This is a genomic window from Enterobacter cloacae complex sp. I3 (assembly GCF_014896175.1).
GTDB classification, from domain to species: domain Bacteria; phylum Pseudomonadota; class Gammaproteobacteria; order Enterobacterales; family Enterobacteriaceae; genus Enterobacter; species Enterobacter bugandensis.
On record NZ_JADBQZ010000017.1, the window covers coordinates 1 to 115343 of the forward strand.

General features: G+C 56.1%; 107 protein-coding genes, 3 tRNA genes and 2 pseudogenes (1 of these 112 running past the window's edge). 48 read left to right on the plus strand and 64 right to left on the minus strand.

All coding sequences use genetic code 11. From position 1 onward, the window contains the following. Positions 1 to 135: pseudogene (locus IM271_RS14340) on the minus strand (IS481 family transposase); the annotation flags it as partial. A gap of 103 nt (positions 136 to 238) precedes the next feature. Then, positions 239 to 1198, minus strand: a complete 960-nt coding sequence (fepB, locus tag IM271_RS14345; RefSeq protein ID WP_193052771.1) for a Fe2+-enterobactin ABC transporter substrate-binding protein — start codon at positions 1196 to 1198, stop codon at positions 239 to 241. A 188-nt stretch (positions 1199 to 1386) separates the two neighbouring features. Here fepB and entC point away from each other — a divergent pair, with 188 nt between their 5' ends. From entC to IM271_RS14380, 7 genes are all read left to right on the plus strand, one after another. Further along, on the plus strand, positions 1387 to 2562 hold the full coding sequence (entC, locus tag IM271_RS14350) for an isochorismate synthase EntC (RefSeq protein WP_193052772.1): 1176 nt from the start codon (positions 1387 to 1389) through the stop codon (positions 2560 to 2562). Positions 2563 to 2571: 9 nt separating this feature from the next. Then, positions 2572 to 4182 carry a (2,3-dihydroxybenzoyl)adenylate synthase EntE gene (gene entE, locus IM271_RS14355; RefSeq protein WP_193052773.1) on the plus strand — a complete coding sequence of 537 codons (1611 nt, stop codon included), beginning with the start codon at positions 2572 to 2574 and terminating at the stop codon, positions 4180 to 4182. A 10-nt stretch (positions 4183 to 4192) separates the two neighbouring features. Further along, complete coding sequence (locus IM271_RS14360; RefSeq protein ID WP_028012298.1) at positions 4193 to 5047, plus strand: isochorismatase; 855 nt, start codon at positions 4193 to 4195, stop codon at positions 5045 to 5047. Then, complete coding sequence (gene entA / locus IM271_RS14365) at positions 5047 to 5802, plus strand: 2,3-dihydro-2,3-dihydroxybenzoate dehydrogenase EntA (protein ID WP_193052774.1); 756 nt, start codon at positions 5047 to 5049, stop codon at positions 5800 to 5802. Before IM271_RS14360 ends, entA begins: the two co-directional genes overlap by 1 nt. After that, positions 5802 to 6215: a proofreading thioesterase EntH gene (gene entH / locus IM271_RS14370; RefSeq protein WP_193052775.1), complete on the plus strand. Its 414-nt coding sequence runs from the start codon at positions 5802 to 5804 to the stop codon at positions 6213 to 6215. Before entA ends, entH begins: the two co-directional genes overlap by 1 nt. Positions 6216 to 6364: 149 nt before the next feature. Beyond that, a complete protein-coding gene (gene cstA / locus IM271_RS14375; protein ID WP_017694336.1) occupies positions 6365 to 8470 on the plus strand; it encodes a pyruvate/proton symporter CstA in 2106 nt (701 codons plus the stop codon). Positions 8471 to 8529: 59 nt separating this feature from the next. Next, complete coding sequence (locus IM271_RS14380) at positions 8530 to 8727, plus strand: YbdD/YjiX family protein (protein WP_006809671.1); 198 nt, start codon at positions 8530 to 8532, stop codon at positions 8725 to 8727. Here IM271_RS14380 and IM271_RS14385 read toward each other — a convergent pair. The 4 genes from IM271_RS14385 to IM271_RS14400 all read right to left on the minus strand — a co-directional run bounded on the left by IM271_RS14385 (position 8724) and on the right by IM271_RS14400 (position 11478). Continuing rightward, positions 8724 to 9128, minus strand: coding sequence for a helix-turn-helix transcriptional regulator (locus IM271_RS14385; RefSeq protein ID WP_193052776.1), 405 nt, complete (start codon positions 9126 to 9128; stop codon positions 8724 to 8726). The two genes, IM271_RS14380 and IM271_RS14385, sit on opposite strands and share 4 nt — an antisense overlap. Then, positions 9103 to 9405 (minus strand): type II toxin-antitoxin system RelE/ParE family toxin, encoded by a 303-nt coding sequence (locus IM271_RS14390; protein ID WP_052683010.1) that lies wholly within the window; start codon positions 9403 to 9405, stop codon positions 9103 to 9105. The genes IM271_RS14385 and IM271_RS14390 overlap by 26 nt, the downstream gene beginning before the upstream one ends. Before the next feature lie 183 nt (positions 9406 to 9588). After that, positions 9589 to 10332 carry an SDR family NAD(P)-dependent oxidoreductase gene (locus tag IM271_RS14395; RefSeq protein WP_028012303.1) on the minus strand — a complete coding sequence of 248 codons (744 nt, stop codon included), beginning with the start codon at positions 10330 to 10332 and terminating at the stop codon, positions 9589 to 9591. A gap of 57 nt (positions 10333 to 10389) precedes the next feature. Further along, entirely contained in the window at positions 10390 to 11478 is a 1089-nt protein-coding gene (locus IM271_RS14400) for an oxidoreductase (protein WP_193052777.1), read from the minus strand. 159 nt (positions 11479 to 11637) lie between these two features. Here IM271_RS14400 and IM271_RS14405 point away from each other — a divergent pair, with 159 nt between their 5' ends. The 4 genes from IM271_RS14405 to IM271_RS14420 are packed head-to-tail and all read left to right on the plus strand — an operon-like array spanning position 11638 to position 16454. Next, positions 11638 to 13140, plus strand: a complete 1503-nt coding sequence (locus tag IM271_RS14405; protein WP_193052778.1) for a sugar ABC transporter ATP-binding protein — start codon at positions 11638 to 11640, stop codon at positions 13138 to 13140. Then, complete coding sequence (locus IM271_RS14410; protein ID WP_069733597.1) at positions 13137 to 14132, plus strand: ABC transporter permease; 996 nt, start codon at positions 13137 to 13139, stop codon at positions 14130 to 14132. The genes IM271_RS14405 and IM271_RS14410 overlap by 4 nt, the downstream gene beginning before the upstream one ends. A gap of 19 nt (positions 14133 to 14151) precedes the next feature. Further along, on the plus strand, positions 14152 to 15216 hold the full coding sequence (locus IM271_RS14415) for a sugar ABC transporter substrate-binding protein (protein ID WP_193052779.1): 1065 nt from the start codon (positions 14152 to 14154) through the stop codon (positions 15214 to 15216). Beyond that, the gene (locus IM271_RS14420; protein WP_193052780.1) at positions 15213 to 16454 is read left to right on the plus strand and encodes an LVIVD repeat-containing protein; all 1242 of its coding nucleotides are present in this window, start codon (positions 15213 to 15215) and stop codon (positions 16452 to 16454) included. The genes IM271_RS14415 and IM271_RS14420 overlap by 4 nt, the downstream gene beginning before the upstream one ends. 40 nt (positions 16455 to 16494) lie before the next feature. Here IM271_RS14420 and mtnK read toward each other — a convergent pair whose 3' ends face one another. Beyond that, on the minus strand, positions 16495 to 17694 hold the full coding sequence (mtnK, locus tag IM271_RS14425; protein WP_193052781.1) for an S-methyl-5-thioribose kinase: 1200 nt from the start codon (positions 17692 to 17694) through the stop codon (positions 16495 to 16497). A 104-nt stretch (positions 17695 to 17798) separates the two neighbouring features. On the opposite strand from mtnK, the gene mtnA reads away from it, so the two are divergent. Both mtnA and IM271_RS14435 read left to right on the plus strand, forming a co-directional pair. Beyond that, positions 17799 to 18815 (plus strand): S-methyl-5-thioribose-1-phosphate isomerase, encoded by a 1017-nt coding sequence (gene mtnA, locus IM271_RS14430; protein WP_193052782.1) that lies wholly within the window; start codon positions 17799 to 17801, stop codon positions 18813 to 18815. 42 nt (positions 18816 to 18857) lie between these two features. After that, positions 18858 to 19327: pseudogene (locus IM271_RS14435) on the plus strand (SRPBCC family protein). A gap of 53 nt (positions 19328 to 19380) precedes the next feature. Here the strand turns inward: IM271_RS14435 and IM271_RS14440 are convergent. Genes IM271_RS14440 through IM271_RS14450 form a run of 3 tightly spaced genes read right to left on the minus strand, consistent with a single transcriptional unit; the run spans position 19381 to position 21220 of the window. Further along, the gene (locus tag IM271_RS14440) at positions 19381 to 19923 is read right to left on the minus strand and encodes an acireductone dioxygenase (protein WP_010428475.1); all 543 of its coding nucleotides are present in this window, start codon (positions 19921 to 19923) and stop codon (positions 19381 to 19383) included. Further along, complete coding sequence (mtnC, locus tag IM271_RS14445; RefSeq protein WP_045261029.1) at positions 19920 to 20609, minus strand: acireductone synthase; 690 nt, start codon at positions 20607 to 20609, stop codon at positions 19920 to 19922. Before mtnC ends, IM271_RS14440 begins: the two co-directional genes overlap by 4 nt. Next, complete coding sequence (locus tag IM271_RS14450; protein WP_048961266.1) at positions 20606 to 21220, minus strand: methylthioribulose 1-phosphate dehydratase; 615 nt, start codon at positions 21218 to 21220, stop codon at positions 20606 to 20608. The genes mtnC and IM271_RS14450 overlap by 4 nt, the downstream gene beginning before the upstream one ends. Positions 21221 to 21341: 121 nt before the next feature. Here IM271_RS14450 and IM271_RS14455 point away from each other — a divergent pair, with 121 nt between their 5' ends. Then, the gene (locus IM271_RS14455; RefSeq protein ID WP_193052783.1) at positions 21342 to 22502 is read left to right on the plus strand and encodes a pyridoxal phosphate-dependent aminotransferase; all 1161 of its coding nucleotides are present in this window, start codon (positions 21342 to 21344) and stop codon (positions 22500 to 22502) included. On the opposite strand, the gene IM271_RS14460 is transcribed toward IM271_RS14455, so the two are convergent. From IM271_RS14460 to IM271_RS14470, 3 genes are all read right to left on the minus strand, one after another. After that, positions 22503 to 23129 carry a ParB/RepB/Spo0J family partition protein gene (locus tag IM271_RS14460; RefSeq protein ID WP_028012316.1) on the minus strand — a complete coding sequence of 209 codons (627 nt, stop codon included), beginning with the start codon at positions 23127 to 23129 and terminating at the stop codon, positions 22503 to 22505. Further along, positions 23114 to 24337, minus strand: a complete 1224-nt coding sequence (locus tag IM271_RS14465) for a phosphoadenosine phosphosulfate reductase (protein WP_047367717.1) — start codon at positions 24335 to 24337, stop codon at positions 23114 to 23116. The genes IM271_RS14460 and IM271_RS14465 overlap by 16 nt, the downstream gene beginning before the upstream one ends. Before the next feature lie 140 nt (positions 24338 to 24477). Further along, on the minus strand, positions 24478 to 25383 hold the full coding sequence (locus tag IM271_RS14470; RefSeq protein ID WP_045261025.1) for a LysR substrate-binding domain-containing protein: 906 nt from the start codon (positions 25381 to 25383) through the stop codon (positions 24478 to 24480). A gap of 619 nt (positions 25384 to 26002) precedes the next feature. Between IM271_RS14470 and ahpC the strand changes: the two genes are divergently transcribed. The 6 genes from ahpC to IM271_RS14500 all read left to right on the plus strand — a co-directional run bounded on the left by ahpC (position 26003) and on the right by IM271_RS14500 (position 32616). After that, on the plus strand, positions 26003 to 26566 hold the full coding sequence (gene ahpC, locus IM271_RS14475; RefSeq protein ID WP_008501015.1) for an alkyl hydroperoxide reductase subunit C: 564 nt from the start codon (positions 26003 to 26005) through the stop codon (positions 26564 to 26566). 126 nt (positions 26567 to 26692) lie between these two features. Continuing rightward, a complete protein-coding gene (ahpF, locus tag IM271_RS14480) occupies positions 26693 to 28258 on the plus strand; it encodes an alkyl hydroperoxide reductase subunit F (protein WP_028012318.1) in 1566 nt (521 codons plus the stop codon). Positions 28259 to 28515: 257 nt separating this feature from the next. Next, positions 28516 to 29022 (plus strand): molecular chaperone, encoded by a 507-nt coding sequence (locus tag IM271_RS14485; protein ID WP_080472185.1) that lies wholly within the window; start codon positions 28516 to 28518, stop codon positions 29020 to 29022. After that, the gene (locus IM271_RS14490) at positions 29019 to 31295 is read left to right on the plus strand and encodes a molybdopterin-dependent oxidoreductase (protein WP_063154718.1); all 2277 of its coding nucleotides are present in this window, start codon (positions 29019 to 29021) and stop codon (positions 31293 to 31295) included. Before IM271_RS14485 ends, IM271_RS14490 begins: the two co-directional genes overlap by 4 nt. Continuing rightward, on the plus strand, positions 31292 to 31849 hold the full coding sequence (locus IM271_RS14495) for a 4Fe-4S dicluster domain-containing protein (RefSeq protein WP_028012321.1): 558 nt from the start codon (positions 31292 to 31294) through the stop codon (positions 31847 to 31849). Before IM271_RS14490 ends, IM271_RS14495 begins: the two co-directional genes overlap by 4 nt. Further along, on the plus strand, positions 31849 to 32616 hold the full coding sequence (locus IM271_RS14500; protein ID WP_069733587.1) for a DmsC/YnfH family molybdoenzyme membrane anchor subunit: 768 nt from the start codon (positions 31849 to 31851) through the stop codon (positions 32614 to 32616). The genes IM271_RS14495 and IM271_RS14500 overlap by 1 nt, the downstream gene beginning before the upstream one ends. Positions 32617 to 32655: 39 nt before the next feature. Here IM271_RS14500 and uspG read toward each other — a convergent pair whose 3' ends face one another. Then, entirely contained in the window at positions 32656 to 33084 is a 429-nt protein-coding gene (uspG, locus tag IM271_RS14505; protein WP_028012323.1) for a universal stress protein UspG, read from the minus strand. A gap of 181 nt (positions 33085 to 33265) precedes the next feature. Here uspG and IM271_RS14510 point away from each other — a divergent pair, with 181 nt between their 5' ends. After that, positions 33266 to 34504: a zinc-dependent alcohol dehydrogenase gene (locus IM271_RS14510; protein ID WP_047367722.1), complete on the plus strand. Its 1239-nt coding sequence runs from the start codon at positions 33266 to 33268 to the stop codon at positions 34502 to 34504. Between the two features lie 123 nt (positions 34505 to 34627). Here IM271_RS14510 and rnk read toward each other — a convergent pair whose 3' ends face one another. Then, positions 34628 to 35038: a nucleoside diphosphate kinase regulator gene (rnk, locus tag IM271_RS14515; RefSeq protein WP_045261020.1), complete on the minus strand. Its 411-nt coding sequence runs from the start codon at positions 35036 to 35038 to the stop codon at positions 34628 to 34630. Positions 35039 to 35308: 270 nt separating this feature from the next. Here rnk and IM271_RS14520 point away from each other — a divergent pair, with 270 nt between their 5' ends. After that, on the plus strand, positions 35309 to 35929 hold the full coding sequence (locus IM271_RS14520; protein ID WP_041910924.1) for a flavin reductase family protein: 621 nt from the start codon (positions 35309 to 35311) through the stop codon (positions 35927 to 35929). Here the strand turns inward: IM271_RS14520 and rna are convergent. Continuing rightward, entirely contained in the window at positions 35923 to 36732 is an 810-nt protein-coding gene (rna, locus tag IM271_RS14525; RefSeq protein ID WP_028012327.1) for a ribonuclease I, read from the minus strand. The genes IM271_RS14520 and rna overlap by 7 nt on opposite strands. Before the next feature lie 94 nt (positions 36733 to 36826). Beyond that, positions 36827 to 38194 carry an anaerobic C4-dicarboxylate transporter DcuC gene (dcuC, locus tag IM271_RS14530; protein ID WP_193052784.1) on the minus strand — a complete coding sequence of 456 codons (1368 nt, stop codon included), beginning with the start codon at positions 38192 to 38194 and terminating at the stop codon, positions 36827 to 36829. Between the two features lie 393 nt (positions 38195 to 38587). On the opposite strand from dcuC, the gene pagP reads away from it, so the two are divergent. Both pagP and cspE read left to right on the plus strand, forming a co-directional pair. After that, positions 38588 to 39205: a lipid IV(A) palmitoyltransferase PagP gene (gene pagP, locus IM271_RS14535; RefSeq protein WP_080339189.1), complete on the plus strand. Its 618-nt coding sequence runs from the start codon at positions 38588 to 38590 to the stop codon at positions 39203 to 39205. A gap of 190 nt (positions 39206 to 39395) precedes the next feature. Then, positions 39396 to 39605 (plus strand): transcription antiterminator/RNA stability regulator CspE, encoded by a 210-nt coding sequence (gene cspE / locus IM271_RS14540; protein WP_002439184.1) that lies wholly within the window; start codon positions 39396 to 39398, stop codon positions 39603 to 39605. A gap of 218 nt (positions 39606 to 39823) precedes the next feature. On the opposite strand, the gene crcB is transcribed toward cspE, so the two are convergent. Then, entirely contained in the window at positions 39824 to 40207 is a 384-nt protein-coding gene (gene crcB, locus IM271_RS14545; protein ID WP_041910922.1) for a fluoride efflux transporter CrcB, read from the minus strand. 67 nt (positions 40208 to 40274) lie between these two features. Here crcB and IM271_RS14550 point away from each other — a divergent pair, with 67 nt between their 5' ends. Together IM271_RS14550 and tatE are read left to right on the plus strand one after the other, a co-directional pair. Next, complete coding sequence (locus IM271_RS14550; protein WP_048999850.1) at positions 40275 to 41063, plus strand: deaminated glutathione amidase; 789 nt, start codon at positions 40275 to 40277, stop codon at positions 41061 to 41063. Positions 41064 to 41188: 125 nt separating this feature from the next. After that, a complete protein-coding gene (gene tatE, locus IM271_RS14555; protein ID WP_028012332.1) occupies positions 41189 to 41389 on the plus strand; it encodes a twin-arginine translocase subunit TatE in 201 nt (66 codons plus the stop codon). An 81-nt stretch (positions 41390 to 41470) separates the two neighbouring features. Here the strand turns inward: tatE and lipA are convergent, their stop codons facing one another. The 14 genes from lipA to leuS all read right to left on the minus strand — a co-directional run bounded on the left by lipA (position 41471) and on the right by leuS (position 56428). Further along, complete coding sequence (gene lipA, locus IM271_RS14560; protein ID WP_028012333.1) at positions 41471 to 42436, minus strand: lipoyl synthase; 966 nt, start codon at positions 42434 to 42436, stop codon at positions 41471 to 41473. A 207-nt stretch (positions 42437 to 42643) separates the two neighbouring features. Beyond that, the gene (locus IM271_RS14565; protein ID WP_041910920.1) at positions 42644 to 43597 is read right to left on the minus strand and encodes a YbeF family transcriptional regulator; all 954 of its coding nucleotides are present in this window, start codon (positions 43595 to 43597) and stop codon (positions 42644 to 42646) included. 291 nt (positions 43598 to 43888) lie between these two features. Continuing rightward, entirely contained in the window at positions 43889 to 44530 is a 642-nt protein-coding gene (lipB, locus tag IM271_RS14570) for a lipoyl(octanoyl) transferase LipB (RefSeq protein WP_193052785.1), read from the minus strand. 94 nt (positions 44531 to 44624) lie between these two features. Continuing rightward, positions 44625 to 44888 (minus strand): DUF493 family protein YbeD, encoded by a 264-nt coding sequence (ybeD, locus tag IM271_RS14575; protein ID WP_003858718.1) that lies wholly within the window; start codon positions 44886 to 44888, stop codon positions 44625 to 44627. A 105-nt stretch (positions 44889 to 44993) separates the two neighbouring features. Then, a complete protein-coding gene (gene dacA, locus IM271_RS14580) occupies positions 44994 to 46205 on the minus strand; it encodes a D-alanyl-D-alanine carboxypeptidase DacA (RefSeq protein WP_193052786.1) in 1212 nt (403 codons plus the stop codon). A gap of 139 nt (positions 46206 to 46344) precedes the next feature. Beyond that, the gene (gene rlpA, locus IM271_RS14585; RefSeq protein ID WP_028012337.1) at positions 46345 to 47454 is read right to left on the minus strand and encodes an endolytic peptidoglycan transglycosylase RlpA; all 1110 of its coding nucleotides are present in this window, start codon (positions 47452 to 47454) and stop codon (positions 46345 to 46347) included. Positions 47455 to 47470: 16 nt separating this feature from the next. Next, positions 47471 to 48583 (minus strand): peptidoglycan glycosyltransferase MrdB, encoded by a 1113-nt coding sequence (gene mrdB / locus IM271_RS14590; protein WP_013097590.1) that lies wholly within the window; start codon positions 48581 to 48583, stop codon positions 47471 to 47473. A gap of 2 nt (positions 48584 to 48585) precedes the next feature. Next, a complete protein-coding gene (gene mrdA / locus IM271_RS14595) occupies positions 48586 to 50487 on the minus strand; it encodes a peptidoglycan DD-transpeptidase MrdA (protein ID WP_028012338.1) in 1902 nt (633 codons plus the stop codon). A 28-nt stretch (positions 50488 to 50515) separates the two neighbouring features. After that, positions 50516 to 50983, minus strand: coding sequence for a 23S rRNA (pseudouridine(1915)-N(3))-methyltransferase RlmH (rlmH, locus tag IM271_RS14600; RefSeq protein WP_003858701.1), 468 nt, complete (start codon positions 50981 to 50983; stop codon positions 50516 to 50518). A 3-nt stretch (positions 50984 to 50986) separates the two neighbouring features. Beyond that, entirely contained in the window at positions 50987 to 51304 is a 318-nt protein-coding gene (gene rsfS, locus IM271_RS14605; protein ID WP_003858696.1) for a ribosome silencing factor, read from the minus strand. A 268-nt stretch (positions 51305 to 51572) separates the two neighbouring features. After that, positions 51573 to 52238, minus strand: a complete 666-nt coding sequence (gene nadD, locus IM271_RS14610; RefSeq protein ID WP_028012339.1) for a nicotinate-nucleotide adenylyltransferase — start codon at positions 52236 to 52238, stop codon at positions 51573 to 51575. After that, positions 52231 to 53262 (minus strand): DNA polymerase III subunit delta, encoded by a 1032-nt coding sequence (holA, locus tag IM271_RS14615; RefSeq protein WP_193052804.1) that lies wholly within the window; start codon positions 53260 to 53262, stop codon positions 52231 to 52233. The genes nadD and holA overlap by 8 nt, the downstream gene beginning before the upstream one ends. After that, the gene (gene lptE / locus IM271_RS14620; RefSeq protein ID WP_059355271.1) at positions 53262 to 53831 is read right to left on the minus strand and encodes an LPS assembly lipoprotein LptE; all 570 of its coding nucleotides are present in this window, start codon (positions 53829 to 53831) and stop codon (positions 53262 to 53264) included. The genes holA and lptE overlap by 1 nt, the downstream gene beginning before the upstream one ends. 14 nt (positions 53832 to 53845) lie before the next feature. Continuing rightward, the gene (gene leuS / locus IM271_RS14625; protein WP_193052787.1) at positions 53846 to 56428 is read right to left on the minus strand and encodes a leucine--tRNA ligase; all 2583 of its coding nucleotides are present in this window, start codon (positions 56426 to 56428) and stop codon (positions 53846 to 53848) included. A 216-nt stretch (positions 56429 to 56644) separates the two neighbouring features. Between leuS and IM271_RS14630 the strand changes: the two genes are divergently transcribed. After that, positions 56645 to 57127, plus strand: a complete 483-nt coding sequence (locus tag IM271_RS14630) for a zinc ribbon-containing protein (RefSeq protein WP_028012343.1) — start codon at positions 56645 to 56647, stop codon at positions 57125 to 57127. Between the two features lie 54 nt (positions 57128 to 57181). Here the strand turns inward: IM271_RS14630 and rihA are convergent, their stop codons facing one another. The 10 genes from rihA to miaB all read right to left on the minus strand — a co-directional run bounded on the left by rihA (position 57182) and on the right by miaB (position 67406). Then, positions 57182 to 58123, minus strand: a complete 942-nt coding sequence (rihA, locus tag IM271_RS14635) for a pyrimidine-specific ribonucleoside hydrolase RihA (protein WP_028012344.1) — start codon at positions 58121 to 58123, stop codon at positions 57182 to 57184. A gap of 120 nt (positions 58124 to 58243) precedes the next feature. Beyond that, a complete protein-coding gene (locus tag IM271_RS14640) occupies positions 58244 to 58969 on the minus strand; it encodes an amino acid ABC transporter ATP-binding protein (protein WP_193052788.1) in 726 nt (241 codons plus the stop codon). Next, positions 58969 to 59643 (minus strand): glutamate/aspartate ABC transporter permease GltK, encoded by a 675-nt coding sequence (gene gltK / locus IM271_RS14645; protein WP_028012346.1) that lies wholly within the window; start codon positions 59641 to 59643, stop codon positions 58969 to 58971. Before gltK ends, IM271_RS14640 begins: the two co-directional genes overlap by 1 nt. Further along, complete coding sequence (locus IM271_RS14650) at positions 59643 to 60383, minus strand: amino acid ABC transporter permease (RefSeq protein WP_028012347.1); 741 nt, start codon at positions 60381 to 60383, stop codon at positions 59643 to 59645. Before IM271_RS14650 ends, gltK begins: the two co-directional genes overlap by 1 nt. Before the next feature lie 156 nt (positions 60384 to 60539). After that, complete coding sequence (locus IM271_RS14655; RefSeq protein WP_014831086.1) at positions 60540 to 61445, minus strand: amino acid ABC transporter substrate-binding protein; 906 nt, start codon at positions 61443 to 61445, stop codon at positions 60540 to 60542. Positions 61446 to 61800: 355 nt separating this feature from the next. Beyond that, positions 61801 to 63339, minus strand: coding sequence for an apolipoprotein N-acyltransferase (gene lnt, locus IM271_RS14660; RefSeq protein ID WP_193052789.1), 1539 nt, complete (start codon positions 63337 to 63339; stop codon positions 61801 to 61803). Positions 63340 to 63344: 5 nt separating this feature from the next. Beyond that, positions 63345 to 64223, minus strand: coding sequence for a CNNM family magnesium/cobalt transport protein CorC (gene corC / locus IM271_RS14665; RefSeq protein WP_021242574.1), 879 nt, complete (start codon positions 64221 to 64223; stop codon positions 63345 to 63347). Between the two features lie 84 nt (positions 64224 to 64307). After that, positions 64308 to 64775 carry an rRNA maturation RNase YbeY gene (gene ybeY, locus IM271_RS14670; protein ID WP_003858677.1) on the minus strand — a complete coding sequence of 156 codons (468 nt, stop codon included), beginning with the start codon at positions 64773 to 64775 and terminating at the stop codon, positions 64308 to 64310. Then, positions 64772 to 65818, minus strand: a complete 1047-nt coding sequence (locus tag IM271_RS14675; RefSeq protein ID WP_028012349.1) for a PhoH family protein — start codon at positions 65816 to 65818, stop codon at positions 64772 to 64774. Before IM271_RS14675 ends, ybeY begins: the two co-directional genes overlap by 4 nt. 163 nt (positions 65819 to 65981) lie before the next feature. Beyond that, on the minus strand, positions 65982 to 67406 hold the full coding sequence (gene miaB / locus IM271_RS14680; protein ID WP_028012350.1) for a tRNA (N6-isopentenyl adenosine(37)-C2)-methylthiotransferase MiaB: 1425 nt from the start codon (positions 67404 to 67406) through the stop codon (positions 65982 to 65984). 135 nt (positions 67407 to 67541) lie between these two features. On the opposite strand from miaB, the gene ubiF reads away from it, so the two are divergent. Beyond that, positions 67542 to 68717 (plus strand): 3-demethoxyubiquinol 3-hydroxylase, encoded by a 1176-nt coding sequence (ubiF, locus tag IM271_RS14685; RefSeq protein WP_126818628.1) that lies wholly within the window; start codon positions 67542 to 67544, stop codon positions 68715 to 68717. A gap of 107 nt (positions 68718 to 68824) precedes the next feature. Here ubiF and IM271_RS14690 read toward each other — a convergent pair. From IM271_RS14690 to nagB, 8 genes are all read right to left on the minus strand, one after another. After that, positions 68825 to 68899 (minus strand) — tRNA-Gln (locus IM271_RS14690). Between the two features lie 35 nt (positions 68900 to 68934). Continuing rightward, positions 68935 to 69009 (minus strand) — tRNA-Gln (locus IM271_RS14695). A 39-nt stretch (positions 69010 to 69048) separates the two neighbouring features. Beyond that, positions 69049 to 69125: transfer RNA gene (locus IM271_RS14700), tRNA-Met, on the minus strand. A 227-nt stretch (positions 69126 to 69352) separates the two neighbouring features. Further along, entirely contained in the window at positions 69353 to 71017 is a 1665-nt protein-coding gene (gene asnB / locus IM271_RS14705) for an asparagine synthase B (protein WP_014883010.1), read from the minus strand. A 250-nt stretch (positions 71018 to 71267) separates the two neighbouring features. After that, positions 71268 to 72020, minus strand: coding sequence for a ribonucleotide monophosphatase NagD (gene nagD / locus IM271_RS14710; protein WP_028012353.1), 753 nt, complete (start codon positions 72018 to 72020; stop codon positions 71268 to 71270). A 45-nt stretch (positions 72021 to 72065) separates the two neighbouring features. Further along, positions 72066 to 73286, minus strand: a complete 1221-nt coding sequence (locus IM271_RS14715; RefSeq protein ID WP_028012354.1) for an N-acetylglucosamine repressor — start codon at positions 73284 to 73286, stop codon at positions 72066 to 72068. 8 nt (positions 73287 to 73294) lie between these two features. Then, positions 73295 to 74443, minus strand: a complete 1149-nt coding sequence (nagA, locus tag IM271_RS14720; RefSeq protein WP_028012355.1) for an N-acetylglucosamine-6-phosphate deacetylase — start codon at positions 74441 to 74443, stop codon at positions 73295 to 73297. A 55-nt stretch (positions 74444 to 74498) separates the two neighbouring features. Further along, the gene (gene nagB, locus IM271_RS14725; RefSeq protein WP_028012356.1) at positions 74499 to 75299 is read right to left on the minus strand and encodes a glucosamine-6-phosphate deaminase; all 801 of its coding nucleotides are present in this window, start codon (positions 75297 to 75299) and stop codon (positions 74499 to 74501) included. A gap of 328 nt (positions 75300 to 75627) precedes the next feature. Between nagB and nagE the strand changes: the two genes are divergently transcribed. The 4 genes from nagE to chiQ all read left to right on the plus strand — a co-directional run bounded on the left by nagE (position 75628) and on the right by chiQ (position 81646). After that, positions 75628 to 77580, plus strand: a complete 1953-nt coding sequence (nagE, locus tag IM271_RS14730) for a PTS N-acetyl glucosamine transporter subunit IIABC (protein ID WP_028012357.1) — start codon at positions 75628 to 75630, stop codon at positions 77578 to 77580. Between the two features lie 179 nt (positions 77581 to 77759). After that, positions 77760 to 79427 carry a glutamine--tRNA ligase gene (glnS, locus tag IM271_RS14735; RefSeq protein WP_193052790.1) on the plus strand — a complete coding sequence of 556 codons (1668 nt, stop codon included), beginning with the start codon at positions 77760 to 77762 and terminating at the stop codon, positions 79425 to 79427. Positions 79428 to 79874: 447 nt separating this feature from the next. After that, positions 79875 to 81272, plus strand: coding sequence for a chitoporin (gene chiP, locus IM271_RS14740; RefSeq protein WP_155026404.1), 1398 nt, complete (start codon positions 79875 to 79877; stop codon positions 81270 to 81272). A gap of 47 nt (positions 81273 to 81319) precedes the next feature. Beyond that, the gene (gene chiQ, locus IM271_RS14745) at positions 81320 to 81646 is read left to right on the plus strand and encodes a ChiQ/YbfN family lipoprotein (RefSeq protein ID WP_028012360.1); all 327 of its coding nucleotides are present in this window, start codon (positions 81320 to 81322) and stop codon (positions 81644 to 81646) included. 92 nt (positions 81647 to 81738) lie between these two features. On the opposite strand, the gene fur is transcribed toward chiQ, so the two are convergent. The 4 genes from fur to ybfF form a co-directional block, all read right to left on the minus strand. Further along, positions 81739 to 82185: a ferric iron uptake transcriptional regulator gene (fur, locus tag IM271_RS14750; protein ID WP_028012361.1), complete on the minus strand. Its 447-nt coding sequence runs from the start codon at positions 82183 to 82185 to the stop codon at positions 81739 to 81741. 287 nt (positions 82186 to 82472) lie between these two features. Beyond that, on the minus strand, positions 82473 to 83003 hold the full coding sequence (gene fldA, locus IM271_RS14755; protein WP_008501067.1) for a flavodoxin FldA: 531 nt from the start codon (positions 83001 to 83003) through the stop codon (positions 82473 to 82475). A 155-nt stretch (positions 83004 to 83158) separates the two neighbouring features. After that, entirely contained in the window at positions 83159 to 83446 is a 288-nt protein-coding gene (gene ybfE, locus IM271_RS14760) for a LexA regulated protein (protein WP_014883017.1), read from the minus strand. Between the two features lie 128 nt (positions 83447 to 83574). Continuing rightward, on the minus strand, positions 83575 to 84348 hold the full coding sequence (gene ybfF / locus IM271_RS14765) for an esterase (RefSeq protein ID WP_045261091.1): 774 nt from the start codon (positions 84346 to 84348) through the stop codon (positions 83575 to 83577). A 183-nt stretch (positions 84349 to 84531) separates the two neighbouring features. On the opposite strand from ybfF, the gene seqA reads away from it, so the two are divergent. Then, on the plus strand, positions 84532 to 85080 hold the full coding sequence (gene seqA, locus IM271_RS14770; RefSeq protein WP_041910775.1) for a replication initiation negative regulator SeqA: 549 nt from the start codon (positions 84532 to 84534) through the stop codon (positions 85078 to 85080). Positions 85081 to 85104: 24 nt separating this feature from the next. After that, positions 85105 to 86745, plus strand: coding sequence for a phosphoglucomutase (alpha-D-glucose-1,6-bisphosphate-dependent) (gene pgm, locus IM271_RS14775; protein ID WP_028012364.1), 1641 nt, complete (start codon positions 85105 to 85107; stop codon positions 86743 to 86745). Between the two features lie 104 nt (positions 86746 to 86849). Here pgm and potE read toward each other — a convergent pair whose 3' ends face one another. From potE to kdpF, 9 genes are all read right to left on the minus strand, one after another. Next, the gene (gene potE, locus IM271_RS14780; protein ID WP_045630860.1) at positions 86850 to 88163 is read right to left on the minus strand and encodes a putrescine-ornithine antiporter; all 1314 of its coding nucleotides are present in this window, start codon (positions 88161 to 88163) and stop codon (positions 86850 to 86852) included. Next, on the minus strand, positions 88160 to 90358 hold the full coding sequence (gene speF, locus IM271_RS14785; protein ID WP_193052791.1) for an ornithine decarboxylase SpeF: 2199 nt from the start codon (positions 90356 to 90358) through the stop codon (positions 88160 to 88162). The genes potE and speF overlap by 4 nt, the downstream gene beginning before the upstream one ends. Positions 90359 to 90612: 254 nt before the next feature. Beyond that, positions 90613 to 90717, minus strand: coding sequence for a leader peptide SpeFL (gene speFL / locus IM271_RS14790; protein WP_003858645.1), 105 nt, complete (start codon positions 90715 to 90717; stop codon positions 90613 to 90615). Between the two features lie 277 nt (positions 90718 to 90994). Continuing rightward, positions 90995 to 91672: a two-component system response regulator KdpE gene (gene kdpE, locus IM271_RS14795; RefSeq protein ID WP_192971404.1), complete on the minus strand. Its 678-nt coding sequence runs from the start codon at positions 91670 to 91672 to the stop codon at positions 90995 to 90997. Next, positions 91669 to 94356, minus strand: coding sequence for a two-component system sensor histidine kinase KdpD (gene kdpD, locus IM271_RS14800; RefSeq protein WP_193052792.1), 2688 nt, complete (start codon positions 94354 to 94356; stop codon positions 91669 to 91671). The genes kdpE and kdpD overlap by 4 nt, the downstream gene beginning before the upstream one ends. Next, positions 94357 to 94932 carry a potassium-transporting ATPase subunit KdpC gene (gene kdpC / locus IM271_RS14805; RefSeq protein ID WP_193052793.1) on the minus strand — a complete coding sequence of 192 codons (576 nt, stop codon included), beginning with the start codon at positions 94930 to 94932 and terminating at the stop codon, positions 94357 to 94359. A gap of 12 nt (positions 94933 to 94944) precedes the next feature. Next, positions 94945 to 96993 carry a potassium-transporting ATPase subunit KdpB gene (gene kdpB / locus IM271_RS14810; protein WP_193052794.1) on the minus strand — a complete coding sequence of 683 codons (2049 nt, stop codon included), beginning with the start codon at positions 96991 to 96993 and terminating at the stop codon, positions 94945 to 94947. Between the two features lie 18 nt (positions 96994 to 97011). Continuing rightward, positions 97012 to 98691: a potassium-transporting ATPase subunit KdpA gene (gene kdpA, locus IM271_RS14815; protein ID WP_193052795.1), complete on the minus strand. Its 1680-nt coding sequence runs from the start codon at positions 98689 to 98691 to the stop codon at positions 97012 to 97014. Then, entirely contained in the window at positions 98691 to 98780 is a 90-nt protein-coding gene (gene kdpF / locus IM271_RS14820; RefSeq protein ID WP_014069365.1) for a K(+)-transporting ATPase subunit F, read from the minus strand. The genes kdpA and kdpF overlap by 1 nt, the downstream gene beginning before the upstream one ends. A gap of 308 nt (positions 98781 to 99088) precedes the next feature. Between kdpF and IM271_RS14825 the strand changes: the two genes are divergently transcribed. From IM271_RS14825 to nei, 7 genes are all read left to right on the plus strand, one after another. Further along, positions 99089 to 99295 carry a YbfA family protein gene (locus IM271_RS14825; RefSeq protein ID WP_014069366.1) on the plus strand — a complete coding sequence of 69 codons (207 nt, stop codon included), beginning with the start codon at positions 99089 to 99091 and terminating at the stop codon, positions 99293 to 99295. Positions 99296 to 99894: 599 nt separating this feature from the next. Then, positions 99895 to 101307, plus strand: coding sequence for a deoxyribodipyrimidine photo-lyase (gene phrB / locus IM271_RS14830; RefSeq protein ID WP_193052796.1), 1413 nt, complete (start codon positions 99895 to 99897; stop codon positions 101305 to 101307). A 10-nt stretch (positions 101308 to 101317) separates the two neighbouring features. Further along, the gene (locus tag IM271_RS14835) at positions 101318 to 102061 is read left to right on the plus strand and encodes a type 2 GTP cyclohydrolase I (protein WP_193052805.1); all 744 of its coding nucleotides are present in this window, start codon (positions 101318 to 101320) and stop codon (positions 102059 to 102061) included. A 14-nt stretch (positions 102062 to 102075) separates the two neighbouring features. Then, entirely contained in the window at positions 102076 to 102732 is a 657-nt protein-coding gene (gene pxpB, locus IM271_RS14840) for a 5-oxoprolinase subunit PxpB (protein WP_100170594.1), read from the plus strand. After that, a complete protein-coding gene (pxpC, locus tag IM271_RS14845; RefSeq protein WP_028012375.1) occupies positions 102726 to 103658 on the plus strand; it encodes a 5-oxoprolinase subunit PxpC in 933 nt (310 codons plus the stop codon). Before pxpB ends, pxpC begins: the two co-directional genes overlap by 7 nt. Then, positions 103645 to 104385, plus strand: a complete 741-nt coding sequence (gene pxpA, locus IM271_RS14850) for a 5-oxoprolinase subunit PxpA (RefSeq protein ID WP_193052797.1) — start codon at positions 103645 to 103647, stop codon at positions 104383 to 104385. Before pxpC ends, pxpA begins: the two co-directional genes overlap by 14 nt. An 18-nt stretch (positions 104386 to 104403) precedes the next feature. Further along, the gene (gene nei / locus IM271_RS14855) at positions 104404 to 105195 is read left to right on the plus strand and encodes an endonuclease VIII (RefSeq protein WP_193052798.1); all 792 of its coding nucleotides are present in this window, start codon (positions 104404 to 104406) and stop codon (positions 105193 to 105195) included. Positions 105196 to 105294: 99 nt separating this feature from the next. On the opposite strand, the gene IM271_RS14860 is transcribed toward nei, so the two are convergent. Then, entirely contained in the window at positions 105295 to 106578 is a 1284-nt protein-coding gene (locus tag IM271_RS14860; RefSeq protein ID WP_028012378.1) for a citrate synthase, read from the minus strand. A gap of 638 nt (positions 106579 to 107216) precedes the next feature. Here IM271_RS14860 and sdhC point away from each other — a divergent pair. From sdhC to sucC, 7 genes are all read left to right on the plus strand, one after another. Next, positions 107217 to 107621, plus strand: a complete 405-nt coding sequence (sdhC, locus tag IM271_RS14865) for a succinate dehydrogenase cytochrome b556 subunit (RefSeq protein ID WP_026080740.1) — start codon at positions 107217 to 107219, stop codon at positions 107619 to 107621. Continuing rightward, complete coding sequence (sdhD, locus tag IM271_RS14870) at positions 107615 to 107962, plus strand: succinate dehydrogenase membrane anchor subunit (protein WP_008501088.1); 348 nt, start codon at positions 107615 to 107617, stop codon at positions 107960 to 107962. The genes sdhC and sdhD overlap by 7 nt, the downstream gene beginning before the upstream one ends. Further along, a complete protein-coding gene (sdhA, locus tag IM271_RS14875; protein ID WP_041910764.1) occupies positions 107962 to 109728 on the plus strand; it encodes a succinate dehydrogenase flavoprotein subunit in 1767 nt (588 codons plus the stop codon). The genes sdhD and sdhA overlap by 1 nt, the downstream gene beginning before the upstream one ends. 15 nt (positions 109729 to 109743) lie before the next feature. Further along, positions 109744 to 110460: a succinate dehydrogenase iron-sulfur subunit SdhB gene (gene sdhB / locus IM271_RS14880; protein WP_008501090.1), complete on the plus strand. Its 717-nt coding sequence runs from the start codon at positions 109744 to 109746 to the stop codon at positions 110458 to 110460. Positions 110461 to 110683: 223 nt separating this feature from the next. After that, entirely contained in the window at positions 110684 to 113491 is a 2808-nt protein-coding gene (gene sucA, locus IM271_RS14885; protein ID WP_045261080.1) for a 2-oxoglutarate dehydrogenase E1 component, read from the plus strand. A 14-nt stretch (positions 113492 to 113505) separates the two neighbouring features. Then, entirely contained in the window at positions 113506 to 114726 is a 1221-nt protein-coding gene (gene odhB / locus IM271_RS14890; RefSeq protein ID WP_041910762.1) for a 2-oxoglutarate dehydrogenase complex dihydrolipoyllysine-residue succinyltransferase, read from the plus strand. Between the two features lie 95 nt (positions 114727 to 114821). Continuing rightward, a protein-coding gene (sucC, locus tag IM271_RS14895) for an ADP-forming succinate--CoA ligase subunit beta (protein WP_006809579.1) crosses the window boundary here: on the plus strand, positions 114822 to 115343 show its 5' end (the start). Its footprint extends 645 nt past the window's final position; only the first 522 of its 1167 coding nucleotides appear in the window; the start codon lies at positions 114822 to 114824; the stop codon falls past the right edge of the window.

Below are 115343 nucleotides of genomic sequence, written 5' to 3' on the forward strand. Positions count from 1 at the left end.
GTAGCCGGTGGCAGGAGAAATGCCGAACTGACGGCAGAGGAAACGGATGTTCGCCCCGTCCTGCGAGGCGAACAGCACAAACTCGGTACGTAATGACATGGTATCTCTCGCATCCCAGGGCATAAGCGACTCCATAAACGGGTACTTATGCCTCAGTTGTAAGTGTCTACCATGTCCCCGAACAAGTGTTCACTATGTCCCCGGACCGTACACCCATGAGGAGAGGGAGGGAAAATGCCTACTTAAACAACGCATTCAATCTGTCTAACACCAGCATCGCGCTGTAATAATCCAGGCGGAACGTCTCCGTTCCCAGCGCCCACACGCGCTTGTTTTTCACCGACGGCAGGTGCGCCAGCAGCGGGTTAGCGTAAATCGCCGCCACGTCTTTCTCGTCGCCGGCAAACACGAACAGCCCTTCGCCGTTCAGTCCCGTCGCCAGGTTTTCACCGCCCAGCTGGATAATGTCGTGGCGCTTGCCCTGGCTTGTTGAGGTCTGCAACCCGGCAGGCAGGTCCGCCAGCGTAAAGCCCAGCTGGTGCAGCAGCTTGCCCTGCGCCGATTCTGTCGTCCACAGGTTTGCCGTGTGCGCGGCGGCGGTGTAGACGATGGCATTCACCGGCTGCGGCGGAAGTTTCATCTGCTGTTTCACCTGCGCGAGCTGTTTATCGAACGCGGCGATGCGTTCAGCGGCCTGTTTCTCATGCCCGGTCATCGTGCCCAGCTGGGTCAGCAGTTCCTGCCAGCTTTTGTCGTCGTAATTGATGATAAGCGTCGGGGCGATGGCGGAGAGCTGATCGTACAGCGCCAGCGCGGAATCCCCGCCGGTGGCGCTGATTAAAATCAGATCCGGCATCTGGGCGGCTACCGCTTCGGCGCTCGGCTCGCCGATGTACAGCCGTGCAACCTTACGCTGTTTTGCAATATCCCCCCACTGGCGCAGGAAACCCTGCGCGTCCGCCACGCGGTTGTTCGGCGTGGTTGCGCCGCTGGCAATGACCGGCGCGTCAATCGCCAGCAGGGAGCCGGTTAAGGTCACGCTGGTGGAGACAATGCGCGTCGGCTTGCTCTCAAGCGTGTGCACGCCGCGGCTGTCGTTGACCTGGCGCGGCCAGTCTGCGGCGGTGGCTGAGGTTAGTCCTAAAACAAAAAGTCCTGTCAGAAGAAGGGCATTGCGGCAAACGGCAGCGATTTTCACAGAGCGGCATCCTGTTTTTATTGAAGATAATGCTTCTCATTTTCATGGTTGCCGGGAAGGGATGCAAGCGTTTGTCGCAGAAGTTAATGGCCCGACGGTTGACAGCGGGGCGCTGTGGGATTAGGTTAGCCGACGAAAATATAAATGATAATCATTATTGCTTCTTTTATCATTTTGAGGAGGATGATATGGACACGTCCCTGGCTGAGGAAGTTCAGCACACCGCGACCACGCTGCAATCAGACAGCTTTTTCTTTATGTCGCCTTACCGCAGTTTTACCACCTCAGGCTGTTTTGCCCGATTCTCTGAACCTGCCGTCGGCGGAGACGATCCGGCGGGGCAGTTCCAGCAGAAATTAGCCCAGGCTTTCCGGGATGCGAAAGCCAGCGGCATCGCCCATCCCGTCATGGTAGGGGCCATCCCGTTCGATACCCGCAAGCCGTCTTCGCTGTTTATTCCGCAACGCTGGGAGACCTTTTCCCGTCCCGCACGTCAGCAGTCCGCACGCTATTTTTCCGGCGCGCAGGCGCTGAAGGTGGCACAACGCACCGAGATCCCGCCGCAGCCCGTCTTCGAAGAGATGGTCGCCCGCGCCGCGTCGCTGACCGCCACGCCGCAGGTGAACAAGGTGGTGCTGTCGCGCCTGATTGATATCGCGACCGATAAACGCATGGACAGCGGCGCCCTGATGGAGCGCCTGATCGCCCAGAACCCGGCGAGCTTCAACTTCCACGTACCGCTGGAAGACGGTGGCGTGCTGCTGGGTGCCAGCCCGGAGCTGCTGCTGCGCAAAGAGGGCGCGCACTTTAGCTCGCTGCCGCTGGCAGGCTCCGCGCGCCGTCAGCCGGACGACGTGCTGGATCGCGAGGCGGGCAACAAGCTGCTGGCCTCCGAAAAGGACCGCCACGAGCACGACCTGGTGACCCAGGCGATGAAGGCCATTCTGGAACCGCGCAGCCATCACCTGAGCATGCCGTCTTCCCCGCAGCTCATCACCACGCCGACTCTGTGGCATCTGGCGACGCCGGTTGAAGGTGACGCGCGCGAGAACGAAAACGCCCTGACGCTGGCCTGCCTGCTGCACCCGACCCCGGCCCTGAGCGGCTTCCCTCATCAGGCGGCTAAAGAACTGATTGCCGAGCTGGAACCCTTCGACCGCGAACTGTTCGGCGGCATCGTCGGCTGGTGCGACAGCGAAGGCAACGGCGAGTGGGTGGTGACCATCCGCTGCGCGCGTCTTCGCGAAAATACCGTTCGCCTGTTTGCCGGCGCGGGCATTGTGCCTGCCTCTTCCCCGGTGGGCGAGTGGCGGGAGACGGGCGTGAAGCTCTCCACCATGCTTAACGTGTTTGGTTTGCACTAAGGAATACTCATGACCATCCCTTTCACCCGCTGGCCTGAGGATTTTGCCCGCCGCTACCGTGAAAAAGGCTACTGGCAGGATCTGCCGCTGACCCACATCCTGACGGACCATGCGCAAAGCGATGCGGTGGCGATTATTGACGACGATCGCCACATCACCTACCGCGCGTTTAATGAGGCGGTGACGAATCTGGCGTATGCCCTCCAGGCGCAGGGGCTGCACCGCGGCGAGACCGCGCTGGTGCAGCTCGGCAACGTGGCCGAGTTTTACATCACCTTTTTCGCGCTGCTGCAGATCGGCGTCGCGCCGGTTAACGCGCTCTTTAGCCATCAGCGCAGCGAGCTGAACGCCTACGCCGCCCAGATCAAACCCGCCGTGCTGATCGCCGATCGCGAACATGCCCTGTTCGCGGGGGATGATTTTCTCAATACCTTTGTGGATGAACACCGCTCGGTTCGCGCCGTGCTGCTGCGCGGCGATAAGGGTGAACATGCGCTGGAAGCGGCGATTGCGCGCCCGGCGGACAACTTCATCCCGAACCCGACGCCCGCAGACGAGGTGGCGTTCTTCCAGCTTTCCGGCGGCAGCACCGGCACGCCGAAGCTGATCCCGCGTACGCACAACGACTACGACTACAGCATCCGCCGCAGCAATGAAATCTGCGGCATCACTGCGCACACCCGCTATCTGAACGCGCTTCCCGCGGCGCATAACTACGCCATGAGCTCGCCGGGATCGTTAGGCGTATTCACGGCGGGCGGCTGCGTGGTGCTGGCGAACGATCCGAGCGCCACGCTCTGCTTTCCGCTGATTGAGCAGCATCAGATCAACGTGACGTCGCTGGTCCCTCCGGCGGTGAGCCTCTGGCTGCAGGCGATTGCCGACGGCGCGGGGAACGCGCAGCTGAAATCCCTCAAGCTGCTCCAGGTGGGCGGCGCACGCCTCTCCGCCACGCTCGCGGCGCGTATTCCGGCGGAAATCGGCTGCCAGCTGCAACAGGTATTCGGCATGGCGGAAGGGCTGGTGAACTACACCGCCCTCGACGACGCACCGGAACGCATCATCAACACCCAGGGCCGCCCAATGTGTCCGGACGACGAGGTGTGGGTGGCGGACGAGGACGGCAACCCGCTCCCGCGCGGGGAAATCGGGCGCCTGATGACGCGCGGCCCGTACACCTTCCGCGGCTATTTCAACAGCCCGGAGCACAACGCCAGCGCCTTTGATGCCAACGGTTTCTACTGCTCCGGCGATCTGATCGCCATCGATGAGCAGGGCTACATCACCGTGCAGGGGCGCGAGAAAGATCAGATCAACCGCGGTGGCGAAAAGATTGCCGCCGAAGAGATCGAAAACCTGCTGCTGCGCCACGAGGCGGTGATCCACGCCGCGCTGGTGAGCATGGAGGACACCCTGCTGGGCGAAAAAAGCTGTGCGTATCTGGTGGTGAAACAGCCCCTGCGCGCGGTTGAGGTGCGCCGCTTCCTGCGTGAGCAGGGCGTTGCCGAATTTAAGCTGCCGGACCGCGTGGAGAGCGTGGATGCGCTTCCGCTCACGCCGGTCGGCAAAGTTGATAAGAAACAGTTGCGCCTGTGGCTTGCTGAACGCGCCCGGGGCTGAGGAACAGAGAATGGCCATTCCAAAATTAACCGCTTACGCGCTGCCAACCGCCGCAGAGCTGCCGACCAACAAGGTCAACTGGGCGTTTGAGCCGGAGCGCGCCGCGCTGCTGATCCACGATATGCAGGAGTATTTCCTGAACTTCTGGGGCGAAAATAGCGACATGATGCAGCAGGTGGTGGCGAACATCGCTAAACTGCGCGCGTACTGCAAAGAACACAATATCCCGGTGTACTACACCGCGCAGCCGAAAGAGCAGAGCGATGAAGACCGCGCCCTGCTGAACGACATGTGGGGGCCGGGCCTGACCCGCTCGCCGGAGCAGCAGCGCATCGTGGCTGAACTGACGCCGGACGAAGCGGACACCGTGCTGGTGAAGTGGCGCTACAGCGCGTTTCACCGCTCGCCGCTGGAGCAGATGCTGAAAGAGACCGGCCGCAACCAGCTGCTGATTACCGGCGTTTATGCCCATATCGGCTGCATGACCACCGCCACAGATGCCTTTATGCGCGACATCAAGCCGTTCTTTATCGCCGATGCGCTGGCGGACTTCACCCGCGACGAGCACCTGATGTCGCTGAAATACGTGGCAGGACGTTCTGGCCGCGTGGTGATGACCGACGAGCTGCTGCCGTCCGTTCCGGCAACGAAAGCCGCGCTGCGCGCGCTGATCCTGCCGCTGCTGGACGAGTCCGACGAGCCGATGGATGACGAAAACCTGATCGACTACGGTCTGGACTCGGTGCGCATGATGGCGCTGGCCGCCCGCTGGCGGAAGGTGCACGGCGACATCGACTTCGTGATGCTGGCGAAAAATCCGACCCTTGACGCCTGGTGGGCGCTGCTCTCCCGTGAGGTGAAGTGATGGCGGGGTTCGATTTTACCGGTAAAACGGTTTGGGTAACGGGCGCGGGTAAAGGTATTGGCTATGCGACCGCGCTGGCCTTTGTGGAGGCGGGCGCGCGGGTGACCGGGTTCGATCTGGCCTTCCCGCAGGACGATTATCCGTTTGCCACCGAAACGCTGGACGTGGCGGATGCGGCGCAGGTGGGCGACGTCTGCGGGCGCTTACTTGGCACCCTTGAGCGCCTCGACGTGCTGGTTAACGCGGCGGGCATTCTGCGCATGGGCGCGACGGACGAGCTTTCGCAGGAGGACTGGCAGCAGACCTTTGCGGTTAACGTCGGCGGCGCGTTTAACCTGTTTCAGCAGACGATGGGCCAGTTCCGCCGTCAGCAGGGCGGAGCGATAGTGACCGTGGCCTCCGACGCGGCGCACACCCCGCGCATCGGGATGAGCGCCTACGGCGCGTCGAAGGCGGCGCTGAAAAGCCTGGCGCTGACCGTCGGGCTCGAGCTGGCGGGCAGCGGCGTGCGCTGTAACCTGGTGTCGCCCGGCTCAACGGATACCGACATGCAGCGCACCCTGTGGAAAAGCGACGATGCGGAGCAGCAGCGCATTCGCGGCTTTGGCGAGCAGTTCAAGCTCGGCATTCCGCTCAGCAAAATCGCCCGTCCGCGGGAAATTGCCGCCACCGTGCTGTTCCTTGCGTCCGATGCCGCCAGCCATATTACCCTGCAGGATATCGTGGTGGACGGCGGCTCCACGCTGGGGGCGTAATGATCTGGAAACGTCATTTATCGCTTGAAGAACTGAACGCCACCAGCGTAAACACCCTGGTGGCGCATCTGGGCATCGTCTATACCCGCCTCGGGGACGACACGCTGGAAGCGGAGATGCCGGTGGATGCCCGTACCCATCAGCCGTTTGGCCTGCTGCACGGCGGGGCGTCGGCGGCGCTGGCGGAAACGCTGGGCTCAATGGCCGGTTTTCTGATGACCCGCGACGGGCAGAGCGTGGTCGGCACTGAGCTGAACGCCACGCACCACCGCGCGATCTCTCACGGTAAGGTGCGCGGCGTGTGTCAGCCGCTGCATCTGGGGCGTTCGAGCCAGAGCTGGGAGATCGTGGTATTCGACGAGCAGGGGCGGCGGTGCTGTACCTGTCGGTTGAGCACGATGGTGCTGGGGTAAGTCATTCAGCTGAAAGTGATCGGCTTAACACTGTGGTGTAAATCTCTGGTTTGACCACGCATTATTGCGTTTCAAAGTTGTTAAATTTTATCCGTTGTTCTAGAAACAAAATGTAACATCTCACTGTTTCACAACAACGGACAACAACTATGAACAACTCAGGGAAATACCTTACGTGGGCGGTGCTCTCCGTTGTGGGAGCCTTTGCCCTGGGCTATATCGCCCTCAACCGGGGGGAGCAGATCAATGCGCTCTGGATCGTCGTCGCCTCCGTCTGCATTTATCTCATTGCGTACCGTTTTTATGGCCGCTATATCGCAAAGACGGTACTGGGCGTAGACGGCACGCGCATGACGCCTGCCGTGCGTCATAACGACGGGCTGGACTACGTGCCGACCGACAAAAAAGTGCTGTTCGGTCACCATTTTGCGGCGATTGCCGGTGCAGGCCCGCTGGTGGGGCCGGTGCTGGCGGCGCAGATGGGCTACCTGCCGGGGATGATCTGGATCCTCGCGGGGGTGGTGCTGGCGGGCGCGGTGCAGGACTTTATGGTGCTGTTCGTCTCCACCCGTCGCGACGGCCGTTCTCTGGGCGAGCTGGTGAAAGAGGAGATGGGGGCAACCGCCGGGGTGATTGCGCTGGTGGCGACCTTTATGATCATGGTGATCATCCTCGCGGTGCTGGCGATGATCGTGGTGAAAGCGCTGACCCACAGCCCGTGGGGAACCTACACGGTCGCCTTTACCATTCCGCTGGCGTTGTTTATGGGGATTTACATTCGCTACCTGCGCCCGGGGCGCATCGGTGAAGTCTCTGTCATTGGCCTGGTGTTCCTGGTATTTGCGATTATCTCCGGCGGCTGGGTGGCGGAAAGCCCGACCTGGGCACCATTCTTCGACTTTACCGGCGTGCAGCTGACCTGGATGCTGGTGGGCTACGGCTTTGTGGCGGCAGTGCTGCCGGTGTGGCTGCTGCTGGCCCCGCGCGATTACCTCTCAACCTTCCTGAAAATCGGCACCATCGTCGGGCTGGCCATCGGCATTCTGATTATGCGCCCGACCCTGACCATGCCGGCGTTAACCAAATTCATCGACGGTACCGGCCCGGTCTGGACCGGCAACCTGTTCCCGTTCCTGTTTATTACCATCGCCTGCGGTGCGGTGTCGGGCTTCCACGCGCTGATCGCCTCCGGGACCACGCCGAAGATGCTGGCGAATGAAAATCAGGCCTGCCTGATTGGCTACGGCGGTATGCTGATGGAGTCCTTCGTGGCGATTATGGCGCTGGTCTCCGCCTGCATTATCGACCCGGGCGTTTACTTTGCGATGAACAGCCCGATGGCGGTACTGGCCCCGGCCGGTACCGTTGACGTGGTAGCGTCCGCCGCGCAGGTGGTGAGCGGCTGGGGCTTTGCCATTACCCCGGAAACGCTGACGCATATCGCTAATGAGGTGGGCGAGCAGTCAATTATCTCCCGCGCGGGCGGGGCGCCGACGCTGGCGGTGGGCATGGCCTACATCCTGCACGGCGCGCTGGGCGGGCTGATGGACGTGTCGTTCTGGTATCACTTCGCCATCCTGTTCGAGGCGCTGTTTATCCTGACGGCGGTAGATGCGGGTACGCGTGCGGCGCGCTTTATGCTCCAGGATCTGCTGGGGGTGATCTCCCCGAACCTGAAGCGTACCGATTCGCTCCCGGCTAACCTGCTGGCGACGGCGCTGTGCGTGCTGGCGTGGGGCTACTTCCTGCATCAGGGCGTGGTCGATCCGCTGGGCGGGATCAACACCTTGTGGCCGCTGTTCGGTATCGCCAACCAGATGCTGGCGGGCATGGCGCTGATGCTCTGCGCGGTGGTGCTGTTCAAGATGAAGCGCCAGCGTTACGCGTGGGTGGCGCTGGTGCCAACCGCCTGGCTGCTAATCTGTACCCTGACGGCGGGTTGGCAAAAAGCCTTCAGCCCGGACAATAAGGTGGGCTTCCTGGCGATCGCCAACAAGTTCCAGGCGATGATCGACAGCGGTAAGATCCCGGCGCAGTACACCGAGTCACAGCTGTCGCAGCTGGTGTTCAACAACCGTCTGGATGCCGGACTGACCATCTTCTTTATGGTGGTGGTTGTGGTGCTGGCGTTGTATTCTCTGAAAACCGCGCTGGCGGCGCTGAAGGTCGACACGCCGACGGCGAAAGAGACGCCGTACGAGCCGATGCCTGAAAACCTGGACGAGATTGTGACCCAGGCGAAAGGGGCGCATTAACCTATGTGCCGGGTGGCGCTAGCGCTTGCCCGGCCTACATTTCCAGTGAGACCAGAATGATGTTCGACACCCTCTCCAAAGCAGGTAAGTACCTGGGCCAGGCCGCCAAAATGATGATTGGCGTGCCGGATTACGACAACTACGTCGAGCATATGCGCGTCAACCATCCTGACCAGACGCCGATGACCTACGAAGAGTTTTTCCGCGACCGCCAGGACGCCCGCTACGGCGGCAAGGGCGGGGCGAAGTGCTGTTAACCCTCTTTCGGTAAATAGAGGCTGATTTGCTCCTGCTTGCAGCCATAAATTGCCGCCAGCTTTTCGCGGGTGCGCTTTTGCGGACGGGAGTCCAGCGCTTCAAGCTGTGATACGGCGGACTGGCTGATGCCGAGTTTTTCCGCCACTTCCTGCTGGGATAGCCCGCGCAGGATACGCCACGCGGCCTGCAGACTGACGTTCTCGCTATGCATGATGTCGCACACTTCACCCGGTAAACCTACGTTATCGTAGATATCTGATTCGTAAGGGATGTCTTCCCAGTCGCTTTCATCATCGTCATCATACTCAAGCATGGCTAAACGCATGCGAAAATATTCATCGTAGGGAATGACAACATACTGTTTTTTTCCTGCTTCATCCTTTATGAACTGAACAGTCATATTCCGTATGCTCCTCATGAAGGTAGGTGGTGGTTGTCCGGCGTTTTACCGCCACTACGTAACAGGTATCACCCGGCGGGTCTCCGAAGGTGTAAATGACCCTGTAATCACCTGATCGCAACCTGTAGTGGTTTTCGGGAGAAGATAATTTCTTGATATCCGCGACAGGTGATGTTTTATCATCCATCTTCTCCAGCCTGAATTTAATGCGGTTCTGATATCGCGTATCGATTTTAGAAAATTGCTTCTCTGCTGTTTTTGACCACACGATCTTCATCCGTACCTCCACTGTACGCCCACACATAATATAAGGAAATAATAAGACTATTAGATAAATTCCGAATTTCTTATGGGGTACTGTAGAGCGGAAAAAAAGCGCAGGTAAGAGGCAAAACGCAAACCGTCGAGGCGGCTCGACAAGGCCTCTGCCGGGCGACAGAGGCTTGCAGGAATATTGCGATCAGGCGTTCAAACCGCCGTCCACGTCCAGACCGGTGCCTGAGATCTGCCCGGCTGCCGGGCTGGCGAGGAAGGTAACCGCCGCCGCGACGTCTTCCGGCTGGCCGTAATGGCCCAGGGCAATAAGCTGACGCTGTGAGTCAGCCTGTTCACCGTCCTCCGGGTTCATATCGCTGTTGGTCGGGCCGGGGTGCACCAGGTTAACGGTAATGCCGCGCGGGCCAAGATCGCGGGCCAGACCGCGGGTGAGGGAGTTAAGTGCAGATTTGGTCATTGAGTAGACGGCAATCCCCGGCTGTGCCACGCGGTTCGCCAGACAGCTGCCGATGTTGATGATGCGCCCGCCGTCAGACATATGCACCAGCGCTTCCTGAATGGCGATCACCACGCCGCGGATGTTGACGTTGATGAGGGCGTCGATGTCCGCCAGCGTCATGGACTCCAGCGGGCCGCCGCGCGCGATACCGGCGTTATTGACCAGGATGTCCAGCCCGCCGAGAGAGCGTGCCGCATGGGTGACGGCATCCTGAATCGCCTGCGCGCTGGCGCTGTCGGCCTGAATGGCCTCGCCGTGCCGCCCCAGCGCCTTAATTTCATCGGCGACCGCCTGGGCTTTATCGGCGGATTTTTCATAGGTGATGACCACATCGGCACCGGCGCGCGCCAGCGACAGGGCAATCGCACGACCCAGCCCGCGGCTGGCGCCGGTAACCAGCGCCTTTTTACCTGTTAAATCGATCTGCATGATGACCTCGTTACGAGAGTGGTGAGAACCATCATTAGGTATAGCCCGTCGGCGCAATTAACGGCGGAAGGATTCTACTTTCTCAAACGCGGCGCGCAGAGCCTCAGGCGTTAACGCCACCGGCAGATAGTGAATCGACTCCACCGGGCGCAGCGTGTGGGCGATGACCTTATCCAGCTCGTCGCGGTTCTTGATGTCGACGTCCAGCTCGCGAAGCGTGGTCGGCAGGTTAAAGCGCCGGTATGCCGCCACCAGCTGCGCCAGCACGTCGTTCTGGCCGAGCAGGGCGCTCTGCACCAGAATGCCGTAGGCCACCTTGGTGCCGTGCAGGTATTTTTCCGTCTGCGGCAGCACGGTTAAGCCGTTGTGCACCGCGTGCGCCGCCGCCACGCGGGTGTAGCGTTCACCCAGGCCACCGACCATACCGCCGCCGGCAATAATGGCATCCACAACGTCCCGAAATGCCTGCGTTAGCTCGCCGCGCTGCTGGTCGGCAAGCGCTTGCTCACTGTGTTCCAGCAGCACGTCGCGGATCGCCAGCGCGCCGTTAAGGCCAAGGCGCACGGTCAGCGGCAGGATTTCCGGCTGTGGGGCGAGAACCGCCGCTTCGTACCACTTCGCCAGAGTATCGCCGATGCCCGCCAGCAAATATTCCGCCGGGGCGTTCAGAACGATCCGCGGCTCCACCAGCACCAGAAAGTTAGCGTCGTCAAAAATCTCAAACTGCAGCGCCTGACCGGCATCGTTGTACCAGACGGAGAGCGGCGTCCACGCCGCGCAGGTGGCGGCGATGGTGGGAATGCCCACGAACGGAACGCCCAAGCGGCGCGCCACGGCCTTGACGGTGTCCATCACCGCGCCGCCGCCCACGCCAATCACCACGCTGGCATCGCTGCCGGATTCGTTCACCAGCCGGGTGACGTCGCGCTCGCTGCAATGGCCCTTAAACAGCAGGTGCTTCGCCCCCGGCGCGTTAAAGCTCTCCGGCAGGAACGGGCGCGCGCCCTCTATTGCGCGCTCGCCGTAAATCCACACCGCGCGGGAAAGCTGTTCCGGGGTAAAGAAGTCATTCAGATGCGTAAGGCTTCCGGAATGGGAGAAGTAGTTCGCCGGCCCGGGCACGACGCGGATGTCGGTGTTGCTCATGGTGTTGTCCTTTTTTCGCAAGCGCTAACCCGATGTTATGTCTGGACATCCGGATGGCTAATAATATTTCGCTTTATCTTATGCCTTTTCCGTCGTTGTCAGTCAACCGGAGCTGTGAAAAATTCGCTAAATCAGAAGAGTAATGAAGGATTTACGCGGATGGTTTCCAGTCGCCTTGAAATGCGCGGTATCAGCCTGGCCTTTTCCGGCTTTCAGGCGCTGACGCGCGTGGATTTCACGCTGAACGGCGGGTCGGTGCATGCGCTGACTGGCGCCAACGGTGCGGGGAAATCAACGCTGATGGCGGTGCTGTGCGGGACGCACGACCACTATGAAGGCGAAATCAGCATTAACAACCAGCCGGTAAACATTCGCGAGCCGCTGGACGCCAAACGGCTGGGCATCCACCTCGTGCAGCAGGAGGTGGACGTGGCGCTGATCCCCGGGCTGAGCATTGCGGAGAACATCATGCTCGACCAGCTGGCGCAGCCGGGGCACCGCTACCGCTGGCGCACCGTTCGTCAGCAGGCGCGGCAGGCGCTGGCGCAGCTCGACGTTACGCTGGACGTTCGCCGCTCCATCGACGGCTGTTCGCTGGCCGAAAAGCAGCAGATTTTGCTGGCACGCGCTTTGTCCCACCACTGCCGTTTTTTGATTCTTGACGAGCCCACCGCGCCGCTGGACGCGCACGAGAGCGAGCGTCTGTTTGCGGTGGTAAGACGTCTGCAACAGCAGGGCATCGGCGTGGTGTTTATCTCCCACCGCATTCACGAGCTAAAAGCTATCTGCGACACCCTGACGGTGCTGCGCGACGGCAAGCTGATTGAGTCCGGCCCGATGGCCGATCTCAGCGGTGAAGAGATTGTTGAGAAGATGCTCGGCCACGTGCTGAGCGATATCTACCCGCCCGCGCGACCGCCGCACGGCGACGAAACGCTGCTGCGAGTGGAAGGCCTGCACGACGACGCGCTGCTGAAGGATATCTCCCTGCACCTGCGCAAAGGCGAAATTCTCGGCATTGCCGGGCTGGCGGGGGCGGGGAAAACCGAACTCTGTAAGGCGCTGTTTGGCGCCACCAAAAGCCGCGTGGCGCGCGGTGAGCTGAATCAACAGCCCTGGCAGCCGCGCGATCCGGCAGACTCGGTGCTGCGCGGCCTGGCGCTGGTGCCGGAGGAGCGGCGTAAAGAGGGAATTTTTATCGACGAGCCGGTGAGCATGAACCTTGCCGTGTGCGCCGATAACAGCTTCTCGCGCTGGAGCCTGTTCGGCTATCGTCAGGCGTGGCGCTGGGCGGAGGAGGTCATTGCCCGCATCGGCGTGCGCGCTCGCGGACCGGGGCAGGTGCTGCGCCGTCTGTCCGGCGGTAACCAGCAGAAGGTCGCCATCGGTAAATGGCTGCGTAATGACGCCAGCGTGCTGATTTTCGACGAGCCGACCAAAGGCGTGGACGTGAAGGCCAAAACCGATCTGTTCCAGCTGATTGACGGCCTGGCTCGCGAGGGCAAAGGGGTGATTTACGCCTCCGGCGAGTTTGCCGAGCTGGTGGGACTGTGCGACCGCATCTGCGTCCTGTGGGACGGGCGCATCGTGGCAGAAATCGCCGGGGAAGAGGCCCGTGAAGAGACACTACTTTATTATTCAACCGGAGGAACGGCGTCGTGAGCAAGGCCCTTTCAGTGACCCCGGCGGCGTCTGGCCGTCAGCAACTTTTTGATTTTCTCTATAAATGGGGCATGTTGCTCACCGTCGTCGCGCTGGTGGCCGTCTTTGGCCTGGCGTCGGACAGCTTCCTCGACCCGAACAACATCATCAATATTCTGCGCTCGATTGCCATCGTGACGGTGATTGCCGTTGGCGTGTCGATTTCGCTGACCGTCGGCGGGTTCGATCTCTCCGTGGGCTCCACGGCGTCGCTGGCGAACGCGCTGGTCATTTCGCTTTTTGTCTGGCACGGCTTCGGCACCACCGAGTCGATTGTAATCACTCTCGCGCTCTGTACGCTGGTCGGCCTGTTTAACGCTTTCCTGATCGTCATCCTGCGTATTCCGGACATGCTCGCGACGCTCGCCAGCCTGTTTGTCATCCAGGGCGTGGCGATGACCTACAGCTACGGCGGGTCGATTACCGAGAACATGGTGCTGCCGAGCGGCGACATGGCGGAAGGGACCATTCCGGCGGCGTTCAGCCTGCTGGGGCAGGTGCCGACCATCGTCATCATCATGCTGGCGGTGACCCTTCTGGCGCAGCTGGGGCTGTCGCTGACCACTCACGGACGCCGGATGTATGCCATTGGCGGCAACCCTGAAGCGGCTCGCCTCTCGGGCATTCGCACCACGCGCTACAAGGTGGCGGCCTACGTGATTGCCTCGCTGCTGGCGGGGCTGGGCGGCATTCTGCTGGCCTCCCGCATCGGATCGTCGCAGGTCAATGCGGGCGGCGGCTATCTGATGGATGCGGTGGCCGCGGCGTGGATTGGCTTCTCGCTGGCCGGGTCCGGCAAGCCGAACGCGCTTGGCACGCTGGTGGGGGCGGTGATCCTCGGCGTGCTGTCGAACGGGCTGGTGATGCTCTCCGTGCCGTATTACGCCATGGACATAATAAAAGGGCTGGTGCTCGCGGTGGCACTGGCGATTACCTACATACAAAAACGCTGACAACACAACGGGATAAAAAATGAAAAAGATTGCGCTCTCTTTGGTGGCACTGGGGTTACTCACTTCTCTGCCGGGATTCGCGGCCACGCCCGCGCCGGTTCCGGCCGCCATTGCGAACCACGACGGACCGATCCGCATCGCGGTGATCCGTAACCTCGGCTCGGACGACAACACCACGCAGTTTGTTGCCGGGGCCATTCAGGAAGGGAAAAAGCTCGGCTTTAAGGTCAGCACCTTTTTGAGCAACGGGGATGACGCTAAATTCCAGGACTTCGTTAACCAGGCCATCAGCCAGAAATATGACGGGATCATCCTGTCGCAGGGCCGCGATCCGTACTCCACCGCGCTGGTGAAGAAGGCAGTGGATGCCGGGATCAAGGTCGCCGTATTTGATACCGCCGTAAACGGCGAGATCCCGGGCGTGACCGTCACCCAGCAGGACGACACCTCCCTGACGAATCTCTCCTTCGGCCAGCTGGCGAAAGATTTCAACGGCAAGGCCAACATCGTCAAGCTGTGGGTGGCGGGCTTCCCGCCGATGGAGCGCCGTCAGGCAGCCTATAAAGAATTGCAAAAGCAGTCCCCGGAGATTAAAGAGCTGGAGTCCATCGGCGCGGTCTCTTCTGACGTGCAGGGCGACACCGCCAACAAGGTGGGCGCGATCCTGGCGAAATACCCGAAAGGCAAAATCGACGCCATCTGGGGAACCTGGGATGCCTTCAGCCAGGGCGCGTATAAGGCTCTGAAGGAGAACGGCCGTACCGAGATTAAACTCTACAGCATCGACATCTCCAACCAGGATCTGCAGCTGATGCGCGAGCCGGGCAGCCCGTGGAAGGTGAGCGTGGCGGTGGATCCGAAGCTGATTGGGGCGACCAACGTGCGTCTGGTGGCCAATAAGATAGCCGGAGAAGCGACCCCGGCCACCTACGATTTTAAAGCCGCGGCTATTCCGCAGGCGCTGCTGACCGCCCAGCCGGGGGCGGTGAACGTAGCGTCGCTGGGCAAAATCATTCCGGGCTGGGGTCAGACGGAAGATTTTATCGCGCCGTGGTTTGCGACGCTGGAAGCGAAGAATAAATGAGCATCTTCCCCACGCCAGAATACAGCCGCAACATGCGGCTGATTGGCCATAGCGATCAGGGCGGTCGCCCGGACGGCGTGCAGCTGATGGTGCATCGCGGTTTCGCCTATATCGGCCATATGGTATCGCAGGGCTTTTCGATAGTAGACGTGCGCGACCCGAAAAACCCGAAACCCGCGGGCTATTTTCCTGCGCCGCCGGGCACCTGGAACGTGCACCTCCAGGCGCATGACGACCTGCTGCTGGTGATCAACGCCCGGGATCTGTTTGCCGATGCCCGCTTCGCCGACGAGAAGGTCTACTACACCCGTCAGGTAGGAGAGACCGTCAGCGACGTTCAGGACAGGGGCTGGAGCGCCGGGCTTCGCGTTTTTGATATCTCCACGCCGGATGCGCCGCGCGAAATTGGCTTTCTCTCGCTGAGCGGCATCGGCATTCACCGCATCTGGTACGTGGGTGGCCGCTGGGCGTACGTGTCGGCGCTGATCGACGGTTTTACCGACTACATTTTCCTGACCATTGACCTGGCGGACCCGCGCAAACCCGAGGTGGCGGGGCGCTGGTGGCTGCCGGGCATGAACCAGGCCGAAGGCGAACAGCCGAACTGGCCGGAAGGGAAACGCTACGCGCTCCACCATGCGATTATTGCCGGCGATACGGCGTACGGCAGCTGGCGCGACGGCGGCCTGACGCTGCTGGACGTGAAGGATCGTACCCAGCCTAAGCTGATTAGCCACCGTAACTGGAGTCCGCCGTTTGGCGGCGGCACGCACACCGCGCTGCCGCTGCCGGACCGGGATCTGCTGGTGGTGCTGGACGAAGCGGTGCTGGATAACCAGGAAGACGGCGAGAAGTTGATCTGGCTGTTTGATATTCGCGAGCCGTCGAATCCGGTCAGCATCTCGACCTTCCCGCAGCCGAATGAAACCGACTACGTGGCAAAAGGGGCGCATTTTGGGCCGCACAACCTGCACGAGAACCGGCCGGGGAGCTTTGTCAGCTCAACGCTGATTTTTGCTACCTATCAGAATGCGGGCGTGCGCGCGTATGACATCTCCAATCCGTATCGCCCGGTGGAAACCGGTGCGCTGGTGCCCGCGGCACCGGAGAGGATGATGGACACGCGGCCGAATCGCCCGCAGGTGATCCAGTCCTGTGACGTGTTTGTGGATGCGCAGGGAATTATCTACAGCACGGACTATAACGCCGGGCTGTCGGTGATTGAGTATCTGGGGTAAGTGCGGTTTGATGCCCTCTCCGACAGGGAGAGGGAGAAAATCAACTGTATTGCCGCACCCGCGCCACCAGATCTTCCGCGCTGTCGATGCGGTCGGCAATCAGAATCAGTGCTTTACCAAGCGTAATGGCGTGGCGCAGGCACTCGTTGCGCATGGCCTCGTCCTGGATGCTGTCGATATCCGCGACGTGGGAAAGCCCGACGCTGCGGCGAATGAGTTCGGTGCCGCAGAAGCCGATGGAGTCATGCCAGACCTTTTTCAGGAACGCGGAGGCATAGCCCGGCGCGCTGAGCGCGGTGTCGCGCGTTTTCTCGTGTGCCAGTGCCTGGAAGCGTTCCGCAAAGGTGTTCCACAGCTCCTGAATATCGGTCAGGCGCTGCTCGCGCGCGGCGGCGGCATCGCGAATGCCCAGATGGCCCGGCAGGCCGCAGAAGTTGAGCAGCAGGTTGCCGATGGCGGTGCCGACGTCAAAGCCAATCGGCCCGAAATAGCCGAACTCGGCGTCGATGGCCTTCAGGCTGCCGTCGGCCACAAATATCGAGCCGCTGTGAATATCCCCGTGCAGCAGCGCTTCGGCATTCGAGAAGAAGCGGTGCTTCAGGGAGGCCACGGCAATTTTTAGCGGGGCGTCGTCGCGCAGGGCGGTGACGTCATTTTCCAGCTCGGCAGGGTAGTTATTGCGCTCATGAACCTGGTACGGATCGTTGAAGAACAGATCTTCGGTGATCTCACACATCTCCGGGTTGATGAATTTCGCCACCTGCGCTTTTTTCGCGTGCGGGTGCAGATAGAAATCGCTGGTGTGGAACAGCGCGTGCGCGAGGTATTCGCCCAGCTGGCGCGCCGCCTGCGGGTAGTAAATGTTGTTGATCAGCTCGCCGCGCCAGATGCGATGGCTGGAGAGATCTTCCATCACCATCACCGCCAGTTCCGGGTCAAAGTGGTGGATTTTCACGGTGTGCTGCGGGCTGTGCTGGTAATGCTCGACCAGGGTTTGCGCCTCGAGGCGGGCGCGATCCAGCGTCAGCGGCCAGGACTCGCCGACGCAGCGCACGTAGGGCAGTGCCTGTTTGACGATAATGCGGCTGACGCCCGCGCTGTCGTAAATTTTAAAAACCAGATTGAGGTTGCCGTCGCCCACTTCCTGCGCCTCTACCAGCGATGACGGATCGTCAAGCCCACCAAACTGCCTGGCATACTCCACGGCGTCCTGAGCGGTAAAGGTACGGTATTGCGACATGGCCTGTTCCTCATGAGTTAACTAATTAAGACATGTAGACGTCTATGCATCTGGATTTCATCCTGACACAATGTGCTACAACAACGCAACAGGGAATTAACGACATGCAGACATTACAGACGACCAGCCTGCGGGTGGCGGATAATCAGCTCTTTATTCTCGACCAGCAGGCGCTTCCGCAGGAGAAACGCTGGCTGGATGCCTCAACGGTGGAGGCGCTGGTTGGGCATATCCACGCTCTGCGCGTACGTGGCGCGCCGTTGATTGGTCTCTCTGCAAGCCTGCTGCTGGCGCTGCTGGCGGAAAACGGCAAAAGCCGCGATGAGCTGGCGGTGGCGCTGGACACGCTTCGCGCCGCACGCCCGACGGCAGTAAACCTGATGAACAACCTCGACCGCATGAAGTTTGCGCTGCGGGAAGAGGATTTCGTTCCGGCGCTGGTGGCGGAGGCGCTGCGCCTGATTGACGAAGACAAACGGCTTTGCGACGCGATTGCAAAAGCGGGCAGCGCGCTGGTGAAGCCCGGCAGCCGTCTGCTGACCCACTGCAACACCGGCGGGCTGGCAACCGCGGGCGTCGGTACGGCGCTGGGCGTGATTGCCCGCGCGCATCAGGAAGGCAACGTCAGCAGTGTCTGGGTGGATGAAACCCGTCCGCTGTTGCAGGGCGGCAGGCTGACCGCATGGGAGCTGGGCGAGCTGGGGGTGCCGTATCAGCTGATTACCGACTCCATGGCCGCCAGCCTGATGGCGAAAGGGCAGGTGGACGCCGTGTGGGTGGGGGCCGATCGCATCGCCGCTAACGGTGACGTGGCGAACAAGATCGGCACTTATTCGCTGGCGGTGCTGGCGAAATTCCACGGTATTCCGTTTTACGTCGCCGCCCCACAAACGACGCTCGACCCGGCCTGCCCGAACGGGGATGCGATCCCTATCGAGCAGCGCGCCGCCAGCGAGGTGACGGGCGTTGCCGGAAGCTTTGGCGCGGTGCAGTGGGCGCCGGAAAACGCGGTGGTCTATAACCCGGCGTTTGACGTCACGCCTGCCTCGCTGATTAGCGGCTGGGTGCTGGATACGGGTGTGGTCACGCCGGATGAGGTGGCGGAAGGGAAATTTGCCTGAGTCCGGCTATCCTTTAAGGGGGTTCCCTGAGAGGACAACATCGTGACGCTCGATCCTGAAACAGACTTAAAACTGGAGCGTGTGGTGGACGCACCGCGCGACATGCTCTGGCTCTGCTGGACCACGCCCGAGCACATCAAAAACTTCTTCATTCCTGCTCCGCACAAGGTGACCGAATGCGACCTCGACCTGCGCGTGGGCGGGCGGTTCAACACCGTGTTTGAGGTGGACGGGCAGCGGATGGATAACCGGGGTGTCTTCCTGGAAATCGATCCGGGGAAAAGCTGGTGTTTACCGACGGCTATACCGAAGGCTGGAAACCGGCCGAGAAGCCGTTTATGACGGCAATTTTGTTGCTTGAAGACGTCGGGGAGGGGAAAACCCGCTATACGGCGATAGCGCGCCATCCGACGAAGGAAATCCGCGAGCAGCATGAACAGATGGGCTTCCACGAAGGGTGGGGGATAGTGCTGGATCAGCTGGTGGAGTATGTGAAAGGGCTTAACGCTTAGTGCGCGCTGGTGCCCTCACCCCGACCCTCTCCATGTGGGAGAGGGAGAAAAGATCAGGCCAGGCGTGGATACGCATCCGCGATCGCATCGCCCGTAAACTGGGCAACCCAGCCTTCCGGATTGTCGAAAATACGAATGGCCGTAAAGTTCGGCTCTGAGCCCATATCAAACCAGTGCGGCGTGCCCGCCGGCACGGAGATCAGGTCGTTTTTCTCGCACAGCACCTGATAAACCTCATCGCCAATGTGCAGGCAGAACAGCCCGGCACCTTCCACGAAAAAACGCACTTCGTCTTCGCCGTGGGTGTGCTCGTTGAGAAACTTCGCGCGCAGCGCCTCTTTCTGCGGATTGTCGGCGCGCAGGCTGATGACATCCCAGCTCTGATAGCCTTTCTCTGCCACCAGCTTGTCGATCGCATGTTGATACGCTTCGATCACGGCTTCGGGCGCAGGATCCTGCCCTAAATCACGGTCTGCCGCCCAGCGCTCAAAGCGCACGCCTTTAGCGTTCAGCTGTTGAGCGATTTCGGCGGCGTCGGTGCTGTGCCACTGGTGCTGGCTGGCGTCTTTATCGGAATAAATGGTCAATGCGCTCATGAAGGGATCTGCTCCGGATTAATCTCGTCAAACTGGTGGATTTGATGGTGATGGCTCGCGCCGTCATCTTCACCGCGAATCAGTTGCAGGGTGCGAAAACCCGCCTGTTCAGCCGCGTCCAGCTCCTGGTGAATATCCGAGAGGAACAGGATTTGCGACGGGGCGATGCCCGTTTGCGCCGCTATGTTCTTGTAAGACTGCACCTCGCGCTTGGCGCCGATGTGGGTATCAAAGTAGCCGCTGAACAGATGAGTAATATCACCTTCGTCGCTGTAGCCAAATAACAGTTTCTGCGCAGCAACGGAGCCAGAGGAATAAACATAGAGATCAATCCCTTGCGCCTTCCATTTTTCCAGCGCAGGCAGAACGTCAGGGTACAGATGGCCGGTAAAGTCACCGTTGATGTAGCCCTCCTGCCAGATGATGCCTTGCAGGGCTTTGAGCGCCGTCGATTTGCGGTCTTCATCCATAAAGCTAAACAGCACGTTGATGAGATCGCCGACGCCGGCATGCGGATCGCTGATTTCATCGCGCAGGTTGTCCAGAATCGATTTGACCGGCTCGGCGTACTGCTGGGCGGTCACGAAGGCCGCCAGCCGCTCACGCGCGTAGGGGAACAAAACGTCATGGACAAAACGAATATCGCTGGTGGTTCCTTCAATATCCGTCACAATCGCGCGAATCATACTCTCTCCAGTTGTCGTAAACGCATTTCGCATTCAAATAAGAACTCTAATCCTTCCAGATGACGGCGGGCTTCGGCCACGTCGCGTCCCCAGCAGGTTAAGCCATGGCCGCGCAGAAGAAAACCATAATTAAGCGGACGTTCCTGGGCGTAATGGGCGATGCGCGAGGCGAGGGCGTCAATATCTTGGTCGTTATCAAACACCGGGATGGCGACGGTATCCAGATGGGTAGTCTGCCCGGTAAGCGATTTCTGCATCTCGAAACCGCTGATATTCAGTTCGGCTTCTTTGACCAGACGCGACAGCACCGTGGCGTTAACGGTATGAACGTGCAGGACGGCGTTAGCCTCCGGGAACAGGCGATAGATAAGGGTGTGTAGCCCGGTCTCCGCCGACGGTTTTCGACCGGACGGCGCCCGGTTGGTGGCGATCTCAACCTGTAGAAAATCGTCGGTGGTCAGGCTGCCTTTGTCCTTGCCGGATTCGCTGAGCCAGCAGAGGTGCTCGTCCTGACGCACCGACATATTACCGCCGGTGGCGGGTGCCCAGCCTTTGGCGCCTATCCAGCGGCAGGCGTCGACCAGGTGTGTGAGCAGCAGGTTGTCTGTCATTTCCTTTTACCCCTCGGCCAGGAATATTGATATGGTTTAGACGTCTAAGCGTCTTGATTGCCAAAGACTAACATCGTGTTATAGTGGCAGCAACATAAGTATTACAAGCAGGCACGACAACATGAGCAATAACGTATTGATCCCGCAGAGTAAACTTCCTAATCTCGGTACCACCATCTTTACGCAGATGAGCGCCCTGGCGCAGCAGCACAATGCCATTAACCTCTCGCAGGGGTTCCCCGATTTCGATGGTCCGAAATATTTGCAGGAACGTCTGGCGCACCACGTGGCGCAGGGGGCGAATCAGTATGCGCCGATGACCGGCGTGCAGGCGCTGCGGGAAGCCATTGCCGACAAAACGGCGGCGCTGTATGGCTATCACCCCGATGCGAACAGCGATATCACGGTGACGGCAGGGGCGACCGAAGCGCTGTATGCTGCCATCACCGCGCTGGTGCGCGCGGGGGATGAAGTCATCTGCTTTGACCCAAGCTACGACAGCTATGCGCCTGCGGTTGAACTCTCCGGTGGCGTGGTGAAGCGCGTGGCGCTCCAGCCGCCGCATTTCCGCCCAGACTGGCAGGCGTTCGCCGCGCTGCTGAGTGATAAAACGCGCCTGGTGATCCTGAATACCCCGCACAACCCGTCGGCGACGGTGTGGCAAAAGGCCGATTTTGCCGCGCTGTGGCAGGCTATCGCCGAGCGGGAAATTTACGTCCTGAGCGATGAAGTCTACGAGCACATCTGCTTTGCGGAGGAAGGGCACGCCAGCGTGCTGGCCCATCCGCAGCTTCGCGAGCGCGCGGTTGCGGTGTCGTCATTTGGAAAAACCTACCATATGACCGGCTGGAAGGTAGGGTACTGCGTGGCCCCGGCGGCCATCAGCGCGGAGCTGCGCAAGGTGCATCAGTACCTGACCTTTGCGGTCAACACGCCTGCCCAGCTGGCGCTGGCGGACATGCTGCGCAGCGAACCGCAGCACTATCGCGAGCTGCCGGATTTTTACCGCGCGCGTCGGGATCTGTTTGTAAATGCGCTGAGCAAAAGCCGCCTGGAAATACTGCCCTGCGAAGGAACCTACTTCCTGCTGGCGGACTACAGCGCGATTTCCGATCTTGACGACGTCAGCTTTTGCCGGTGGCTGACGGAGGAGGTGGGCGTGGCGGCTATTCCGCTGTCGGTGTTCTGCGCCGATCCCTTCCCCCATAAGCTGATTCGCCTGTGCTTTGCGAAGCAGGAATCGACGCTGCTGGCGGCGGCGGAGCGTCTGGCGACGCTCTGACTATTTCACCGTCCAGGCTTCGGAATAGCGACGGTCTGCAAACAGTTCCAGCAGGCCGTTGATCTGCTTCAGGCGCAGCACCTCGTCGCTGTCCATCCCCAGTTCCTTACCAATTTTCTCATCGTTCCAGCCAAGCTGGGCCAGCTCCCGGACGATGTCGGACATGGCGTTGATCTGGTGGCGTCCCCGCGCACGGTTGTGGCGGATGGTGGCGGCCATCCGGTCAAGCTTTTGCTGGCGATCTTTGCGCAGGCAGGTGACGGGCAAATAGCCCCGAAGCTGGCGCTTCAGCGCGGCCCTGCTTTTACCGATTTCGTGACGATGGAAGCCGTCGACAATTTCGTAATGCGCTGGCTCGCTTTCCGTCACCACGATGGGCTGCGTAAACCCGTCGAGCTCGAGCGATTGACTCAGCAGACGCTTTTCCGGCGGCGCCACGTTATTTGGGTTGTAGTCGTTGGCAACGATAGCGTCCTGCTTTATCCACAGCACGCAGTCGACGGGCTGGTCGCTGAACGGGCTGAGATGATGCATGGCCTGGCGAAAAGCATTGATGGCATCTATACGTTGCTCGTCGGTGAGCGTCTGCAAATAGGTTTCCAGTTCGGTAATCAGTCGTTGCTGCATAAGATCCCCCACTCATTGCGTTTTGATTTCATCCGTTCGCTATAGCGCTGATAGTGCTTTGGTTTGTTCGGGCTAAAGGAGAGGGCCCGACACCAGTAATCGTTGTTGAGCAGAACCTTGCATATTCGCCGCCAGGACGGGATATCCTTTGAGCCGATATCACCCTCCTGCGTATCGGGAAGATCGGACATCCCGCGCTTCTGATACCAGTGCAGGTACACCGCGACTTTATTGCGATAATGTTCAGCCGTCTGTTGCGGCATGCTGTCGAGGAGCAGCATGGCGTACTCTTGCCAGCTGAGGTGGTCGGGCTTGAGGATCTTTCTGTGACCGTAGAAGTGGTTGTCGTGCCCCGCGTAAATTCCGCCGCTGCGCACGCCGCTGACGCGTGCGCACATGGCGGCCCAGCGTTCAGGTTCAACGACGTGATAGAGCCATAAGCCCTGTCGCTGCTCCGGGCCAAAGGGTTCACAAATGCGCATGTAGCGCGGCGGCACGCCGGCCTGGTACATCAGATTGTAGAGGGGGTTATAGGCGCAGCCCGTTTTGGCAAACCAGGTCCAGATGTCGGCGGTTTTCCAGTCGTAGAGAGGATAGATATACCAGGCATGACCGCCGGGCGCGACGGTCGTCCAGGGTTTGTCGTCGGAAAAGCGCTGCTTTCGCGCGCAGGCGATTGCCAGGAAGCGGTTATAGGATTCGTCGGCGCGGATGCCCACCATCACTGCGGCGGGGCGCCTTCGCGCATACCATTCGGCAAAGTCCCTGACGAAGGCCTCGAAGGTCATCCCCTGCTGATAAAAATCAAAATAACACGTACTGGTGATGGCATCAGGCGGAGGCTGTCTGACCCAGCTTATGCCGGGTTCCCAGCACTGCCATTCCGGCTGGTACTGAGAGAGGGCATTTTGCGTGGTGATCGGCAGCGCCACCCACCAGAACTGATTGATGACGTCACGATATTGGGTCCTCATGTTCTCAATATGCTCAATGGTGCAGGAGAACTGTGCTTCCCAGTCCAGAAAGAGGACATCTATTTTTCTGTTCAGCTGCCGCGCCCGCTGCGCAGCAAGATGAAGCATCACCGTTGAATCTTTTCCGCCAGAAAAAGAGACGCACACGCGGGTAAAATTTTGCAGCGTCCAGTTTATGCGTTCTGAAGCAGCCTCCAGAACGTTTTCCTGAAGAGGGTATTTATAGATAGACATGATGAGTCGCATCCTGCGTATGGAATATCGTTAATGCTATTAAACTGCCATCATGTTATTATATGTTCTCATTCTCAACTAATTATTTTACGCCTTCACTTTATTCTTGCTGGAAATACCTTCGCGATGACGCGTCCATTCTATTGAGCCAGCTTATGCATTTTTTCAATAAAGCTGGCGAATACGCTGCTGTTTAACGACGCGCGGTTGTAGACCATATAGATGTCCACTTCAGGTAATTTAAAGGGAGTGTTAACAATTTTTAATTTTAAGGCCGCTTTATAGGTTTCAAAAATGGACACGGGAATATAACCAACTAAATCAGACATGGCGATCATGGAGAGAAGCGAACTGAGGGAGTCTGACCGAAACGCGATGTTTCTTTCCGGGAACGCCTCGTTGACTTCAGCCTGACGCTCCTTCACGCCACTGTTGTTGCTTTGATACATCGTAAACTTTTCCTGGTACAACTCCTCGACGGAGACTTCTGTACCTATTCTGGGATGGTCTTCGCGGCAGATCATGACTGTGGGAATTGTGGTGAAATGCGAGCAGACAACGGAGCGATTATTAACGGGCGCCACGGTAAAAATGAGATCGGCTTTACGGTAGGCCAGTAAATCCTCTGCTGACTCCGCAGAGACAAGCATATCACGTTGTTCTACTGAGCAATTTTCCTGATTCATCAACAACTGAATAGGGTTGAGAAGGTAGCCTGGCGTTACCATCTGAGAACAATAAATGACAAAGTTTTTATTGATGTCGGTGCTGTGCATCAGGTTGATGGTCTGCTCAATCTGATTGAGGTTTTGCTCAAGATGCAGGTGCAGGTTAGTCCCGACGGTCGTGGGGGTGATCCCCTTGCCGGAACGGATAAACAGCGGATCGTTAAGCTGGCCACGCAGGCGTTGCAAAGACTGACTGACGGCTGAAGGGGTAATGTAAAGCGTTTCAGCGGCCTTGCTGATGCTAAGATGTTGATAGATACACTCAAAAATGACCAGTAAATTAAGGTCGAATTTTTTAAGGTCATAAAGATTTGCCATGTGTCATCCTGTTTGCCGTGAGTCTGTTGTTAACATATTGATGATAACTATAGATTAAAGCTAACCATTTACAATCCTTGTGGTTAACTAACTTAAAGTGTTATTTAAGTTATCTTAATATATCACGCCATCGGATTATTGAAATAGAATTACATGTGAGATTAAGATAATTTTATCTTTGAATGGGCTGGGTTCAATTTAATAAATGTTGACATTTATATATTGCCGTAAATTGATTACGTAAAGTTAATTTACGAGCGTAATGTATTTCTCTCAGTCAAAACCTATCACAGCCATAGGCAGGAACGCGCTTTTGATGGATTGCTCTCGATGGGTGCTGGTGGTGTAATCAACCTGCTGTTACGACCTTGATACAAGGTATGTAGAGCGCAACGCAACGCCAGCCTCGGCTGGCACTGAATGTACCTGCGGGGAATTCAGGTATCAGGGCCGCCCGTTGAGGCGGCCTTTATACTTTCTGGAGTACCGCAGCAGGTTCACCTTGCTGTCTTGTTGAAGTTGTAAGGTTTGGCTGATTGATTTGATAAAGCATACGCATTAGCCCCGATGAGCAAAGTTGGTTACCTTAGCTCTCAACGAAAACACGGAGGAAGTACAGATGTCTTTGATTAACACTAAAATTAAACCTTTCAAAAACCAGGCGTTCAAAAACGGTGAGTTCATTGAAGTAACCGAGAAAGATACCGAAGGTCGCTGGAGCGTCTTCTTCTTCTATCCGGCTGACTTCACCTTCGTTTGCCCGACCGAACTGGGCGACGTGGCTGACCATTACGACGAACTGCAGAAGCTGGGCGTAGACGTTTACTCTGTCTCTACCGATACCCACTTCACCCACAAAGCGTGGCACAGCAGCTCTGAAACCATCGCGAAAATCAAATACGCGATGATCGGCGACCCGACTGGCGCCCTGACCCGTAACTTCGACAACATGCGTGAAGATGAAGGCCTGGCCGACCGTGCAACCTTCGTGGTTGACCCGCAGGGCATTATCCAGGCTATCGAAGTTACCGCTGAAGGTATCGGCCGTGATGCTTCTGACCTGCTGCGTAAAGTGAAAGCGGCTCAGTACGTGGCTTCTCACCCAGGTGAAGTGTGCCCGGCTAAATGGAAAGAAGGCGAAGCGACCCTGGCTCCATCCCTGGACCTGGTCGGTAAAATCTAAGTTTTCACCATCCGGCAATCAATGGGCGCCCCCGCGCCCATTTCATTCCAGCACCATGATGCAAGTTGCATTCAGGCCGCCCGCAAAGGCAGCTTGCATGATGACGTCTTAAGAGAGGGAAGAACTATGCTCGACACCAATATGAAAACCCAGCTCAAGGCCTACCTTGAGAAACTGACTAAACCCGTTGAGCTGATTGCCACGCTGGACGACAGCGCGAAATCGGCAGAAATCAAAGAGCTGCTGGCAGAGATCGCTGAACTGTCTCCGAAAGTGACCTTCAAAGAAGACAATTCGCTTGCGGTTCGTAAACCCTCTTTCCTGATTACTAACCCGGGCTCGGACAAGGGACCGCGTTTTGCCGGCTCTCCGCTGGGGCATGAATTTACCTCACTGGTGCTGGCGCTGCTGTGGACCGGCGGTCATCCGTCAAAAGAAGCGCAGGCGCTGCTGGAGCAGATCCGCGATATCGACGGTGATTTTGAATTTGAAACCTATTATTCGCTCTCCTGCCACAACTGTCCGGACGTGGTGCAGGCGCTGAACCTGATGTCGGTTCTGAACCCGCGCATCAAGCATACGGCGATTGACGGCGGTACGTTCCAGAATGAGATCACCGATCGCAACGTGATGGGTGTTCCGGCGGTGTATCTGAATGGTCAGGAGTTCGGCCAGGGCCGCATGACGCTGACGGAAATCGTCGCCAAAGTGGATACCGGCGCGGAAAAACGCGCGGCGGAAGAACTGAACAAACGCGATGCGTACGATGTGCTGATTGTCGGTTCCGGCCCTGCGGGCGCGGCGGCAGCGGTTTACTCTGCACGTAAAGGTATTCGTACCGGTCTTATGGGCGAACGCTTTGGCGGACAGGTGCTGGATACCGTGGATATTGAAAACTACATTTCCGTACCAAAAACCGAAGGTCAGAAGCTGGCCGGTGCGCTGAAGGCTCATGTCAGCGATTACGAGGTAGATGTGATCGACAGCCAGAGCGCCAGCAAGCTGATTCCGGCGGCGGTGGAAGGGGGCTTACACCAGATTGAAACCGCCTCTGGCGCGGTGCTGAAAGCTCGCAGCGTGATCGTTGCCACCGGGGCAAAATGGCGCAACATGAATGTGCCGGGCGAAGATCAATACCGTACCAAAGGCGTGACCTATTGCCCGCACTGTGACGGCCCGCTGTTTAAAGGCAAACGGGTGGCGGTGATCGGCGGCGGTAACTCCGGCGTGGAAGCGGCTATCGACCTGGCGGGGATTGTTGAACACGTGACGCTGCTGGAGTTCGCGCCAGAAATGAAGGCCGACCAGGTGCTGCAGGATAAAGTTCGCAGCCTGAAAAACGTCGACATCGTGCTGAACGCGCAGACCACGGAAGTGAAGGGCGACGGCAGCAAAGTGACCGGTCTGGAGTACCGTGACCGCGTAAGCGGCGACGTTCATAGCGTTCAGCTTTCGGGGATCTTCGTACAGATTGGTCTGCTGCCGAACACCACCTGGCTTGAAGGCGCGATTGAGCGCAACCGCATGGGCGAAATCATCATTGATGCGAAGTGTGAGACCAGCGTGAAGGGCGTGTTTGCCGCGGGCGACTGCACCACCGTGCCGTACAAGCAGATCATCATCGCGACTGGCGAAGGTGCAAAAGCGTCCCTGAGCGCGTTTGACTACCTGATCCGCACCAAAACCGCATAATAAAAGAAAGTAAGACATACCTGCAGTAGCCACCTCTTTATGAGGTGGCTTTTTTTTAGATTTTTTTACCCTCAATTATCCTCGTTATTAACCCCTTCATGCGTTAATTACCTGCTTCGATCAAAGAAAATAATAAGCCTGCTGATAATATCTTGTCGTTTTTATAGCGATAAATATTTATATTTAATATGAATGACAAAGATACATCTACTTCTTCAATATATGAGACATTAACCCCATTTGAAATAAAGGGATTGATGTTTCGTGATTTCTTTAACGCGGCGGACATGGCATCGCGATGCGCTTCGTTACATCCTTTATTCCCGGAAAGTGAAACCTGGCAGCAGGATGAGGCGTTAGAGGTTGAGTATGATTTCAACGCCCTGTTTGTCGGCCCTGCAACGCTATTGGCGCCGCCTTATGCCTCGGTGTATCTGGACGAAGAGCCTCTGCTGATGGGCGCTACAACGCTGAGCGTACGCGAATTCCTGCGCAGCATCGGGCTTTTTGTGACCGGGGAAAATAGCGTTCCCGACGATCACGTCAGCTATGAAATGGAGCTGGTGGTGATGCTCTCCGCGCATGCCAGACATTCGCCGCAATATCATGACGCACTCGCCCGCTTTGTGCAGGGGCATCTTGAATTATGGCTCCCCGCATTTATTGCAAAAATAAAGGATTGCGCGAAAACAACCGCAATTAAATGTCTCGCGTTGCAGATAAATAATTGGTTTGATGAATTAAAGACGAGAGTAATATTATGAGTATTGATAAAGGGCAGCTAAACCGGCGCTCCTTTTTAAAAGGACTGATTGCGCTGGGTACCGTTGCCGCATTACCCGGCGGACTATTATCATCCCGATGTGCCATGGCACAGCCCCCCATTCCGTTTAACCCAAAAACCTACAAAATTTTCCGTAACGCTTGCCCGCGTAACTGCTACGACACCTGCAGCTTAAAAACTTGGGTCAAAGATGACGTCATCACCTTCGTTGACGGGGCAAGCGAGTCCACGTTTACACACGGTGCCCCGTGTGTGAAAGGGCTGACCTACCCGCGCCGGGTCTACTCCCCGGACCGTATTAAATACCCGATGATCCAGGATGGGCGCGGCAGCGGTAAATGGCGTCGCATCTCCTGGGATGAGGCCATGCAGCGCATTGCCAGCAAGATGCTGGAGATTAAAAAGAAAGACGGGTCTATGCTCGGCCTGGCGCTGTCGAAATACTCCGGCAACCTGGGCGTGATGAGTTATGCCGTGGAGGGGATGATGTCTTCTCTCGGTTACACCACGCGGTTCGCTGGTACGCCATGCTGGCCAGCAGGGATCGATGCCCAGCACTACGACATGGGCGACATGTGGTGTAACGACCCGGAAGATTTGGTGAAAGCCAAATACATCATTATCTGGGGCGCAAACCCGGCCTGGTGCTCCATGCATACCATGAAGTACATCTATCAGGCGCGTGAGAAAGGGGCGAAAGTGGTGGTCATTGATCCGCTGTTCTCGCAAACCGCCGCGAAAGCCGATTTGTATCTGCGCGTGCGCCCGGGATCGGACGGCGCATTGGCGCTGGGAATGGCGCGGCACCTGCTGGATATTGGCCGCGTCGACCAGGAGTTTGTGAACAACTTCGCGCACGGCTTCCCGGAATTTGAACAGTATCTGCGCAGTAATATTACCGTGGAGTGGGCATCTGAAATCTGTGGCCTGTCGGCAGAGGTGATTCGCCAGCTGGCGGAAGAGTTCACCGCGGTAAAACCTGCCACCGTCTGGATCGGCTACGGGATGCAGCGCCACGTCAACGGTGGGGCGAACGTGCGCGCCATTGACGCTTTTGTTGCCATGACAGGCAACATCGGTGTGGAAGGCGGCGGTGCCCGCTACGGCCATCTGCAGACCTGGGGCTACAACTATCATGCGATGACGCAGAAGCCACCGGTCGGATCTGTTGGCATGGTGGGAGAAAGCGGCCCGGTAGGGGAGTTCGTCAGCGACAGCGGCGAAAAGAGCCACTATTCCGACCGCGCGCTGAACCTGAACCAGACCGCGCAGAGCATTCTAGATGCCAACGATCCGCCCATTCGTATGCTGTGGGTGGCGTGCAAGAACCCGTTCGCGCAGGACTTTGACCGCAACAAAATGGAAAAAGCCTTCAGCAAGCTGGAGATGGTGGTCTGCGTCGATCAGTTCTTCAACGAGACGGTGCAGCATGCCGATATTGTGCTGCCGGTGACCACCACCTTTGAGCACTGGAACCTGTCGTCGTCTTACTGGCATTACTGGCTTTCGGTGAATGAACCGGCCATTAAACCGATGTACGAGTGCAAGAGCGATCTGGATATTGCCGTGCTGCTCTCGCGTACCATCAACAAAATGGAGCCGGGCTCCTGTACCTTCCCGCAGGACATTGACCAGAAAAAATGGCTCGACCTTGAGTTCAATGAGGGCATGGCGAAGCAGTTCGGCATCCGCTCCTGGGACGATCTGCTGGATGGTCCGGTGAAAGCCAAAATGGTCAGCTCGGCGGCCTGGCACGACCGCAAGTTTAAAACGCCATCGGGCAAGTATGAGTTCCTCTCCGAGCTGTGTGAAAAGAACGGCCATAAAGCGCTGCCGGAGTATCTGCCTGCCGCGGAGGGCAAGCTGCCGTTCCATCTGTTTACTCCGCATTTGCAGTACGGCCTCCACTCTCAGTTCGTCAACCTCGACTGGATGCAGGTCTTCTGGCCGGAGCCGTTTGTCTATATCCACCCAGCCGCCGCGCACAAGAAGGGTATTCGCGAGCTGGCGAAAGTCCGCGTGTTTAACGACGTTGGCGAAGTGGAGCTGCGGGCGAAAATCACCACCAACGTGCCGGAAGATTTCCTGGTGATGTATGAGTCCTGGTTTAACAAGCTTAAGTACAACGTGCAGAACGTCGTGAAAGATACGCCAGCCGATATGGGCAAGATGGCAACCGGCGCGCCTGGCGCGGCGATCCACAGCCAGTTTGTCGACATTGCCCTTATCGCGAATGAAGGAGCAGACGCATGAGACGCGCATTTTTAGTGAACAGTGATAAATGTATTGGCTGCCGCGGATGCGCCATGGCCTGCAAGAGCTTTAACCAGCTTGAGCCGGATCGCTTCTGGCGCTATGTCTATCCGCTGGATAAAGAAATTTATCCGCATGAGGAGCGTGCGTTTTTCTCGCTGGCCTGTAACCACTGTGAAAACCCGGCCTGTCTGGCGGCGTGCCCGGTGGAAGCCTACACCAAACGTGATGACGGCGTGGTGGTCCATAACCCTGAACGCTGTATCGGCTGTAAAAACTGCATCCGTAACTGCCCGTACGGCGCGCCACGCTTCAATGAAGAGACGCAAAAGGCGGAGAAGTGCAGCATGTGCTATGAACGTCTCGATATCGGTATGGCCCCGGCCTGCGTGAACGCGTGTCCGGTCGGTGCCCTGTCGATTATCGATCTGGATGCCGATCCGCTGCCGAACAATGCCGTGCAGTATCCGCCGGGCTTCCCGAAGATGCCTCAGCTTAATCCGGGTACGCGCTTCATTCTGGCCCGTCAGCCAAAACAGCCGGGGGATAAATAATGGAAAAGTACGAACTGCCGTTGGTGATTTTTACCGTGCTGAGCCAGATGTCCGTCGGGATGACGCTGCTCCTGACCTGGCGCACGCTGCGTGGTGAAGTGCATGGCACCCGCCTTCACTGGCTGATTACCGGGCTGATTCTGGGCGTAGCCTCCATTGCCGCGGTGCTGCATCTGGCGCACCCGGAACACGCATACAACGCGTTGATTAACCTGAAACATGCCTGGCTGAGCCGCGAAATTCTGGGCGCGACCCTGTACGGCGCCATGATTGGGCTGGCCTTCCTGAGTAAGGGAAACAAAGGCGCAGCGCTGCTGGCATCCCTGTTCGGGATCCTGCTGGTGGTGGTGCAGGGAATGACCTACGCGGCACCGGCGATGCAGGCCATTGCCAACGGCATCACCATGATGTTGTTCTTTGCGACGGTCTGGGTGATGGGCTGTGCCGCAACGCCGCTGCTCGGGCTGAAAGGATCAAACGCCGCGCTGCGCCAGGGGATTATCGCCCTGATGGCGCTGCTGATTGCCGCGCCGGTGATGTGGCTCAGCGGCGGTACCATCATGAAAATGACCGCTCACGCCTGGTTAAGCTCGCCGCTCTATCTGGGCAGCCTGCTGTGCTGCGTTGTGGGTGGCGCGTTATCGCTGAAGCGCCAGCCGATGCAGAAAGCGGTGTTTGCGCTCCTGCTGGTGGGCGTGGTGCTCAGCCGCCTGACCTTCTTCGGCGATACCATCAGCACCATCGTCAATATTGGTCACCTGTACTGATAAACAAAACCCCGCGAAAGCGGGGTTTTTTGTTGGTATTTACCGGACCACCATCACTGGAATATGGGTGTGGCGGATCACGCTGGAGGCGTTCGACCCCAGCAGGTGAGTGGTAATGGAAGGATTACGTGAACCGATCACCACCACGTCTGCATTCAGCTCCGCGGCCAGTTCATTGACGGCATCGCGCACGCTACCGAACCGGACGTGGGTTTTGATGCGGGAAGGGTCGATGCTGAAATGCCCGACCATGGTCTGCAGCCGCGTTTCGGCTTCGTGCTGTAAATGCTCCTCAAAGCGACGCACGTCGGCGGCAAAGCGGTGCAGGCTCAGGCTGGCAGAGCCCGGTAAGACGTGTAAAAGATGAATAATTCCGTCCTGCTGCGCGAGGAATTCCGCGTGGCGAACAGCTTTGTCGCTCAGTTCCATTTCGAAAACATCAACCGGCATAATGATTGTCTTATACATAACCGTTTCTCCTTGTTTATAAACGCTGGATACATTCAACCATAAAATATGAATGGTTTCTGTAAGCGCTTCGGCACTTTTCGTCTCTCGCCAGGATAAATCTCAAAAGGCGCGTATTTCCCGGCAGACTTTCAGGGGTAGCTACCCTTTATAAACTTACCTGAAACCTTTCGGAGGTCGCATGAAAGCACTCACGTACCACGGTCCGCACCATGTTCGCGTTGAGAATGTCCCCGATCCCATCATTGAACAGCCCGACGATATCATCCTGCGCGTCACGGCCACGGCGATTTGCGGCTCCGACCTGCATCTCTATCGTGGAAAGATCCCAAAGGTGCAGCACGGCGACATTTTTGGACATGAATTTATGGGCGAGATCGTCGAGTGCGGTCGAGAGGTAAAGGACCTGCATAAAGGCGATCGCGTGGTGATCCCCTTTGTCATCGCCTGCGGTGACTGCTTCTTTTGCCGTCTGCAGCAGTACGCTGCCTGTGAGAATACCAATGCCGGGCAGGGCGCTGCGCTGAACAAAAAGCAAATTCCCGCGCCGGCAGCGCTGTTTGGCTATAGCCATCTCTACGGCGGCGTGCCGGGAGGACAGGCGGAATATGTGCGCGTGCCGAAAGGCAACGTCGGACCGTTTAAGGTGCCGCAGCTGCTCTCCGATGATAAGGCCCTGTTTCTTTCTGATATTTTACCCACCGCCTGGCAGGCGGCAAAAAATGCGCAGATTGAAAAAGGCTCCAGCGTCGCCGTTTTCGGTGCCGGTCCGGTGGGGTTGTTGACGATTGCCTGCGCACGGCTGTTAGGGGCTGAGCAGATTTTTGTTATCGACCATCACCCCTATCGGCTGCGGTTTGCCGAGGCGCGCTACGGTGCTATCCCCATCAATTTTGATGATGATAACGACGCGGCGGAAAAGATAATCGAGCAAACCGCCGGGCAGCGGGGTGTCGATGCCGTCATTGATGCTGTCGGGTTCGAAGCCAAGGGTAGCACCACGGAGACGATCCTCAGCAACCTTAAAATTGAGGGCAGCAGCGGCAAAGCGCTGCGTCAGTGTATCGCTGCCGTCCGGCGCGGCGGGGTGGTCAGCGTACCCGGCGTGTATGCCGGGTTTATTCATGGCTTCCTGTTTGGGGATGCCTTCGATAAAGGGCTGACGTTTAAGATGGGCCAGACGCACGTCCACGCCTGGCTGGGCGAACTGTTACCGCTGATCGAAAAAGGGCTGCTGACGCCGGAAGAGATTGTGACGCATTATCTCCCCCTGGCGGATGCGGAACGTGCCTATAAGATTTTCGAAAAACGGGAGGAGGAGTGCCGGAAGGTGATTCTGGTGCCCGGCGCGGAAACACCTGAGGCCGCTGAGCAAAAAGTGAAGGGCCTGGTAAATGCGTTCCCGGGCGGCGTGGTATGAGGTCACTCGTCGGTGGCGCTCAAGGTACTGTCCTGCGATGTAGCGCAATCGTGTGAAAATGTTCGGAAAGAGGATGCAGGCGCATCCTCTGTGCAACGCGGGTCGCGTTTATTCAGAATGACATTAACGCAGGTAATCGCCCGCGGCTTCTGGCTGGTAGAGCAGCTCCAGCACTTCCAGATGGGTGGAGGCACCGCCCGGCAATTCCCAGTGGATGGTATCGCCCGTGCGCAGCCCCAGCAGTGCGGCCCCCACCGGCGCAAGAACCGAAAGCTGCGCGCTGCTGTCCGTCATCTGGGCTGGGTAAACCAGCGTGCGGGTCAGCTCTTCACCGGTGGTCAGGTTGCGGAATTTCACCTGGCTGTTCATGGTGACCACGTTATGCGGCATCGTCTCAGGCGTGCACATCTGCGCCCGGTCGAGTTCCTCATTCAGGGCATCGGCCACCGGAAGTGAGGCGAATTCTGCTTTTTCCAGCAGCCTGTCGATACGTTCTGCGTCGAGCTCGTTGATGATGATTGTAGGTCTGGACATTTTTTACTCCATGTCGTTAATGCTGCGTCTAACGCAGAAACCAATCCAAAAGAAAACCCTCGCCGTCTGGCAGCGAGGGTTTAACTCTCCCGATGATACTGGCTGAACGCGCAAGTTTGAAGTGATGAAGGTCACATTCATGTGCCATATGAATTTTCACTGAAATTTATTCAGTCTTCATTCCTGGCGGATTGCGTTACGCTGTATGTTCTGAACCCGGGCGCTGCGCGAAACATCATTCGCCGCAGCCCTTACCAACGAGAGAGCGCTATGTACTTCTACCAACCGTCTCAGGGGCATGGCCTGCCGCATGACCCGCTGAACGCCATTGTCGGCCCCCGTCCGATTGGCTGGATCTCCTCTTGCGACCAGGCCGGTCAGCTCAACCTTGCGCCGTATAGCTTCTTCAACTGCTTTAACTATCGCCCGCCGATCATTGGCTTTTCCAGCAACGGCTGGAAGGACAGCGTGCGTAATATTGTTGAAACAAAGGAGTTTGTCTGGAATCTGGCAACGCGCGATCTTGCGGAAGCGATGAATCAGACCTCTGCCACGCTGCCTCACGACCAGGACGAATTTACCTTTTCCGGATTAACGCCTGCGGCAAGCAAGCTGGTGAGCGCCCCCCGCGTGGCGGAAAGCCCGGTCAACTTTGAGTGCCGCCTGTCTCAGTGCATTCAGCTTACCGGCGCCGACGGTACGCCGGTGGATACCTGGCTGGTGCTGGGAGAAGTGGTCGGGATCCATATTGCCGAAACGCTGCTGGAAGAGGGGATATACCAGACGGCGAAAGCGCAGCCCATCCTGCGTGCGGGTGGGCCGACGGCTTACTATGGCATCAGTGACGAACACCGGTTTGACATGGTGCGACCGGTGGTGGGCGATCAGTAACCTGCCTTATCAATGACAAATTGTTTTCCGCAGTTGCCTGGATGCGGCTGCGGAGCAAAGGATGTCGCAGAAAGCGGGGCGTTAATGGTGTCTGCTTTGAGTGAAATTTGCATCTCGGTCAGATATGCCGGATTACCGTTGCAGGTCAGCTTGAAGGCTTTGATATTTTCCTTGCCCCAGGTTTTGGCAACGGCGTTGTCAAAATCACTCCGGCTGACGGTTTTACCGTAATTTTCCGCAAGGAAATGACCGACGGCGCTGTTTTTCATTTCCTGATTCATTCTCACCATGGTGCCGAAATAGGCATCGGGATCAAAACCAAAGCAGACGCCATGTTTGGCATATTCGTAACGTTCCAGACAGGAGTTTCCACCCGCGCCCGGCATGACCTCGTTCAGCTTAGCCGCGCCGGAAAGCGACAGCCCGGTTTCGGCTGCTGCGCATTTGCGGCTGGCCTTCACTTCCGGCATGTTCGGGATAGGGCGCGTGGCGCAGCCAAATCGCATCCATCGACGTTCATCCACGCCGCGTGCGGCAATGGATTTCGGCAGGCCGGGCCATAGCCCGTGAACGGTCAGAAAATCGGTTTTATTGTCGCGCTCTTTTTGCAGACGACATTCATCCGGTTCATTGCGGTTACGCTCGACCATGCTTTGACAAAATCCCGTTTGCCAGGACAAAGCCAGCACATAGCGATCGAAATCGCCGTACTGCGTGGCCTTGAGGGGTTCGGCCTGTGCTGAGAAGAGACTGAGTGCAAGCGCTACTGCGCCAGACGGGATAACGATATCCTTCCTGAACATGTGATTTCCTGATTGGTTGTGCGCAATTCATTTTTGTGGGTTATTAAAGCACAAAAAGCGCCCGCAGGCGCTTTTAGGTAATCAGGAATTTCACTTAGGCGGCGCCGGGAACCAGCACTTCGGTAGCAATAATAACGATGATTAGCCCAACCAGCACCGGCACTGACGTGCGTTTCACCACTTCAAACGGCGAGATTTTGGCCATCACGGCGACCGCCACCACCACGCCTGAGACAGGCGAGATGGTACGACCCAGGTTTGAGGCCTGGAGCATCGGAATGGAAAGATAAGCCGGGTTGATACCGGACGAGTGAGCCAGCTTAGGGATCATCTCAACGAAGGCGTAAAATGGCGCATTCCCGGAACCGGTGGTCATTGCCGCCAGCATGGTCAGTACCACCAGGACCAGCATCAGGATAATACTAGCCGAGCCAAACGAGGTGGCGATGGAGATCAGGCTCTGGATAAAGCCGATCGTGCTCAGACCCTGGGCAAAGACACCTGCTGCAACCAACAGCATCACCACGCCAGCAAACGCATCTGCCATACCGCGATACGCGACCTCAAGGCCGGAGAAGACTTTTTGGGTGTTGAAACCGCGCACGAACTCCAGCACAGCGGCTAACAGCATACAGATAACCAGGATAGTAATAATGTGCAGCTGCGGGCCCCATTTCCCGTCAAAAATGAGCACGCCGATAATTGGCGTGAAAGGCAAAATGGCATAGAACGCAGGCGCTGTGGTGGTGATTTCGCTTACATCCATCATTTCATGGCTGATGTTCTCTTTCTTATCGAGATAGCGCTGCCAGAAGAAATGCGCGATACCCATTCCCACAATGGCGACAATCGAGATCGGCAGCGTGGTTTTAAAGGCGAAGTCGATAAGCGACATTTCGGCTGCTTTCGCCGCCAGCACAACGTCTCCTGACGTCGGGGAGAGAATAATGGCCGCCGGGGAGGCGCAAATTGCCGCCGCTGCCCCACGGCTTATGCCCACGTTCACCATCACGGGGAACAGCGTGGCCATTAACAGTACGCCAAGCCCGGTTGCCGATGAAACGGCCAGCGACATCAGGCAGGCGAGGAAATAGGCGGCAACCATCAACAGATACGGCGAGTTAATGTACTGCAGGGGTTTCGAGGCAAGCTTCACAACCATGTCGTTCGCGCCGATATGGGTCATATAGGCTGCAAAACCGCACAGCATCATGATCATCATACCCAGATCGCCACCGCGGCTCATGAGCAGGATTTTAATATATTCAACAATATCCGTGGCGGTGTAGCCCGTGCTGGCTGCGCTGGCAGGTAAAACCTGATGACCCATTACTGCGCTGATTATCAGCAGCGTTAAACCACCGACAAATAAAACGCCCGTGGCTGAGTATCCTTTAATGATGTAGCGAGCTACACCCACAATGACGACGACCCCAATTAGGAGTTCGATAAACGTAAGCATGATTTCCCCTGTGTCTTTCTGCCCTGAGATATAAAAAATTAATATAAAAAAGAAGGATGAAAATGTGCCGAATTAATGGCCCGCCCTTGCTGATTAAAATCAATAAACAGACGACTAACGAACAGCATAACAGCGTTTTTGCCATGGCTAAGGCATTTATGTCATAAGGATCTTGACCGGCAAAGACAGCGTAACATGTCTATGTAATGATAACAAAATGTTAAACTTTTGTGTGGTCTGGCCTGTTAGGACTGGAGACCGTTAACAGACATTAGGCATACATGATGTGGGTTTATTCGGGATAAGCAGAACGCCGCTTTAGGAATATTCCCGAAAAGCGGCCTGATATTTAAGAGTAGGGGTGATACCGTTAAGGCTTGGTTCAATTATTCTATGTTAAACTTTGCCTCGAATATCAAGAATGGTAATTGCATTGTGATTGTACGTAATACTTTTTTCTCTATTTTATTGTTTATTATTGGCCAGTTAACGTTTTCTTCTGTTGCACAGGCAGAGAACAACGCGACGGATAAAGGTTGGTTCTCCACTTTTACGGATAATGTTTCGCAGACCTGGTCAGCGCCTGAACATTATGATCTCTATGTCCCGGCAATAACGTGGCATGCGCGCTTTGCTTACGACAAAGAGAAAACGGATAAATACAACGAGCGTCCCTGGGGAGCGGGTTTTGGTCAGTCGCGCTGGGATGATAAAGGAAACTGGCATGGCATCTATCTGATGGCCTTCAAAGACTCCTTTAACAAGTGGGAACCGATTGGCGGCTACGGCTGGGAAAAAACCTGGCGCCCGCTGGCGGATGAGAACTTCCACGTTGGTCTGGGGTATACCGCCGGGGTGACCGCGCGCGACAACTGGAAGTACATTCCGATCCCCGTATTGCTGCCTCTGGCCTCTGTTGGATACGGCCCTGCAACGTTCCAGATGACCTACATTCCGGGAACGTATAACAACGGTAACGTTTACTTCGCCTGGATGCGTTTTCAGTTTTAACTGACAAAACATTACCTGGTGGTGAAAAAACATGCAGCCGTTGATTCGTAAGCGATAAAAATCTGTCAGTGAAAATTAACGCGACTTTAGTCACTTTTTGTCAAAGATCCGCTGGACAAAAGGTCCCACAATTGATGTACTGGTAACCGACACAGCATTTGTGTCGTTTTTTAATGTAAAGGTAATTTTGATGTCTAAGATTAAAGGTAACGTTAAGTGGTTTAATGAGTCCAAAGGATTCGGTTTCATTACTCCTGAAGATGGCAGCAAAGACGTGTTCGTACACTTCTCTGCAATCCAGTCTAATGGTTTCAAAACTCTGGCTGAAGGTCAGCGTGTAGAGTTCGAAATCACTAACGGTGCCAAAGGCCCTTCTGCTGCTAACGTAATCGCTCTGTAATTCAGACGCGTCAGCAAGAATTTCAAAACCCGCTCATTGAGCGGGTTTTTTTCGTTATGAATCAGCCAAGCAGGTAAATTATCAGGAAGCTGGCCACGATCAGTACGCTCAACAACACCATGCCTGCGCTCATCAGACTCTGTTTCATTTGTCACCCTCGTTCAGTATTGCCTTCAGAGTGACAGAGAAAAATTAAGCCAACATTAACGCTCCGGCAGTTAATGCGTGCTTACAGAGGAAAAAAGCCAAAATGCGATCCCCGTCATCGCGAAAGATCCGATCATGTTGATCGCGATATTCACCAGCGCCCAGCCGATACGTCCTTCCTGAAAGAGAAAAACCGTTTCCGCGGAAAAGGTTGAAAAGGTGGTCAAACCGCCGCAGAAGCCGGTGGTAATCAAGACTTTCCACATGGGATCGATGTGCGTCATCCGGTTAAACCAGGCCAGCCCCATACCAATAATAAAAGCACCAATCAGGTTGGCGGCCAGCGTTCCTAATGGAATCGCCTGGTGCAGGGGATTAAACCGCATACTCAGTAACCACCTCGCAACGCTCCCCGTGCCTCCACCAATAAAAACAGCTAAAAGGAGTTGTAACACGCTAAATACCTGCTATTTGATGTGTAAGAGTAGCGAGTTTAACGCTGTTTATAATGAGGGGACAAATATGTATGTTGCGGTAGGGCAGTTTGCGGTCACGCCTGACTGGCGGCTTAACGCAGTGCAGTGCGTTAACCTGATGATACAGGCCCGACAGAAAGGCGCGTCGCTGCTGGTGCTTCCTGAGGCGTTGCTGGCAAGGGATGATAACGACCCGGATTTGTCCGTGAAGTCCGCACAGGCCCTTGACGGCGAATTTTTACAACAGCTGCTCGCCCAGAGCGTAGGCAGTACGATGACCACCGTCTTAACCGTGCACGTTCCCTCAACGCCGGGTCGCGCAGTGAATACGCTGGTGGCTATCCGTGACGGTGCCATTGTTGCGCGCTACGCCAAGCTTCATCTCTATGATGCGTTCAGCATTCAGGAGTCGCGACGCGTTGATCCGGGAGATGTCGTCCCACCGCTCATTGATATCGACGGGTTTAAGGTGGGGTTGATGACCTGCTATGACCTGCGTTTCCCGGAGCTGGCGGTGCATCTGGCGCTGCAGGGGGCGGAGGTGCTGGTATTGCCCGCCGCATGGGTTAAGGGGCCGCTAAAAGAGCAACACTGGGCTACGCTGCTTGCGGCACGCGCGCTGGACACGACCTGTTATGTTGTTGCCGCCGGGGAGTGCGGCAATAAAAACATCGGGCAGAGCAGGGTGGTTGATCCCCTGGGAGTGACGATTGCCGCCGCAGCGGAAGCGTCGGTTATGCTGATGGCGGAGATAATTTTAGAAAGAGTTGCGCTTGCGCGTCAGCAATTACCTGTTCTTCGCAACCGTCGCTTTGCGCCACCGCAATTATTGTGATGTTTTTTTCAACAATGCTTGATTCACCTTGTTACAGATTGCTATTGTGTGCACGCGCCAAATGACCGTTAATACGATCGGGTTTTGGCGCTGAATGCAGCCTGTTTTAAGTAAAGAAGGTATCTATGGGTGAGATTAGTATTACCAAACTGCTGGTGGTTGCCGCACTGGTCGTCCTGCTGTTTGGTACCAAGAAGTTACGCACGCTGGGTGGTGACCTGGGGGCTGCCATCAAAGGCTTTAAGAAAGCGATGAACGACGATGACGCAGCCGCGAAGAAAAGCGCTGACGACATCCCGGCAGAGAAGCTTTCCCACAAAGAGTAACGGCAATGCCTGAGGGCTTGCGAAAAAAAACCGGCTCATGAGGCCGGTTTTTTTGCATTACTGTAAATGAATATTACGGCGTTATTTGACTTCTTCGCCTTTCGCCTGCATATCCGCATGGTAAGAAGAACGAACAAATGGACCACAAGCCGCGTGGGTAAAGCCCATCGCCAGCGCTTCGGCTTTCATCTCGTCAAATTCATCCGGGCTCACGTAGCGCTGTACCGGCAGGTGGTGACGGCTTGGCTGCAGATACTGGCCGAGCGTCAACATGGTCACACCGTGGCGGCGCAGATCGCGCATGACGTCGATGATTTCGTCATTGGTTTCACCCAGACCAACCATCAGACCTGACTTGGTCGGGATATGCGGATGTGCTTCTTTAAAGCGCTCCAGCAGCTTCAGAGACCAGTTATAGTCGGCTCCCGGACGCACCTGACGGTAAAGACGCGGAACGTTCTCCAGGTTGTGGTTAAACACATCTGGCGGCGTCGCGGTCAGGATATCCAGCGCGCGGTCCATACGGCCGCGGAAGTCAGGAACCAGCGTCTCGATTTTGATGTTCGGGCTTTTTTCGCGAATGGCAGTAATGCAGTCAGCGAAGTGCTGAGCACCGCCATCACGCAGATCGTCGCGGTCAACGGAGGTGATAACCACATAACGCAGCGCCATGTCGGCGATGGTTTGCGCCAGTTTTTGCGGCTCGTTGGCATCGGGGGCCACCGGGCGGCCATGCGCTACGTCGCAGAATGGGCAGCGGCGGGTACAGATGGCACCCAGAATCATAAACGTCGCGGTGCCGTGATTGAAACATTCAGCAAGGTTCGGGCAAGAGGCTTCTTCACAAACAGAGTGAAGGCCATTCTTACGCATCGCCGCTTTGATCCCCTGGATACGCGAAGAGTCTGCCGGAAGTTTGATTTTCATCCATTCCGGTTTTCTTAACAGCGCCTCGCGCTCTGTAGCCACGTTTTTAACCGGGATAAGGGCCATTTTATCGGCATCGCGGTATTTAACACCGCGTTCCATCACAATGGGTTTACTCATAGCGTGCGTGTTCCAGTTGCGAATATCGAAGGAAAGCGTTTCAATTCAAGGGAATGTTGTATTTATCAACTATTTTTGAACGAACGACAGGCAGTATATCATTTATAGGAGCGTTAAAGCAGCCTGCCAGGTCGCCAATTTGTAAAATAGTTGTTGTTTTGTGCCTTTTGCCCTGCGAGCGGCAGGGACGTGTACGGGTACGCTCTGTCAGAAGGCCTGACGGATAATGCGGATGACGTTTTCCAGTACCGGATCGCGCAAGCTGAGCTTGTTGTAATGCAGTGAAATCTCGATAGATTCTGCATTGAGCTGGCTTAGCGGAATACTTTCCAGCGGCCAGCATTTCCGCAGCAGGTTATACAGGCGTGAAGGCATGATGCACAGCATATCGCTGCTGCCAATCAGGGATGCGGTGGTGAACATATTGTAACTGCTGAAACTGATCTGACGTTCCGGGAAAATTTCGTCAATACGCTGACGCAGAGCGTGGTTAGACTGTCCTTCGGTCATGAAAGACGAGTGGTCGTAGTTGCGCAGGTTTTCAATGGATAACGGCTCGCTGAGGACGGGGTGCTGCTTGCGGCAAACCAGCACCAGGTTATCCGCGTAAAGCACATTTTGCCCCAGCGCTCGGGCGCTAAAGCTGCCGCTTTCGATGACCAGGTCCGTCTGGAACTGAGCAAGCTGAACGTCAGGTTCGTTAAGAGGCACATTGCGAAGCAGAAGCTGAGGCGCATGCTCTTTCACGGCCTGGAAGATCGCGGGCATCACCAGCACGCCGACAGAAGGGGAGCAGCCGATGGTGATGGTTCTCTGTTTGTCATAGCTTCCGGTTAAATCCAGCGCACCCAGAATCGACTCCAGCCCCTGGCTGATGTATTCGTGGAGATGTGTCGCATAGGCCGTTGGCGTGACGCCCTGGCCCTTACGGATAAATAAGGGGTCGGGAAATATAGCCCGTAGCTTTTGAATTGACTGACTTATTGCCGATGGCGTGAGATTAAGAATTTTCGCAGCATTAACGATACCCTTATGGACATATACTGCCTCAAAAATAGTCAGTAAATTGAGATCAATATTACGTAAAGTCCGAAAAATTTGCGGCTTATCTTCGCCACCAGGGTCATTCAGGCGTTTGGCTGGTAAATTATTATACTCCACGCTTTCACTCCGTATACATTCACAACATGAATGATAGTTCAATTTATTTATTATGCTTGTAGAGATTCGTAAAGTGTTGCTTTTGTTCCACTTGTTTATCAAAAACAAACAGTTGTGTGATTATCACTCAAGTTACTTAGCCTGTGTATGCCGTGCTGTACGGAGGCTAAATAATATGTAAGGGCAATATTCGGGCGCTTCGAAAATATAGAATCTGCGGATTATTGTAAAGCGTAAAAGCGGTAAATAAACAGTGGCCCGTCAAATTATCGAGCCATTCTGGATGATATATTAAGCAGGGATATATTCGTGCGGGGGATTGTTAAGTAGCGCTAACACATTCTTCAGAAGCACGGGACGTATATTTTCTGGCGTAGCGGTATCGACCCACAGGCGCATTTGCGTCATTTCCATGCCGGCGTAGCCGCAGGGGTTTATGCGCTGGAAAGGCGTAAGATCCATATTAATATTCAATGCCAGACCGTGGAAGGAACAACCTTTACGAATACGTAGCCCCAGAGAGCAGATCTTCATTTCGCCAACGTAGACGCCCGGCGCATCGGCACGTGGATGCGCGTCAATCCCATACTCCGCCAGCGTGTTGACGACGGTCTGTTCCAGTAACGTCACCAGCTCACGTACGCCAAGCTTTCTGCGCTTCAGATTAAGCAGGACGTACATGACCTGCTGACCCGGACCGTGGTAAGTCACCTGTCCGCCACGATCGCTCTGGATCACCGGGATATCGCCCGTCATTAATAAGTGTTCCGCTTTTCCCGCCTGGCCCTGCGTAAATACCGGCAGATGTTCGACCAGCCAAATCTCATCAGGGGTTGTGTCATCGCGTGAATCGGTGAACTCGTGCATAGCCTGAGAGACAGGCTCATAAGGTTGCAGCCCGAGATGACGGACCAGAATTTTATCCTGATACAAAACGCGTCTCCGAAGACGAGAAACAAAAGATGAGGGGGAGTATATCACAGCGGGGAAGAGGGGTTACCCGGTAAACCGGGTAACCGCAAAGGGACTACAGCACCATACGAACGATTTCGATATTGCCGAGCTCTTCGTACAGCGTCTCAACCTGCTCGATATGTGTGGCAGTGATGGTAATAGAAACCGAGTGGTAGTTGCCCTTGCTGCTTGGTTTTACTGACGGAGAGTAGTCACCCGGCGCATGGCGCTGTACCACTTCAACCACCTGATCAACCAGCTCAGGTTTCGCCAGACCCATTACTTTGTAGGTAAACGGGGTAGGGAATTCAAGCAGTTCGTTAAGTTTGGTTTTCATGTCAGCTCCGGCGTAACGTCAAAAAGAATAACTCCCACGTCAGGTGGGAGTTATCAGGATACTTAGTATATGGGGATCAAAATCACACTTTCAAGTGTTCGATTTTTAGCCAAACCAGTGATGGAACATCAGTTTAATGTAATCAATGATTTTGCCGAAGAAATTGCCTTCAGGAATTTCTTCCAATACCACGAGTGGACGCTGGTCGATCGTTTTACCGTCCAGCTGGAAGTTGATGGTACCCACCACCTGGTTTTTATGCAGCGGGGCATGCAGTTCGGTGGTGTTGAGCACATAGCTTGCTTTCAGATCCTTCATACGACCGCGTGGAATGGTCAGGTAGAGGTCTTTATCCACGCCCAGAGAAGCACGATCGTTATCGCCGAACCAGACGGGTTCAGAAGCAAATTCTTTGCCTGCTTTCAGCGGGTTCACGGTTTCGAAGAAACGGAAGCCCCAGGTCAGCAGCTTCTTACTCTCGGTTTCGCGACCTTTAAAGGTGCGACCGCCCATCACGGCAGAGATCAGGCGCATCTGGCCTTCAGTGGCAGAGGCTACCAGGTTGTAACCGGCTTTGTCGGTGTGGCCGGTTTTGATGCCGTCAACGTTCAGGCTGTTATCCCACAGCAGGCCGTTACGGTTGGTCTGACGAATGCCGTTGAAGGTGAACTCTTTCTCTTTGTAGATAGAGTACTCGTTAGGTACGTCGCGGATCAGCGCCTGACCAATCAGCGCCATATCACGCGCGGAGCTGTACTGACCGTCTGCATCGAGACCGTGTACGGTCTGGAAGTGGCTGTTCTTCAGACCCAGGGCATTTACGTAGCTGTTCATCAGGCCCACGAACGCATCCTGACTACCGGCAGCGAAATCGGCCATGGCCACGCAGGCATCGTTACCGGACTGCAGGTTAATGCCACGAATTAACTGAGAAACCGGAACCTGCATTCCTGGTTTCAGGAACATCAGCGAGGAACCTTTGAAAACAGGGTTCCCGGTAGCCCACGCATCGTTGCCGATGGTGACCAAATCCGTCTCTTTGAACTTACCGGCTTTCATTGCCTGGCCGATGACGTAGCTGGTCATCATTTTAGTCAGGCTGGCCGGGTCACGGCGGGCATCGGCATTCTGTTCTGCCAGCACTTTGCCAGAGTTGTAATCGATCAGGATGTAGGATTCCGCGTCGATTTGCGGAACGCCAGGGATCATGGTCTTGATATTCAGGTCATCAGCATGAGCTGCAGAGAGTGCAGTCGCGCAAAGGGCCGTGGTCAGCGCCATGCGCTGCACAAAACGAGCAGAAAAAGTGGTCTTCATGGTCAGAACTACGACATCCGTGATGGAATTAAAAAAAGTGCCTTACTATAGCAAATGCTATTCAGGCAGGCATCCGACTTTAAGCATGAGTTTGTGAATGTGTTTTACACAAACTGACATTTCGGATACCGCCGATTAATTACTTCGTAACAGCGATAAAGGACTGCAGCTGTGCCTCGCTCTGCAAACGCTGCTGCAGGGATGCCGCCTGCGACTTGCTGGCAAACGGCCCCATCTGAATACGCCAGACCGCGCCGTTTTGCTCAACGCGTCCTGGCACGCCAAACTGCTGGCTTAGACGCTGCTGATACTGCTGGGCACGGGCCCGATCGCTCACTGCGCCCACCTGGACGACAAAGCCGCCGCTGGCTGCTGCGGGAGCGGCAACGGCTGCGCTCTGGGTCGTGACCGGAGCCGTTACCGGGGCAGGCTGCTGCACGACGGGAGCGGCAACAGGGGCTGGCGTCGGCTCACTGCTCTCCAGCACGCCCGAGGCTAAGTTCGTTGGTGCGCCAAGGAAGCCGCTGCTTTTTACCGGTGCGCCAGTGGCATCATCGCTTTGCAGGGTGTCATTGCTGATTGGGCGTATTTCTCCCGCCGGCTGAGAAGGCTCTGCCGGCGAGGAGACGCTTCCCATTCCGCCGTCCAGATTTGGGCGGTCGGGGAGGGCATAGGTCTGTTTCGCCACGGTGGTACACGCGGTTCCCGGCCCGGAGAGCGAACCATCCTGCGCCACGATAATTGGGTCAATGCGAACTTTGGTATTGTTCGAGGTATTCAGGCGATCGGCAGACGCGCGGGACAGGGAAATCACCCGGTCATTACCGTACGGGCCGCGGTCGTTAATACGAACGACGATCATACGGCCGTTCGCCAGATTGGTGATACGGGCGTAGCTAGGGATAGGTAGCGTCGGGTGCGCCGCAGTCAGCTGCATTGGGTCAAATGTTTCACCCGATGCCGTCAGGTTACTGCCCGGCTCAGCATCATAAATGGCGGCAAAGCCAGCCTGGCTAAAGCGGGACGGATCCTGCACAATTTTGTAGCTTTTGCCGTCGCGCTCGTAATCCTGATTCGCGCTGGCATTCAGCGGTTCATAAACGGGATCGGCACCGCTGATTTCAACGATTGGGCCATTACACACCGCAGGCTGCGGCGGCGCGACGGTTGCCTGTTGCTGACCATCATCACTTGTACAGGCCGCAAGTAAACTTGCCGCAATGCAGATACCCAGCCACTGCTTACGCATTCCGATCCCCTTATTTTTATACGCTTTTTGACAACATTTTTCTGTGGGTGTGGATCGACATCACGATACCAAACCCGGCCATCAACACGATCAGTGCCGAGCCTCCGTAACTCACCAGCGGCAGCGGTACGCCTACCACCGGCAGAATACCACTCACCATACCAATATTTACGAAGACATAAACGAATAAAATCAACATCAGTCCGCCTGCCATGACGCGGCCGAAGGTGGTCTGCGCGCGGGCCGCAATCCACAAACCTCGCATGATGAGCAGCACATAGAGCGCCAGCAGGATCAGGATGCCAACCAGTCCCAGCTCTTCCGCCAGTACCGCAAAGATAAAGTCGGTGTGGCGCTCCGGTAAAAACTCCAGCTGCGACTGGGTACCGTGCAGCCAGCCTTTACCGCGCAGGCCGCCGGAGCCAATCGCAATCTTGGACTGAATAATATGATAGCCCGCACCGAGCGGATCGGTTTCCGGATCGAGAAGCATCATGACGCGCTGGCGCTGGTAGTCATGCATCAGGAAGAACCACAGGATAGGGATAAACGCTGCAACCAGCACCACCGCGATACCAATCAGACGCCAGCTTAAGCCCGACAGGAACAGGACAAACAGGCCGGAGAGGGCGATAAGGATCGAGGTGCCGAGGTCAGGCTGCGCCGCAACCAGCAGTGTCGGCAGGAATATCAGCACCAGGGCGATAGCGGTATTTTTCAGCGACGGCGGACAGACGTCGCGGTTGATAAAGCGCGCCACCATCAGCGGGACTGCGATTTTGGCAATCTCCGAGGGCTGGAAACGGACTACGCCGAGATCCAGCCAGCGCTGTGCCCCTTTTGAGATGGCACCGAACGCATCTACCGCCACCAGCAAAATAATACAGAAAATGTAGAGATAGGGCGCCCAGCCTTCATAGACGCGCGGCGGGATCTGCGCCATTACCACCATAATGACCAGACCCATCGCGATCTGGCCGATCTTGCGTTCCATCATGCCGATGTCCTGGCCGCTGGCGCTCCAGATAACCAGGGCGCTGTAAACCAGCAGGGCCAGCAGGATCAGCAGCATGGCTGGGTCGATGTGAATTTTATCCCACAGCGATTTTTTATTTGGATTATCCGTCATGATTATTGGTCCTCCGCCGCAGCGGCGGCCGGATTTTCAGCCGGCAGTTCGGTGTTGTTATCACCCAGCATAATGTGGTCCAGGATCTGGCGCATGATGGTCCCTACTGCCGGGCCAGCGCCGCCGTTCTCCAGAATCATTGCCACCGCCACCTGCGGGTTATCATAAGGGGCAAACGCCGTCATCAGCTTATGGTCACGCAGACGTTCGGCAATGCGGTGTGCGTTATAGGTTTCATTGGCTTTCAGGCCAAAGACCTGCGCCGTACCGGATTTCGCGGCCACTTTATATGGCGTACCGGCGAAATACTTGTGCGCGGTTCCGTTTGGACGGTTTGCCACACCGTACATACCGTCTTTCGCTATTTCCCAGAAGCCGGAATGGATGTCGCCTACCGGCGCTTCATGGGGCTGCACCCACGGCACTTTTTTGCCATCTTCAACGGTGCTTTGCAGCAGATGCGGAACTTTCACCACGCCGTCGTTAATGAGGATCATCATCGCTTTGTTCATCTGAAGCGGGGTGGCCGTCCAGTAACCCTGGCCGATACCCACCGGTATGGTATCACCCTGATACCACGGCTTCTTAAAGCGCTTCAGCTTCCACTCACGGGTTGGCATGTTGCCGGAGCGCTCTTCAGCCAGATCCACGCCGGTGTAGTGCCCGTAGCCGAATTTGCTCATCCACTCTGACAGGCGGTCAATGCCCATGTCATACGCCACCTGATAGAAGAAGGTATCCGCAGATTCTTCCAGAGATTTCGTAACGTTCAGATGGCCGTGGCCCCATTTCTTCCAGTCGCGATAGCGTTTTTCAGAGCCCGGTAGCTGCCACCAGCCCGGGTCAAACAGGCTGGTATTGCGGTTGATGACGCCCGCGCTCAGCGCCGAGACCGCCACGTACGGTTTAACCGTTGATGCCGGCGGGTAAACGCCCTGCGTGGCGCGGTTCACCAGCGGGGTGTTAGGGTCATTCAGCAGGCCGGAGTAGTCTTTGCTGGAGATGCCGTCAACAAAGAGGTTCGGGTCATAGCTTGGCATGGAAACCATGGCCAGAATGCCGCCGGTGCGCGGGTCGGTGACTACCACGGCGGCGCGGCTACCCGCCAGCAGGGTTTCAATATACTGCTGCAGTTTGAGATCGAGCGTCAGATAGACGTCGTGCCCCGCCTGAGGCGGCACTTCTTTAAGCTGGCGGATGACGCGGCCACGGTTGTTAACCTCAACTTCTTCATAGCCGGTCTGCCCGTGCAGGACATCTTCGTAGTAGCGTTCAATCCCCAGCTTGCCGATATCGTGCGTCGCGGCGTAGTTCGCCAGCTTGCCGTCTTTATCGAGGCGCTCGACGTCTTTATCGTTAATCTTGGAAACGTAGCCAATCACATGCGTCAGCGCGGATCCGTAAGGATAGTAGCGACGCTTGTAACCCTTCACTTCCACACCGGGGAAGCGGTACTGGTTCACCGCAAAACGGGCGACCTGGACTTCCGTCAGATTGGTTTTAACCGGAATGGAGGTGAAACGGTGAGAGCGGGCGCGCTCTTTTTTGAAGGCCGCGATATCATCATCGTTAAGATCGACAACGCTCCTTAGCGCTTCCAGCGTATTCTGCACGTTATCGACCTTCTCCGGCATCATCTCGACTTGATAGATGGTGCGGTTTAACGCCAGAGGGGTGCCGTTACGGTCGTAGATAATGCCGCGGCTGGGTGCGATAGGCACCAGCTTAATGCGGTTTTCGTTAGAACGCGTCTGGTAATCGGTAAAGCGGACAATTTGCAGATTATAAAGGTTGGCGATCAGCACGCCGGTAAGCAGCAAAATCCCCGTAAAGGCGACCAGCGCCCGGCGCACAAACAGCGCGGACTCAGCCGTATAGTCGCGAAAAGAATTCTGTAGTTTCATCCGCTGCTTAATCTACCCTGGTCAGTCATTACTCGCGGTGATAGGGGTGGTTGGTAGTAATGCTCCACGCGCGATACAAGCTTTCCGCCACCAGGACCCGCACGAGCGGGTGGGGCAGCGTCAGCGCAGAGAGAGACCAACTTTGTTCTGCTGCCGCTTTGCAGGCGGGGGATAACCCTTCAGGTCCGCCAATCAACAGACTGACGTCGCGGCCATCCTGCTTCCAGCGCTCCAGTTCATGCGCCAGCTGCGGCGTATCCCAGGGTTTACCTGGAATATCAAGGGTGACGATGCGGTTCTTGCCTGCGGCAGCAAGCATCAGTTCACCCTCTTTGTCGAGAATACGTTTGATATCCGCGTTCTTACCGCGCTTCCCGGCGGGGATCTCCACCAGTTCGAACGGCATATCTTTGGGAAAACGACGCAGATATTCAGTAAAACCGGTTTGTACCCAGTCCGGCATTTTGGTGCCGACGGCGACCAGCTGCAACTTCACGCATTAACCCCAGAGTTTTTCCAGCTCATACAGGCGACGGCTCTCTTCCTGCATGACGTGGACAATCACATCGCCGAGGTCAACAACCACCCAGTCAGCGGTCGCTTCACCTTCAACGCCAAGCGGTAAGAGTCCTGCTGCGCGCGATTCCTGAACCACATGGTCGGCAATCGAAACAACATGACGCGTAGAGGTACCGGTGCAGATAATCATGCAGTCGGTAATACTGGATTTACCCTTAACGTCGATAGCGATGATGTCCTGACCTTTCAGGTCATCAATTTTGTCGATAACAAAATCCTGGAGTGCTTTACCCTGCAAGTTTTCCCCCTGGGTGAATGAGATTGTACAACTATGAATTCGTGGCCAGACAGTATACCTGAACTGACGCCCCTGTCGGGACAAATGTCACCGTCCGGGCTTTTGAAGGCGGGTATCATCCCACCCTCCGCCTGAGATTGCATCGCCATTTTTGTAAAACAATTTCTGTAAAGCAACGATCGGCGGGAAAGTCTGGCAGCGGAGGATAACAGTATGGCTTAACCTGTCAAGGCAGGATAATCAATATGCTGCTTTTTATGCCCTCCGGCTATTTATCTGCGGTTTTCTGATACAACCCGTGCGTATGAATATACGCCAGCACCGGGGCAGGCAGCAGATCGTCACAGGCTAAACCCTGCTGTAAACGTTCGCGAATAACGGTCGCAGAGATGTCGAACCACGGCGTCTCCGCCAGATAAATCTTCCCGGCGGGCTGGTTGTGAAGATCTTCAACGTTATCGGTGAGATGGTCTTCAAGCCACTGCTGATATTGCGCTTCGCGCATGGTCAGCGGGTAGCCCGGACGGCGGCAGACGAGCAGGTGGCTGTTCCCCAGAATGGTTTCATACTTGTGCCACGTGGGGAAATTGAGCAGGGAGTCCTGACCGATGATAAAGGCGAGCGGCTGGTCAGGCCCTTGCTCGGCCCGCCACTCCTGCAGCGTTTGCGACGTCCACGAGGGGGTGTCGCGACGCAATTCCCGTTCATCCAGCCTGAAGAGCGGCTTATCCGCGATAGCCAGAGCGAGCATCTCTTTGCGCTGCTCGCTGGTTGCTTCAGGCTGGGGGCGGTGCGGCGGAACATTATTGGGCATGATGGTAACGCGCTGCAGGCCGATCAGATTTGCCAGAATTTCTACCGGCTTCAGATGCCCGTAGTGTACCGGGTCAAAGGTGCCGCCATACAGGGCCTGTAAAGAGTGCATACTATCCATCAATAAATACGTCAGCCAGCGCCTTGTGGCAAAGCAGCAGGGAAAGGCTTTCCAGCTCCGCCCACACCGACTGGCCGTAATCTTGTTTTAGGGTGAGCTCGGCGCGCATCAGAAGCTGCACCGCCTGGCGCAGCTGTTCATGGCTCAGGCGGTTGATGGCCTCGGTGGTCATTGCCCGCCGGTTTTGCCACACCCGGTGTTTATCAAACAGGGAGCGTAACGGCGTATGGGCCGACTGGCGCTTGAGCGTTATCAGCAGCAACAGCTCGCGCTGCAGCGTGCGCAGCAGGATGACGGGTTCACTGCCCTCCAGGCGCAGCTGCTGGAGAATATGCAGGGCGCGTTTGCTTTTCGCCGACAACAGAGCATCCACCCAGTGGAACGGCGTGAAGTGTGCGGCATCGTTAACGGCCTGCTCAACGCGCGGTAAAGTCAGCTTGCCGTCCGGCCAGAGCAGGGAGAGCCTGTCCAGCGCCTGTGCCAGGGCCAGCAGGTTGCCTTCATAGCAGTAGCAGAGCAGTTGGTTCGCCGCATCGTCCAGTTGAAGGTTGTGCTGCTTCGCTCTCGCGGCGACCCATTTAGGCAGATGCGCCTGCTCAGGCGTCTGGCAGGTGACCAGCACCGCGTGGGTCGCGAGCTGGGTGAACCATGCCGCGTTTTCCTGCGCTTTGGTGAGCTTGCTGCCACGCACAATCAACAGCAGATCGCTGTGTAACAGGCTGACCAGCGTGGCGAGTTGCTCATTGATGGCAGCGTTAGGGCCGTTCTCCGGCAGCAGGATCTGGATTGTCTGGCGCGACGAAAAAAGGCTCATCGCCTGACAGAGTGAGAAGAGGGCGTTCCAGTCGGTGGCGTTATCCACCTGAACGGTATGGTGTTCATCAAAGCCCTGAGCCGCGGCCGCATGCCGCACGGCATCCAGGCTTTCCTGAAGTAGTAACGGGTCGTTTCCGAGCAGCAGATACGCCGCGCGCAGCCCTTCATTGAGCTGCGCGCGGAGTTGTTCAGGATACAGCCTGATCATCATTTACCCAGAGAGGTAGAAACAGGAGGCGTACTGGCATCCGGTTTTTCAATAATGTCAGAGCCTTCTCGGTTAGACGCTGCAATACCCGGCAGTTTGCGGATCAGCTGTTCCGCCGCCTTGTCGTACATTTCGTTGATGATAATCTGCTCTTCGGCATCTTTCGCCAGCGCGGTTTGTGGGTTATCAAAGAACGAACGATACACTTTTGCGCTGATCGGATAGATGTCTTTACCCGGGATTAGTACAGCCGCGTTGACCGTCAACACCATCTGATACTCAGCGGTACGACCATCCTGGAAGATAGAGGCGGTGTCTTTAGACAGTCCCCCTCCGACAACACGCAGGGACGGTACATCCTGACGAAGCGTACCTTTCTCGATAAGCTCAACGTCATTCAGGCGCAGCTGATTACGGATAGCCCGGCTGAGCGGGCCATTCGGATCTGATGAGTCGAAAATCATTGTTTTCATTTCAGGTGGCACCGCCGTGGTATTGCGCAGATGCCAGCCACAGCCAGCGGTGACAAGCACCGCCAGAGATAAGAGTATTGTTGCCAGTTGTCGCACGTTTCCTCCCGCGCTTAGCCAACGACCAGATTGAGCAGTTTACCCGGTACGTAGATCGCTTTACGTAAGGTAACGCCCTCAAGATATTTCGCAACCAGAGGTTCCTGGCCCGCGCGCTCGCGAACCTGATCTTCAGTTGCATCGACCGCCACGGTAATTTTACCACGGACTTTGCCGTTGACCTGGACCACCACCAGCGTGGTGTTTTCCACCATCGCTGCTTCGTCAGCCACCGGCCACGGCGCGTTGTCGATATCGCCTTCGCCTTTCAGCTCCTGCCACAGGGTGAAGCTGACGTGTGGCGTGAACGGGTTAAGCATGCGAACCACGGCCAGCAGCGCTTCACGCATGATGGCACGATCCTGCTCGCCGTCCTGCGGGGCTTTCGCCAGCTTGTTCATCAGTTCCATAATAGCCGCAATTGCGGTATTGAAGGTCTGACGACGACCAATATCATCGGTCACTTTCGCGATCGTTTTATGAACATCACGACGCAGCGCCTGCTGGTCTTCGCTCAGCGCAGCGGCGTTCAGTGCCGGAGCATCACCCTGTGCGGTATGTTCGTACACCAGCTTCCAGACGCGTTTCAGGAAGCGGTTCGCGCCTTCTACGCCGGATTCCTGCCACTCAAGGGTCATATCAGCCGGAGAAGCAAACATCATGAACAGACGTACGGTGTCGGCGCCGTAACGCTCAACCATCACCTGCGGGTCGATGCCGTTGTTTTTAGACTTGGACATCTTGCTCATGCCGGTATAAACCAGTTCATGGCCTTCAGCGTCTGTCGCCTTCACGATACGGCCTTTCTCGTCGCGCTCAACGATCGCATCAACCGGAGAAACCCAGTTACGCTCTCCGTTCGCGCCAACGTAGTAGAAGGCGTCTGCCAGCACCATACCCTGGCACAGCAGCTGTTTAGCGGGCTCGTCAGAGTTCACCATGCCGGCATCGCGCATCAGCTTATGGAAAAAGCGGAAGTAGAGCAGGTGCATGATGGCGTGTTCGATACCACCAATATAGATATCTACCGGCAGCCAGTAGTTGGCGGCGTCAGAATCCAGCATGCCTTCTTTGTACTGCGGGCAGGTGTAGCGCGCGTAGTACCAGGAGGACTCCATAAAGGTATCGAAGGTGTCGGTTTCACGCAGCGCAGGCTGGCCGTTGACGGTGGTTTTGGCCCACTCAGGATCGGCTTTGATCGGGCTGGTGATGCCGTCCATAACCACGTCTTCCGGCAGGATCACGGGCAGCTGATCTTCAGGCGTTGGCATGACGGTGCCGTCTTCCAGGGTCACCATTGGAATTGGCGCACCCCAGTAACGCTGACGGGACACGCCCCAGTCGCGCAGACGGAAGTTCACTTTACGCTCGCCCACGCCCAGTGAGGCCAGCTTATCGGCGATGGCGTTGAAGCCCTCTTCGAAGCTGAGGCCGCTGAACTCACCGGAGTTAAACAGGGTGCCTTTTTCTGTCAACGCCTGCTCGGACAGGTCAGGTTCAGAACCATCGGCGGCCAGAATAACGGCTTTAATCGGCAGGTTGTATTTGGTGGCAAACTCGTAGTCGCGCTGATCGTGACCCGGAACGGCCATGACTGCACCTGTACCGTACTCCATCAGAACGAAGTTTGCTGCCCAGACCGGGATCGCTTCGCCCGTCAGCGGGTGCTTAGCATAGAAGCCCGTCGCAACGCCTTTTTTCTCCATCGTCGCCATGTCGGCTTCGGCCACTTTCGTGTTGCGGCATTCGTCGATGAAGGTCGCCAGTTCCGGGTTGTTCTCTGCCGCTTTCTGCGCCAGCGGGTGACCTGCGGCCACGGCCAGATAGGTCGCACCCATGAAGGTGTCCGGACGGGTGGTGTAGACGGTCAGGGTCTGGTCGTAGTTCTCAACGTTGAAGGTAATTTCCACGCCTTCAGAACGGCCGATCCAGTTGCGCTGCATGGTCTTAACGGTGTCAGGCCAGTGATCCAGCGTATCCAGATCGTTCAGCAGTTCGTCAGCGTAAGCGGTGATTTTGATAAACCACTGCGGGATCTCTTTACGCTCAACTTTGGTGTCGCAGCGCCAGCAGCAGCCGTCGATAACCTGCTCGTTCGCCAGAACGGTCTCGTCATTCGGGCACCAGTTAACGGCAGAGGTCTTCTTGTACACCAGGCCTTTTTTGTACAGCTCGGTGAAGAACTTCTGCTCCCAGCGGTAGTATTCCGGGGTACAGGTCGCCAGCTCGCGGCTCCAGTCATAGCCGAAGCCCAGCATTTTGAGCTGGTTTTTCATGTACGCGATGTTGTCGTACGTCCACGGTGCCGGAGCGGTATTGTTTTTTACCGCTGCGCCTTCTGCAGGCAGGCCGAACGCATCCCAGCCGATTGGCTGCAGAACGTTTTTGCCCAGCATGCGCTGGTAACGGGCGATCACATCACCGATGGTGTAGTTACGCACGTGGCCCATGTGTAGTCGACCAGAAGGATAGGGAAGCATCGACAGGCAGTAATACTTCTCTTTGCTCTCGTCTTCGGTTACTTCAAAGGTGCGCTTCTCGTCCCAGTGTTGCTGGACTTTTGATTCTATCTCTTCCGGGCGGTATTGCTCTTGCATGGCAGCCAGTGGTCCTGTGTTCAATACAGCTACAAAAATGTAGCCAATGGATGTGGTAATTCAGATCCGCATAGCATAGCCCAAACGCCCGCGTCAAAACAGCCTTTCGCGCAATTGCACTTTGCAGGAATTTACCGGGTCTGTGCTTCACCTGACAAAGCGGCGGCGAAATAAGGTCTATTATTAGAAATAGTTACTTACCCGGGAGGCAAAATGATGAACAAGGTTGCTCAATTTTACCGCGAACTGGTGGCGACACTGACGGAACGGCTGCGTAACGGCGAGCGCGATATTGACGCGCTGGTCGAACAGGCGCGTGAACGGGTGACGCAAACGGGTGAGTTAACGCGAACCGAAGTGGAAGAGGTGACGCGCGCCGTACGCCGCGATCTGGAAGAGTTCGCGCGCAGCTACGAAGAGAGCCAGGATGAGATCGCCGACAGCGTCTTTATGCGGGTGATCAAAGAGAGCCTGTGGCAGGAACTGGCGGATATTACCGATAAAACCCAGCTGGAGTGGCGCGAGGTGTTCCAGGATTTAAATCATCACGGCGTGTACCAGAGCGGTGAAGTGGTGGGGCTGGGGAATCTGGTGTGCGAGAAGTGCCATCACCATATTGCGGTATATACGCCGGATGTGTTGCCGCTGTGCCCGAAGTGCGGGCACGATCAGTTCCAGCGTCGCCCGTTTGAGCCATAAGTAAAAGCGCAGTTTTGTTCCCTCTCCCCTTGGGAGAGGGCCAGGATGAGGGCGTCAGGCCGCACAATAGTAAGCAAGTCTTTCCGCCAGCAAATCCACAAACGCCTCCCGGTCGATATCCACCATCAGCGTCGTATTCGGTTTATTTCCCGTCAGCGAATAGTAATCCACCACCGTCATCCCCTGGGTATATTTCCCCTGCGTCTCCACGCCAACCCATCTGTCCACCGTGGTAAACATTTCAGGCTTCAGCAGCCAGGCGATGGTGCACGGGTCATGCAGCGGCGCGCCGTGAAAGCCCCATTTCTCGGCTTTGTGGTACTCCATAAAGAAGTCGAGCAGCTCGGCTACGGTTGTCGCAACCGGGTTGCCCACGGCGCGGAAGCGCTCAATATCGTCTGCCATAATCTGTGCCCGATGCGTCACGTCCAGCCCCGCCATCACAATCGGCAGGCCCGACTGGAAGACGATCTCCGCCGCTTCCGGATCAACAAAGATGTTGAATTCGGCCGCAGGCGTCCAGTTCCCCAGCCCCATTGATCCGCCCATGATGACGATACGGGCGATGTTGCTGTACAGTTCAGGATGGCTGTTCAGCAGGAGCGCAACGTTGGTCTGCGGGCCGGTAGCCACCAGGGTGACGGGCTCTGCGCTTTCACGCAGCACCTTCGCCATCAGCTCCACGGCGGTGCAGTTTTGCGGTGCAAAGCCCGGCTCCGGCAGCGCCGGGCCATCCAGCCCGCTTTCACCGTGAACGTTGTCGGCAATGATCAGCTCGCGCATCAGCGGCTTAACGGCGCCGCCTGCGACAGGAATATCGGTGCGTTTCAGCAGCGTCAGCATTCGTAAAACGTTGCGCAGGGTTTTGTCCGGCGTCTGATTTCCGGCGGACGAGGTGACCGCTTTCACGTCCAGTTCAGGGGAGGCAAGCGCGAGGACGAGCGCGATCGCGTCATCATGACCCGGATCGCAGTCGAGAATTATAGGGTGTGCCATAGCGTTCTCCATTCTTAGCATTATTTTGTGACAAGGTTAACGCTGCGATGTGACGCCGAATAGAAAAAGAGATCTAAAGCGTGAAGCAGTGCGCAATCCGCAGATTGCGCACCGAGAAGATTAGTGCAGAATTTTCGCGAGGAAATCTTTGGCGCGTTCGGATTTCGGGTTGGCGAAGAACTCTTCTTTCGGTGAGTCTTCGACAATTTTCCCTTCGTCCATGAAGATCACGCGGTTGGCCACTTTACGGGCGAAGCCCATTTCGTGCGTCACCACCATCATGGTCATCCCTTCGTGCGCCAGCTCGACCATCACGTCCAGCACTTCGTTGATCATTTCAGGATCGAGCGCTGACGTGGGCTCATCGAACAGCATCGCCACCGGATCCATGCACAGTGCGCGCGCAATCGCCACACGCTGCTGCTGGCCGCCGGAAAGCTGTGCCGGGAACTTATCGGCATGTGCAGAAAGCCCCACGCGCTCCAGAAGCTTGAGCCCCTTTTCGCGCGACGCTTTTTTATCACGCTTGAGCACTTTGACCTGAGCCAGCGTCAGGTTCTCAATAATGGACAGATGAGGGAACAGCTCAAAATGCTGGAACACCATGCCGACGTGAGAGCGAAGCTGGGCCAGGTTGGTTTTCTTGTCGTTCACTTTCGTGCCGTTAACAACAATTTCGCCCTGCTGCACAGGCTCCAGACCATTAACCGTTTTGATCAGTGTAGACTTACCGGAACCGGACGGCCCGCACACCACCACCACATCGCCTTTTTTGACTTCGGTGGAGCAGTCGGTCAGCACCTGAAAGTGCTCATACCATTTAGAAACATTTTTCAGGGAAATCATTATACCGTCCTTTTCTTCAGCCAGCTGACCAACAGCGACGCGCTTAAACTAATCACAAAATAGACCGCACCCGCGAAGAGCACCATCTCGACCTGCGTACCATCACGTTCACCTATGGTCGACGCGGTACGGAAGAAGTCCGCCAGACTCAGAACGTAAACCAGAGAGGTATCCTGGAACAGCACGATACCCTGGGTCAGCAGGAGCGGAACCATGGCGCGAAACGCCTGAGGCAGAATGATGAGCTGCATGGACTGCCAGTGCGTCATTCCCAGCGCCAGCGCGGCGCTGGACTGCCCACGGGAGATACTCTGGATACCCGCACGGATAATCTCTGAATAGTAAGCGGCCTCAAACATCGAGAACGCCACCATCGCAGAGATCAGGCGGATGTCGGTTTTCGGCGACAGTCCCAGCACATTCTGTAAGAAGCCTGGAACAATCAGGTAAAACCACAGCAGCACCATCACCAGCGGGATGGAGCGGAAGACGTTAACGTAGGCAGTCGCAAACCAGGCGAGCGGCTTAAAGCTCGACAGGCGCATGACGGCCAGCAGGGTGCCCCAGACGATACCCACGACGATAGCGATCGCGGTGATCTTGAGGGTAATCACCAGGCCATCGAGCAGGTAAGGCATGGATGGAACAATAGAACTCCAGTCAAATTCGTACATTATTTGCCTCCCAGATTGCCCGGCAGGCGTACTTTGCGTTCAACCAGGTTCATCACCAGCATGATGAAAGCGTTAATCAGAACATACGCGAGCGTAATCGCGGTGAATGATTCCCACGCGTGAGCGGAGTAATCCAGCAGCTTGCCCGCCTGTGCAGCCATATCCACCAGGCCGATGGTTGAGGCGATGGCCGAGTTTTTCACCAGGTTCATCATCTCAGAGGTCATCGGTGGAACGATAACGCGGTAGGCGTTAGGCAGCAGCACGTAGCGGTAGGTTTGTGGCAGGGTCAGGCCCATAGCCAGGCCCGCATTTTTTTGTCCGCGTGGCAATGACTGAATGGCGGCACGCACCTGCTCGCAAACGCGCGCAGCGGTAAACAGCCCCAGACACATCATGGAGGAGACAAAGAACTGCACGTTCGGATCCAGCTCCGACTTGAACCACATGCCAATATTTTCCGGCAGCAGTTCCGGGATGACCAGATACCAGGTAAAGAACTGCACGATGAGCGGAACGTTACGGAACAGTTCCACATACAGTGTGCCAATTGTTGAAAGAAAACGGTTAGGGACGGTTCGCAGAATACCGAACAGCGAACCGACAAGAAACGCGATGATCCACGCCGTTATCGATAATGCCACGGTAACCTGAAAGCCGCTCCACAGCCAGCCAAGATAGGTGGTGTTGCCGAACGGGGCTTGTTGCAGGAAGATGCCCCAGTTCCAGTCTATTGACATAATAAACTCCAGAAAAAAGAGGGTAGCAGCGCTACCCTCGAAGATTGGTGAGAAGCTCTTTTTTCGCGCTGAGTGGGGAACGACCACTCAGCGTATATGTCTGTCCATGCTTCCCGACAATCGAGAGGGCAGGAGATCCCGCCCCTGTTGTTCTAATTAGTTAAGAGCCTTGTCATTTGGAGATTTGAACAGCGCTTTCATGTCGTCAGACAGTTCAAAGTTCATATTGAGATTTTTTGGTGGAATCGGGTTCTTAAACCACTTGTCGAACCATTTTTCCGCTTCGCCGGAGGTCTGCACCTGGGCGATAGTGTCATCGATCAGCTTTTTGAACTGCGGATCGTCTTTACGCAGCATACAGCCGTAGGCTTCTTTGGACTGCGCGGTACCGACGATATCCCAGTTGTCTGGTTTCTTCGCCTTCGCACGTTCGCCCGCCAGCAGGGCGTCATCCATCATAAACGCGACGGCACGACCGCTTTCCAGCGTACGGAAGGAGTCGCCATGGTCTTTCGCGCTGATGATGCGCATATCCATTTTCTTCTCGTCGTTCAGCTTGTGCAGCAGGACTTCAGAAGTGGTACCGGAGGTCACAACGACCGCTTTGCCTTTCAGGTCCGCAAAATCTTTGATCGCGCCGCCTTTCTTGGTCAGCAGACGGGTGCCCACGACAAAGATGGTGTCAGAGAAGGCCGCCTGTTTTTGACGCTCGAGGTTGTTGGTGGTGGAACCACACTCGAAGTCAAAGGTGCCGTTTTGCAGCAGTGGAATACGGTTCTGTGAAGTGATTGGGATCAGCTTCACCTGCAGGTCAGGTTTGTTCAGCTTTTTCTTCACAGCTTCAACGATAGCGTTGGAGTAATCCTGTGAATAGCCCACGACTTTTTGCGTGTTGTCGTAGTAAGAGAACGGGACGGAAGATTCACGGTGGCCGACCACGATGACGCCGTTTTTGGCAATCTTGTCGAGAGTGCTGCCTGCTGCCGGAGCGTCTTCAGCGTGAACCACGCCTGCGGACATTCCCATAACCAGCATTGCTGTGGCCAGTTTACGTAATTGCATACCCAACTCCTTTCTTATCAGCGCCAGTGACGCATAGATACCCATTGTGATGTTGTTATATCTCGCGCAATGCGAGTGCAGTGTTATGCAAGCTTGTTAACATTTAGTCTGGCTTAATGTAAAGATTTTGCTGCGTTATTGTTTATTTTTGCGAAGCGCGCCGCACCATTCAGAGGCAATAATCTCCCGTTGCACCGTTTCGGTGCTAGCGACGATCTACACTGGTGCGACAAGGTTGCACGTTAAGCCAGACAGCGTTTACGTGAATAAATAAAGCAACAGGCGTGCCAGAATTGAAGATTGGGAGGAAATTGCCGGGTAAGGCGCAGCCGCCACCCGGCATCAGAAGGCAAGGTTATTTATGACGCTGACGCAGGCTCATCAGCACGGCACCAAAGCCGAACAGCGCGGTCAGGATCCACAGCGGCCAGTTGCCGGTGCGGGCGTACGGCGTCAGGCCCGTGGTTGGCGTGACTTTGGTTGTCAGCACTTCACGGGTGAACTGCGGGATCATGGCCTGGATTTCGCCCTGCGGGCCAATCACGGCGGTGATGCCGTTATTGGTGCTACGCAGCAGCGGACGCGCCAGCTCCAGAGAACGCATGCGCGCCATCTGGAAGTGCTGCCACGGACCAATCGATTTACCGAACCACGCATCGTTGGAGATGGTCAGCAGATAGTCGGTGTCCGGGCGGAAGTTATCGCGCACCTGCTCGCCGAGGATGATTTCGTAGCAGATGGCGGCCGTCAGGGCCAGACCGTGCGCGTGAAGCTGGGGCTGAACGTACGGACCGCGGCTGAAGGAGGACATCGGCAGGTCAAAGAACGGTGCCAGCGGACGCAAAATAGACTCCAGCGGCACAAATTCACCGAACGGCACGAGGTGGTTCTTGTTGTACCGGTCGGTGGAGTGGTAGCTGTATTCGCTGTCTTTGCCGAGTGTAATAATGGTGTTGTAGGTGTCGTAGCGGTTCTGCTGATTCAGGCGCGCATCAACAATGCCGGTAATCAGGGTGCTGCCGCGCGCCACCAGCAGATCGTTCATCATGTTGAGGAACGGCTGCTGGTTAATTTCCAGATCGGGAATAGCGGATTCTGGCCAGATAATCAGCTGTGATTTGCCCATCACCTCTTCGGTGGCGTTGGCGTAGATCTTCAGCGTGTTCAGCAACTCTTTTTCGTCCCACTTCATGGACTGCGGGATATTCCCCTGCACCATGGAAACCTGCATGGCACGCTCGGGCTCGGGCGTGAACCACTGGATATAGCGCAGCGGGAACGGCAGTGCGAACAACACCAGGGCCACAGCCAGCGGCTTCCAGCCGCGCGTGACCAGCGCCAGTACCAGCAGGCCGCTCACCACCATCAGCAGGAAGTTAATGGCTTCAACGCCCATTATCGGTGCCAGACCTTTCAGCGGGCCGTCAATCTGGCTGTAGCCGAACTGCAGCCACGGGAAGCCGGTCAGCACCCAGCCGCGCAGGAACTCGGTAATCTGCCAGACCACTGGCGCGGCAATGGCGACACGCAGCCAGGTGGTTTTAGGCCACAGGCGAGAGAGAATCCCGGCGAACAGACCGGTATAGAGCGAGAGATAGGCGGCGAGCAGGACGACCAGGAAGACGTTAACCGGCCCCGGCATCCCGCCAAACTGTGCGATGCTGACGTAGACCCAGTTAATGCCGGAGCCAAATAGCCCCAGCCCCCAGAAGTAGCCGATCGCAGCGGCCTGTACCGGACGACGATTCAGGGTTAACCCCTGAAGCCCCATCAGGGAGAGAATGGCCGCGGGCCAGATGTCGTAAGGAGAAAAAGCCAGCGTACCGCTGGCTCCGAGTAACAGCGCCAGCAGCAAACGGACGCGCTGGCGTTCAAGCAATGGGGCAAATGCCATTTACATTAATCTTCCAGTTTTGGCACCGGTGAATCGTCCGGCGTTCTGACGTGAACCTGTATAATACGTCGGCTGTCGGCCATTGCCACTTTGAACTGGTAACCGTCGATGTCAACGGTCTCACCGCGCGCCGGAAGATGGCCAAAGGCCTGCATCACCAGCCCGCCAATGGTATCGACCTCTTCATCGCTGAAGTGGGTACCGAAGGCGTCGTTGAAATCTTCAATCGAGGCCAGCGCGCGCACGGTCCAGGTGTGGCGACTAAGCTGACGGAAGTCGATATCTTCTTCTTCGTCGTACTCGTCTTCGATTTCGCCCACGATCAGCTCAAGAATATCTTCGATCGTGACAAGACCTGAGACACCGCCGAATTCATCAATAACAATCGCCATGTGGTAACGCTGAGAGCGAAACTCTTTCAGCATCCGATCCACACGTTTACTTTCCGGCACGACCACGGCCTGGCGTAACACTTTTTCCATGCTGAAGGCTTCGGCATCGCTGCGCATAAACGGCAGCAGATCTTTGGCCATCAAAATCCCTTCGATGTGATCTTTATCTTCGCTGATGACCGGGAAACGCGAGTGGGCGGATTCGATGATCACATCGAGGCACTCGTCCAGCGTCTGGTTACGTTTCAGGGTGATCATCTGCGAGCGGGGGATCATGATGTCGCGGACGCGCTGGTCGGCAATGTCCATGACCCCTTCGAGCATTTCGCGCGTATCTTCGTCGATAAGGTCGTTCTGCCCGGAATCACGAATCAGCTCCAGCAGTTCATCACGGTTTTTCGGCTCGCCGTGGAAAAGCTGGTTCAGAATGAGGGAGAAAAATCCCTTTTTACTGGTTGTCGTGTCGCTACTGTGTGAATTGTCGTCGCTCATGGCGTTTGTTAAGGGTTCTCTTGTTAGTTCAATGTTAACCGCCGCGCTATGTCCCTGCGCGGCGGCATGGTAGTCAGTAACTGACTATTCTTTCTCGGCAATGTACGGATCCTCATAGCCCAGAGCAAGCATTATCTCTGTCTCAAGGGACTCCATCTCTTCCGCTTCGTCATCTTCAATGTGGTCGTAGCCCAGCAGGTGCAGGCTGCCGTGTACCACCATATGCGCCCAGTGCGCTTCCAGCGGTTTCTGCTGCTCTTTGGCTTCCTGCTCAACCACCTGACGGCAGATGATCAGATCGCCCAGCAGCGGCATCTCAATACCCGGCGGCGCTTCGAACGGGAAAGAGAGCACGTTGGTTGGCTTATCTTTCCCGCGGTAGGTCAGGTTAAGCTCATGGCTTTCCGCTTCATCCACCAGGCGAATCGTGACTTCTGATTCTTCCTGAAACTGGGGGATTACCGCATCCAGCCATTTCTGAAACTGTGCCTCTTCTGGCATGCCGGAATTGTCTTCACATGCCAGCTGTAAATCGAGGATCACCTGACTCATTTCTGTTCTTGCTCCTGCGCTTCGCGCTTACGTTCCGCGGCCTGTTCGGCCCTGCGTTTTTGATCCGCCTCTTCCCAGGCTTCATAGGCGTTAACGATGCGCGCGACCACCGGGTGGCGAACGACGTCTTCACTGTGGAAGAAGTTAAAGCTAATTTCGTCTACCTCTGACAGCACCTCAATGGCGTGGCGCAGGCCTGATTTAGTGCTGCGCGGCAGGTCGATCTGGGTGACGTCACCGGTGATCACCGCTTTCGAGTTGAAGCCGATACGCGTCAGGAACATTTTCATCTGTTCGATGGTGGTGTTCTGGCTTTCATCGAGAATGATGAACGCATCGTTGAGCGTACGGCCGCGCATGTAGGCGAGCGGGGCCACTTCGATCACGTTACGTTCGATCAGCTTCTCCACTTTCTCGAAGCCGAGCATCTCGAACAGCGCGTCGTACAGCGGGCGCAGGTAAGGGTCGACCTTCTGGCTCAGATCGCCGGGCAGGAAGCCGAGTTTTTCACCCGCTTCAACGGCGGGGCGGGTCAGCAGGATACGACGGATCTCCTGACGCTCCAGCGCATCCACCGCAGCGGCAACCGCCAGATAGGTTTTACCTGTACCCGCGGGACCCACGCCGAAGGTGATGTCATGGTCAAGAATGTTGGCGATGTACTGCGCCTGGTTCGGCGTACGCGGCTTGATGACGCCACGCTTGGTCTTGATATTGATCGCCTTGCCGTAGTCCGGCACGCTTTCCGCGCTCTGCTCAAGCACGCGCGCCTCTTTAATGGCGAGGTGGATCTGTTCCGGCTCGATATCCTGAATTTCGCCGCGCATCGGAGCGGTATCGACATACAGGCTGCGTAGAATATCTGCTGCCGCGTTGACGCAGATAGGGCGTCCGGTGAGTTTGAAATGGTTATCGCGACGATTGATTTCGATACCCAGACGTCGCTCCAGTTGTTTGATGTTGTCATCAAACGGCCCGCACAGGCTCAGCAGGCGAGCGTTGTCTGCGGGCTCAAGGCTAATTTCACGCGTATCTATGTTCAAACTGTTCCTCTTTAAATGGTTAACTGACCCGCTGCCACACGGAGCAATAGAACGGTCATTACCGAAATTATTCACGCCACAGAATAAAGGCGCAAGCGTTGCGGTAGATATTGGGGGTGATGAGAGGAAATACAAGGCCTGCCGAAGAGGCAGGCCTGAAGGATCAAGGCTGGTAAATCCCAACGCCAGAATCGTTTTCTTTGCGGGTACGAGAAATTACGGATTCCGGTGACTCGGCAATACGCAGGCCCATTTCGTCCTCGGTGCGTACCACCTTCGCGCGCAGCGAGTTGGTCAGCACTTCGACAATTTCGACGTCCACAAATTTACCGATCATGTCCGGGGTGCCTTCGAAGTTCACCACGCGGTTGTTCTCGGTACGACCAGAGAGCTCCATGATGCTCTTGCGGGAAGTACCTTCCACCAGAATGCGCTGGACGGTGCCGAGCATACGGCGGCTCCAGGCGTTGGCCTGCTGGTTGATGCGTTCCTGAAGAATATACAGACGCTGCTTTTTCTCTTCTTCCGGCACGTCGTCAACCATGTCGGCCGCAGGCGTGCCAGGACGCGCTGAGAAGATGAAGCTGTAGCTGACGTCAAAGTTCACTTCACCGATGAGCTTCATGGTGCGCTCGAAGTCATCAGCGGTTTCGCCTGGGAAGCCGACGATAAAGTCAGAGCTAATCTGGATATCCGGGCGCGCTTCGCGCAGCTTGCGGATGGTGGATTTGTACTCCAGCACCGTATGCGGACGGCCCATCAGGTTCAGCACGCGGTCAGAGCCGCACTGAATAGGCAGGTGCAGGAAGCTCACCAGCTCTGGCGTATCGCGATAGACGTCAATGATGTCGTCGGTAAACTCCATCGGATGGCTGGTGGTAAAACGAATACGGTCGATGCCGTCAATCGCGGCTACCAGGCGCAGCAGTTCGGCAAAGCTGCCGGTGGTGCCGTCGTAGTTCTCGCCGCGCCAGGCGTTAACGTTCTGGCCCAGCAGGTTCACTTCGCGAACGCCCTGCGCGGCAAGCTGGGCAATTTCAAACAGAATGTCGTCCGCCGGGCGGCTGACCTCTTCACCGCGGGTGTAAGGCACCACGCAGTAGGTACAGTATTTGTTGCAGCCTTCCATGATCGAGACGAAGGCGGTCGGGCCATCGGCGCGCGGCTCTGGCAGACGGTCAAATTTCTCGATCTCCGGGAAGCTGACGTCAACGACCGGGCTACGGTTACCGCGAACCTGATTGATCATCTCCGGCAGGCGGTGCAGGGTCTGAGGACCAAAGACGATATCCACATACGGGGCTCTCTGGCGGATCAGCTTACCTTCCTGCGACGCGACGCAGCCACCGACGCCAATGATCAGGTCCGGATTTTTCCGTTTAAGAAGCTTCCAGCGGCCTAACACATGAAAGACTTTTTCCTGTGCTTTTTCACGAATTGAACAGGTGTTCAGCAGCAGCACATCGGCTTCTTTCGCATTTTCAGTCAGCTGGTATCCGTGGGTGGTATCCAGCAGATCGGCCATCTTGGATGAATCGTATTCGTTCATCTGACAGCCCCAGGTTTTTATATGGAGTTTTTTAGTCATCGACTTGCTCAGCTCAGGATTGCAAGCCGCGTATTGTAATGCTTTGATGGGGTTGTGACCAGTATGAAGGTTGTGTGTCTCAGGACCGCAAAAATCCGGTAAACTTAAGGGATTCTCCAATAAGGAAAATTGACCATGACACTCCAACACACCGAAGTTGCCGTTGTCGGCGGCGGTATGGTCGGCGGCGCGCTGGCGCTGGGGCTGGCGCAGCAGGGATTTGATGTAACCGTTATTGAACAGGCGGCTCCCCCGGCATTCGATCCCGCCAGCAAACCGGACGTGCGCATTTCCGCCATCAGCGCGGCGTCCGTCGATCTGCTGCGCGGCCTGGGCGTCTGGGAGGCGGTGCAGGCGATGCGCGCACACCCTTACAGCCGCCTTGAAACCTGGGAGTGGGAAAATGCCCACGTGTCGTTTGACGCCGCCGAGCTGAAGCTGCCGCGCCTGGGCTATATGGTGGAAAACAACGTGCTCCAGCTGGCGCTCTGGCAGGCGCTGGAGGCACATCCGAAGGTGACGCTGCGTATGCCTGCGTCACTTAAGGCACTGCATCCTCATGAAAGCGGCTATTTGCTGACGCTCGACAGCGGCGATGAACTGGCCGTGAAGCTGGTCGTCGGGGCCGATGGCGCTAACTCGCAGGTCAGGGAGATGGCGGGTATTGGGGTTCATGCCTGGCAATATCAGCAATCCTGCATGTTAATCACCGTTCAGTGTGAGAATGCGCCGGGCGAAAGCACCTGGCAGCACTTTACGCCGAACGGCCCGCATGCATTCTTGCCGCTGTTTGATAACTGGGCTTCGCTGGTGTGGTACGACAAACCGGCGCGCATTCGCCAGCTGCAGGGGCTGTCGATGGAGCAGTTGCAGCGCGAGATCCTGCTTCACTTCCCGCGCCGCCTTGGCAACGTGACGCCAGTCACCGCAGGTGCATTCCCGCTCACGCGCCGTCATGCTTTACAGTATGCCCGAGAAGGGCTGGCGCTGGTGGGCGATGCGGCACACACCATCCACCCGCTGGCGGGGCAGGGAGTCAACCTTGGATACCGTGACGTCGATGCGTTACTGGACGTGCTGGGCAACGCACGCGCTCACGCGGAAGCCTGGGCCAGCCATCAGGTACTGAAGCGCTACCAGACGCGCCGTATGGCGGATAACTTCATCATGCAGTCAGGGATGGATCTGTTCTATGCCGGTTTCAGCAATGACCTGGCCCCGGTGCGCATTCTGCGTAACATTGGCTTAATGGCGGCAGAGCGTGCCGGTGGGCTGAAGCGTCAGGCGCTGAAATACGCCCTCGGACTCTAATCTTAATTCCCTCTCCCGTGGGAGAGGGGTAGGGTGAGGGCATCAGGCCGCACTATTCTGAGCAACAAAAACAAAAAAGCCCGCAGAGCGGGCTTGTTTGTTTTAAGTGGCTGGGGTGCAGGGATTCGAACCCCGGAATGCTGGTATCAGAAACCAGAGCCTTACCGCTTGGCGACACCCCAATTGCGTTAAACAGACTGCTTAACGACTTTTAAATTGGCTGGGGTACCTGGATTCGAACCAGGGAATGCCGGTATCAAAAACCGGTGCCTTACCGCTTGGCGATACCCCAACAATTTTTTATTACCGAAACAAATCGATAATCTTAATTTGGTGGCTACGACGGGATTCGAACCTGTGACCCCATCATTATGAGTGATGTGCTCTAACCAACTGAGCTACGTAGCCATCTTTTTTTCGCGTTACCTTATCGGCGTTGCGGGGCGCATTATGCGTATAGACCCTTGCAGCGTCAACACCTTTTTCAACGAAAATAGCCGGAATGTGACTGTTTGGTTAGGTTGCGAACAGCGTGACCGAATATTCGGCAATTATTGGTTATTAATCGATTTTTGGTGGTGAAATGTGAGGCAAAAAAAACAGGCCCCTTAGGGGCCTGTTTGAAATCGTTGTGATTATTTGTAGGCGGACTGGTGAACGCCTACCGCACGCCCCGATGGATCGTTCATCGCCTTGAAAGATTCATCCCATTCAATGGCTTTTGCGGATGAACAGGCCACTGACGGACCGCCAGGAACACACTCGGCTGCGCTCGGCACCGGGAACAGCTCTTCAAAGATCTCACGGTAGAGGTACGCTTCTTTCGAGCCCGGCGTGTTGTACGGGAAGCGGAAGCTTGCGGTTTCCAGCTGCTGGTCAGAAATCTGCTTCGCCGCCACCTCTTTCAGGGTGTCGATCCAGCTGTAGCCAACGCCATCAGAGAACTGCTCTTTCTGACGCCATGCCACGCTCGCCGGCAGGTAAGATTCAAAACATTCACGCAGGATATGTTTTTCCATTTTGCCGTTGCCGCACATTTTATCCTGCGGGTTGATGCGCATCGCCACGTCGAGGAATTTCTTATCCAGGAACGGCACGCGCGCTTCCACGCCCCAGGCCGACATCGCTTTGTTGGCACGGGCACAGTCGAACATGTGCAGCGCCTGCAGCTTACGCACGGTCTCTTCATGCAGCTCTTTGGCGTTTGGCGCTTTATGGAAGTACAGGTAGCCGCCAAACACTTCGTCAGAACCTTCGCCGGAGAGGACCATCTTGATGCCCATCGCCTTGATCTTACGCGACATCAGGTACATCGGCGTGGAGGCGCGAATGGTGGTCACGTCATAGGTTTCAATGTGATAGATCACATCGCGGATCGCATCCAGGCCTTCCTGCACGGTGAAGTGAATTTCATGGTGCACGGTGCCGAGGTGGTTTGCCACTTCCTGCGCGGCTTTCAGATCCGGTGCCCCTTCCAGGCCCACGGCAAAGGAGTGCAGCTGCGGCCACCAGGCCTCGGAGCGCTCCTGATCTTCCACGCGACGAGCCGCGAACTTCTTGGTGATCGCGGAGATCACGGAGGAGTCCAGACCGCCGGAGAGCAGTACGCCGTAAGGCACGTCTGACATCAGGTGGCTTTTCACGGAATCTTCCAGCGCCTGACGCAGCTCGGCTTTATCCGTCACGTTGTCTTTCACCGCGTCATAGTCAAACCAGTCGCGCTGGTAGTACGGACGAATTTCACCGTCTTTGCTCCACAGATAGCTGCCCGCCGGGAACTCTTTGATGGTGCGGCAGACCGGTACCAGCGCTTTCATCTCTGAAGCAACGTAGAAGTTGCCGTGTTCATCGTGCCCCATGTACAGCGGGATAATACCGATATGGTCACGGCCAATCAGGTAAGCGTCTTTTTCGCTGTCGTACAGGGCGAAGGCAAACATGCCCTGCAGGTCGTCGAGAAACTCGGGACCTTTCTCCTGATACAGCGCCAGGATCACTTCACAGTCAGAGCCGGTCTGGAAGGCGTAGCGGTCGCCGTACTCGGCGCGCAGCGCCTGATGGTTATAAATTTCACCGTTGACAGCCAGCGCGTGCGTTTTTTTCTCGTTATACAGCGGCTGTGCACCGGCGTTGACGTCAACAATAGACAGACGTTCGTGAGCCAGAATCGCTTTGTCGCTGGCGTAAACGCCTGACCAGTCCGGGCCGCGATGGCGCATCAGGCGGGACAATTCGAGTGCTTTTTTACGCAATTCGCCCGCGTCAGTTTTAATATCCAGTACGCCAAAAATTGAACACATAACCTTCTCCGTTAACCCTGTTGCATTGTGATGTTGCTTGCTTATGAAAATGCCGCAAAAGGGGGGAGGGGCGCAAGGGTTTTACGGGCCAAAACGGAAAAAGTGCAATAGTGATTGCGGAATAGTGAAAAAAGAGTACGTCACGCATCCTTTTATTGATGATTGTGCAATGAAAAGGGTTTTTTGTTAGATGATGTTTTGTTTGTATAAGCTGAAAATGAAAAACCACGCCCTGGGACGTGGTTCAGAATCAAATAACGTCGATTTCGTCGACAGAGGGGTAAATCCAGCTTGGTCGGAAGGGCATCGTATCGATGTCATCAAGCTGCGAGACGCCAGAAAGTACCAGGATGGTTTCAAGCCCCGCCTGGAAGCCAGCCAGAATATCGGTGCGCAGGTTGTCGCCAACAATGACGGTTTCTTCTGAGTGTGCCTGCATCGTATTCAGCGCGGCGCGGATGATCCACGGGCTCGGTTTGCCGACAACAAAAGGCTTACGGCCCGAGATTTTTTCAATACCGGCGCACAGCGCGCCGCAGGCCGGATAGAAACCACGGCCGTGCGTATCCGGGTTGGTGGCAATAAAACGCGCACCATTGGCGACAAAGTAGGCTGCTTTATGCATCATCTCCCAGTTAAAGGAGCGCGTTTCACCCACGATCACAAAGTCCGGGTTCACATCGGTAATGGTAAAGCCTGCTTTATACAGCTCGTGGATCAGCGCGCCTTCACCGACCACGTAGGCTTTTTTTCCTTCCTGACGCTTCAGGAAATCCGCCGTTGCCATTGCGGAGGTATAAAACACGCTGTCCGGCACGTCGACGCCTGCGGTGGCAAAGCGGTTCGCCAGATCCTGACCGGTTTGGGAAGGGTAGTTCGTGAGTAGAACCAGTGGCATTCCTTTGTCGATGATGCGGTGAAGAAACTCCGCAGCACCCGGCACGGCAACGTTGTCGTGCATCAGCACGCCGTCGATATCACAAATTACATTCTTAATGGTCATGGACATTCCGACATCAAAAAAAGAAGGCGTTACTATAAGGTCCGATCAGGATTCCAGCAAATGCTGGAGCAGGATCCCGTTGAGCATGGCGCGCTTGACCAGCGCAAACGCGCCAATCGCCGAGCGATGGTCAAGCTTCGAACGAACCACCGGGAGGTTCTGTCGGAATGCTTTCAGCGCCTGGGTGTTGATACAGCCTTCGATGGCGGGCAGCAGCACTTTTTCCGCTTCAACAATCTCTCCGGCGATCACCACCTTCTGCGGGTTAAACAGGTTAATGGCGATGGCGATGGTTTTCCCCAGATGGCGACCTACCTGCTCGATCACCTCACAGGCCAGCGCGTCGCCTTTATTGGCGGCTTTGCAGATGGTGCCTATCTTGCAATCGTCCAGCGTGACGCGGCTTTGATAACCCTGCTCAAGCAGGTGGCGAACGCGCTGCTCGATGGCCGTGTTGGCGGCGATGGTTTCAAGGCAGCCGAAGTTGCCGCAGTGGCAGCGTTCGCCGAGCGGTTCAACCTGGATGTGGCCGATCTCGCCAACGTTACCGTTACGACCAATAAAAATACGGCCATTGGAGATAATGCCTGCGCCCGTACCGCGGTGTACGCGCACCAGAATAGAGTCTTCACAGTCCTGACTCGCACCAAAGTAGTGCTCAGCCAGCGCTAAAGAACGAATATCATGGCCGACAAAGCAGGTCACCTTAAAGCGTTTTTCCAGCGCGTCGACCAGCGCCCAGTTCTCAACCTGAATATGCGGCATGTATCGGATCACACCGCTTTCCGGGTCGACCAGGCCCGGCAGAATGACGGAGATGGCGATCAGTTCGCGGATCTTGCGCTGACAGCTTTCAATAAAGTGCGCGATAGTATTCAGCAGCGCGTGTTCCAGCGTCTCCTGGGTGCGCTCGGGCAGTGGGTAGTGCTCTTCCGCAATGGCTTTGCTGCTCAAATCGTACAGCGTGAGCGTGGTGTCATGACGACCAAGCCGGACGCCAATGGCCTGAAAGTTGCGGGTTTCGGTAATGATGGAGATGGCGCGGCGGCCCCCGGTGGAGGCCTGCTGATCGACTTCTTTGATCAAACCGCGCTCAATGAGCTGGCGGGTAATTTTTGTCACGCTGGCGGGAGCAAGCTGGCTTTGTTCGGCTATCTGGATCCGCGAGATTGGACCATGTTGGTCAATCAGGCGATAAACCGCCGCACTGTTAAGTTGTTTAACGAGATCGACATTACCGATTTGAGCTTGTCCGCCTGGTGTCATACTTTTACTTACTCAGTGACGACCTCGTTACCATTAACGATGGTCTTAATAATTTTATAATCGTGTGTGAATGCCGTCAGGTTTGCAACCATACCTGGTGCAATTCCGCCGAGCTGTTTATCCACGCCGATGGCGCGAGCCGGATAAAGGGTGGCCATACGCAGGACTTCATCAAGCGCAATCCCACAATGCTCCACCAGATTACGCACCCCTTCAATCATGGTCAAAGAGGAGCCACTCAGCGTACCGTTTTCATCCACACACAGTCCATTGCGGTAGTATATTGTTTTACCAGCAAAAATGAACTGCTCAATATTTGCACCTGCTGGCGCGGTGGCATCGGTGACCAGGCAGAGCTTGTCACCTTTCAGCCGTTTGGCGTTGCGAATGTTGGTGTAATCAACGTGCATGCCATCAGCGATAATGCCGCAGTAGACGTCTGGTTCGTCGAGAATCGCCCCGACCAGACCCGGTTCACGGCCGGTAATATACGGCATGGCGTTGTAAAGGTGGGTCGCAAAGGTAATGCCGGCACGGAAGCCCGCTTTGGCTTCTTTCAGCGTGGCGTTTGAGTGGCCTGCTGAAACCACAATCCCGGCGGCAGCCAGTTTGCTGATGACCTCAGTACCGGTCATTTCAGGCGCCAGCGTCACTTTAGCGATCACATCAGCATTGGCACACATGTAGTCGACCAGTTCAGCATCCGGCTTGCGCACGTAATCCGGGTTATGCGTGCCTTTTTTCACTATGTTCAGCCATGGCCCTTCCAGATGCAGACCCAGCGCCTGGTTCGGGTGTTTGGCCAGGTATTCGCGCATCACGCGGATACCCTGTTTCATCAGGTCATCACTGCTGGTGATGAGCGTCGGCAGATAGCTGGTGCAGCCTGATTTCTCGTTAGCTTTCTGCATGATTTCCAGCGTTTCAACCGTCACCGCCTCGGCGGTGTCATTGAACTGCACACCGCCGCAGCCGTTAAGCTGTACGTCGATGAAACCGGGGGAGATTACTGCTCCATTGAGTGAGCGCTGTTCTATCTCCGGCGGCAGTTCCGCCAGCGGGCAAACACGTTCAATCAGGCCATTGGCGATAACAATCGCATGGTCATCCAGAATTTCATGGCCGGTATAAATCCGACCGTGGGTTAAAGCGTACATATCGACCCCCGGTTAAAAAAAGCGACCGCCTCTGACAGAAGAGGCGGTTATTCAATTACAGACCTTTGATGTTCTCAGCTTCTAACTCGTTGAAGTATTTCAGCGTTTTCACCTTCAGCTCCATCGTGGACGGTTCGTCGCAGACGATGACTGATTTTGGATGCAGCTGCAGGCAGCTGATGGTCCACATGTGGTTAACGTTGCCTTCAACGGCTGCCTGGAGCGCCTGCGCTTTCACGCCGCCCAGTACCAGAATCATCACCTCTTCGGCATCCAGCAGGGTGCCTACGCCAACGGTCAGGGCGTATTTTGGAACCTGGTTCACATCACCGTCAAAGAAGCGGGAGTTTGCCACGCGGGTGTCATGGGTCAGCGTTTTAATACGGGTACGGGAAGCCAGAGAAGAAGCTGGTTCGTTGAACGCGATATGACCATCGTTGCCCACGCCACCCATGAACAGGTGGATTTTACCGTAAGAACGGATTTTTTCTTCGTACTGACGGCATTCTGCGTCAATATCAGGCGCATTTCCATTCAGCAGGTTAATATTTTCAGCTGGGATATCAACGTGATCAAAGAAATTGCGGTGCATGAAGCTATGGTAGCTTTCAGGATGCTCCTTTGGCAGGCCGACATATTCGTCCATGTTGAAGGTCACAACGTGTTTAAAGCTAACCTGGCCCGCTTTATGCATTTCAACCAGCGCTTTGTACGCGGTCAGTGGGGTACCACCCGTTGGAAGGCCAAGAACGAAGGGACGATCGGCAGTAGGCTTGAAGGCATTAATACGGTTAACGATATGGCGAGCGGCCCATTTACCGACTTGTTCAGCAGTTGCCAGGGGAATCAGTCTCATTGTTCACCTCAAAGTTTAAGTAGAAGAGTGGGCGGATGGGTATCGGAACCTGATGCTTAAGCGTAACCTGGAACCTTTCAGGCCGGATCAATCCGTCTTGATTTTTTTAATGATAAAATAAGTTTTGGCTGTTAGCCAGTGAAAGGGAGGAGGGAATACGATATTTGGTGACAATAATCACAAAAAATAGGTGTTTAATTTGCGATACGAATTAATTTTTCACACACTCAGACTGCCAGTGAATCATCAACTGTATCTATCGTTCGTGACACAATAAAAACATAGTTTATGCGCGAGTCTTAATAATGGGTCTCGTAGGGGGAATAGGATGAATATTTTAGGTTTTTTCCAGCGCCTCGGTAGGGCTTTGCAGCTCCCTATCGCCGTGCTACCGGTTGCAGCGTTGCTGCTGCGATTCGGGCAACCCGATCTTCTTAACGTGCCGTTTATTGCCCAGGCAGGCGGCGCCATTTTTGACAACCTTGCGCTGATCTTCGCCATCGGCGTGGCGTCAAGCTGGTCAAAAGACAGCGCCGGTGCTGCGGCACTGGCAGGGGCGGTAGGTTACTTCATCCTCACGAAAGCGATGGTAACCATCAACCCGGAAATCAACATGGGTGTACTGGCGGGTATCATTACCGGTCTGGTCGGTGGTGCCGTGTACAACCGCTGGGCGGGTATCAAACTGCCTGACTTCCTGAGCTTCTTCGGCGGTAAACGTTTTGTGCCAATTGCGACGGGCTTTTTCTGTCTGATCCTGGCCGCTATCTTTGGCTACGTCTGGCCGCCGGTGCAGCATGCTATCCATGCGGGCGGCGAGTGGATTGTTTCTGCGGGTGCAGTGGGCTCAGGTATCTTTGGCTTTATCAACCGTCTGCTGATCCCAACCGGTCTGCATCAGGTGCTGAACACCATCGCCTGGTTCCAGATTGGTGAGTTCACCAATGCTGCGGGCACCGTATTCCACGGCGACATCAACCGCTTCTATGCGGGTGACGGCACCGCGGGTATGTTCATGTCTGGCTTCTTCCCAATCATGATGTTTGGTCTGCCGGGCGCTGCACTGGCAATGTACCTGGCTGCGCCAAAAGCGCGTCGCCCAATGGTTGGCGGCATGCTGCTGTCCGTTGCGATTACCGCGTTCCTGACCGGTGTAACCGAGCCGCTGGAATTCCTGTTCATGTTCCTGGCGCCGGTGCTGTACCTCATGCATGCGGTGCTTACCGGTATCAGCCTGTTTGTGGCGACCCTGCTGGGCATCCATGCTGGCTTCTCCTTCTCTGCAGGCGCGATCGACTACGTGTTGATGTACAACCTGCCGGCGGCAAGCAAGAACGTCTGGATGCTGGTGGTAATGGGTCTGGTCTTCTTCGTCATCTACTTCGTGCTGTTCACTGCGGTTATTCGTATGTTTAACCTCAAAACACCAGGCCGCGAAGATACCAAAGACGAAGTGGTCACCAACGAAGCCAACAGCAATACCGAAGAGGGTCTGACTCAGCTGGCGACCAGCTATATCGCTGCCGTCGGTGGGACTGACAACCTGAAAGCGATTGATGCCTGTATCACCCGTCTGCGTCTGACGGTGGGTGACTCGGCGCGCGTAAGCGACGCAATGTGTAAACGCCTTGGTGCATCGGGCGTGGTTAAACTGAACAAACAAACTATCCAGGTTATCGTAGGCGCCAAAGCGGAATCCATTGGCGACGAAATGAAGAAAGTGGTTGCCCGTGGCCCGGTCGCGGCGGCATCAGCCGACAGCGCGCCTGCGTCGACGGCTGCGCCAGTTGCTAAGCCGCAGGCCGTGCCGAACGCCGTGACGGTGGCCGCGCTGGTCTCTCCGGTAACGGGTGACGTGGTTGACCTTGAGCAGGTGCCTGACGAAGCGTTCGCCAGCAAAGCGGTCGGTGACGGCGTGGCGGTGAAACCAACGGACAAAACCGTTGTGTCTCCGGCGGCAGGCACCATCGTGAAAATCTTCAACACCAACCACGCGTTCTGCCTCGAAACCGAAAAAGGCGCGGAGATCGTTGTCCATATGGGGATCGATACCGTAGCGCTGAACGGTCAGGGCTTTACTCGCCTGGTGGAAGAGGGGGCCGAAGTGGTGGCAGGTCAGCCGATTCTGGAAATGGATCTGGACTTCCTGAACGCCAACGCGCGCTCGATGATTAGTCCGGTCGTGTGCAGCAACATCGACGACTTTAGCGGTCTGGTACTCCAGGCGAAAGGTCAGGTGGTTGCGGGTCAGACACCGCTGTATGAGATTAAAGGCAAGTAATCGCTCCTGAGTAGAGTCATGCCTTAAGCGGCGGGGGATATCCTCCGCCGCTTTTTTTTGCAGCAAACGCCCCCATTATTTTCATCTGATACGTATTTTCCGTAACTAAGGGTTGTCACTACGTCCGGCTTATAAGATCATACGCCGTTATACGTTGTTTACGCTTTGAGGAATCCACGATGAGTGAGGCAGAAGCCCGCCCGAGTAACTTTATTCGTCAGATCATCGATGAAGATCTGGCCAGTGGTAAGCACACCACGGTACATACGCGTTTCCCGCCGGAGCCGAACGGCTACCTGCACATTGGTCACGCGAAATCGATCTGCCTGAACTTTGGCATTGCGCAAGACTACCAGGGGCAGTGCAACCTGCGTTTCGATGACACCAACCCAGTAAAAGAAGACATCGAATACGTTGAGTCCATTAAAAACGACGTGCAATGGCTGGGCTTCAACTGGTCTGGCGATATCTGCTACTCCTCTGACTATTTTGATCAGCTGTATGCCTACGCGGTGGAGCTGATCAAGAAAGGTCTGGCATACGTTGACGAGCTGTCTGCGGACGAAATCCGCGAGTATCGCGGTACGCTGACCGCACCAGGCAAAAACAGCCCGTTCCGCGATCGCAGCGTGGAAGAGAACCTGGCGCTGTTTGAAAAAATGCGTGCCGGTGGCTTCGAAGAAGGTAAAGCGTGCCTGCGTGCCAAAATCGATATGGCGTCGCCGTTTATCGTGATGCGCGATCCGGTGCTGTACCGCATTAAGTTCGCAGAACACCACCAGACCGGCAACAAGTGGTGCATCTACCCGATGTACGACTTCACCCACTGCATCAGCGATGCGCTGGAAGGCATCACCCACTCGCTGTGTACGCTGGAGTTCCAGGATAACCGTCGTCTGTACGACTGGGTGCTGGATAACATCACCATTCCTGCGCATCCGCGTCAGTACGAGTTCTCTCGTCTGAATCTGGAATACACCGTGATGTCCAAGCGTAAGCTGAACCTGCTGGTGACCGACAAGCACGTTGAAGGCTGGGATGACCCGCGCATGCCGACCATCTCCGGCCTGCGTCGTCGTGGTTACACTGCCGCTTCTATTCGTGAGTTCTGCAAACGTATCGGCGTGACCAAGCAGGACAACACCATCGAAATGGCGTCTCTGGAATCCTGCATTCGTGAAGATCTTAACGAAAACGCCCCGCGCGCGATGGCTGTTATCGATCCGGTGAAACTGGTGATTGAAAATTACCCGCAGGGTGGAAGCGAGCTGGTCTCTATGCCTAACCATCCGAATAAACCGGAAATGGGAAGCCGCGACGTGCCGTTCAGCGGTGAGATCTGGATCGACCGTGCTGACTTCCGTGAAGAAGCCAATAAGCAGTACAAGCGTCTGGTGTTGGGTAAAGAAGTTCGTCTGCGTAACGCCTACGTCATCAAAGCCGAGCGCGTAGAGAAAGATGATGAAGGTAACATTACCACCATCTTCTGTTCGTACGATGCTGAGACGCTGAGCAAAGATCCGGCAGACGGCCGCAAGGTGAAAGGCGTGATCCACTGGGTGAGCGCTTCCCACGCGCTGCCGGTAGAAATTCGTCTGTACGACCGTCTGTTTAGCGTACCTAACCCGGGTGCGGCGGAAGACTTCCTGGCGACCATCAACCCGGAATCTCTGGTGATCAAGCAAGGTTATGCGGAGCCATCGCTGAAAGCCGCTGAAGCGGGCAAAGCGTTCCAGTTCGAGCGTGAAGGTTACTTCTGCCTGGACAGCCGTTACAGCACGGCAGAAAAACCGGTATTTAACCGTACCGTAGGTCTGCGTGATACCTGGACCAAGATCGGCGAATAATAACGCTGCACTGGTCAATGAGAAACAAACGCCGCTTATAGCGGCGTTTTTTTATTTAATGATCATATCGTTAAAGTAGGCCCGTAATTAGGCCAGCTAAAATTTTTGGTCAATGCGGTGCTACTTATTTTTCTAAAAAAAGTTTGTCTGTTTCATAAAATGGAGAATAAAGACAAATACGGGTTTTATTACGATCTGATACGCTGAAATTACCGGCTCTACCCCCGCCACACCTCGCATCCGGCCAAATGTTACAAAGCACTACCAATTATGTGCACTTCGTCATAATCCTGACTTTTGCCCACTGAAAAGCATTGATAATTCGCGTCGCGAAAAATAACCTAAAGACGGTAGTTAATTCGAGGGTATTTATAACTACCCCTGGCCTTTTGGTCTTTTATATTTTCGCCGTTTAAGGCGTTTTAATTCGTCAAAGAGGAATAATCTATGCGTACGTTCAGTGGCAAACGTAGTGCGCTGGCGCTGGCTATTGCCGGTGTGACAGCAATGTCGGGCCTGGTGGTGACACCAGAGGCAAAAGCAGCAGGTTTCATCGAAGATTCTACCCTCACTGGCGGTATTTATTACTGGCAGCGTGAACGTGACCGTAAAGATGTCACAGAAGATAAATACAAAACCAACCTCTCTCACTCCACCTGGAACGCCAATCTGGACTTCCAGTCAGGCTACGCCGCCGATATGTTCGGTCTGGATATTGCCGCGTTTACGGCGATTGAAATGGCTGAAAATGGCGACAGCGGCCACCCGAACGAAATTGCTTTCTCCTCCAGCAATAAAGCCTATGACGAAGACTGGTCAGGGGATAAAAGCGGTATCAGCCTTTATAAGGCCGCAGCGAAATTCAAATACGGCCCGGTATGGGCGCGTGGGGGCTATATTCAGCCAACCGGCCAGACGCTGTTAGCGCCGCACTGGAGCTTTATGCCTGGTACCTATCAGGGGGCAGAAGCCGGGGCTAACTTTGACTATGGTGATGCAGGTGCGTTGAGCTTCTCCTATATGTGGACCAACGAGTACAAAGCGCCGTGGCACATTGAGATGGACAAGTTCTACCAGAACGATAAGAAAACCAAAGTCGATTACCTCCACTCGCTGGGCGCGAAGTACGATTTCAAAAACGATCTCGTTCTGGAAGCCGCATTTGGTCAGGCGGAAGGCTATATCGATCAGTATTTTGCTAAAGCCAGCTACAAATTTGATATCGCCGGTAGTCCGCTGAGCACCAGCTACCAGTTCTACGGTACGCGCGATAAGGTCAGCGATGGCAGCGTAAATGACATTTATAACGGTACCGCGTGGCTGCAGGCGTTAACCTTCGGCTACAAGGTCGGTCAGGTTGATTTGCGCCTGGAAGGGACATGGGTGAAGGCGGAAGGGCAGCAGGGCTACTTCCTGCAGCGTATGACGCCGACCTATGCCTCATCCAACGGTCGTCTGGATATCTGGTGGGATAACCGCTCAGACTTTAACGCCGACGGCGAGAAAGCGGTCTTCTTCGGCGCCATGTATGACCTGAAAAACTGGAACCTGCCGGGCTGGGCGGTGGGCGCTTCTTACGCTTACGCCTGGGATGCAAAACCAGCAGACATGGCGACGCCGGATGCGTACTACGATCCAAACTATCGCCTGAAAGAGTCCTCCTACAGCCTGGATGCTATCTACACCCTGCAGGAGGGCCGCGCGAAAGGCACGATGTTCAAGCTGCACTTTACGCAGTATGACAACCACTCCGATATCCCAAGCTATGCGGGCGGTTACGGCAACATCTTCCAGGATGAACGTGACGTCAAATTCATGGTTATCGCCCCATTCACCATCTTCTGATGAGCACACCGGCGGGCTGAGTCCCGCCGGTCTGGAGACTGCATATGATGAAAAAAATCGTAATCGTCGCGCTGATGGCATCAGGGCTGGTGGCGTGTGTTCAGACTCAGGCGCCGAAAGAGGACGCCCGTCTGAAGGAGGCGTACAGCGCCTGTATTAATACCGCGGAAGGATCGCCTGAGAAAATTGAAGCCTGCCAGAGCGTGCTAAATGTGTTAAAGAAAGAGAAAGCGCATGAGGCGTTCGCGACGCAGGAGAATGTTCGCGTGATGGATTATCAGGCCTGCATCCAGGCACGTAAAACCGGTAACGATCAGGAAGTGGCGAAGCGTTGCGATAAAATCTGGAACGAGATACGCAATAACAACAAATGAGTTGATCTACGCCCGGTGGCACTTTGCTTACCGGGCTTTTTTCAGGCAAAAAAAAGCCAACCTTACGGCTGGCTCAGAGTATGAACGCTAACTTATTTTGTGTCGTGAGCGTGTTCATTCTCGCGGCAATCCCCTTCAGCGCAGTGACCGTAAAGGTACAGGCTGTGGTTGGTCAGGCGAATGCCATGACGAGCTGCGATTTCACGCTGACGCGCTTCGATGGAATCATCGCTAAATTCAATGACCTTGCCGCAATCGAGGCAGATCAGGTGATCGTGGTGATGCTGCTGGGTCAGTTCGAATACAGATTTACCGCCTTCGAAATTATGACGGGTAACAATGCCCGCGTCATCAAACTGGTTCAGCACGCGATATACGGTGGCCAGCCCAATCTCTTCACCCATGTCGATAAGACGTTTATAAAGGTCTTCCGCACTGACATGGTGATTGTCTGGACCCTGAAGCACTTCCAGGATTTTTAACCGAGGAAGCGTTACTTTCAGGCCAGCCTTCTTTAATGCGGTATTGTTGTCAGTCATGCGGAATCTGTCCTGTTGCTAAACGATTCACTTCTCTGGGAAGTGACAGAAAATGCACCTGGGATAATGCGTCTCATTATAGAACTGCCATGCCTAAATGAAAACTGCAAGTCTCAGGCAAAGTATGCTTATAAAAACGTGGTATCACCTACAAACTTGCTCAAAGGAAACCACATTTTGCCAGGGAGACATTGTACAGGTCTGGGCGAAAAAGTTAAAAGTTTGTAGCAATTAATTTAATCGGTTTTACCTGGAAAAGGGCGCAACCCGCGTTGCGCCGTAAAAAATCAGGCGTTGAGAATATCGTCCAGATGCAGTTCTTCGCGGATCTGCTTAACCCACTTCTCTACACGCTCTGCGGTCAGTTCTGGCTGACGGTCTTCGTCAATGGCAAGTCCGACAAAATGATCGTCATCGGCCAGGCCTTTAGAGGCTTCGAAGTGGTAACCGGCAGTCGGCCAGTGGCCCACAATAACCGCGCCATTAGGCTCAATGATGTCGCGAATCGTCCCCAGCGCATCACAGAAGTACTCGGCGTAATCTTCCTGATCGCCACAACCGAACAGGGCAACCAGCTTGCCGTTGAAGTCCACCTCTTCCAGCGTCGGGAAGAAATCGTCCCAGTCGCATTGGGCTTCACCATAGTACCAGGTTGGAATACCCAGCAGCAGAATGTCATAGCCCTCGAGATCTTCTTTGCTGCTCTTGGCGATGTCATGCACATCAGCAACGTCTTTACCGAGCTGTTTCTGAATGTTTTTTGCGATATTTTCGGTATTGCCGGTATCACTGCCGAAGAAAATGCCGATGATTGCCATGAGTAAAATAACCTCTTGAAACTTAATGGTATGGTGGCGCAATTCGGCCACGGATAAGGGCAATAATAGCAGAACTGGCAACCCTGCGGAAACCGCTATCGCGCAGGACTGCACTCTGTGCTACATGAAAAGGGCGATAAAGGGGTTTTTCAGACTTATGCCTGGCTGCGCAGCGTCTCAAGTTGGGCGATGAGCATCTCTTCAATAAGCTCGCTGCGGCTGATGTTACGCGCCTCTGCCAGCTCGTTAAGCGCATCGACCGCGTCGGCGTTGAGCTTCAGTTCGACACGCTTAAGCCCACGATTTTTATCGCGTTTAAGCTGATTGCGTTTATTGATACGCAGCTGTTCATCGCGCGAAAGCGGATTCGTTTTCGGTCGTCCCGGTCGACGCTCATTCGCGAACAGATCTAGTGTCGTACGGTCCGTTTGTTCTTTGGCCATGATTATGAGACTTCGGGGGAAACACGCCGCCCTGCTAAAGCCCGGGCGATAAGCGCGCCATCATACATCACCAAAAACGGCACGCCAACGACTGGAAGCCCGTCATCTTCCAGTCGCTCTCTTTTTAATCAATTTGCAGTATCAGCGAGATAGCGGCGAATGGCGCGCAGTACAGCATCCGGTTTTTCCGCATGCACCCAGTGTCCGGCACCGGCAATGACGTGGGCGCGCGCCTGCGGGAATTGTGCCAGCAGCGTGTCGCGGTACGCGTCGGTAATATAAGGAGAGTTACCGCCGCGAATAAAGAGGGCAGGGTGCGGCCAGGAGGGAACGGTTTCCCAGCCCACGATGTTGTTGTACTGGTCCCACAGCACCGGCACGTTAAAACGCCACTGCCCGTCAACAAACGACTTCAAAAGGAACTGCACCACGCCTTCTTCATCAAGATGCTCACGCATAACCGCTGCCGCCTGCTGACGAGTGGAAACGCCAGCTTCGGTTACAGCATTGATCGCCGCGAAAATCTCATCGTGACGGCGAACGTCGTAATCCACAGGCGCAACGTCAATCACCACAAGCCCGGAAATTCGCTCTGGCGCCAGCGCGGTGAGCGCCATAACCGCTTTACCGCCCATTGAATGCCCGATGAGGGTCACCTTCTGCAGGTTGTGCGCGTCCAGCGTATCCAGCAGATCCTGCGCCATTGCCGCATAGGTCATCTCGTCTGAGCGGCCGGAAAGCCCGTGGTTGCGCATATCGACCTGTAAAATATCGTGATCGGTAACCAAATCGCGGGCCAGCACGCCCAGGTTATCCAGGCTGCCAAAAAGTCCATGAACCAGCACGATGGGGGAATTATTGTTCGGCGATTGTGCAGTTTGCGCTCGGGTATTCAATTTCATGGCAAAGTTCTTTTTTTACGTATGTCAGGTTAGGGTATCATGTTGACCATTCTGCCGCCCGGCTGCAAGGTTCCAGTTTAATCTGACTTTTGCCGCCAACCTGGTTTGACGCTATCCGCTGTTGGGATTTGACCTTATAATCCCAATGACTTGTATTCAGATAAGATATCGCACTGGATTAAGATGAAAACAATCGAAGTTGATGACGAACTCTATCAGTATATTGCCAGCCAGACGCGGCATATCGGGGAGAGCGCGTCCGACATTTTACGGCGCATGCTTAAAATTTCCGCCGCTTCACAGCCTGCCACCCCAGTTACCAAAGATGTCGTGTCTCAGCCGAGCGTTGCTGTACAAGCAAAACCTGCCGTGACGCCGGTAAAAGATAAAGTGCGCGCGATGCGCGAACTGCTGCTCTCCGACGAATATGCGGAGCAGAAAAAGGCGGTTAACCGTTTTATGCTGGTGCTGTCTACACTTTACTCCCTGGATAACAAAGCGTTTGCTGAAGCGACCGAGTCGCTGCACGGCCGTACCCGCGTCTATTTCGCGGGCGACGAGCAGACGCTGCTGCAAAATGGCAATCAAACCAAACCTAAACATGTCCCTGGCACTCCGTACTGGGTGATCACCAATACCAATACGGGCCGCAAGTGCAGCATGATTGAACACATCATGCAGTCCATGCAGTTCCCGGCGGAATTGATTGAAAAGGTTTGCGGTACAATTTAACCCTTGCATCATAAGGACCCGGTAATGGCAAATCACAGCCGTGCAGGCCAACCTGCACAACAAAGCGATTTGATTAACGTCGCTCAGCTGACCGCGCAGTATTACGTGCTGAAACCGGTCGTGGGCAACGCAGAACACGCAGTGAAGTTTGGTACATCTGGTCACCGCGGTAGCGCGGCGCGCCACAGCTTTAACGAACCGCACATTCTGGCCATTGCTCAGGCCATTGCGGAAGAGCGCGCTAAAAACGGCGTTACCGGTCCGTGCTACGTGGGCAAAGATACCCATGCGCTGTCTGAACCGGCGTTTATTTCCGTGCTGGAAGTGCTTGCGGCGAACGGTGTGGACGTGATTGTTCAGGAGAATAATGGGTTTACTCCAACACCGGCGGTATCAAACGCGATCCTTGTGCACAACAAAAAAGGTGGCGCGCAGGCTGACGGTATCGTCATCACGCCATCCCACAACCCGCCGGAAGACGGTGGTATCAAATACAACCCGCCTAACGGCGGCCCGGCTGACACTAACGTCACCAAAGTGGTGGAAGATCGTGCAAACGCGCTGCTGGCCGACGGTCTGAAAGGCGTTAAACGTATTTCTCTTGATGAGGCGATGGCCTCCGGCCACGTGAAAGAGCAGGATCTGGTTCAGCCGTTTGTGGAAGGGCTGGCGGATATCGTCGATATGGCGGCGATTCAGAAAGCCGGCCTGAAGCTGGGCGTGGATCCGCTGGGCGGCTCCGGTATTGAGTACTGGAAGCGCATCGCCGAGCACTACAAGCTGGATCTGACCATCGTGAACGATCACGTCGATCAGACCTTCCGCTTTATGCACCTGGACAAAGACGGCGCGATCCGTATGGACTGCTCCTCCGAATGCGCGATGGCGGGCCTGCTGGCGCTGCGCGATAAATTCGACCTGGCGTTTGCTAACGACCCGGACTATGACCGTCACGGCATCGTCACCCCTGCCGGGCTGATGAACCCGAACCACTATCTGGCTGTTGCGATCAACTACCTGTTCCAGCACCGTCCGCAGTGGGGCAAAGAGGTGGCTGTCGGTAAAACGCTGGTCTCTTCTGCGATGATCGACCGCGTGGTGGACGCGCTGGGCCGCAAGCTGGTGGAAGTGCCGGTAGGCTTCAAGTGGTTCGTTGACGGTCTGCACGACGGCAGCTTTGGCTTCGGCGGCGAAGAGAGCGCAGGCGCGTCCTTCCTGCGTTTCGATGGCACCCCGTGGTCAACCGATAAAGACGGCATCATCATGTGCCTGCTGGCGGCGGAAATCACCGCGGTTACCGGTAAAAACCCGCAGGAACATTACAACGAGCTGGCTGCACGCTTTGGTGCACCAAGCTATAACCGTATTCAGGCTGGCGCGACCTCTGCGCAAAAAGCGGCTTTGTCCAAACTCTCTCCGGAGATGGTGAGCGCAAGCACTCTGGCAGGCGATCCGATCACCGCGCGTCTGACGGCGGCACCGGGTAACGGTGCGTCTATCGGCGGCCTGAAAGTGATGACCGAAAATGGCTGGTTCGCCGCGCGTCCGTCCGGTACGGAAGATGCGTACAAGATCTATTGCGAAAGCTTCCTCGGCGCTGAGCATCGCCAGCAGATTGAGAAAGAAGCGGTAGAGATTGTCAGCGAAGTGCTGAAAAACGCATAAGTCGTGTTCTGGTGCGGGCTGATGCCCTCACCCCGGCCCTCTCCCACGGGGAGAGGGAGAAAACACTAAAAACGGCAACCTCAGGGTTGCCGTTTTGCTTTTACCTAACTGTGTTTGTTCTTCAATTCAAATCTCGGCGACACCAGACCGTACAGCGTCCAGCCCATAAAGGTCACTATCGCCCCGTACAGCATCGCCTCCTGGCCAGACGAGTAGAGCGCATAGAAGCTGTATATCGCCCCAACCAGCGCCACGATATTCGCTACTCGCGCTTTGTGCGGATCCACCTTCGCCACCTTCTGAATGATCGCCAGCGCCGCCATCGACAGAATATACGGGATGATGTTCGTCACCACCGCCAGGTTGACCAGCACGTTGAACTGGCTGTTCAGCGACGGGCTGATGGTCATTAGCGATAATCCGCTCTGGAAGATGACAATTGCCAGCATCCCCTGCACCGGCGCATCGGCTTTGGTCACGCGGGAGAAGATTTTCGGGAAATAGCCTTCATCTGCCGAAGATTTAAAAACCTGTGCAATGGTGAACTGCCAGCCAAGCAGCGATCCGCAGCAGGACATCACCATCAACCCCATGATAACTTTCCCGACTTCCGGGGTGAACATCTGCGCAAAGGCCAGTCCGAACGGTGCCGTGGAGTTAGCCAGATCCATGTTTGGCACGATCCCCGCTATCACGTTGGTTGAAACGATATAGATCACCGCCGCGCCCAGCGTCCCGCCGAGAACCGCAATCGGCACGTTCTTCTCCGGATTTTCCACCACTTCCGCATTTGCGCAGGCGGATTCCAGGCCCAGGAAAGCCCAGAGCGTCATGGCGATAGACGAGCCCACGGCGGTGAAGAACGGCACATGGTGCGGGTTCCAGGAGTTGGCGTACAGCGTCGGGCTAAACCAGAACCAGCCGATGATGCACAGACCGACCACCGGGATGATCACGCCCCAGACGGTAATGCTGCTGAGCTGTCCGGTGATGCGCGCGCCGCCAAAGTTGGCGACGGTACAGATCCACAGCACGCCGATCGTCGCCAGCCCAATTTGCACCGGGCTGAGCGTCGCGCCAAACAGCTCCGTACCGTAGCCCACGGCGGAGATGGCAATCGCCACGTTGGCGATCAGCAGCGACACCCCATAGGTATAGTTCGCCATAAAGTTGCCGGACTTGCCGAAGGCGTACTCGGCATAGCCGCCCATGCCGCCTGACTTGCGGCTGAACATCCCGCACTTGGCAAACGCCCACGCCAGCGCCATCGATCCGACAGCCGTCACCAGCCAGGAGATGATAGAGATGGTTCCCACCTCGGCAAGCTTGGTGGGCAGCATGATAATCCCGGAGCCCATCATGTTAACCATGGTGAGGATAGTCAGCTGCACCACGCCCATCTTATTGGACTTGCTCATAATTTTTCTCCTTTCAGCAGCGATGGCTGAGCAGCGGATTGTTTGATGACGTAGCAGCGAACCTGTTTGCGACCTTCACACTCCTCGACGTACACGCCCTGCAGCTCCGGTGCGAAGCCCGGCAGCAGGTTGATGCCTTCTTCCAGCGCGGCAAAGTAGCGCAGCACGGAACCGCCCCAGACTTCCCCTGGAACCACGCACAGTACCCCCGGTGGGTAAGGGAGAGCGCCTTCGGCGGCGATGCGGCCTTCCGCGTCGCGCAGGGAGACCAGCTCCACTTCTCCGCGCAGGTAGGCGTAGTTCGCGTCCTGCGGGTTCATCATCACCCGCGGGAAGTGAGACTTGCGGAACATCTCTTTTTGCAGCTGCTTCACGTTATGGCGGGCGTACAGATCGTGCATTTCCTGGCAGATCTGGCGCAGGGTGTAACCCGCGTAACGTTCCGGATGCTGTTTGTAGAGGGAGGGCAGGACGTCTTTCAGCGGCACATCGCTCTCAAGCAGTTTTTCGAAGCGCACCAGCTGGGCGACCAGCTGCTGCAGCTTGCCCATGTCCTCCGCAGGGGTGAGCAGGAACAGGATCGAGTTGAGATCGCATTTTTCCGGCACGATGCCGTTTTCACGCAGGAAGTTGGCGAGAATGGTGGCGGGCACGCCGAAGTCGTCATACTCCCCGGTGCGGGCGTTAATGCCCGGCGTGGTCAGCAGCAGCTTGCACGGGTCGATAAAATACTGGTGCTCAGCATAACCTTCAAAGGCGTGCCAGCGTTCACCCGGTACGAAATGGAAGAAGCGCAGATCGGTTGCAATCTCTGCCGTGTCCCAGCTTTCCCACGCGCGGCCATCCACCGTCTCGGGCACAAATGGACGAATAAATCGGCAGTTCTCCAGGATCAGCTTGCGCGCCTCAATGCCCGTCACCACGCAGTCCATCCACATGTTGCGGCCGCTTTGCCCCTCATGCATGCGGGCGTTAATGTCCAGCGCTGCAAACAGCGGATAAAACGGGCTGGTGGAGGCGTGCATCATAAAGGCATTGTTGAGCCGCTTATGTGGGACATAGCGCTGCTGGCCTTTGATGTGGCTGTCCTTCTTGTGAATTTGCGAGGTCTGCGAGAAGCCAGCCTGCTGTTTATGCACGGACTGGGTGACCAGAATCCCCGGATCGTTTTCGTTCAGCTCCAGCAGCAGCGGCGAGCAGTCGGCCATCATCGGAATAAACTGCTCGTAACCCACCCAGGCCGAGTCAAACAGGATGTAATCACACAGGTGCCCAATCTTATCCACCACCTGACGGGCGTTGTAGATGGTGCCATCGTAAGTGCCCAGCTGGATCACCGCCAGGCGGAACGGACGCGCATCGCGTGCACGGCCAGGCGCCACCTCTGCCACCCGTTCACGCAGGTAGTTATCCTCAAAGCAGTGCGCGTCAATGCCGCCGATAAAGCCGTACGGGTTGCGTGCGGTTTCCAGATAGACCGGCGTTGCGCCAGCCTGGAGGAGGGCACCGTGATGGTTAGATTTGTGGTTGTTACGGTCGAACAGCACCAGGTCGCCCGGAGTGAGCAGGGCGTTCAACACCACTTTGTTGGACGACGAGGTGCCATTCAGCACGAAGTAGGTCTTATCGGCGTTAAAGACTTTTGCCGCATGCTGCTGGGCAATGCACGGTGCGCCTTCGTGGATCAGCAGATCCCCCATCGCCACGTCGGCGTTGCACAGATCGGAGCGGAACAACGTCTCGCCAAAGAAATCGACAAACTGATTGCCGGCAGGATGACGGCGGAAAAACTGCCCGCCCTGATGCCCCGGGCAGTCAAACGCGCTGTTGCCCTGCTTCACGTAGTCGACAAGGGCGCGGAAAAACGGCGGACGCAGCTGGGTTTCATACTTCTGCGCGGCCGCTTCCAGCTGGCGTCCATAAAAGTCTTTGCTGGTGTCTGAATGCTCAAATACGCCGTGAATGCGCGATAAATAATCTGCCGGGATGATCTCTTCTTTGTGCGTCGCCACAAATACGGGAATGCCAAAACCGGTAGCTTCTATTTCTTCCAGGATACCGCTGGCAATATCCGTGACCGCCAGAACAATGGCGGCAACATCAATATAATCAGAAGCGCGGACATCCACCACTTCACGCTGGGTAGTAAAGCAGTCCGGACATGCACGGCTGGCTGCGATTTTTAAATTTTTCATCTTTCTCTCTTTATTTTAGGTAATAAGCGTCCCTCGATTTCTTGCAAGAAAGAAATCGATAATTTTCCGCAAAAAAAGCAATGGGTAGCCGCTGATTAAAATCAGTGAATTGCTTTTTTGATGATTGAAATTCAGTTCGCCCGGTGCGGATGAGTCTGAATCAAGATGAATGAGCGCACGAGTTCACAGGCAATTGCCTGTAAGTTAAGGTGTTTCAGAATAACCTGTAAGCGAGTGCGCCAGAAGTCGAAGGACTACCGGGCATTAAAGAGATGAAAGTCAAAGCAGTTTCGGTGGGCAAACATCATAATATGCGTTGTCCGCCTTATATGGGGCATTAAGCGATTGTTGTTTTCCATGTTTCATTTTCCTTTCAGTAATTGAAAGCATGGTCATTTTATCCAGGCAAAGGCGATTAACCGTGAAGCAGATCACCATTAACCGATCATTTCAGAAATAATTAGTCGCTTTTGATGAATAATGCAGATCAAAATTCTGAATTGTTAGTGTCACGTTAATAGATTGTGTTGTGAATGTTTGATACGAGCGTAAATAATAAAAAAATAACGGTTGGGATATTTGTGAAATATTTACTGAGAGATTTCGTTTTTATTTAAAAATAAATTGAATAGTTATTCAAAGCATAAACCGATAACCGATACCGGTTTCAGTTAATAAATGACGGGGGCGCGCGGGGTCAACTTCAAGTTTCTGGCGAAGATGTCCCATATATATGCGTAAATAGTGACTATGCTCCACCGCGTTGGGTCCCCACACCTGACTTAACAGCTGGCGCTGGGTGAGTACTTTACCGTGATTATTAAGCAGCACGGCGAGCAGGCGAAACTCGATTGGCGTGAGATGGATTTCTTCTTCACCGCGCACAATACGTCGCGCGGCCAGATCAACCCGGATATCTCCAAACGAATAGGTTGGATCGGTTGGCGTGGTGGCGCTGTGGCGACGCAGGGCCACGCGCAGGCGAGCCTGTAGCTCGCCGATACCAAAAGGTTTTATCAGATAGTCGTCCGCCCCGGCATCCAGCGCGGCGATTTTATCCGTCTCTTCAGTACGGGCGGAGAGCACCAGAATAGGCATCTGGCTCCACTGACGTACCTCGCGGATAAAATCGATGCCGTCACCGTCCGGCAGGCCAAGATCGAGGATCACCAGGTCCGGCTTGCGGGTCGCGGCTTCAATTAGCCCCCGCTGAAGCGTACCCGCATCATGAACGCGCAGACCATCGCCTTCCAGCGCTGCGCGCAGAAACCGGCTAATGGCGATCTCATCTTCAACAATCAGAACGTTGATCACAAATCCTCTGGTAATTCATTCAGTTCCGGCGGGGTTTCCAGAGGAAGTGTAACACAAAAACGCGCGCCGCCTTCCGGACGATTCTCCGCGAAAATGGTTCCGCCATGAACATCAATTATTGCCTGACAAATCGCCAGCCCCAGCCCCACGCCCGGGATGGCAGACTCCTTATTGCCGCGTGCGAATTTTTCGAAAATAGCTATCTCCTGTCCGGCAGGAATGCCCGGCCCGGTATCCCAGACGTCAAGACGAAGCGTGCCATCGACCACCGTCGCATCCACCCCAATCCGGGCGCTGGCACCCGCATATTTGCCGGCGTTTTCCAGCAGGTTAATCAACACTCGTTCAAACAGCGGACCGTCAACGTGAATTAACGTCAGGGGCTCGGGCATGTTCAGCGCAATATGCCGCCCACCGAGGCCGGGTTCGAGCATTTTCAGCGCGCTGCCCACCACCTCTTCAAGCGTGAGCCACTCTTTTTTGAGGTTAAAACCGCCTGACTGGATCCGCGCCATATCGAGCAGGTTATTCACCAGACGCGTGGTATTGAGCACGTGCTGACGGATTTCGCTGGCCTGCATGGCGTGTTTTGAACCTTCCGCTGCCAGGTCCAGCGTCAGGATTTCCGACTGGCCAAACAGGACGGTAAGAGGTGTGCGCAGGTCGTGAGACAGCGCCGCCAGCAGCGAGTTACGAATGCTTTCGCGCTCGCTTGCCAGCCGGGCCTGCTCTTCGCTGGCGGTGAGGGCCAGCCGTTCCAGCGCGCTGGCAACCAGCAGCGTAAAGGTCTCCAGCAGTCGCTGCTGTTCGGGGATCATCAGCTGGCGCAGATTGGAGGGCTCCACGATAACCAGCCCCAGGTTTTTATCGGCGCTGCGCAGGGGCAGAATTTGATAGGGCACGCCGGGCAGGGTGTCGGTCCCTGCACCCGCCGGTAGCCCTTTATCAAAGCTCCAGCGGGTGATGGCTTCGTCCCAGGGCGTCATGCCCGAGGCCGACGTCAGCGGGCGCAGCTTGCCGTGATCGTCCGGGAGTAAAATCAGGTTGCTGGCATGAAAGGTCGAGCGAATAAACTGCTCGCTGGTCTGCACAATATCCAGCGGCGTGCGGCCCACCGCCAGCGATTTCGACATCTCATAAAGATGCCGCGTGCGCTGTTCGCGATAGCGGGCGATACGCGCCTGGTAGCGCACGCCTGCCGTTAAGTTACCTATCACCAGCCCGACGGTGAGCATCACGGCGAAGGTGAGGATGTACTGTACGTCCGAGACGGCGAGCGTCCCGCGGGGGGCAATGAAGAACAGATCGAAGCTGATGACGTTAATAACCGTCGCCAGTACCGACGGCCAGCGTCCGTAAAAGAGCGCCACCACTACCACGCCCAGCAGGTAGATCATCACCAGGTTGGCCGCGTCGAAGGTAATCAGCCATTTGCTGGCGATTATAGTGATCAGGGCGCAGAGCACGACGGCGACAAGGCAGCCGCGGAGCTGAATGCGCCATTTATCGCTGAAGGCCCGGCTGTCCGGCGCGCGGCTGGGGAGGGGAGCAGGTTTATCATCCAGCGCCACGATCACCAGGTCCAGATCCGGCGCGCGGCGGGCCAGCTTGTCGGCAAAGGATTCGCGGCTAAACCAGCGGCGATGCTGGCGGCGGCCAATGACAATTTTCCCCAGGTTATGCTCCCGCGCGTAGCGTAGAATGGCCTTATCTTCCTGCGGATCGGAAAGGGTAGCGGTTTCGGCACCCAGCTCCTGCGCAAGGCGCAGCGAGCTCAGGATCGCGCGGCGCTGGTTTTCGGGCAGAGCGTGCAGCTGCGGCGTTTCGACATACACCGCATGCCAGACGCTGCCAAATTTGGCCGCCAGGCGCGCGGCGGTGCGGACCAGCTTTTCATTGCCGCTGCCGTGGCCCACGCACAGCAGAATAGCATCCCGCGTGTGCCAGACGCGCTCCTGTCCCTGCAGGTCGCGCCAGGCGCGCATCTGATCGTCAACGCGATCGGCAGTACGCCGCAGGGCCAGCTCGCGCAGGGCAATCAGGTTACCTTTGCGGAAGAAATGTTCGATGGCGCGCTCGGCCTGGCCGGCAATATAAACCTTTCCTTCGTGCAGGCGCTGGCGCAAATCGTCAGGAGGCAGGTCAACCAGCACCACCTCATCGGCAGAATCAAAGAACGGGTCGGGCACCGTCTCGCGCACCTGAATGCCGGTCACGCCGCTGACCACGTCGTTCAGGCTTTCAAGATGCTGAACGTTAACCGTTGTGAACACATCAATGCCGGCCTCGAGCAGCTCTTCAACATCCTGCCAGCGTTTGGGATGGCGTGAGCCTGGCGCATTGCTGTGCGCCAGTTCGTCCATCAGGATAAGGGCGGGACGGCGGGCGAGGGCGGCATCAATATCAAACTCCGTAACTAAACGACCACGGTGGCTGATGCGGCGGGGCGGCTGGGTAGCCAGCCCCTTCAGCAGCGACGCCGTCTCTTTGCGTCCGTGGGTTTCAACCACGCCGATCAGAATATCGAGCCCCTGCGCCCGAAGCCGCTGGGCTTCCGTTAGCATGGCGAAGGTTTTCCCGACGCCCGCGCAGGCACCAAAGAAAATTTTCAGTTTGCCGCGATGGGCTTCAGCCGTCTGTTCAAGCAGCCTGTCCGGATCCGGGCGCATGGGCTCGTCGGTCATTTAGTTTTTCCTTAGCGCGTCCAGCGCCAGATTCAGCTCAACAATATTTACCACGGGCATGCCGATGAAGCTGACCAGCGGCTTTTGCGTGTGCTCTGCCACCAGCTTGCTCACCTGTTCCACGGTCAACTGACGGGCGGCGGCGACGCGCGGGATCTGCCAGTCCACCGCTGCCGGCGTCAGGCTGTAGTCCAGCCCGCTGGCCGAGGCGGTCACCAGCTCTACGGGCACCTCGCGGCTGGCCTGAGGATTGGCGGCACGCAGGGTTGCCACGCGTTCAGCGACGGCTTTGTCCAGCTCCGGGTTGCTGCCCGCCAGGTTACTGCCGCCGGATGCCATCGGATTATACGGGCTTTCGGCAGTGGCGGAAGGGCGTCCCTGGAAGTAGCGAGCATCCGTAAAGTTCTGACCAATCAGCCGTGAACCGCGGTTTTCGCCGTTTTGTATAATCAGCGAGCCGTTGGCCTGATCCTTAAACCACCACTGGCTCAGCGCGGTGGTTACCAGCGGGTACAGCCCGCCGGTAATGAGAGACAGCAGAATAAACAAAAGTATAGCGGGGCGTAACATCGTCATTTGATTCACCTTTTAAACCAGCCCGAACAGGGTCAACAGCAGGTCGATAGCCTTGATACCGATGAAAGGCACCACCAGCCCGCCCAGGCCGTAAATCCACAGGTTGCGGCGCAGCATGGCGGCGGCGGTCAGCGGCTTATAGCTCACGCCCTTCAGCGCCAGCGGAATAAGAAAGACAATGATCAGGGCGTTGAAAATCACCGCGCTCAGAATGGCCGATGCCGGAGAGTGCAGGTGCATCACGTTCAGCGCATTGAGCTGCGGATAGGTGGCCGCAAAGGCCGCCGGGATAATGGCGAAATACTTCGCCACGTCGTTAGCGATACTGAAGGTGGTCAGCGAACCGCGCGTCATCAGCATCTGTTTGCCGATGTGCACTACCTCAATTAGCTTGGTCGGGTTAGAGTCGAGGTCGACCATGTTGCCCGCCTCTTTTGCCGCCTGGGTACCGGAGTTCATCGCCACCGCCACGTCGGCCTGCGCCAGGGCAGGGGCATCGTTGGTACCGTCGCCCGTCATCGCCACCAGACGACCTTCCGCCTGATACTGACGAATCAACGCCAGTTTCGCTTCCGGCGTGGCTTCGGAAAGGAAATCATCCACGCCCGCTTCGGCGGCAATCGCCGCGGCGGTAAGACGGTTATCCCCGGTGATCATCACCGTTTTAATGCCCATTTTACGCAGCTGGGCAAAGCGCTCTTTAATGCCGCCTTTGACGATATCTTTCAGGGCAATTACGCCCAGCACGTTCGCGCCTTCTGCCACCACCAGCGGCGTGGCCCCCTGACGGGCTACGCTTTCGACCAGGTTGTCCACTTCAGGCGGGAAGTGGCCATTGTTGGCCTCAATGTGGCGACGGATGGCGTCAACAGAGCCTTTACGGATCATGCGATCCTGAATGTTAATCCCGCTCATTCGGGTTTGCGCCGTAAACGGCACGAAGGTGGCATGCAGGCTCTGAACGTCGCGCTGGCGCAGGTTAAAGCGCTGCTTGGCGAGAACAACAATGCTTCGGCCTTCCGGGGTTTCATCGGCAAGCGAGGAGAGTTGTGCCGCATCCGCCAGCGTTTTTTCATCCACGCCCGGGGCGGGTAAGAATTCGGACGCCTGGCGGTTACCGAGGGTAATGGTCCCGGTTTTATCCAGCAGCAAGACATCCACGTCACCGGCGGCTTCAACCGCACGTCCGCTGGTGGCGATGACGTTAGCACCGAGCATACGGCTCATGCCGGCCACGCCGATGGCCGACAGCAGGCCGCCGATGGTGGTAGGGATCAGGCAGACCAGCAGCGCCACCAGTACGGTGATGGTGACCGGAGTGCCGCCATAGGCGGAAAATGGCCACAGCGTCGCGGTTGCCAGCAGGAAGACGATGGTCAAGGCTATCAGCAGGATGGTCAGGGCAATTTCGTTCGGTGTTTTACGGCGTTGAGCGCCTTCCACCATGGCGATCATCCGGTCGAGGAAGGTTTCGCCCGGGTTGACGCTGCACTGGATCACCAGCCAGTCGGAAAGAATGCGCGTCCCACCCGTTACGGAGGCAAAATCACCGCCGGATTCACGGATCACAGGTGCGGATTCCCCGGTAATGGCGCTTTCATCTACCGATGCGCCACCTTCAATGACTTCTCCGTCGCACGGGATGATGTCGCCAGCTTCCACCAGCACCACATCACCTTTACGTAGTTCATCCGCCGGAACGTGGTCCATCTGCGCGCCGTATTTCGGTTCACGTAATTTCCGCGCAAACGCCGTTTTTTTCACCCCTTTCAGGCTATTGGCCTGCGCTTTACTCCGGCCTTCCGCCAGCGCTTCGGCAAAGTTGGCGAATAGCACGGTAAACCACAGCCACAGGCTGATGGCCCCGGTGAACATCGCGTTTCCCGGCATGGGACCCGTCCCCATGGCAATCGCCAGTGCGGTGGTCAGGACGCTGCCGGCCCAGACGATAAACATCACCGGGTTGTGCCATTGCACGCGCGGGCTCAGCTTTTTGACCGCATCCATAAGCGCCTGACGAACTAACGTCGGTTCGAGCAGGGCCAGTTGTTTACGACTCATGACAAATACTCCGCAAAATCAGCGTAAAGAGAGAGTTTCCGCGACCGGGCCTAACGCGAGGGCGGGGATAAAGGTCAGGGCGCCGACCAGCAACACGGTGCCCGTCAGCAGGCCGATAAACAGCGCGCCGTGGGTCGGTAACGTCCCGGTGGTGGTCGGTTGGATTTTTTTATTTACCAGCGATCCGGCAATCGCCATAACCGGCACAATGATCCCGAAGCGGCCCACGAACATGCAGAACGCCAGCAGACAGTTCCAGAACGGAGAGTTGGCGCTTAAGCCTGCAAAGGCGCTACCGTTGTTGTTGGCGGCCGAGGAGACGGCATACAGCACTTCGCTAAAGCCGTGAATGCCCGGATTAAAGATGCCGCTGCGTCCGGCCTCGGTCATCAGGGCCAGCGCGGTGCCGAGCAGCACAAGCGCCGGGGTGACCAGAATCGCCAGCGCGGTTAGTTTCATCTCGCGAACGTCGATTTTTTTACCGAGGTATTCCGGGGTGCGGCCAATCATCAGACCGGCAATAAATACCGCCAGCAGTACGAACAGGAGCATGCCGTAAAGACCGGAGCCCACGCCGCCAAACACCACTTCGCCAATCTGCATCAGCCACATCGGGATCATGCCACCCAGCGCCGTAAAGGAATCGTGCATGGCGTTGACCGCCCCGCACGAGGCCGCCGTGGTGACCACCGCATACAGGCTGCTGGCGAGAATGCCAAAGCGGCTCTCTTTACCTTCCATGTTGATATTGTTGTCAGCCCCCAGCTGCATGAAATGGGGGTTGCCGCTCCATTCAGCCCACATCACCAGCGCTACGCAGACCACGAAGATCAGCGACATGGTCCAGAGCAGTGTGCGGCCCTGACGGCGATCGTTGACCACATCACCAAAGGCGAAACAGAGCGCGGCGGGGATCAGGAAGATCGCCAGCATCTGTACAAAATTGGTCAGGGCGGTAGGGTTTTCAAACGGATGCGACGAGTTGGCGTTGAAGAATCCGCCGCCGTTGGTGCCGAGCATCTTGATAGCTTCCTGCGACGCCACTGGTCCCATCGGCAGGATCTGTTTTGCTCCTTCAAGCGAAGTATACGGGGCGTAAGGCAGCAGGTTTTGCAGGGTGCCCTGCTGAATAAAGAACAGCGCGATAAGCAGCGCAATCGGCAGCAGGATCCACAGCGTAATGCGCGTCAGATCCACCCAGGCGTTACCCAGGGTACCGATTTTCTGACGTGCAAACGCGCGCGTCAGCGCGAAAATTACCGCGATACCGCTGGCGGCAGAGAGGAAGTTCTGCACGGTTAATCCAGCCATCTGGCTGAAATAGCTGAGGGTGGTTTCACCGGCATAGGACTGCCAGTTGGTGTTGGTAACAAAACTGACTGCCGTATTCAGCGCCAGGTGCCAGGACAGGCCCGGTAACCGTTGCGGATTCAGCGGCAGGCTACCCTGCAGCATCAGCATGGCAAAAAGTGCAATGAGCCCAACGATGTTCAGCAGCAGAATGGCGATCAGATAGTCACGCCAGTTCATCTCCCGATCGTCTATACCCAGTACGCGCCAGATCCCTTTTTCAACGCCTCCCGTGCCGGGCAGGGGGACGTTGTTGATCAATCGCGCCAGTCCCGTTCCCAGCGGCCTTGCCAGAACGAACAATACCACTAAGAAGCTGGCAATAAGCAAAAACGCCTGAGCAGCCATCAGAATGCCTCCGCGTTAATCAGGGCATAGACCAGATAACCCAATAACAGGAACACCAGCACGATGCCGGCAATAAGACCTGCACTCACAATCCACCTCCGGGTGACTTTTGTTGTTGTGCTAACGGTAGGATTTATGGCGCAAAGATTTCGCAAAAATCAGAAGGGTGGGTGTAAAAAAAGTATAAAAATGGAAAGACCATAATTTAACTATTGATAAGTAAATCATTAACTTTTTTGTAACTTAATTACGGCGCGAATGTAAATATTCGCTAAATGAATAAAAATAAGTGGTCGGATGAGTAGTAAAATTACACGCAAAGCGATATTATTTTATCCAGGTCACAGATTTCACATTTTCCGGAGAAGGTTTCCGGCCAACTACAGGGGAGAAAAATATGGATCTTTATAAAGAGTATCCGGCTCATATCGTGTTCATGCGTCGCACTTTCGCCGTAGTGGCTGGCGTGCTGGCCCTGCCGGTGATGTTGTTCTGGAAAGATCGCGCGCGTTTTTATAGCTATCTGCACCGCGTCTGGGCGAAAACCAGCGAGAAGCCGGTGTGGATGGATCAGGCAGAGAAAGCGACCTGCGATTTCTATTGATACAACGCTGACGCGTAGCCATAAAAAAACCGCCAATAGCAATATGGCGGTTTTTTTGTCCCTCGGGATTCGCGGTCCGTTGGGTGGTCTTGCAGCCCCCTACCCGGGATTTTTATCATACCCTTCTGTAAGAAGATGGCAATCCCTCGAAGTCTTTATAAATTCCTAATTTTATTCGGGTATCTTACCTTTGCAGCGGATAGTAATTATGATGCTGCGTCCCTTTCCGCCATCTCGCAAATGGGCATCGGTCCTGGGAAAGGTGTATTTTCAGCCGTAAAGCAGCCCGCCTACCCGGGCTTGTGTCCACCGACTTATCACCGGTGGTGAACGGTGGAGCGGTTAGCAGCAGGGACCGCATAGTGAAACGCTATATATGCATCGCGTTCATTGTCGCCAGCGTACTCGTTGTAAAGAGTGATGAACCTAATGCGTTTGTCGCTTTAACCACGATAGCGCAGGACAAGTAGCGTTAAGGCCGCCCCGGGCGGCCTTTTTTATTTCATCCCGTCTACACTTCATGGCAAAGTAGTTCAATGCATGCTTTTTCCTTGTACGGCATGCCCTTATGGACATAATGGACAATAGCCTGGAGTTTTATGCCCACCCATCTGGTTTGGTTTCGCGCGGATTTGCGCGTACATGACAACATCGCTCTCGCGGCAGCCTGCCGCTCTGATGACGCCAGCGTACTGGCGCTATTTATCGCCACGCCTGAGCAGTGGCAGCAGCATGATATGGCTCCACGGCAGGCGGCTTACCTCAAATCACACCTAAACGAACTGCAGCACGCGCTTGCCGAGAAAGGCATTCCGCTGATCTACAAAGAGGTCAGCGATTTTACCGCGCAGCTTCATATGTTGCAGGAGATATGCCAGCATAACGGCGTCACGCATCTTTTTTATAACTACCAGTACGAACTGAACGAACAACAGCGGGACCGCCAGCTGGAGAAAATGCTGGGAGAAGTGGTATGTGAGGGATTTGATGACAGCGTGATGCTGGCTCCGGGCAGCGTTATGACCGGCGGTCACGAAATGTATAAAGTGTTTACGCCGTTTAAAAATGCTTTTGTTAAGCGCCTGAAAGAGGCGCTGCCGGAGTGCGTACCCGCGCCCGCCGCCAGAGGAGAGGCTATAACCGATCTCCCCGAATTAACGTTCAACTATCCCCAACGGGCATTTGATGAACTTCTGTTCCCTGCCAGTGAGAAGGCCGCTATTGCGAAGCTGCGCCAGTTTTGCAAGCAAGGCGCGGGAGAATATGAAGCGCGCAGGGATTTCCCGGCAATTGAAGGGACAAGCCGGTTATCGGCCTGCCTGGCGCTGGGCGTGCTCTCTCCTCGCCAGTGTTTGCATCGTCTTCTGGCCGAACAGCCGCAGGCGCTGGACGGTGGTGCGGGCTCGGTGTGGCTGAACGAACTTATCTGGCGTGAATTCTACCGCCATCTGATGACTTACCATCCCAATCTCTGTAAGCATCGTCCGTTCATTCCGTGGACCGACAGCGTAAAATGGCAGCACGATGAGACACTTTTACAGGCCTGGCAAAAAGGGGAGACGGGCTATCCGATTGTGGACGCCGCTATGCGCCAGCTAAATGAAACCGGGTGGATGCACAATCGTCTGCGAATGATTACCGCGAGCTTCCTGGTGAAAGATCTGCTTATCGACTGGCGAATCGGAGAGCGCTATTTTATTTCTCAGCTGATCGATGGCGATCTGGCTGCGAATAACGGTGGCTGGCAGTGGGCGGCCTCTACCGGCACCGATGCGGCTCCCTATTTCAGGATTTTTAATCCGACCACTCAGGGGCAAAAATTTGATGCCAACGGCGACTTTATTCGCCGCTGGTTGCCCGCGCTCAGGAACGTTCCTGAAAAAGCGATCCATGACCCGTGGGCATGGGCGGATAAACAGGGCGTAAAGCTCGATTATCCCCGCCCGATTGTCGACCATAAACAGGCGCGCGTCGCCACGCTGGCGGCGTACGAAGCCGCACGAAAAGTTTGAGAGAATGATGATGAAAAACAGTGAACTGGAACGCCTGATTAACGAAAAACTTAATACCGCCTCCTTTAGCGACTATGGCCCGAATGGCCTGCAGGTCGAAGGGCGCGAAACGGTGCGGAAAATCATCACCGGCGTGACGGCAAGCCAGGCGCTGCTGGATGAGGCGGTGCGTCAGGAAGCCGACGCGGTGATTGTCCATCACGGTTACTTCTGGAAAAACGAATCGCCGATTATCCGCGGCATGAAGCGCAACCGCCTCAAAACGCTGCTGTCGAATGATATCAACCTGTACGGTTACCATCTGCCGCTGGATGCGCATCCTGAACTGGGAAATAACGTCCAGCTGGCACAGCTGTTAGGGATTACCGTGATGGGTGAAATCGAGCCGCTGGTGCCGTGGGGCGAACTGTCGATGCCGGTACCGGGGCTGGAGCTGGCATCGTGGATCGAAGCGCGGCTGGGGCGTCGTCCGCTGTGGTGCGGAGATACCGGGCCGGATACCGTGAAGCGCGTGGCGTGGTGCACCGGCGGCGGCCAGGGCTTTATCGACAGCGCCGCGCGCTTTGGTGTTGATGCGTTTATTACCGGCGAAGTCTCCGAGCAGACGGTTCACTCTGCCCGCGAGCAGGGGCTGCATTTTTACGCGGCAGGCCACCACGCTACCGAGCGCGGCGGTATTCGCGCCCTCAGCGAGTGGCTGACGGAAAATACCGATCTGGATGTGACCTTTATTGATATCCCTAATCCGGCCTGATGAGAGGTAGTTAAGTGCAGCGAGCGCGTTGTTATCTTCTGGGTGAAACCGCGGTAGTTCTGGAGCTTGAGCCTCCGGTGACGCTTGCCACGCAAAAGCGTATCTGGCGCCTGGCTCAGCGACTGCCCGAGCTACCCGGCGTGGTTGAAGCTATTCCGGGTATGAATAATATCACCGTGGTGCTACGCGATCCGCACACCGGGGCGCTGGATGCCATTGAGCGTCTGCAGCGCTGGTGGGAAGAGAGCGAGGCGCTGGAGCCAGAATCGCGGGCGATTGAGATCCCGGTTGTCTATGGCGGCAAAGGTGGCCCTGACCTTGGCGTGGTGGCCGAACACTGTGGATTAACAGTAAAGCAGGTTGTGGAGTTGCACAGCTCGGTGGATTACGTCGTCTGGTTTCTGGGTTTTCAGCCGGGCTTTCCGTATCTGGGCGGATTATCTCCCCGGCTGCATACCCCGCGTCGGGCTGAGCCGCGCCTGAGCGTTCCCGCAGGAACGGTGGCAATTGGCGGTGAACAAACCGGAGTTTATCCGCTTACTTCACCGGGCGGCTGGCAGCTTATCGGGCACACCTCTATGCCACTATTTAAACCGGGGCAGGAGGCACCGATCCTCCTGCGTCCGGGTGATACTCTGCGCTTTATCCCGCAGAAGGAGGGGGTATGTTAACGCTTATTCGCGCGGGGCTTTATACCTCCGTTCAGGATGCCGGACGCTTTGGCATGCGCCAGTCCGGCGTGAGCTACTGCGGTGCGCTCGATCGTCCTTCGCTGGAGATTGCCAACCTGCTGGTAGGCAACGCGGGCAGCACGGCGGCGTTAGAAATTACGCTGGGTCAGTGCGTTATTGAATTTGGTGAGGAGACCTGGTTCGCCTTAACCGGCGCGGGCTGTGACGCGACGCTGGACGGCAAAGCGGTGTGGACCGGCTGGCGATTGCGGGCGAAAGCCGGGCAGCGTCTGACGCTTAAGCGTCCTCTGCACGGCGTGCGCAGCTATCTTGCCGTAGCGGGGGGCATCGACGTGCCGGAGGTGTTGGGGTCGTCCAGCACCGACCAGAAAGCGGGAATGGGCGGCCACGAAGGACGGCTTCTGCGCGACGGCGATCGTCTTGCGATTAAGCCATCAGCGCGCCATTTCACCACCACGCAGGGCGTGAAGCAGCTGCTGTGGGGGAACGTGATCCGCGCCTTGCCGGGACCGGAATATCAGGAGTTTGATGAAGCCTCAAAAGAGTCTTTCTGGCGTTCGCCGTGGAAAATCAGCCCGCAGAGTAACCGTATGGGTTACCGGCTTCAGGGGCAGCCGCTGACCCGCACGACTGACCGGGAGTTGCTTTCCCACGGGCTGCTGCCGGGGGTGATTCAGGTGCCGGGCAACGGGCAGCCCATCGTACTGATGAACGACGCGCAAACTACCGGCGGCTATCCGCGTATTGCCTGCATTATCGAAGCGGATCGCTACCATCTGGCGCAAATCCCTCTCGGTCAGCCGATTCATTTTGTGCAGTGTACGCTGGAGGAGGCGCTAAAGGCCCGGCAGGATCGGCAGCGCTATCTCGAACAGCTGGCGTGGAGGCTTGATGGTAAAGATTGATTTAAACGCCGATCTGGGGGAAGGCAGCAGCGCCGATGCGGAACTGATGACCCTGGTCTCCTCGGTCAATATCGCCTGCGGTTTTCACGCGGGCGATGCGCAAACCATGCTGGAGAGCGTGCGTAATGCCATTAAAAACGGCGTGGCGATTGGCGCTCACCCGAGCTTCCCGGACCGGGAGAACTTTGGCCGTACGGCGATGGATCTGCCCCCTGAGACGGTCTACGCTCAGGTGCTCTACCAAATCGGCGCGCTGGAGGCGATAGCGCGCGCTGAGCATGGCGTGCTGCGTCACGTCAAACCGCACGGCATGCTCTATAACCAGGCAGCGAAAGACCCGGCGCTGGCGGAGGCGATTGCCCGCGCGGTGCGGGACTGCAATCCGCAGCTGATTCTGGTTGGCCTGGCGGGTAGCGAGCTTATTCGTGCCGGAGAACGGCTGGGGCTGACGACGCGGCAGGAAGTCTTTGCCGATCGGGGATACATGCCGGACGGCAGCCTGGTGCCGCGCACGCAGGCCGGTGCGCTGATTACTGACGAAAATAAAGCGCTGGCGCAGACGCTGGAGATGGTGCGCTTCGGGCGGGTGACCGCCGTGGATGGAACATCCGCAAATGTTCAGGCCGATACGGTGTGTTTACACGGCGACGGGGAGCATGCGCTCCAGTTTGCGCGACGCCTGCGGGCGGCGTTCTCTGAAGAGGGCATTCTCGTCAGCGCAGATTGATTATAAAAGGACAATGACATGCCTGAAGGTCCGGAGATCCGCCGCGCGGCGGATAGCCTGGAGGAGGCGATAAAGGGCAAACCGCTGACCTATGTCTGGTTTGCCTTTCCTCAACTTAAGCCGTTTGAAACAGAGCTGGTGGGACAGACGGTGACCCATATTGAAACGCGCGGCAAAGCGTTGCTCACGCATTTTTCCCATAACCTGACGTTATATAGCCATAACCAGCTCTACGGTGTGTGGCGCGTCGTCGATGCGGACGAGCAGCCGCAAACGACGCGCGTGCTGCGCGTCCGGTTACAAACGGCGGATAAGGCAATCCTGCTCTACAGCGCCTCTGATATCGAAATGTTAACGCCGGAGCAGCTGCTGACGCATCCGTTCTTACAGCGCGTCGGGCCGGACGTGCTGGACATGCGCCTGACGGCGAGCGATGTGAAGGCCCGACTGTTATCGCCCACGTATCGCAACCGGCAGTTTTCCGGCCTGTTCCTTGACCAGTCCTTTCTGGCCGGGCTGGGCAACTACCTGCGGGTGGAAATTCTCTGGGAAGTCGGGCTGGCGCCGCAGCACAAAGCCTCTCAGCTGAGCGATGAACGGCTGGAGGTGCTGTCCCACGCGCTGCTGGACATCCCGCGGCTGTCGTACAATACGCGCGGCATCGTAGATGAAAACAAGCATCACGGGGCGTTATTCCGGTTCAAAGTGTTTCATCGGGCGGGGAAAAAGTGTGAACGGTGCGGCGGGATTATTGACAGGATGATGCTCTCTTCAAGACCCTTCTACTGGTGCCCGCACTGCCAGAAATAAAAGTAAAACGGTAACCCAAGGGTTACCGTTTTTTAGGTTTTCACCCTCTCCCTGTGGGAGAGGGCCGGGGTGAGGGCATCAGGCCGCACCCAGCGTTTTTTAGCGCTTCAGGTCAGACTTAAAATCACGCTGCTCGTAGCCGGTATACAGCTGACGAGGACGGGCGATTTTCATGCCTTCGCTGTGCATTTCGTTCCAGTGCGCAATCCAGCCCACGGTACGCGCCATGGCGAAGATCACGGTGAACATGGAAGACGGAATGCCCATCGCTTTCAGAATAATGCCAGAGTAGAAATCGACGTTCGGGTAGAGTTTCTTCTCGATGAAGTACGGATCGTTCAGCGCGATGTGTTCCAGCTCCATCGCCACTTCCAGCAGATCGTCTTTGGTGCCCAGCTCTTTCAGCACTTCATGGCAGGTCTCACGCATAACGGTTGCGCGCGGGTCGTAGTTTTTGTAAACACGGTGACCGAAGCCCATCAGGCGGAAGGAGTCATTCTTGTCTTTCGCGCGACGCACGAACTCTGGAATGTGCTCAACGGTGCTGATCTCTTCCAGCATCTTCAGCGCCGCTTCGTTCGCGCCGCCGTGCGCCGGTCCCCACAGGGAGGCGATGCCCGCAGCGATACAGGCGAACGGGTTCGCGCCTGAAGAGCCTGCGGTACGGACAGTAGAGGTAGAGGCGTTCTGCTCGTGGTCAGCGTGCAGGATCAAAATACGGTCCATCGCGCGTTCCAGCACCGGATTCACTTCATACTCTTCGCACGGCGTGGAGAACATCATGCGCAGGAAGTTGCCGGCGTAGGAGAGGTCGTTACGTGGGTACACAAACGGCTGGCCGATGGAGTATTTGTAGCACATCGCCGCCATGGTCGGCATTTTGGACAGCAGGCGGAACGCCGCGATATCACGGTGACGCGGGTTATTCACGTCAAGTGAGTCGTGGTAGAACGCCGCCAGCGCACCGGTAATCCCGCACATCACCGCCATTGGGTGAGAGTCACGACGGAACGCATGGAACAGACGGGTAATCTGCTCATGGATCATGGTGTGACGAGTTACGGTGGTTTTGAATTCATCGTACTGTGCCTGCGTCGGCTTTTCGCCGTTCAGCAGGATGTAGCACACTTCCAGGTAGTTGGATTCGGTGGCTAACTGATCGATGGGGAAGCCGCGATGGAGCAGGATACCTTCGTCACCGTCAATGTAGGTGATTTTGGATTCGCAAGATGCGGTAGAGGTAAATCCAGGGTCAAAGGTAAATACTCCTTTGGAACCCAGCGTACGGATATCAATAACATCCTGACCGAGCGTGCCTTTTAGCACATCCAGTTCAATAGCATCATCACCATTTAGGGTGAGTTTTGCCTTTGTATCAGCCATTTACGGTCTCCTTAGCGCCTTATGCATAAGACTGCTTTTACCGGATTTGCCTTCAGCTGTTAATCACCGTTACCAGATTGTTATTTGGCTTACCGCTCAGCTCACGAGGAGTAACCAGGGTACAGAGCTATGGCGCCTTGCAGGTAAACGAATGAAATATCAGTGAAACAACAGCAAATCAGCGTTTTTGCAGTCCGAATTATTCAAACCTGTATATCACTAATAACTGTCCTGATAACTTCGGTCAATACCATCACACTGTTACATAACTATTTGTCAGGTGAAAGAGAGACCTCATAACTTTTGCGCATTATATGCCTTTTCTGATGACGTTTGTAACAATATTGTTTAACATTTGTCAAATCAGATGATTAAAAATTAAAAAGATGTTGTTATCGTGACCCTGATCACTGTTCCAGAGAAAACCCAACAAACTGTATGTAGGTTAATTGTAATGATTTTGTGAACGGCCTATACTGCCGCCAGGTCTCCGGAACACCCTGCAATCCCGAGCCACCCAGCGTTGTAACGTGTCGTTTTAGCATTTGGAAGCAATGTTTTGCATGACGCGCAGTTATAGAAAAGGAACGCTGCTTGACCCGCATCGCAGTCCGGAGGAAGGAAACAATAAGAACAGCATGTGGGCGTTATTCATGATAAGAAATGTGAAAAAACAAAGACCTGTCAATCTGGATCTCAAAACGATCCGGTTCCCCGTAACAGCAATAGCGTCCATTCTGCACCGTGTTTCTGGTGTGATTACGTTTGTGGCGGTCGGTATTTTGCTGTGGTTACTGGGCACCAGCCTCTCTTCCCCTGAAGGATTCCTCCAGGCCTCGGCCATCATGAATAGCTTCTTCGTGAAATTTATCATGTGGGGCATTCTCACCGCGCTGGCCTATCACGTTGTTGGCGGCGTACGCCACATGCTGATGGACTTTGGCTATCTGGAAGAGACGTTCGAGGCCGGGAAACGTACCGCGAACATTTCATTTGTGATCACTGTCGTGCTTTCACTTCTCGCAGGAGTTCTCGTATGGTAAGCAACGCCTCCGCATTAGGACGCAACGGCGTACATGACTTCATTCTGGTCCGTGCTACCGCCATCGTTCTCACCCTTTACATCATCTATATGATCGGTTTCTTCGCGACCAGCGGCACGCTGACGTGGGAAATCTGGAGTGGTTTCTTCGGATCGGCCTTCACCAAAGTGTTCACCCTGCTGGCCCTGTTCTCCATCCTTATCCATGCCTGGATCGGCATGTGGCAGGTGTTGACCGATTACGTTAAACCGCTGGCGATTCGCCTCCCACTGCAGCTGGCCATTGTGGTTGCACTGGTGGTTTACGTTATTTATGGATTCGTTGTGGTGTGGGGTGTGTAATGAAACTGCCAGTCAGAGAATTTGATGCTGTTGTGATTGGTGCGGGTGGCGCAGGTATGCGCGCCGCACTGCAAATTTCCCAGAGCGGCCAGACCTGTGCGCTGCTCTCTAAAGTGTTCCCGACCCGTTCCCACACTGTGTCCGCGCAGGGCGGTATTACCGTTGCGCTGGGTAACTCCCATGAAGATAACTGGGAATGGCACATGTATGACACGGTAAAAGGTTCCGACTACATCGGCGACCAGGATGCCATCGAATATATGTGTAAAACCGGCCCGGAAGCGATTCTGGAGCTGGACCATATGGGTCTGCCGTTCTCCCGTCTGGAAAATGGCACTATCTATCAGCGTCCGTTTGGCGGCCAGTCGAAAAACTTCGGCGGCGAGCAGGCGGCACGCACCGCGGCGGCGGCTGACCGTACCGGTCACGCACTGCTGCACACCCTGTATCAGCAGAACCTGAAAAACCACACCACCATCTTCTCCGAGTGGTATGCGCTGGATCTGGTGAAAAACGCCGATGGCGCGATCGTCGGCTGTACCGCGCTGTGCATCGAAACCGGTGAAGTGGTTTACTTCAAAGCCCGCGCGACCGTGCTGGCGACCGGCGGTGCAGGCCGTATTTACCAATCCACCACCAACGCCCACATCAACACCGGTGACGGCGTCGGTATGGCTATTCGCGCCGGCGTACCGGTGCAGGACATGGAGATGTGGCAGTTCCACCCAACCGGTATCGCCGGTGCGGGCGTGCTGGTCACCGAAGGCTGCCGCGGTGAAGGTGGCTACCTGCTGAACAAACACGGCGAGCGCTTCATGGAGCGTTATGCCCCGAATGCGAAAGACCTGGCGGGTCGTGACGTGGTGGCGCGTTCCATCATGATCGAAATCCGTGAAGGCCGCGGCTGTGATGGCCCATGGGGTCCACACGCGAAGCTGAAGCTCGACCATCTGGGTAAAGAAGTGCTGGAATCCCGTCTGCCGGGCATCCTGGAACTGTCCCGTACCTTCGCGCACGTCGATCCGGTGAAAGAGCCGATTCCGGTTATCCCAACCTGCCACTATATGATGGGCGGTATTCCGACCAAAGTGACCGGTCAGGCGCTGACCGTGAACGAGCAGGGCGAAGACGTGGTCATTCCTGGCCTGTTCGCGGTAGGCGAAATCGCCTGCGTATCCGTACACGGCGCCAACCGTCTGGGCGGCAACTCGCTGCTGGACCTGGTGGTATTTGGTCGTGCGGTGGGTCTGCATCTGCAGGAGTCCATTGCCGAGCAGGGCGCGCTGCGTGATGCAACCGACGACGAAATCGACGCCTCTCTTGAACGCCTCAACCGCTGGAACGGTAACCGTAACGGCGAAGATCCGGTGGAAATCCGTAAAGCGCTGCAGGAGTGCATGCAGCACAACTTCTCGGTATTCCGCGAAGGCGATGCGATGGCCAAAGGCCTTGAGCAGCTGAAGGCGATCCGCGAGCGTCTGAAAAATGCCCGTCTGGACGACACCTCCAGCGAGTTCAACACCCAGCGCGTTGAGTGCCTGGAGCTGGATAACCTGATGGAAACCGCATTCGCAACCGCCATGTCGGCAAACTTCCGTACCGAAAGCCGTGGCGCCCATAGTCGCTTCGACTTCCCGGATCGTGACGATGAAAACTGGCTGTGCCATTCCCTGTATCTGCCAGAGTCGGAAACCATGACGCGTCGTAACGTCAACATGGAACCGAAACTGCGTCCGGCGTTCCCGCCGAAGATTCGTACTTACTAATGCGGAGACAGGATAATGAAACTCGAATTCTCAGTTTATCGTTATAACCCGGATGTTGATGACGCTCCGCGCATGCAGGACTATACCCTCGAAGCGGAAGAAGGTCGTGACATGATGCTGCTGGATGCCTTAATCCAGTTGAAAGAGAAAGATCCTACGCTGTCGTTCCGCCGCTCCTGCCGTGAAGGGGTATGTGGCTCTGACGGTGTGAACATGAACGGCAAAAACGGCCTGGCCTGCATCACGCCAATTTCAGCGCTGCAGCGTCCTGGTCAGAAAATTGTTATCCGTCCTCTGCCAGGCCTGCCGGTCGTGCGTGATTTGGTGGTAGACATGGGGCAATTCTATGCACAATATGAGAAGATTAAGCCTTACTTATTGAATAATGGGCAAAATCCACCCGCTCGTGAGCACTTACAGTCTCCTGAGCAGCGTGAAAAACTCGATGGTCTGTACGAGTGTATTCTCTGCGCATGCTGTTCAACGTCCTGCCCGTCGTTCTGGTGGAACCCGGACAAGTTTATCGGCCCTGCGGGTCTGCTGGCTGCCTATCGCTTCCTGATCGACAGCCGAGACACCGAAACCGACAGCCGTCTGGAAGGATTAAGTGACGCTTTCAGCGTATTCCGCTGCCATAGCATCATGAACTGCGTCAGTGTGTGTCCGAAGGGGCTGAACCCGACGCGCGCCATCGGCCATATTAAGTCGATGCTGCTGCAGCGCAGTGCGTAAGTAGTGAGAGGGGAGCGCTGTTCCCCTCACCCTAACCCTCTCCCAAAGGGAGAGGGAATAGATTGCAGAAACCTTTAAAAACTGCCCTGAAGTCTAGACAGTTTCTAAAGGTTCCTTCGCGGGCCAAATGAAAAGAGCTCGCAGGTGAACCCCGGCACGTACACGCGGTGTGCGTGGTAGTTTCTACGGCGAAAGTAAGCATAAAAATGCTTAAGGGATCACGATGCAGAACGGCGCAATGAAAGCCTGGCTGGACTCTTCTTACCTCTCTGGTGCCAACCAGAGCTGGATAGAACAGCTCTATGAAGACTTCTTAACCGATCCTGACTCAGTGGACGCAAACTGGCGTTCCATGTTCCAGCAGTTGCCTGGTACAGGGGTCAAACCGGATCAATTCCATTCCAAAACACGTGATTATTTCCGTCGTCTGGCGAAGGATGCCTCACGTTACTCTTCTGCGATTTCCGACCCTGACACCAATGCGAAGCAGGTTAAAGTCCTGCAGCTTATCAACGCTTATCGCTTCCGCGGTCACCAGCATGCGAATCTCGATCCGCTGGGACTGTGGCAGCAGGAACGTGTGGCCGATCTCGATCCGGCGTATCACGATCTGACCGAGGCCGATTTCCAGGAAAGCTTTAACGTAGGTTCCTTTGCCATCGGCAAAGACACGATGAAGCTGGGCGATCTGATTGACGCGCTCAAGCAAACCTACTGCGGCTCCATCGGCGCGGAATATATGCACATTACCTCTACCGAAGAGAAACGCTGGATCCAGCAGCGCATCGAATCCGTAGCGGGCCACGCGACCTTCTCGGCCGACGAGAAGAAACGCTTCCTCAGCGAACTGACCGCAGCGGAAGGGCTTGAGCGCTATCTGGGCGCGAAGTTCCCGGGCGCAAAACGCTTCTCGCTGGAAGGCGGCGACGCGCTGGTGCCGATGCTGAAAGAGCTGATTCGCCACGCAGGCAAGAGCGGCACCCGTGAAGTGGTGCTCGGCATGGCGCACCGTGGTCGTCTGAACGTGCTGGTCAACGTGCTGGGTAAAAAACCGCAGGACCTGTTCGACGAATTCGCGGGCAAACATAAAGAACACCTCGGCACCGGCGACGTGAAGTACCACATGGGCTTCTCGTCGGATATCGAAACCGAAGGCGGTCTGGTTCACCTGGCGCTGGCGTTTAACCCGTCACACCTGGAAATCGTCAGCCCGGTGGTTATCGGTTCCGTGCGCGCGCGTCTGGATCGTCTGGACGAGCCGAGCAGCAATAAAGTGCTGCCAATCACCATCCACGGTGACGCGGCGGTCACAGGGCAGGGCGTGGTTCAGGAAACCCTGAACATGTCGAAAGCGCGTGGTTATGAAGTGGGCGGTACCGTTCGCATCGTGATCAACAACCAGGTGGGCTTCACCACCTCTAACCCGCTGGATGCCCGTTCTACTCCATATTGCACCGACATCGGTAAGATGGTCCAGGCGCCAATCTTCCACGTTAATGCGGATGACCCGGAAGCCGTGGCTTTCGTGACCCGTCTGGCGCTGGACTTCCGTAATACCTTCAAACGCGATGTGTTCATTGACCTCTTCTGCTACCGCCGTCACGGCCACAACGAAGCGGATGAGCCAAGTGCAACCCAGCCGCTGATGTACCAGAAAATCAAAAAACACCCGACGCCGCGCAAAATCTATGCTGACAAGCTGGAAAGCGACAAGGTGGCGACGCTGGAAGATGCGACCGAAATGGTCAACCTCTACCGCGACGCGCTGGACGCGGGTGAATGCGTGGTGAAAGAGCTGCGTCCGATGAACATGCACTCCTTTACCTGGTCGCCGTACCTCAACCACGAGTGGGATGAGAGCTACCCGAACAAGGTTGAGATGAAGCGCCTGCAGGAGCTGGCTAAACGCATCAGCACCGTGCCGGACGCTATCGAGATGCAGTCTCGCGTGGCGAAAATCTACGCCGACCGTCAGTCCATGGCGGCAGGCGAGAAGCTGTTCGACTGGGGCGGGGCGGAAACGCTGGCTTACGCAACGCTGGTTGACGAAGGCATTCCTGTTCGTCTGTCCGGTGAGGACGCGGGCCGTGGGACCTTCTTCCACCGTCACGCAGTGGTTCACAACCAGTCTAACGGTTCAACCTACACTCCGCTGCAGCACGTGCATAACGGTCAAGGCCAGTTCAAGGTCTGGGACTCCGTGCTGTCTGAAGAAGCGGTCCTGGCATTCGAATACGGCTACGCCACGGCGGAACCGCGCACCCTGACCATCTGGGAAGCACAGTTCGGTGACTTCGCCAACGGTGCGCAGGTCGTTATCGACCAGTTCATCTCCTCCGGCGAGCAGAAGTGGGGCCGCATGTGTGGCCTGGTGATGCTCCTGCCGCACGGTTATGAAGGCCAGGGTCCGGAGCACTCCTCCGCGCGTCTGGAACGTTATCTGCAGCTCTGCGCCGAGCAGAACATGCAGGTCTGCGTGCCGTCCACCCCGGCTCAGGTGTACCACATGCTGCGTCGTCAGGCGCTGCGCGGTATGCGCCGTCCGCTGGTGGTGATGTCGCCGAAATCCCTGCTGCGTCACCCGCTGGCGGTCTCCAGCCTGGAAGAGCTGGCGAACGGTACCTTCCTGCCGGCCATCGGTGAAATTGACGAGCTGGATCCGCAGGCCGTTAAGCGTGTCGTAATGTGTTCTGGTAAGGTTTATTACGACCTGCTGGAACAGCGCCGTAAGAACGATCAGAAAGATGTCGCCATCGTGCGTATCGAACAGCTTTATCCGTTCCCGCATCAGGCGATGCAGGAAGTGCTGAAACAGTACGCTCACGTACATGATTTTGTCTGGTGCCAGGAAGAGCCGCTCAACCAGGGCGCATGGTACTGCAGCCAGCATCATTTCCGTGAAGTGATTCCATTTGGGTCAGCCCTGCGCTATGCAGGTCGCCCGGCCTCCGCCTCTCCGGCGGTAGGGTATATGTCCGTTCACCAGAAGCAGCAACAAGATCTGGTCAATGACGCGCTGAACGTCGATTAATTAAAGGATACATAATGAGTAGCGTAGATATTCTTGTTCCCGACCTGCCTGAATCCGTAGCAGATGCGACCGTCGCTACCTGGCACAAAAAACCAGGCGATGCCGTTAAGCGCGATGAAGTGCTGGTAGAAATCGAAACTGACAAAGTGGTACTGGAAGTACCGGCTTCGGCGGATGGCGTTCTGGACGCGGTGCTGGAAGATGAAGGCACCACCGTCACCTCTCGTCAGATCCTGGGGCGCCTGCGTGAAGGCAACAGCGCGGGCAAAGAGTCCAGCGCGAAGTCTGAAGAGAAAGCTTCTACGCCGGCTCAGCGCCAGCAGGCTTCTCTGGAAGAACAGTCTAACGACGCCCTCAGCCCGGCGATCCGTCGCCTGCTGGCTGAACACAGCCTTGACCCGGCAGCCATCAAAGGCACCGGTGTGGGCGGTCGTCTGACCCGCGAAGACATCGACAAGCACCTGGCGAAAGCGCCTGCTCAGGCGGAAGCGAAAGCCCCTGTGGCCGCGCCGGCAGCTCAGCCTGCTCTGGGTGCCCGCAGCGAAAAACGCGTACCGATGACGCGCCTGCGTAAGCGCGTGGCCGAGCGTCTGCTGGAAGCGAAAAACTCCACCGCGATGCTGACCACCTTCAACGAAGTGAACATGAAGCCAATCATGGATCTGCGTAAGCAGTACGGTGACGCGTTTGAAAAACGTCACGGTATCCGTCTGGGCTTCATGTCCTTCTACGTGAAGGCGGTGGTTGAAGCGCTGAAACGCTACCCGGAAGTGAACGCGTCTATCGATGGCGATGACGTGGTTTACCACAACTACTTCGACGTCAGCATGGCGGTTTCTACCCCACGCGGCCTGGTGACCCCGGTTCTGCGTGATGTGGATACCCTGGGTATGGCTGACATCGAGAAGAACATTAAAGAGCTGGCCGTGAAAGGCCGCGACGGCAAGCTGACCGTAGACGATCTGACCGGCGGTAACTTCACCATTACCAACGGCGGCGTATTCGGTTCGCTGATGTCTACCCCGATCATTAACCCGCCGCAGAGCGCGATCCTGGGTATGCATGCCATTAAAGATCGCCCGATGGCGGTAGACGGTAAAGTTGAGATCCTGCCGATGATGTACCTGGCGCTCTCTTACGACCACCGCCTGATCGACGGCCGCGAGTCCGTCGGCTTCCTGGTAGCCATTAAAGAGCTGCTGGAAGATCCAACGCGTCTGCTGCTGGACGTCTAGTAACGATTTAGCATCACCTGCCCCGTGGACCGGCACACGCTGCGCCGGTCTACAGGTTTGAAGATAACGATTACCCTGAAGGATGGATAGAACACATGAACTTACATGAATATCAGGCCAAACAGCTGTTTGCCCGGTATGGCTTACCGGCTCCGGTGGGTTATGCCTGTACTACCCCGCGTGAAGCAGAAGAAGCCGCATCTAAAATCGGTTCCGGCCCGTGGGTAGTTAAATGTCAGGTTCACGCTGGTGGCCGTGGTAAAGCGGGCGGTGTGAAGGTTGTTAAGAGCAAAGAAGAGATTCGTGCGTTTGCTGAACATTGGCTCGGCAAGCGTCTGGTGACCTACCAGACAGATGCGAACGGCCAGCCGGTTAACCAGATCCTGGTCGAAGCGGCGACCGACATCGCGAAAGAGCTGTACCTGGGCGCGGTGGTTGACCGTAGCTCCCGTCGCGTGGTGTTCATGGCGTCTACCGAAGGCGGCGTGGAAATTGAAAAAGTGGCGGAAGAGACCCCACACCTGATCCACAAAGTGGCTATCGATCCGCTGGCGGGCCCAATGCCTTATCAGGGTCGCGAGCTGGCGTTCAAGCTGGGTCTGGAAGGCAAACTGGTT

Coding starts and splice junctions, on each gene's coding strand:
- entC (WP_193052772.1), top strand. CDS start 1,387: ATGGACACGTCCCTGGCTGAGGAAGTTCAGCACACCGCGACCACGCTG.
- entE (WP_193052773.1), top strand. CDS start 2,572: ATGACCATCCCTTTCACCCGCTGGCCTGAGGATTTTGCCCGCCGCTAC.
- IM271_RS14360 (WP_028012298.1), top strand. CDS start 4,193: ATGGCCATTCCAAAATTAACCGCTTACGCGCTGCCAACCGCCGCAGAG.
- entA (WP_193052774.1), top strand. CDS start 5,047: ATGGCGGGGTTCGATTTTACCGGTAAAACGGTTTGGGTAACGGGCGCG.
- entH (WP_193052775.1), top strand. CDS start 5,802: ATGATCTGGAAACGTCATTTATCGCTTGAAGAACTGAACGCCACCAGC.
- cstA (WP_017694336.1), top strand. CDS start 6,365: ATGAACAACTCAGGGAAATACCTTACGTGGGCGGTGCTCTCCGTTGTG.
- IM271_RS14380 (WP_006809671.1), top strand. CDS start 8,530: ATGTTCGACACCCTCTCCAAAGCAGGTAAGTACCTGGGCCAGGCCGCC.
- IM271_RS14385 (WP_193052776.1), bottom strand. CDS start 9,128: ATGACTGTTCAGTTCATAAAGGATGAAGCAGGAAAAAAACAGTATGTT.
- IM271_RS14390 (WP_052683010.1), bottom strand. CDS start 9,405: ATGAAGATCGTGTGGTCAAAAACAGCAGAGAAGCAATTTTCTAAAATC.
- IM271_RS14395 (WP_028012303.1), bottom strand. CDS start 10,332: ATGCAGATCGATTTAACAGGTAAAAAGGCGCTGGTTACCGGCGCCAGC.
- IM271_RS14400 (WP_193052777.1), bottom strand. CDS start 11,478: ATGAGCAACACCGACATCCGCGTCGTGCCCGGGCCGGCGAACTACTTC.
- IM271_RS14405 (WP_193052778.1), top strand. CDS start 11,638: ATGGTTTCCAGTCGCCTTGAAATGCGCGGTATCAGCCTGGCCTTTTCC.
- IM271_RS14415 (WP_193052779.1), top strand. CDS start 14,152: ATGAAAAAGATTGCGCTCTCTTTGGTGGCACTGGGGTTACTCACTTCT.
- IM271_RS14420 (WP_193052780.1), top strand. CDS start 15,213: ATGAGCATCTTCCCCACGCCAGAATACAGCCGCAACATGCGGCTGATT.
- mtnK (WP_193052781.1), bottom strand. CDS start 17,694: ATGTCGCAATACCGTACCTTTACCGCTCAGGACGCCGTGGAGTATGCC.
- mtnA (WP_193052782.1), top strand. CDS start 17,799: ATGCAGACATTACAGACGACCAGCCTGCGGGTGGCGGATAATCAGCTC.
- IM271_RS14440 (WP_010428475.1), bottom strand. CDS start 19,923: ATGAGCGCATTGACCATTTATTCCGATAAAGACGCCAGCCAGCACCAG.
- mtnC (WP_045261029.1), bottom strand. CDS start 20,609: ATGATTCGCGCGATTGTGACGGATATTGAAGGAACCACCAGCGATATT.
- IM271_RS14450 (WP_048961266.1), bottom strand. CDS start 21,220: ATGACAGACAACCTGCTGCTCACACACCTGGTCGACGCCTGCCGCTGG.
- IM271_RS14455 (WP_193052783.1), top strand. CDS start 21,342: ATGAGCAATAACGTATTGATCCCGCAGAGTAAACTTCCTAATCTCGGT.
- IM271_RS14460 (WP_028012316.1), bottom strand. CDS start 23,129: ATGCAGCAACGACTGATTACCGAACTGGAAACCTATTTGCAGACGCTC.
- IM271_RS14465 (WP_047367717.1), bottom strand. CDS start 24,337: ATGTCTATCTATAAATACCCTCTTCAGGAAAACGTTCTGGAGGCTGCT.
- IM271_RS14470 (WP_045261025.1), bottom strand. CDS start 25,383: ATGGCAAATCTTTATGACCTTAAAAAATTCGACCTTAATTTACTGGTC.
- ahpC (WP_008501015.1), top strand. CDS start 26,003: ATGTCTTTGATTAACACTAAAATTAAACCTTTCAAAAACCAGGCGTTC.
- ahpF (WP_028012318.1), top strand. CDS start 26,693: ATGCTCGACACCAATATGAAAACCCAGCTCAAGGCCTACCTTGAGAAA.
- IM271_RS14485 (WP_080472185.1), top strand. CDS start 28,516: ATGTTTCGTGATTTCTTTAACGCGGCGGACATGGCATCGCGATGCGCT.
- IM271_RS14490 (WP_063154718.1), top strand. CDS start 29,019: ATGAGTATTGATAAAGGGCAGCTAAACCGGCGCTCCTTTTTAAAAGGA.
- IM271_RS14495 (WP_028012321.1), top strand. CDS start 31,292: ATGAGACGCGCATTTTTAGTGAACAGTGATAAATGTATTGGCTGCCGC.
- IM271_RS14500 (WP_069733587.1), top strand. CDS start 31,849: ATGGAAAAGTACGAACTGCCGTTGGTGATTTTTACCGTGCTGAGCCAG.
- uspG (WP_028012323.1), bottom strand. CDS start 33,084: ATGTATAAGACAATCATTATGCCGGTTGATGTTTTCGAAATGGAACTG.
- IM271_RS14510 (WP_047367722.1), top strand. CDS start 33,266: ATGAAAGCACTCACGTACCACGGTCCGCACCATGTTCGCGTTGAGAAT.
- rnk (WP_045261020.1), bottom strand. CDS start 35,038: ATGTCCAGACCTACAATCATCATCAACGAGCTCGACGCAGAACGTATC.
- IM271_RS14520 (WP_041910924.1), top strand. CDS start 35,309: ATGTACTTCTACCAACCGTCTCAGGGGCATGGCCTGCCGCATGACCCG.
- rna (WP_028012327.1), bottom strand. CDS start 36,732: ATGTTCAGGAAGGATATCGTTATCCCGTCTGGCGCAGTAGCGCTTGCA.
- dcuC (WP_193052784.1), bottom strand. CDS start 38,194: ATGCTTACGTTTATCGAACTCCTAATTGGGGTCGTCGTCATTGTGGGT.
- pagP (WP_080339189.1), top strand. CDS start 38,588: ATGTTAAACTTTGCCTCGAATATCAAGAATGGTAATTGCATTGTGATT.
- cspE (WP_002439184.1), top strand. CDS start 39,396: ATGTCTAAGATTAAAGGTAACGTTAAGTGGTTTAATGAGTCCAAAGGA.
- IM271_RS14550 (WP_048999850.1), top strand. CDS start 40,275: ATGTATGTTGCGGTAGGGCAGTTTGCGGTCACGCCTGACTGGCGGCTT.
- tatE (WP_028012332.1), top strand. CDS start 41,189: ATGGGTGAGATTAGTATTACCAAACTGCTGGTGGTTGCCGCACTGGTC.
- lipA (WP_028012333.1), bottom strand. CDS start 42,436: ATGAGTAAACCCATTGTGATGGAACGCGGTGTTAAATACCGCGATGCC.
- ybeD (WP_003858718.1), bottom strand. CDS start 44,888: ATGAAAACCAAACTTAACGAACTGCTTGAATTCCCTACCCCGTTTACC.
- dacA (WP_193052786.1), bottom strand. CDS start 46,205: ATGAAGACCACTTTTTCTGCTCGTTTTGTGCAGCGCATGGCGCTGACC.
- rlpA (WP_028012337.1), bottom strand. CDS start 47,454: ATGCGTAAGCAGTGGCTGGGTATCTGCATTGCGGCAAGTTTACTTGCG.
- mrdB (WP_013097590.1), bottom strand. CDS start 48,583: ATGACGGATAATCCAAATAAAAAATCGCTGTGGGATAAAATTCACATC.
- mrdA (WP_028012338.1), bottom strand. CDS start 50,487: ATGAAACTACAGAATTCTTTTCGCGACTATACGGCTGAGTCCGCGCTG.
- nadD (WP_028012339.1), bottom strand. CDS start 52,238: ATGGATAGTATGCACTCTTTACAGGCCCTGTATGGCGGCACCTTTGAC.
- holA (WP_193052804.1), bottom strand. CDS start 53,262: ATGATCAGGCTGTATCCTGAACAACTCCGCGCGCAGCTCAATGAAGGG.
- leuS (WP_193052787.1), bottom strand. CDS start 56,428: ATGCAAGAGCAATACCGCCCGGAAGAGATAGAATCAAAAGTCCAGCAA.
- IM271_RS14630 (WP_028012343.1), top strand. CDS start 56,645: ATGAACAAGGTTGCTCAATTTTACCGCGAACTGGTGGCGACACTGACG.
- rihA (WP_028012344.1), bottom strand. CDS start 58,123: ATGGCACACCCTATAATTCTCGACTGCGATCCGGGTCATGATGACGCG.
- IM271_RS14640 (WP_193052788.1), bottom strand. CDS start 58,969: ATGATTTCCCTGAAAAATGTTTCTAAATGGTATGAGCACTTTCAGGTG.
- gltK (WP_028012346.1), bottom strand. CDS start 59,643: ATGTACGAATTTGACTGGAGTTCTATTGTTCCATCCATGCCTTACCTG.
- IM271_RS14650 (WP_028012347.1), bottom strand. CDS start 60,383: ATGTCAATAGACTGGAACTGGGGCATCTTCCTGCAACAAGCCCCGTTC.
- IM271_RS14655 (WP_014831086.1), bottom strand. CDS start 61,445: ATGCAATTACGTAAACTGGCCACAGCAATGCTGGTTATGGGAATGTCC.
- lnt (WP_193052789.1), bottom strand. CDS start 63,339: ATGGCATTTGCCCCATTGCTTGAACGCCAGCGCGTCCGTTTGCTGCTG.
- corC (WP_021242574.1), bottom strand. CDS start 64,223: ATGAGCGACGACAATTCACACAGTAGCGACACGACAACCAGTAAAAAG.
- ybeY (WP_003858677.1), bottom strand. CDS start 64,775: ATGAGTCAGGTGATCCTCGATTTACAGCTGGCATGTGAAGACAATTCC.
- miaB (WP_028012350.1), bottom strand. CDS start 67,406: ATGACTAAAAAACTCCATATAAAAACCTGGGGCTGTCAGATGAACGAA.
- ubiF (WP_126818628.1), top strand. CDS start 67,542: ATGACACTCCAACACACCGAAGTTGCCGTTGTCGGCGGCGGTATGGTC.
- asnB (WP_014883010.1), bottom strand. CDS start 71,017: ATGTGTTCAATTTTTGGCGTACTGGATATTAAAACTGACGCGGGCGAA.
- nagD (WP_028012353.1), bottom strand. CDS start 72,020: ATGACCATTAAGAATGTAATTTGTGATATCGACGGCGTGCTGATGCAC.
- IM271_RS14715 (WP_028012354.1), bottom strand. CDS start 73,286: ATGACACCAGGCGGACAAGCTCAAATCGGTAATGTCGATCTCGTTAAA.
- nagA (WP_028012355.1), bottom strand. CDS start 74,443: ATGTACGCTTTAACCCACGGTCGGATTTATACCGGCCATGAAATTCTG.
- nagB (WP_028012356.1), bottom strand. CDS start 75,299: ATGAGACTGATTCCCCTGGCAACTGCTGAACAAGTCGGTAAATGGGCC.
- nagE (WP_028012357.1), top strand. CDS start 75,628: ATGAATATTTTAGGTTTTTTCCAGCGCCTCGGTAGGGCTTTGCAGCTC.
- glnS (WP_193052790.1), top strand. CDS start 77,760: ATGAGTGAGGCAGAAGCCCGCCCGAGTAACTTTATTCGTCAGATCATC.
- chiP (WP_155026404.1), top strand. CDS start 79,875: ATGCGTACGTTCAGTGGCAAACGTAGTGCGCTGGCGCTGGCTATTGCC.
- chiQ (WP_028012360.1), top strand. CDS start 81,320: ATGAAAAAAATCGTAATCGTCGCGCTGATGGCATCAGGGCTGGTGGCG.
- fur (WP_028012361.1), bottom strand. CDS start 82,185: ATGACTGACAACAATACCGCATTAAAGAAGGCTGGCCTGAAAGTAACG.
- fldA (WP_008501067.1), bottom strand. CDS start 83,003: ATGGCAATCATCGGCATTTTCTTCGGCAGTGATACCGGCAATACCGAA.
- ybfE (WP_014883017.1), bottom strand. CDS start 83,446: ATGGCCAAAGAACAAACGGACCGTACGACACTAGATCTGTTCGCGAAT.
- ybfF (WP_045261091.1), bottom strand. CDS start 84,348: ATGAAATTGAATACCCGAGCGCAAACTGCACAATCGCCGAACAATAAT.
- seqA (WP_041910775.1), top strand. CDS start 84,532: ATGAAAACAATCGAAGTTGATGACGAACTCTATCAGTATATTGCCAGC.
- pgm (WP_028012364.1), top strand. CDS start 85,105: ATGGCAAATCACAGCCGTGCAGGCCAACCTGCACAACAAAGCGATTTG.
- potE (WP_045630860.1), bottom strand. CDS start 88,163: ATGAGCAAGTCCAATAAGATGGGCGTGGTGCAGCTGACTATCCTCACC.
- speF (WP_193052791.1), bottom strand. CDS start 90,358: ATGAAAAATTTAAAAATCGCAGCCAGCCGTGCATGTCCGGACTGCTTT.
- speFL (WP_003858645.1), bottom strand. CDS start 90,717: ATGGAAAACAACAATCGCTTAATGCCCCATATAAGGCGGACAACGCAT.
- kdpD (WP_193052792.1), bottom strand. CDS start 94,356: ATGACCGACGAGCCCATGCGCCCGGATCCGGACAGGCTGCTTGAACAG.
- kdpC (WP_193052793.1), bottom strand. CDS start 94,932: ATGACGATGTTACGCCCCGCTATACTTTTGTTTATTCTGCTGTCTCTC.
- kdpB (WP_193052794.1), bottom strand. CDS start 96,993: ATGAGTCGTAAACAACTGGCCCTGCTCGAACCGACGTTAGTTCGTCAG.
- kdpA (WP_193052795.1), bottom strand. CDS start 98,691: ATGGCTGCTCAGGCGTTTTTGCTTATTGCCAGCTTCTTAGTGGTATTG.
- IM271_RS14825 (WP_014069366.1), top strand. CDS start 99,089: ATGGATCTTTATAAAGAGTATCCGGCTCATATCGTGTTCATGCGTCGC.
- phrB (WP_193052796.1), top strand. CDS start 99,895: ATGCCCACCCATCTGGTTTGGTTTCGCGCGGATTTGCGCGTACATGAC.
- IM271_RS14835 (WP_193052805.1), top strand. CDS start 101,318: ATGAAAAACAGTGAACTGGAACGCCTGATTAACGAAAAACTTAATACC.
- pxpC (WP_028012375.1), top strand. CDS start 102,726: ATGTTAACGCTTATTCGCGCGGGGCTTTATACCTCCGTTCAGGATGCC.
- pxpA (WP_193052797.1), top strand. CDS start 103,645: ATGGTAAAGATTGATTTAAACGCCGATCTGGGGGAAGGCAGCAGCGCC.
- nei (WP_193052798.1), top strand. CDS start 104,404: ATGCCTGAAGGTCCGGAGATCCGCCGCGCGGCGGATAGCCTGGAGGAG.
- IM271_RS14860 (WP_028012378.1), bottom strand. CDS start 106,578: ATGGCTGATACAAAGGCAAAACTCACCCTAAATGGTGATGATGCTATT.
- sdhC (WP_026080740.1), top strand. CDS start 107,217: ATGTGGGCGTTATTCATGATAAGAAATGTGAAAAAACAAAGACCTGTC.
- sdhD (WP_008501088.1), top strand. CDS start 107,615: ATGGTAAGCAACGCCTCCGCATTAGGACGCAACGGCGTACATGACTTC.
- sdhA (WP_041910764.1), top strand. CDS start 107,962: ATGAAACTGCCAGTCAGAGAATTTGATGCTGTTGTGATTGGTGCGGGT.
- sdhB (WP_008501090.1), top strand. CDS start 109,744: ATGAAACTCGAATTCTCAGTTTATCGTTATAACCCGGATGTTGATGAC.
- sucA (WP_045261080.1), top strand. CDS start 110,684: ATGCAGAACGGCGCAATGAAAGCCTGGCTGGACTCTTCTTACCTCTCT.
- odhB (WP_041910762.1), top strand. CDS start 113,506: ATGAGTAGCGTAGATATTCTTGTTCCCGACCTGCCTGAATCCGTAGCA.